The organism is Salinivibrio kushneri (assembly GCF_027286325.1).
GTDB classification, from domain to species: domain Bacteria; phylum Pseudomonadota; class Gammaproteobacteria; order Enterobacterales; family Vibrionaceae; genus Salinivibrio; species Salinivibrio kushneri_A.
This window is the reverse complement of sequence record NZ_CP114589.1, coordinates 461,190-576,532: the sequence shown is the minus strand read 5'-3', so window position 1 is coordinate 576,532 and position 115,343 is coordinate 461,190. Positions and strand designations below refer to the sequence as shown.

At 49.8% G+C, this 115,343-nt stretch carries 101 protein-coding genes and 1 pseudogene (2 of these 102 cut by a window edge); 59 read left to right on the top strand and 43 right to left on the bottom strand.

Translation table 11 applies throughout. From position 1 onward, the window contains the following. The 4 genes from N8M53_RS15395 to N8M53_RS15380 all read left to right on the top strand — a co-directional run. A protein-coding gene (locus N8M53_RS15395; RefSeq protein WP_269580223.1) for an endonuclease/exonuclease/phosphatase family protein crosses the window boundary here: on the top strand, window positions 1-41 show its end. Its footprint begins 811 nt before the window's first position; 41 of the gene's 852 nt are visible here — the last part of the coding sequence; its start codon lies beyond the left edge, outside the window; it ends in the stop codon at window positions 39-41. Window positions 42-157: 116 nt separating this feature from the next. Continuing rightward, a complete protein-coding gene (locus N8M53_RS15390) occupies window positions 158-301 on the top strand; it encodes a hypothetical protein (protein ID WP_269580222.1) in 144 nt (47 codons plus the stop codon). A gap of 92 nt (window positions 302-393) precedes the next feature. Continuing rightward, window positions 394-711, top strand: a complete 318-nt coding sequence (locus tag N8M53_RS15385; protein WP_269580221.1) for a hypothetical protein — start codon at window positions 394-396, stop codon at window positions 709-711. Window positions 712-808: 97 nt separating this feature from the next. Next, window positions 809-1,636, top strand: a complete 828-nt coding sequence (locus N8M53_RS15380) for a DUF2797 domain-containing protein (RefSeq protein ID WP_269580220.1) — start codon at window positions 809-811, stop codon at window positions 1,634-1,636. An 80-nt stretch (window positions 1,637-1,716) separates the two neighbouring features. Here N8M53_RS15380 and N8M53_RS15375 read toward each other — a convergent pair whose 3' ends face one another. Together N8M53_RS15375 and N8M53_RS15370 are read right to left on the bottom strand one after the other, a co-directional pair. Then, window positions 1,717-1,941: a DUF3389 family protein gene (locus N8M53_RS15375; RefSeq protein WP_077772503.1), complete on the bottom strand. Its 225-nt coding sequence runs from the start codon at window positions 1,939-1,941 to the stop codon at window positions 1,717-1,719. Further along, window positions 1,931-2,407 carry a hotdog fold thioesterase gene (locus N8M53_RS15370; protein ID WP_269580219.1) on the bottom strand — a complete coding sequence of 159 codons (477 nt, stop codon included), beginning with the start codon at window positions 2,405-2,407 and terminating at the stop codon, window positions 1,931-1,933. The genes N8M53_RS15375 and N8M53_RS15370 overlap by 11 nt, the downstream gene beginning before the upstream one ends. Before the next feature lie 169 nt (window positions 2,408-2,576). Here N8M53_RS15370 and N8M53_RS15365 point away from each other — a divergent pair, with 169 nt between their 5' ends. Both N8M53_RS15365 and N8M53_RS15360 read left to right on the top strand, forming a co-directional pair. Next, a complete protein-coding gene (locus tag N8M53_RS15365) occupies window positions 2,577-3,401 on the top strand; it encodes a M48 family metallopeptidase (protein ID WP_420066621.1) in 825 nt (274 codons plus the stop codon). Window positions 3,402-3,545: 144 nt separating this feature from the next. Continuing rightward, complete coding sequence (locus N8M53_RS15360; RefSeq protein ID WP_269580217.1) at window positions 3,546-5,096, top strand: diguanylate cyclase domain-containing protein; 1,551 nt, start codon at window positions 3,546-3,548, stop codon at window positions 5,094-5,096. A 28-nt stretch (window positions 5,097-5,124) separates the two neighbouring features. On the opposite strand, the gene N8M53_RS15355 is transcribed toward N8M53_RS15360, so the two are convergent. From N8M53_RS15355 to N8M53_RS15345, 3 genes are all read right to left on the bottom strand, one after another. Then, a complete protein-coding gene (locus tag N8M53_RS15355) occupies window positions 5,125-5,589 on the bottom strand; it encodes a PAS domain-containing protein (RefSeq protein WP_269580216.1) in 465 nt (154 codons plus the stop codon). Window positions 5,590-5,593: 4 nt separating this feature from the next. Then, window positions 5,594-6,595 (bottom strand): response regulator, encoded by a 1,002-nt coding sequence (locus N8M53_RS15350; RefSeq protein ID WP_269580215.1) that lies wholly within the window; start codon window positions 6,593-6,595, stop codon window positions 5,594-5,596. A 123-nt stretch (window positions 6,596-6,718) separates the two neighbouring features. Further along, window positions 6,719-8,284 (bottom strand): hypothetical protein, encoded by a 1,566-nt coding sequence (locus N8M53_RS15345; RefSeq protein WP_269580214.1) that lies wholly within the window; start codon window positions 8,282-8,284, stop codon window positions 6,719-6,721. Window positions 8,285-8,570: 286 nt separating this feature from the next. Here N8M53_RS15345 and N8M53_RS15340 point away from each other — a divergent pair, with 286 nt between their 5' ends. Next, window positions 8,571-9,719 (top strand): acyl-CoA desaturase, encoded by a 1,149-nt coding sequence (locus N8M53_RS15340; protein ID WP_269580213.1) that lies wholly within the window; start codon window positions 8,571-8,573, stop codon window positions 9,717-9,719. 93 nt (window positions 9,720-9,812) lie between these two features. On the opposite strand, the gene N8M53_RS15335 is transcribed toward N8M53_RS15340, so the two are convergent. After that, a complete protein-coding gene (locus tag N8M53_RS15335) occupies window positions 9,813-10,787 on the bottom strand; it encodes a CobW family GTP-binding protein (protein ID WP_269580212.1) in 975 nt (324 codons plus the stop codon). A 212-nt stretch (window positions 10,788-10,999) separates the two neighbouring features. Here N8M53_RS15335 and N8M53_RS15330 point away from each other — a divergent pair, with 212 nt between their 5' ends. After that, window positions 11,000-12,388 carry a TldD/PmbA family protein gene (locus N8M53_RS15330; RefSeq protein WP_269580211.1) on the top strand — a complete coding sequence of 463 codons (1,389 nt, stop codon included), beginning with the start codon at window positions 11,000-11,002 and terminating at the stop codon, window positions 12,386-12,388. Then, window positions 12,385-13,737, top strand: coding sequence for a TldD/PmbA family protein (locus N8M53_RS15325; protein ID WP_269580210.1), 1,353 nt, complete (start codon window positions 12,385-12,387; stop codon window positions 13,735-13,737). Before N8M53_RS15330 ends, N8M53_RS15325 begins: the two co-directional genes overlap by 4 nt. 25 nt (window positions 13,738-13,762) lie before the next feature. Here N8M53_RS15325 and N8M53_RS15320 read toward each other — a convergent pair whose 3' ends face one another. Together N8M53_RS15320 and N8M53_RS15315 are read right to left on the bottom strand one after the other, a co-directional pair. Next, window positions 13,763-14,668, bottom strand: a complete 906-nt coding sequence (locus N8M53_RS15320) for an alpha/beta hydrolase (protein ID WP_269580209.1) — start codon at window positions 14,666-14,668, stop codon at window positions 13,763-13,765. 91 nt (window positions 14,669-14,759) lie between these two features. Continuing rightward, on the bottom strand, window positions 14,760-15,380 hold the full coding sequence (locus N8M53_RS15315) for a TetR/AcrR family transcriptional regulator (protein WP_269580208.1): 621 nt from the start codon (window positions 15,378-15,380) through the stop codon (window positions 14,760-14,762). A 406-nt stretch (window positions 15,381-15,786) separates the two neighbouring features. On the opposite strand from N8M53_RS15315, the gene N8M53_RS15310 reads away from it, so the two are divergent. The 3 genes from N8M53_RS15310 (at window position 15,787) to N8M53_RS15300 (ending at window position 20,793) form a co-directional block, all read left to right on the top strand. Then, entirely contained in the window at window positions 15,787-17,178 is a 1,392-nt protein-coding gene (locus N8M53_RS15310) for an L-cystine transporter (protein ID WP_269580207.1), read from the top strand. A 185-nt stretch (window positions 17,179-17,363) separates the two neighbouring features. Then, window positions 17,364-17,927 carry a PhnA domain-containing protein gene (locus N8M53_RS15305; protein WP_269580206.1) on the top strand — a complete coding sequence of 188 codons (564 nt, stop codon included), beginning with the start codon at window positions 17,364-17,366 and terminating at the stop codon, window positions 17,925-17,927. Between the two features lie 190 nt (window positions 17,928-18,117). After that, the gene (locus N8M53_RS15300; RefSeq protein ID WP_269580205.1) at window positions 18,118-20,793 is read left to right on the top strand and encodes an EAL domain-containing protein; all 2,676 of its coding nucleotides are present in this window, start codon (window positions 18,118-18,120) and stop codon (window positions 20,791-20,793) included. Between the two features lie 119 nt (window positions 20,794-20,912). Here N8M53_RS15300 and N8M53_RS15295 read toward each other — a convergent pair whose 3' ends face one another. Then, window positions 20,913-21,245, bottom strand: coding sequence for a TM2 domain-containing protein (locus N8M53_RS15295; RefSeq protein WP_269580204.1), 333 nt, complete (start codon window positions 21,243-21,245; stop codon window positions 20,913-20,915). A gap of 689 nt (window positions 21,246-21,934) precedes the next feature. Between N8M53_RS15295 and N8M53_RS15290 the strand changes: the two genes are divergently transcribed. Then, window positions 21,935-23,848, top strand: a complete 1,914-nt coding sequence (locus tag N8M53_RS15290) for a methyl-accepting chemotaxis protein (protein WP_269580203.1) — start codon at window positions 21,935-21,937, stop codon at window positions 23,846-23,848. Window positions 23,849-23,952: 104 nt separating this feature from the next. Here N8M53_RS15290 and N8M53_RS15285 read toward each other — a convergent pair whose 3' ends face one another. Together N8M53_RS15285 and lamB are read right to left on the bottom strand one after the other, a co-directional pair. Next, window positions 23,953-24,780, bottom strand: a complete 828-nt coding sequence (locus N8M53_RS15285; protein ID WP_269580202.1) for a MalM family protein — start codon at window positions 24,778-24,780, stop codon at window positions 23,953-23,955. Between the two features lie 64 nt (window positions 24,781-24,844). After that, window positions 24,845-26,020 carry a maltoporin LamB gene (lamB, locus tag N8M53_RS15280; RefSeq protein WP_269580201.1) on the bottom strand — a complete coding sequence of 392 codons (1,176 nt, stop codon included), beginning with the start codon at window positions 26,018-26,020 and terminating at the stop codon, window positions 24,845-24,847. A gap of 412 nt (window positions 26,021-26,432) precedes the next feature. On the opposite strand from lamB, the gene N8M53_RS15275 reads away from it, so the two are divergent. Then, window positions 26,433-28,397 (top strand): glycogen debranching protein, encoded by a 1,965-nt coding sequence (locus N8M53_RS15275; protein ID WP_269580200.1) that lies wholly within the window; start codon window positions 26,433-26,435, stop codon window positions 28,395-28,397. An 82-nt stretch (window positions 28,398-28,479) separates the two neighbouring features. Here the strand turns inward: N8M53_RS15275 and malG are convergent, their stop codons facing one another. From malG to malE, 3 genes are all read right to left on the bottom strand, one after another. After that, the gene (gene malG / locus N8M53_RS15270) at window positions 28,480-29,370 is read right to left on the bottom strand and encodes a maltose ABC transporter permease MalG (RefSeq protein ID WP_269580199.1); all 891 of its coding nucleotides are present in this window, start codon (window positions 29,368-29,370) and stop codon (window positions 28,480-28,482) included. Window positions 29,371-29,381: 11 nt separating this feature from the next. Then, entirely contained in the window at window positions 29,382-30,929 is a 1,548-nt protein-coding gene (gene malF / locus N8M53_RS15265; RefSeq protein WP_420066620.1) for a maltose ABC transporter permease MalF, read from the bottom strand. Window positions 30,930-31,019: 90 nt separating this feature from the next. Next, complete coding sequence (malE, locus tag N8M53_RS15260; RefSeq protein WP_269580197.1) at window positions 31,020-32,201, bottom strand: maltose/maltodextrin ABC transporter substrate-binding protein MalE; 1,182 nt, start codon at window positions 32,199-32,201, stop codon at window positions 31,020-31,022. Window positions 32,202-32,700: 499 nt separating this feature from the next. Here malE and malK point away from each other — a divergent pair, with 499 nt between their 5' ends. Beyond that, on the top strand, window positions 32,701-33,840 hold the full coding sequence (malK, locus tag N8M53_RS15255) for a maltose/maltodextrin ABC transporter ATP-binding protein MalK (RefSeq protein WP_269580196.1): 1,140 nt from the start codon (window positions 32,701-32,703) through the stop codon (window positions 33,838-33,840). Window positions 33,841-33,998: 158 nt separating this feature from the next. On the opposite strand, the pseudogene glgB reads toward malK, so the two are convergent. The 3 genes and pseudogenes from glgB to N8M53_RS15240 all read right to left on the bottom strand — a co-directional run. After that, window positions 33,999-35,852: pseudogene (gene glgB / locus N8M53_RS15250) on the bottom strand (1,4-alpha-glucan branching protein GlgB); the annotation flags it as partial. A gap of 156 nt (window positions 35,853-36,008) precedes the next feature. Then, a complete protein-coding gene (malQ, locus tag N8M53_RS15245) occupies window positions 36,009-38,195 on the bottom strand; it encodes a 4-alpha-glucanotransferase (RefSeq protein ID WP_269580195.1) in 2,187 nt (728 codons plus the stop codon). A gap of 116 nt (window positions 38,196-38,311) precedes the next feature. After that, complete coding sequence (locus tag N8M53_RS15240) at window positions 38,312-40,762, bottom strand: glycogen/starch/alpha-glucan phosphorylase (protein ID WP_269580194.1); 2,451 nt, start codon at window positions 40,760-40,762, stop codon at window positions 38,312-38,314. Between the two features lie 505 nt (window positions 40,763-41,267). Between N8M53_RS15240 and malT the strand changes: the two genes are divergently transcribed. From malT to N8M53_RS15205, 7 genes are all read left to right on the top strand, one after another. Continuing rightward, entirely contained in the window at window positions 41,268-43,976 is a 2,709-nt protein-coding gene (gene malT / locus N8M53_RS15235) for an HTH-type transcriptional regulator MalT (RefSeq protein WP_269580193.1), read from the top strand. Between the two features lie 192 nt (window positions 43,977-44,168). Then, window positions 44,169-47,045, top strand: coding sequence for a pullulanase-type alpha-1,6-glucosidase (gene pulA, locus N8M53_RS15230; RefSeq protein ID WP_269580192.1), 2,877 nt, complete (start codon window positions 44,169-44,171; stop codon window positions 47,043-47,045). 101 nt (window positions 47,046-47,146) lie between these two features. Beyond that, complete coding sequence (locus N8M53_RS15225) at window positions 47,147-48,076, top strand: DUF368 domain-containing protein (protein WP_269580191.1); 930 nt, start codon at window positions 47,147-47,149, stop codon at window positions 48,074-48,076. A gap of 3 nt (window positions 48,077-48,079) precedes the next feature. Further along, window positions 48,080-48,559 carry a hypothetical protein gene (locus N8M53_RS15220; protein ID WP_269580190.1) on the top strand — a complete coding sequence of 160 codons (480 nt, stop codon included), beginning with the start codon at window positions 48,080-48,082 and terminating at the stop codon, window positions 48,557-48,559. Further along, window positions 48,556-49,143, top strand: coding sequence for an SCO family protein (locus N8M53_RS15215; protein ID WP_269580189.1), 588 nt, complete (start codon window positions 48,556-48,558; stop codon window positions 49,141-49,143). Before N8M53_RS15220 ends, N8M53_RS15215 begins: the two co-directional genes overlap by 4 nt. Before the next feature lie 2 nt (window positions 49,144-49,145). Continuing rightward, window positions 49,146-49,622, top strand: coding sequence for a copper chaperone PCu(A)C (locus N8M53_RS15210; RefSeq protein WP_269580188.1), 477 nt, complete (start codon window positions 49,146-49,148; stop codon window positions 49,620-49,622). 175 nt (window positions 49,623-49,797) lie between these two features. Further along, window positions 49,798-50,043 carry an Lpp/OprI family alanine-zipper lipoprotein gene (locus tag N8M53_RS15205; RefSeq protein ID WP_077772835.1) on the top strand — a complete coding sequence of 82 codons (246 nt, stop codon included), beginning with the start codon at window positions 49,798-49,800 and terminating at the stop codon, window positions 50,041-50,043. A gap of 123 nt (window positions 50,044-50,166) precedes the next feature. Here the strand turns inward: N8M53_RS15205 and N8M53_RS15200 are convergent, their stop codons facing one another. Continuing rightward, a complete protein-coding gene (locus N8M53_RS15200; protein WP_269580542.1) occupies window positions 50,167-51,135 on the bottom strand; it encodes a L,D-transpeptidase family protein in 969 nt (322 codons plus the stop codon). A 73-nt stretch (window positions 51,136-51,208) separates the two neighbouring features. Continuing rightward, the gene (locus N8M53_RS15195; RefSeq protein WP_269580187.1) at window positions 51,209-51,637 is read right to left on the bottom strand and encodes a hypothetical protein; all 429 of its coding nucleotides are present in this window, start codon (window positions 51,635-51,637) and stop codon (window positions 51,209-51,211) included. Between the two features lie 406 nt (window positions 51,638-52,043). Here N8M53_RS15195 and N8M53_RS15190 point away from each other — a divergent pair, with 406 nt between their 5' ends. Next, window positions 52,044-52,697 carry a hypothetical protein gene (locus N8M53_RS15190; RefSeq protein WP_269580186.1) on the top strand — a complete coding sequence of 218 codons (654 nt, stop codon included), beginning with the start codon at window positions 52,044-52,046 and terminating at the stop codon, window positions 52,695-52,697. On the opposite strand, the gene N8M53_RS15185 is transcribed toward N8M53_RS15190, so the two are convergent. Further along, window positions 52,694-54,391, bottom strand: coding sequence for an SgrR family transcriptional regulator (locus N8M53_RS15185; RefSeq protein WP_269580185.1), 1,698 nt, complete (start codon window positions 54,389-54,391; stop codon window positions 52,694-52,696). The two genes, N8M53_RS15190 and N8M53_RS15185, sit on opposite strands and share 4 nt — an antisense overlap. Window positions 54,392-54,600: 209 nt before the next feature. On the opposite strand from N8M53_RS15185, the gene N8M53_RS15180 reads away from it, so the two are divergent. Then, window positions 54,601-55,119, top strand: a complete 519-nt coding sequence (locus tag N8M53_RS15180) for a hypothetical protein (protein WP_269580184.1) — start codon at window positions 54,601-54,603, stop codon at window positions 55,117-55,119. Here the strand turns inward: N8M53_RS15180 and N8M53_RS15175 are convergent. Both N8M53_RS15175 and N8M53_RS15170 read right to left on the bottom strand, forming a co-directional pair. Beyond that, window positions 55,116-55,343 carry a DUF3820 family protein gene (locus N8M53_RS15175; protein ID WP_420066619.1) on the bottom strand — a complete coding sequence of 76 codons (228 nt, stop codon included), beginning with the start codon at window positions 55,341-55,343 and terminating at the stop codon, window positions 55,116-55,118. The two genes, N8M53_RS15180 and N8M53_RS15175, sit on opposite strands and share 4 nt — an antisense overlap. A gap of 14 nt (window positions 55,344-55,357) precedes the next feature. Then, window positions 55,358-55,897 (bottom strand): NUDIX hydrolase, encoded by a 540-nt coding sequence (locus N8M53_RS15170; protein WP_269580182.1) that lies wholly within the window; start codon window positions 55,895-55,897, stop codon window positions 55,358-55,360. A 182-nt stretch (window positions 55,898-56,079) separates the two neighbouring features. Between N8M53_RS15170 and N8M53_RS15165 the strand changes: the two genes are divergently transcribed. From N8M53_RS15165 to N8M53_RS15155, 3 genes are all read left to right on the top strand, one after another. Beyond that, window positions 56,080-57,231 (top strand): HD-GYP domain-containing protein, encoded by a 1,152-nt coding sequence (locus N8M53_RS15165; RefSeq protein WP_269580181.1) that lies wholly within the window; start codon window positions 56,080-56,082, stop codon window positions 57,229-57,231. Between the two features lie 76 nt (window positions 57,232-57,307). Then, complete coding sequence (locus tag N8M53_RS15160) at window positions 57,308-57,739, top strand: DUF3010 family protein (RefSeq protein ID WP_269580180.1); 432 nt, start codon at window positions 57,308-57,310, stop codon at window positions 57,737-57,739. 40 nt (window positions 57,740-57,779) lie between these two features. Then, the gene (locus N8M53_RS15155) at window positions 57,780-58,304 is read left to right on the top strand and encodes a methylated-DNA--[protein]-cysteine S-methyltransferase (RefSeq protein ID WP_269580179.1); all 525 of its coding nucleotides are present in this window, start codon (window positions 57,780-57,782) and stop codon (window positions 58,302-58,304) included. Between the two features lie 7 nt (window positions 58,305-58,311). Here the strand turns inward: N8M53_RS15155 and N8M53_RS15150 are convergent, their stop codons facing one another. Continuing rightward, the gene (locus N8M53_RS15150; RefSeq protein ID WP_269580178.1) at window positions 58,312-58,740 is read right to left on the bottom strand and encodes a GNAT family N-acetyltransferase; all 429 of its coding nucleotides are present in this window, start codon (window positions 58,738-58,740) and stop codon (window positions 58,312-58,314) included. Between the two features lie 94 nt (window positions 58,741-58,834). After that, window positions 58,835-59,554: a sortase-associated OmpA-like protein PdsO gene (pdsO, locus tag N8M53_RS15145; protein WP_269580177.1), complete on the bottom strand. Its 720-nt coding sequence runs from the start codon at window positions 59,552-59,554 to the stop codon at window positions 58,835-58,837. 201 nt (window positions 59,555-59,755) lie between these two features. Between pdsO and pdsR the strand changes: the two genes are divergently transcribed. The 4 genes from pdsR to N8M53_RS15125 all read left to right on the top strand — a co-directional run bounded on the left by pdsR (window position 59,756) and on the right by N8M53_RS15125 (window position 63,768). Further along, entirely contained in the window at window positions 59,756-60,454 is a 699-nt protein-coding gene (gene pdsR, locus N8M53_RS15140; RefSeq protein WP_269580176.1) for a proteobacterial dedicated sortase system response regulator, read from the top strand. Continuing rightward, window positions 60,451-62,661: a proteobacterial dedicated sortase system histidine kinase gene (gene pdsS / locus N8M53_RS15135; protein ID WP_269580175.1), complete on the top strand. Its 2,211-nt coding sequence runs from the start codon at window positions 60,451-60,453 to the stop codon at window positions 62,659-62,661. The genes pdsR and pdsS overlap by 4 nt, the downstream gene beginning before the upstream one ends. A gap of 141 nt (window positions 62,662-62,802) precedes the next feature. Further along, the gene (locus N8M53_RS15130) at window positions 62,803-63,471 is read left to right on the top strand and encodes a glutathione S-transferase family protein (protein WP_269580174.1); all 669 of its coding nucleotides are present in this window, start codon (window positions 62,803-62,805) and stop codon (window positions 63,469-63,471) included. A 90-nt stretch (window positions 63,472-63,561) separates the two neighbouring features. After that, a complete protein-coding gene (locus tag N8M53_RS15125) occupies window positions 63,562-63,768 on the top strand; it encodes a DUF1289 domain-containing protein (protein ID WP_269580173.1) in 207 nt (68 codons plus the stop codon). On the opposite strand, the gene N8M53_RS15120 is transcribed toward N8M53_RS15125, so the two are convergent. Beyond that, window positions 63,736-64,125, bottom strand: a complete 390-nt coding sequence (locus N8M53_RS15120) for an XRE family transcriptional regulator (protein ID WP_269580172.1) — start codon at window positions 64,123-64,125, stop codon at window positions 63,736-63,738. The genes N8M53_RS15125 and N8M53_RS15120 overlap by 33 nt on opposite strands. Before the next feature lie 137 nt (window positions 64,126-64,262). Here N8M53_RS15120 and N8M53_RS15115 point away from each other — a divergent pair, with 137 nt between their 5' ends. The 3 genes from N8M53_RS15115 to N8M53_RS15105 all read left to right on the top strand — a co-directional run bounded on the left by N8M53_RS15115 (window position 64,263) and on the right by N8M53_RS15105 (window position 68,745). Further along, window positions 64,263-64,496 (top strand): DUF3283 family protein, encoded by a 234-nt coding sequence (locus N8M53_RS15115; protein WP_269580171.1) that lies wholly within the window; start codon window positions 64,263-64,265, stop codon window positions 64,494-64,496. A gap of 504 nt (window positions 64,497-65,000) precedes the next feature. After that, window positions 65,001-66,911, top strand: coding sequence for a methyl-accepting chemotaxis protein (locus tag N8M53_RS15110; protein ID WP_269580170.1), 1,911 nt, complete (start codon window positions 65,001-65,003; stop codon window positions 66,909-66,911). Window positions 66,912-67,077: 166 nt separating this feature from the next. Next, entirely contained in the window at window positions 67,078-68,745 is a 1,668-nt protein-coding gene (locus N8M53_RS15105; RefSeq protein ID WP_269580169.1) for a pyridoxal phosphate-dependent decarboxylase family protein, read from the top strand. Here N8M53_RS15105 and N8M53_RS15100 read toward each other — a convergent pair whose 3' ends face one another. Next, the gene (locus tag N8M53_RS15100) at window positions 68,746-70,206 is read right to left on the bottom strand and encodes a TrkH family potassium uptake protein (protein ID WP_269580168.1); all 1,461 of its coding nucleotides are present in this window, start codon (window positions 70,204-70,206) and stop codon (window positions 68,746-68,748) included. Window positions 70,207-70,440: 234 nt separating this feature from the next. Beyond that, window positions 70,441-72,243, bottom strand: a complete 1,803-nt coding sequence (locus N8M53_RS15095; protein WP_269580167.1) for a DEAD/DEAH box helicase — start codon at window positions 72,241-72,243, stop codon at window positions 70,441-70,443. A gap of 351 nt (window positions 72,244-72,594) precedes the next feature. On the opposite strand from N8M53_RS15095, the gene N8M53_RS15090 reads away from it, so the two are divergent. Then, entirely contained in the window at window positions 72,595-74,577 is a 1,983-nt protein-coding gene (locus N8M53_RS15090) for an exoribonuclease II (protein WP_269580166.1), read from the top strand. A 216-nt stretch (window positions 74,578-74,793) separates the two neighbouring features. After that, window positions 74,794-76,023, top strand: a complete 1,230-nt coding sequence (locus N8M53_RS15085) for a sensor domain-containing diguanylate cyclase (protein WP_269580165.1) — start codon at window positions 74,794-74,796, stop codon at window positions 76,021-76,023. A gap of 61 nt (window positions 76,024-76,084) precedes the next feature. On the opposite strand, the gene N8M53_RS15080 is transcribed toward N8M53_RS15085, so the two are convergent. The 4 genes from N8M53_RS15080 to N8M53_RS15065 form a co-directional block, all read right to left on the bottom strand. Next, window positions 76,085-76,837 carry an amino acid ABC transporter ATP-binding protein gene (locus tag N8M53_RS15080; RefSeq protein ID WP_269580164.1) on the bottom strand — a complete coding sequence of 251 codons (753 nt, stop codon included), beginning with the start codon at window positions 76,835-76,837 and terminating at the stop codon, window positions 76,085-76,087. A 27-nt stretch (window positions 76,838-76,864) separates the two neighbouring features. Continuing rightward, a complete protein-coding gene (locus N8M53_RS15075) occupies window positions 76,865-77,956 on the bottom strand; it encodes an amino acid ABC transporter permease (RefSeq protein WP_269580163.1) in 1,092 nt (363 codons plus the stop codon). Between the two features lie 10 nt (window positions 77,957-77,966). Beyond that, complete coding sequence (locus N8M53_RS15070) at window positions 77,967-79,157, bottom strand: amino acid ABC transporter permease (RefSeq protein WP_269580162.1); 1,191 nt, start codon at window positions 79,155-79,157, stop codon at window positions 77,967-77,969. Window positions 79,158-79,242: 85 nt separating this feature from the next. Beyond that, entirely contained in the window at window positions 79,243-80,241 is a 999-nt protein-coding gene (locus tag N8M53_RS15065; RefSeq protein ID WP_420066627.1) for an amino acid ABC transporter substrate-binding protein, read from the bottom strand. Window positions 80,242-80,765: 524 nt separating this feature from the next. Here N8M53_RS15065 and N8M53_RS15060 point away from each other — a divergent pair. Then, entirely contained in the window at window positions 80,766-81,236 is a 471-nt protein-coding gene (locus N8M53_RS15060) for a C40 family peptidase (RefSeq protein ID WP_269580160.1), read from the top strand. On the opposite strand, the gene N8M53_RS15055 is transcribed toward N8M53_RS15060, so the two are convergent. Beyond that, complete coding sequence (locus N8M53_RS15055) at window positions 81,227-81,823, bottom strand: DNA-3-methyladenine glycosylase I (protein WP_269580159.1); 597 nt, start codon at window positions 81,821-81,823, stop codon at window positions 81,227-81,229. The two genes, N8M53_RS15060 and N8M53_RS15055, sit on opposite strands and share 10 nt — an antisense overlap. 193 nt (window positions 81,824-82,016) lie before the next feature. Here N8M53_RS15055 and folM point away from each other — a divergent pair, with 193 nt between their 5' ends. The 13 genes from folM (at window position 82,017) to N8M53_RS14990 (ending at window position 96,543) form a co-directional block, all read left to right on the top strand. Continuing rightward, entirely contained in the window at window positions 82,017-82,715 is a 699-nt protein-coding gene (folM, locus tag N8M53_RS15050; protein ID WP_269580158.1) for a dihydromonapterin reductase, read from the top strand. 21 nt (window positions 82,716-82,736) lie between these two features. Then, window positions 82,737-83,102: a dihydroneopterin triphosphate 2'-epimerase gene (gene folX, locus N8M53_RS15045; protein WP_046075930.1), complete on the top strand. Its 366-nt coding sequence runs from the start codon at window positions 82,737-82,739 to the stop codon at window positions 83,100-83,102. Window positions 83,103-83,213: 111 nt separating this feature from the next. After that, complete coding sequence (locus N8M53_RS15040; RefSeq protein WP_269580157.1) at window positions 83,214-83,753, top strand: cytochrome b; 540 nt, start codon at window positions 83,214-83,216, stop codon at window positions 83,751-83,753. Then, entirely contained in the window at window positions 83,750-84,319 is a 570-nt protein-coding gene (locus N8M53_RS15035) for a YceI family protein (RefSeq protein WP_269580156.1), read from the top strand. Before N8M53_RS15040 ends, N8M53_RS15035 begins: the two co-directional genes overlap by 4 nt. Window positions 84,320-84,422: 103 nt before the next feature. Then, window positions 84,423-85,130 (top strand): HAD family hydrolase, encoded by a 708-nt coding sequence (locus N8M53_RS15030; RefSeq protein ID WP_269580155.1) that lies wholly within the window; start codon window positions 84,423-84,425, stop codon window positions 85,128-85,130. Between the two features lie 207 nt (window positions 85,131-85,337). Then, the gene (locus N8M53_RS15025) at window positions 85,338-86,240 is read left to right on the top strand and encodes a metal ABC transporter substrate-binding protein (protein WP_269580154.1); all 903 of its coding nucleotides are present in this window, start codon (window positions 85,338-85,340) and stop codon (window positions 86,238-86,240) included. Beyond that, window positions 86,227-87,108 (top strand): ATP-binding cassette domain-containing protein, encoded by an 882-nt coding sequence (locus N8M53_RS15020; protein WP_102504549.1) that lies wholly within the window; start codon window positions 86,227-86,229, stop codon window positions 87,106-87,108. Before N8M53_RS15025 ends, N8M53_RS15020 begins: the two co-directional genes overlap by 14 nt. Further along, on the top strand, window positions 87,105-87,950 hold the full coding sequence (locus N8M53_RS15015; protein WP_269580153.1) for a metal ABC transporter permease: 846 nt from the start codon (window positions 87,105-87,107) through the stop codon (window positions 87,948-87,950). The genes N8M53_RS15020 and N8M53_RS15015 overlap by 4 nt, the downstream gene beginning before the upstream one ends. Then, a complete protein-coding gene (locus tag N8M53_RS15010) occupies window positions 87,947-88,828 on the top strand; it encodes a metal ABC transporter permease (RefSeq protein WP_152798562.1) in 882 nt (293 codons plus the stop codon). Before N8M53_RS15015 ends, N8M53_RS15010 begins: the two co-directional genes overlap by 4 nt. Before the next feature lie 247 nt (window positions 88,829-89,075). After that, window positions 89,076-89,477 (top strand): hypothetical protein, encoded by a 402-nt coding sequence (locus N8M53_RS15005; RefSeq protein WP_269580152.1) that lies wholly within the window; start codon window positions 89,076-89,078, stop codon window positions 89,475-89,477. Window positions 89,478-89,586: 109 nt separating this feature from the next. Beyond that, window positions 89,587-90,147: a hypothetical protein gene (locus N8M53_RS15000; protein ID WP_269580151.1), complete on the top strand. Its 561-nt coding sequence runs from the start codon at window positions 89,587-89,589 to the stop codon at window positions 90,145-90,147. 219 nt (window positions 90,148-90,366) lie between these two features. Continuing rightward, window positions 90,367-96,273 carry a DUF4011 domain-containing protein gene (locus N8M53_RS14995; protein WP_269580150.1) on the top strand — a complete coding sequence of 1,969 codons (5,907 nt, stop codon included), beginning with the start codon at window positions 90,367-90,369 and terminating at the stop codon, window positions 96,271-96,273. A gap of 42 nt (window positions 96,274-96,315) precedes the next feature. After that, complete coding sequence (locus N8M53_RS14990; protein WP_269580149.1) at window positions 96,316-96,543, top strand: JAB domain-containing protein; 228 nt, start codon at window positions 96,316-96,318, stop codon at window positions 96,541-96,543. Here N8M53_RS14990 and N8M53_RS14985 read toward each other — a convergent pair. The 3 genes from N8M53_RS14985 to N8M53_RS14975 all read right to left on the bottom strand — a co-directional run bounded on the left by N8M53_RS14985 (window position 96,487) and on the right by N8M53_RS14975 (window position 99,008). After that, window positions 96,487-97,386 (bottom strand): LysR family transcriptional regulator, encoded by a 900-nt coding sequence (locus tag N8M53_RS14985; RefSeq protein WP_025674566.1) that lies wholly within the window; start codon window positions 97,384-97,386, stop codon window positions 96,487-96,489. The genes N8M53_RS14990 and N8M53_RS14985 overlap by 57 nt on opposite strands. A 98-nt stretch (window positions 97,387-97,484) precedes the next feature. Continuing rightward, window positions 97,485-98,732, bottom strand: coding sequence for a type II toxin-antitoxin system HipA family toxin (locus N8M53_RS14980; RefSeq protein WP_269580148.1), 1,248 nt, complete (start codon window positions 98,730-98,732; stop codon window positions 97,485-97,487). A gap of 12 nt (window positions 98,733-98,744) precedes the next feature. Further along, complete coding sequence (locus tag N8M53_RS14975) at window positions 98,745-99,008, bottom strand: helix-turn-helix domain-containing protein (protein WP_051503382.1); 264 nt, start codon at window positions 99,006-99,008, stop codon at window positions 98,745-98,747. Window positions 99,009-99,421: 413 nt separating this feature from the next. Here N8M53_RS14975 and N8M53_RS14970 point away from each other — a divergent pair, with 413 nt between their 5' ends. The 4 genes from N8M53_RS14970 to pcp all read left to right on the top strand — a co-directional run bounded on the left by N8M53_RS14970 (window position 99,422) and on the right by pcp (window position 102,549). Further along, window positions 99,422-99,853 carry a CidA/LrgA family protein gene (locus N8M53_RS14970; RefSeq protein WP_046075946.1) on the top strand — a complete coding sequence of 144 codons (432 nt, stop codon included), beginning with the start codon at window positions 99,422-99,424 and terminating at the stop codon, window positions 99,851-99,853. A gap of 6 nt (window positions 99,854-99,859) precedes the next feature. Next, a complete protein-coding gene (locus N8M53_RS14965; protein WP_069589951.1) occupies window positions 99,860-100,570 on the top strand; it encodes an LrgB family protein in 711 nt (236 codons plus the stop codon). A gap of 120 nt (window positions 100,571-100,690) precedes the next feature. Continuing rightward, window positions 100,691-101,830: a peptide-methionine (R)-S-oxide reductase MsrB gene (msrB, locus tag N8M53_RS14960; RefSeq protein ID WP_269580147.1), complete on the top strand. Its 1,140-nt coding sequence runs from the start codon at window positions 100,691-100,693 to the stop codon at window positions 101,828-101,830. A 74-nt stretch (window positions 101,831-101,904) separates the two neighbouring features. Then, window positions 101,905-102,549, top strand: a complete 645-nt coding sequence (gene pcp, locus N8M53_RS14955) for a pyroglutamyl-peptidase I (protein ID WP_269580146.1) — start codon at window positions 101,905-101,907, stop codon at window positions 102,547-102,549. A gap of 93 nt (window positions 102,550-102,642) precedes the next feature. Here the strand turns inward: pcp and N8M53_RS14950 are convergent, their stop codons facing one another. The 3 genes from N8M53_RS14950 to N8M53_RS14940 all read right to left on the bottom strand — a co-directional run bounded on the left by N8M53_RS14950 (window position 102,643) and on the right by N8M53_RS14940 (window position 104,599). Further along, on the bottom strand, window positions 102,643-103,374 hold the full coding sequence (locus N8M53_RS14950; protein WP_269580145.1) for a glutamine amidotransferase-related protein: 732 nt from the start codon (window positions 103,372-103,374) through the stop codon (window positions 102,643-102,645). A gap of 65 nt (window positions 103,375-103,439) precedes the next feature. After that, a complete protein-coding gene (locus N8M53_RS14945; RefSeq protein ID WP_269580144.1) occupies window positions 103,440-104,177 on the bottom strand; it encodes a lipoate--protein ligase family protein in 738 nt (245 codons plus the stop codon). A gap of 38 nt (window positions 104,178-104,215) precedes the next feature. Next, entirely contained in the window at window positions 104,216-104,599 is a 384-nt protein-coding gene (locus N8M53_RS14940) for a cytochrome b562 (protein ID WP_269580143.1), read from the bottom strand. Between the two features lie 165 nt (window positions 104,600-104,764). On the opposite strand from N8M53_RS14940, the gene N8M53_RS14935 reads away from it, so the two are divergent. Further along, on the top strand, window positions 104,765-105,532 hold the full coding sequence (locus N8M53_RS14935) for a siderophore-interacting protein (protein WP_269580142.1): 768 nt from the start codon (window positions 104,765-104,767) through the stop codon (window positions 105,530-105,532). Window positions 105,533-105,641: 109 nt separating this feature from the next. On the opposite strand, the gene N8M53_RS14930 is transcribed toward N8M53_RS14935, so the two are convergent. From N8M53_RS14930 to ppiC, 4 genes are all read right to left on the bottom strand, one after another. After that, a complete protein-coding gene (locus N8M53_RS14930) occupies window positions 105,642-107,801 on the bottom strand; it encodes a S9 family peptidase (protein WP_269580141.1) in 2,160 nt (719 codons plus the stop codon). Between the two features lie 177 nt (window positions 107,802-107,978). Continuing rightward, the gene (locus N8M53_RS14925) at window positions 107,979-109,355 is read right to left on the bottom strand and encodes an alpha-amylase family protein (RefSeq protein ID WP_269580140.1); all 1,377 of its coding nucleotides are present in this window, start codon (window positions 109,353-109,355) and stop codon (window positions 107,979-107,981) included. Between the two features lie 250 nt (window positions 109,356-109,605). Beyond that, on the bottom strand, window positions 109,606-110,742 hold the full coding sequence (locus N8M53_RS14920) for a GGDEF domain-containing protein (RefSeq protein WP_269580139.1): 1,137 nt from the start codon (window positions 110,740-110,742) through the stop codon (window positions 109,606-109,608). Between the two features lie 157 nt (window positions 110,743-110,899). Further along, a complete protein-coding gene (gene ppiC, locus N8M53_RS14915) occupies window positions 110,900-111,181 on the bottom strand; it encodes a peptidylprolyl isomerase PpiC (RefSeq protein WP_269580138.1) in 282 nt (93 codons plus the stop codon). 593 nt (window positions 111,182-111,774) lie between these two features. Between ppiC and dctP the strand changes: the two genes are divergently transcribed. The 4 genes from dctP to N8M53_RS14895 are packed head-to-tail and all read left to right on the top strand — an operon-like array spanning window position 111,775 to window position 115,191. Then, window positions 111,775-112,797: a TRAP transporter substrate-binding protein DctP gene (dctP, locus tag N8M53_RS14910; RefSeq protein WP_269580541.1), complete on the top strand. Its 1,023-nt coding sequence runs from the start codon at window positions 111,775-111,777 to the stop codon at window positions 112,795-112,797. A gap of 56 nt (window positions 112,798-112,853) precedes the next feature. Continuing rightward, window positions 112,854-113,429 (top strand): TRAP transporter small permease, encoded by a 576-nt coding sequence (locus N8M53_RS14905; protein WP_046075960.1) that lies wholly within the window; start codon window positions 112,854-112,856, stop codon window positions 113,427-113,429. Window positions 113,430-113,445: 16 nt separating this feature from the next. Next, window positions 113,446-114,729, top strand: a complete 1,284-nt coding sequence (locus N8M53_RS14900; protein ID WP_046075961.1) for a TRAP transporter large permease — start codon at window positions 113,446-113,448, stop codon at window positions 114,727-114,729. 21 nt (window positions 114,730-114,750) lie between these two features. Beyond that, window positions 114,751-115,191: a universal stress protein gene (locus N8M53_RS14895; protein ID WP_077521750.1), complete on the top strand. Its 441-nt coding sequence runs from the start codon at window positions 114,751-114,753 to the stop codon at window positions 115,189-115,191. Window positions 115,192-115,301: 110 nt separating this feature from the next. On the opposite strand, the gene nhaD is transcribed toward N8M53_RS14895, so the two are convergent. Next, window positions 115,302-115,343, bottom strand: partial view of a sodium:proton antiporter NhaD gene (gene nhaD / locus N8M53_RS14890; RefSeq protein ID WP_269580137.1) — the end only. The gene runs 1,389 nt beyond the window's last position; 42 of the gene's 1,431 nt are visible here — the last part of the coding sequence; the start codon falls outside the window, past its right edge — the gene reads right to left on this strand; its stop codon occupies window positions 115,302-115,304.

The following is a 115,343-nucleotide window of genomic DNA, read 5'->3' as shown; positions in this document are numbered from 1 at the left end:
ACTGCCCGGTAGTGGCGACGTTTAAAGCCAGTGAGCGCTAAAAGCAATTGACCTACCCAAAAGATTGCGAGAGTCTAGCAAGCTGTCATGGTGATGACATAAAGGGTCGTTAGCCTCCTATCTCATAAGGGCATTTCAGATTACCCAAGGAGAGAAAATGGATATTTTACAACATCAAGTGATCCCGACGGATGACGATTTATTAGCGGACTATCTCGGCGATATTGGCGTGCTTCACGGCCAAGATGCACGCAGTGACAACGACGTATTTAGCGAAGATATCGAAGACGCGACACGGTAGGCATTAATGTTGCGTTTCTAACATCACGCTGACAACCACACTCTCGCATCGTAGTAGGTTGTTAGTACATTCACCCACATACCTGATGCACTATGAAAAAACGTCTTTCTACTGCGCTCTTTTTTCTTTCTTTTTTATCATTCCACGCCTCTGCCGCGCCTGAACTTATCGCCAAATCCACGCTCGATTTTGGCGACTTTGAAGAAACGGCCAACGTGGAGATACAAGGTGATATTCAAGAAGATGTGTTGCGCCTGGCCGAGCGCGGGGTGCAAAAAGAACAAGCGGATTATTTCGTGATTGATCAGGTCAGCGAAGACACCAAGAAAGATCTTCTCGTCGTGTCGGTAACCCTATACCGTGAACGCACCACGGATACGCAAAAAAGAATAGAAGCGCGTCTAGGCTAACTCCGCTCGGCAACAGGCAGGTTGCGACTTGCCTGTTTGCGTCCGCCTTACCCCATCACCTCCCATTTGTTACAATTACCGCTCTTAAAAAACCATAATGAGCAAAGTCGTGATTGGAACCCTAGATAAAATGCGCACAGAAGCAGGCGCAGAGGTACAGTATTTCTTGCGAGTGGGCGATGAAGAGCTGCACCTCAATCCACTCCTGGGACATCAGATAACCCTGACCCATACAGGTAACATTTTCTGCGATGCATGCGGGCGAAAAACCAAGAAAAGCTATTCGCAAGGTCACTGCTACCCATGCATGAAAAAACTCGCGCGCTGCGATATGTGTATTATGAAGCCGGAAACCTGTCACTATGCACAGGGAACCTGTCGCGAGCCTGAGTGGGGCGAGCAATTTTGCATGACCGATCATATTGTTTATCTCGCCAACACATCGGGATTGAAAGTGGGCATTACCCGTGCCAACCAAATGCCAACACGTTGGCATGATCAAGGCGCCACGCAAGCTCTTCCTTTGTTTAAGGCTAAGACTCGCCACATATCAGGGTTAGTTGAAGTCGCCATTGCACAACATGTGGCGGATAAAACCAATTGGCGTGCTCTTTTAAAAGGCGATAATGCTCAGCTTGACCTCCATGCCGAAGCAACGCGTCTGACCCAAGCGATTGAGTCAGAGCTCGCTGATATTCGCCTACAGTATGGTAGCGATGCTATTTTGCCTGCCGAGCTGGATGCCCTGAGCTTTAGTTACCCTGTCACTGAACACCCAACCAAGATAAGCTCACATAACTTTGATAAAAATCCTGAGGTGAATGGGGTTTTGAAAGGCATTAAAGGTCAGTATCTGATATTTGATACGGGCGTGATCAACGTGCGAAAGTTCACCAGCTACGAAGTCAGCGCGTCGCACAGCTAACGGCGCATCAGTCAGCATCAATAAGCATCCAACACACCGTGCCAGTGGTCGTTACCACTTGCACGGTGTTGGTGAGACGGCTACTGAGGTTGGATACCCGTTATATCTGAAATTAACGCGATATGCTGTGCACTTAACGGTAGTGACCAACGCACGTCACCGGCATCGGCCACTAGCACATTAGCGTCGGCGATAATCTGTAGCGAGTCTGATTGAACCTGCATGCTCAATTTCATTGCGGGCAATTTGATCACCACCTCATGGGCGGTCACGATCAACTTACCTTGCTCGATATCAACCACCATTAGTGCGTACCTCCAAAGACTTATCGGCGCGTTTATCGCTGAGCACCGCCATAGTAAGCCGGCTCACACATACGTCTCGACCTCGCTCATCGTGAATAGTGATATTCCACACCTGTGTTGTCGCTCCGAGATGTATAGGGCTTGCCACGCCGGTCACCGTGCCTTCTCGCATTGCACGTAGGTGATTCGCATTGATATCTAATCCAACGCAGTATTTTCCCTCTGGCACGCACATGTTGGCCGCTAAGGAGCCTAGTGTTTCAGCAAGCACGACAGACGCTCCACCATGGAGCATGCCAAGCGGCTGATGGGTATGCGGGGCTACCGGCATGGTGCCCGTTAAACTGCTATCGTCAAATGCGGTGTATTCAATACCCAAATGCGCGACCAATGTATTGGCTGAAGAGGCATTTAACCCCACTAATGACATATCTTTTTTCCAAATACTCACAATACTCTCACCCATTGCTACTTGTCCCGATGGAAAGAAAGTCGCTACACGAAACCGTGACGATCACACCGCGCCTCACGCTGCCTGCTCGCACCAGTAGACGTAAAGCCAAGAAGCCAGTACATTAGCACTCTGATATCTTTGCTTATATTCACTGCGACTGTGGCGCAAAACGATACAGGAAATGACTATGCTACGCACTGCTAAAACCGTCATGCTATCTCTATGCTTGGTGGTTGTGCTTGCATCTTGCTCTCACTCACCGACGGGACGAAACCAGTTATTGCTTTTTTCCGGTGATGACATGGCGAACCTGGGACAGCGTTCGTTTGAGGAGATGAAAAAGTCGCAACCTATCAGTGACGACAAAGCCATCAACGCCTACGTGCAATGCGTCACCGCCGCCATCTTAAAAGTGGTGCCACCGCAAACCAACTTCTCGGAATGGGAAGTGGTGGTATTCGACAGTGATCAAGTCAACGCCTTTGCGCTTCCCGGCGGCAAAATCGGCGTTTATACCGGACTGCTCGATGTGGCACAAACGCCCGATCAATTGGCTGCGGTGATCGGTCACGAAATTGGACATGTCCTTGCTGATCATAGTAATGAGCGTTTATCCCGCTCACAGCTCACTGCTTTAGGGTTGACCATCACCGGCATCACTCTTTCTGATAACCCCTACGGCGATATCGCCCTCGCAGGCCTTGGGCTTGGCGTCCAAGTGGGGATACTGCTTCCTTACAACCGCGCTCAAGAATCAGAGTCCGACAAGATTGGTCTGCAATTGATGCATCAAGCAGGGTTTGACCCGAGCGCGAGCGTTACCTTGTGGCAAAATATGGCAAAAGCGTCCAAAGGCGCGCCGCCGGAGTTGCTCTCAACCCATCCATCGCCCGATACGCGTATTAATGCATTACAAACAGGTGTCAACCAACTGCCTAACGTGCCCCATCGCTTGACATCCTCATGCTCTCGGCCGCCATCAATGAAACAGAGAAAAAACATTTAACCAACATGGTGAGCGCCATCACAAAGCCTGCATACAAGCAAGGGCAGTGCGCTTCAGCGTGAGAACAGCCCGTCGTCGTCACACAAAAACTTAACCTATATGTTACGCTTAAGCTTTAATTGGGGACGAGTGACGACACACGTGATGAAGCCGTTTTTCATCTTGTTTTTTTTAATACTGCAGGTGCCGTCTGCATTCGCAACGACACAAGAGACAAACGATCTTTTCGAGCAGCTGTTTGAGAAGCATGCTTTGGTTATGCTTCTCCTCGACCCAGACACGGGGGAAATCAAAGCTGCCAACCCAGCAGCCAGCGAGTTTTATGGGTATTCACAGCAGGCGCTGAGCCAAATGAATATCGCAAACATTAACGCCTTGCCCCCCGATGCGATCGCTGAAGAACGTAAGCTAGCAGAACTAGAAAGTCGGAACTATTTCGTTTTTAGTCACATATTGTCAGACGGCACGACCAAAACCGTGAGGGTATCCTCGATACCCATTGTCTACCGCGGTAAACCAACCCTTTTTTCAATAATCACCGATATCAGCGATTATCGTGCCACACAAGAGTCATTGTGGCATTACCAACACCGGCTCGAGCAAATGGTGGCGCAACAGACCGAGCAAATAGCCACCCAAAAAGACCACCAACTGATTATTACATCGTTAATTATCGTTGTGCTTGGCGCGGGGCTTGCGACAATGTGGTTTATTCTCACTAAATCACGACGTACCGAATATGAGCTGCAATTGGAGCGTAAGCGCTTAGATGAAATAATCCGCGGTACCCATGTTGGCACTTGGGAATGGCACGTACCCAACGGCGAGGTGAATATTAATGAGCGGTGGGCAGAAATTTTGGGGTATCAAAAGCAAGAGCTGATGCCCGTCTCCTTTGAAACCTGGAAAAAGCTTTGCCATAGCGAGGATTTTGCGCGCGCGTCGAAAGAACTTGATGCCGCCTTTAGCGACACCAACCCTTTTTATGAATGTGAGTTTCGCATGCTGCATAAAGATGGGTTCTGGGTATGGATTTTGGCAAAAGGCAAAATTATGGAGTGGGATCGCAACCACAACCCGATTCGCATGGCGGGCACACACCAAGATATTAATGAAACTAAGCGTCTTTACCTGCAGTTCGAGCATATGGCGCATACCGACACCTTGACAGGGGCGCTTAATCGCGTCGCCTTTAAACAACGGGCCGATATCGTGCTGGCGCAAGCACGCCAACAAGGCGCGCATTTTTCGCTCCTGTTTATCGACCTCGATGGCTTCAAGAAAATAAACGACACCTATGGCCATGATGCGGGTGACAGTGTGCTCATTGATACCACCAAACGGATGGGTCAAAGTATCCGTAATTCAGACACCCTCGCTCGCCTAGGCGGCGATGAATTCGCGGTGATCTTAGAGTATACCAGCCACTCTGAAGACGCGGCTCGCGTCGCCGAGAAAATCATCACGAGCCTTAATCAGCCATTTGAGATAGATGACCAGCAACACGCATATCTTTCCGCCAGCATCGGCATCGCTTGCTATCCAGATCATGGAGAATCGGTCGAACAGCTGCTCAATTGCTCAGATGCCGCCATGTATTATGCGAAGAAATCGCTAAAAGGCGGCACTTATGCCGTCTGTGACCCTGACAATCATGCAACCACGAGTAACAACCGCGGGAAACAATCACTTTAGACACTCGCAGTTGGCTATTTTAAGAGGCTTATTTTTGCGCGGCTTGTTGTGATGGTGCGGTGGCACGCGGCGTTTGGCTCGCCAGCGCCTCATTAGTCACATCCTGGATGGAGATAAACATGTGATTGACCTCGCCCCGCGTATTCGCCATGGGGTGCATGGTGACGTTTTGATACATAAAAGGAAGCTGACCGGTGATCGGGCGAACATGGCGACAACGGAACAAATACGGACGTTGCTGCCAGACAATAAAACTGCGACAACGGAGATCGAACACAGGTTGCGACTTGGCGCGAAACCAAGGCTCATTGATCTCCGGAAATACCTCGAATAACGAGCGGTTTTGCACATCTTTAGCGTGTTTACCGCTATGGTGAACCATAAAGCCATTCCACATTTGAATGTGGAAATCTCTATCTAGCACAATTAGCCCCATGTCGATGTGTTGCACCATATCGAGCATCCAATGGAATTGGTCAAAATCTTCTGTCATCGCATTACTCCTCGTCCATTAGATAGGCCAACTTCGCATCAAGCAGCGGCAAAGACTCATCAAGCAGCAACAGTAATAAGTCACATTTGATATCCGTTCCGTCTATCTGATAACTGACTTCAATGGTCACTGTGCGTTTCCATGACCCTTTCATCGCCGCTATCAGCTGATCCACTTCAGCGTGCTGACCCAAGAGCGCCGGATAACTCTGAGAAAACTCTAACGCCCCCTGATCGCCCAAGCCTTTCAAAAACGCACTGATCAGGATATTACTGATATCCACCAGCAGTTCCAGCTCATTATCCACCGACCCATCCTCGGGATAGTCCAGTAACTTCACCATCTCAGTAATACTGGAATCACTAATTAGCATCAGTGCTTCGCCTGCGATCCCCTCCCCACTGAAACCCTGACACACACCGTTCATAGTATTTGATTGTGCCAAGTGCCGGATGGTCATGGTCAGCTCAGTCACTTCAAACACGTTTACCTGTGGTAACGGCATATGGACAAACACCCCACAATGACGCGCGAGTTTATCCGCCGCTTGCCCCATAGCAATGTTCACCACCTCCATATAAATATCACGGCGACTGAGCTTCTCTTTGGGGCCGTGAGTTCGCACAGCCTCCGACGTCGACGCCTTGGGGAGATAGGCTTTAATTAACGCTTCGACACGATCTCGACTGATAGGCTTTTTAACAAAATCTTTGGCGCCACGCTCTAAGACCTGTTGCTGGGCAAGCGGTTGGATGTCACCAGATACCACCACCACGGGTACCGTCATTCCGGCTTCTTGCATCGCTTCAAGTGTCTGATACCCATCAAGTTCCGGCATAGTCAAATCAAGGAACATGATGTCGATCGGCTGACTACTCAACACATCCAGGGCAACATTGCCATTTTCGGCAAAGTGCACGTCGGCGTCCAAATCGTTGGGTAAGGTTCGCGCTAACTGCTTGCGCGCAAGCGCGGAGTCGTCAGTGATCAGTATTTGTGTGGTCAAAAGCCTCTCCTTTCCTACTTCTTTACTGAGAGTATGGCTGGGTAAACACTGTAAGCATAAACCAAGATGGCTGAAAATGAGGGCAAACCAGTCAAAATCTAATGATTCTTTCACGTCAGCGGACTAGTTTTGTTCCTGACACAAATAGGAAAGACGGTCGGCGCGACTAATCAGTTCGGGGGCAGTCAAATAAAAATGATGCAAACACGTTAAGCAAAGTTGAACACAGGCGTACACTTTTTCACTGACAATCTCAGGAGGAGCGTCAAACTCGCCAGACAGCAAGGCGCGCCAATCTTGCGCTAGTTCATCAATCATGCTCACATCGACGTCTTGTTTAACCAGGCGGCTGAGCGCCCCTTTTATGGGAATAATATCCTCGCTGGCCGCAAAAATATTTCTCAGCGCAATGATGACATCCACCAGCGCATCTTGGGTGTCTGGCTGTTTTGCGGCAGCGTATAGGCGAGACATCGCCAAGCGAATACCGCTCGAATCCGTATCATCGACCAGCATACTCCAGCGCTCAATATCAACTAAGTCTGCCTCACTGATCGCCACAGGATCATCCGTTTCTGCCACTGAACCAAAGTCTTGGCGCCGGTTATCAAGCGAGAATGGATCGATACGCCAAACCCACTCTGGCGCCACAAAGGCTTTGTGTTCTCCGAGGTAACAGAGCGCCATGCACAACACAATGTTGAGCTCAGTGGTTTGTTGCTCATTTTTAGCTTCCAAGACGTCCTCTGGCCAATCATCGTCTTCCAAAAAATCACCAAAATTGATTGCAAAGGCGTAGCCAGATTCCAACATAAAACCGTTATCGCGACGTTTGGCCATTAAGCCCGCGGCTTGCAACACATACTCAGCAATACCCGGGGTGTAGCGACGGACACTCCCCCACTTGGTATCCAATTCAGCCAAATTGGTGAGTGCCGCATTACGAAAGCCCACAAACATCGGAATATGAGCAACTTCACCGTCGGCCAAACTACGGGCCATCTCTAGCATCTCTTGTACCGTTTCCACGAACGTGTCAGGGCTAACAACCCCGCGAATGCGCATCAAATCATAGCTATTAACCAAAATCGACACAGGCAAACTGGCTAAACTGACCACACCACGATGACCGCTGGCGTCCTTATAATCACCACAGGTTTGCTGCGGCTCTTTTCCCGTGGTGGTAAATAACCGAGATAGCGCCGGATCGGCTGCCATGCGTTTTTGTACTTGTTTACTGACCGGGAATTGCTCAATGGCTGCGGTGAGATAACCGGCCCCCCGATAGAAAAGGTGCGGCCGTTGTCCGGCTTTAATAAGAAATAACGGATAGAGTTCGCCCGCCAGTTGGCAAAAAGCACTGGTTAAAGGGTCTGAACTATTAACGCGCGTCGCCAGCTCACCGCCCTGCTGCGCTCGCCAGACATTAAAGACGTGGCGGCCATTTTGCATCACGTGCGGCAACCGATAGAAGAAGGATTGCTCACTCTCTCCCTGGTCCACCGCAGACACACGTAGCTGGCGACACAGCTCAATATATTGATTGAGTGTGTCGCGCTGAATCCGGCTCAAACCGAGTTTTTGCATCAAAATTAAGCGGCCTTCCGCTTCTGTGACATTCAGGATGTAGCTCACCACGCGGTGGCCCATCGCTTTCACAAAATGCGGAATGGCCGGATAGGACATCATAGTTTCCTAACCTTGTGTTAACAACTCGCTGATATCAGTGAATGTCGAGGCATCTATCAATGCTATCGGCAACGTGGCGTAAAACTATACCGCTCAGAAGCATTCGCCCATTAAAGACATGACCTCTGTGGGTGATGTTAAAAAGTATAGTGCTTCCATCAACTTAGCAAGCCGAGACAAACCCTGAAACATTTTTGCGCACAAAGGCCGCAGTGAGGACTTGACCAAGCGGTAGCACGCACCTATTCTAGCGTACAAGTGTACGCTTAAATAAAGATAACGAGTTATGGATACCAAGGCTTCAACCTCTCCCCCTCAGAAACCACGCTTAATCTGGTTAAACATTAGCGTGTTTACCCTGACTTTTTTGATTGCGGTGATAGGAACACCACTATGGGCATGGCACCACGGTTTTGATTGGATGCAGATCACTGCGCTGATTGTCGCATTCAGCTTTTGTGGCCTGTCGATCACCGCCGGCTATCACCGGTTGTGGGCCCACAAAACCTATCAAGCCCATCCAGCTTTGCGCTTTATCTTCGCTATTGGTGGGGCATTTGCGCTGCAAAACAGCGCGCTTCATTGGTCATCAGATCACCGCATTCACCACCGCCATGTCGATGACAACGATGTTGACCCCTACTCGGCCAAACGCGGCTTTTGGTTCTCACACCTTGGTTGGATGCTGCGCGAATACCACCCCAACCGTTACGGCGATTACAGCAACTGCCGCGATCTGCAAAAAGATAAGATCGTGATGTGGCAACACAAGCACTACCTTGCACTGACACTGGCCACCAACTTTGGCTTCCCTATCGCGTTTGGTTTGCTCCATGGCGATCTTTGGGGCGCGATTTTACTGGTCGGCTTTACTCGATTGGTGCTCAGCCACCACACCACCTTTTTCATTAACTCACTGGCGCATGTGTGGGGCAGCCAGCCTTATACCGATAAAAATACCGCGCGGGATAATGGCGTGCTTGCCTTGATGACCTTTGGCGAGGGCTACCACAATTTTCACCATATTTTTGAGAACGACTACCGCAATGGCATTCGCTGGTGGCAGTTTGATCCCACTAAATGGCTGATCAAAACCGCATCTTGGCTGGGCCTGGCGGAAAAGCTGCGCGTGACCCCCGAAGAGAAGATTGAAAAAGCGCGTGCGACCATGCAATTGCAGCGCGTCACACAGCAGCTTAGTGACAAGCCACACGCATCCCATCGTCTGCAAATCCTGCAACAAGAGTATGATGCCTTGGTCACCAAAATGGCGGACTACTATACGCTGAAAAAACAGCTGTTAGCGCTTGAGCGTGACAAGCTGCGCGAAAAAGTCGAAAACGCCGAGCTAACCCAGCAATACAAAGATTTAAAAGTGCGTTTTCAGCAACAAAAACGGAGCTGGCAGGTGCTCACCGCCAAATACGCAAGCTAGCCACAACGAGCAAGCGACACACGACAAACCGGCCACTTGGGCCGGTTTTTTATCGGATAAGAAGGCGCCGCTGACAAAATCTGTTGATGCCAGTTATTGGGACGGGGTAAGAAAAGAAAGCAGGATAGACTCTAGCTCCTCCCAAGGTAAGGCGTCGGTATCGATCACTTCGATGCGCGACTCGGCCTGTTCAATCGACATAGGCGTCACGGTAACCACCTGATTGGCGACGTTAAACGCGTAAAAACCCTCGTCTGTATTGACCACCGCTTTAATCCGTTGGGCGTTGATGTTGCTTAATAGCCCATATAAAGCATCAAAGGGAAAGCAACAGTGCGCGGCGAACAACCAGCCGCAGCTGACATAACCCTGCCCTTGGTTTTCTTTGCGGGTATAGGTATCGTCCGGGCCCAGAGCGAGTGTGGTCATCGGCTCGGCATCATTGTGATGGTGATGATAGTGCGCTTGACGGGCATGACGCGGTAACGCAAGCCACGCGGTCTCGAGCGCCCCCTGCTCAACGCCGGTTACCAAGCTCTTCTCGCCATCAAACGCGGCGACATAATCATAAAAGGTGGCGATTTGCGCCTCACTACACTGGTCAAGCTTGTTGGCCACCACCACATCCGCGAGCGCGATTTGATCATGAAAGTTTTGATTTTCACGATAGCGCACATCATCAATACAACGCGGATCCACCAAAGTAATGGTCGCGCCCAGCGACAAGGTGGTATCGAAAGGCGGCTGAGTCAGCTTACCGATAATGTCTTTGGGATGACCCAGCCCCGTCGGCTCAATCAAAATCCGATCTGGCTGCTCGGCGAGCAAGGTATTTAGCCCCACTGTCATGGGTAGGCCGGCCACACAACACATGCATCCACCCGGCACTTCCTTTACCAGCGCACCTTGTTCAGAGAGGATAGCGCCATCGACACCCACCTCACCAAACTCGTTCACCAAGATAGCCCAGCGCTCATGCTCGGGTTTATTTGCTAATAAATGACGAATCGCCGTGGTTTTGCCCACGCCAAGAAACCCAGTGATAATGTTGGCTGCGATCTGACTCATGACTTTACCCTGCTTCTTACTTGTATCGGCGTAGTGTAACGGATCGCGCCACACTCGTCGCCTTTTGCTCATGCACACGGAAAGGCCCATATATTGCCAAGTGAATGGCACAAAAAATGATGAAATATCATGCACTCACTGCAAGTGGTGATCATCGCCAATAAAAGCTTGGTAGAATAGTGATATTGCTAACACACTTCTTAGGAGGAAGTATGCTGAATCCATCAACGGCAAAGTCGGTGATTGATCATGCCCTGTTTTTAGGCGCGGATTTCGCCGAACTCTTTGTCGAGCGCCATCACTCAGGCAACGTGGAGCTGTTGTCTGGTGAGGTGGATAAAGTGAGCTCAGGGATTGATTTTGGTATTGGTATCCGGTTGTTTTTCGGCCATAAAGTGCTTTATGGCTACACCAACAGCCGCGATGAAGAACAATTGAAAAAAGTCACCAGCTTGCTGTGCGCGCGTGACAAGCGCGATCAAATTGCCACCGCGGGACCGCTCAATTTATCCCATTTAAATGACAAGCACCCGGTGTCTGAGCCGTTATCGTCGGATCAACATGTCGCCGATAAGGTGGCGTTCTTACGTCAAGTGGATGCACGCATTCGTGCCGAGAGCGATAAAATCGCCCAGATAATTGGTCGTGTCGGCCAACGTGAGCAACAGATCGAGATTTTTAACTCTCATGGTCTGCATGTCACAGATACCCGCCACTACACCCGTATTGCCGCCACAGCGGTCGCCACTAACGGTGAGGAGCAGTCAACGGGCTTTGATGCCCCCGGCGCGCTCACAGGCTGGGAATTCCATCAGGATATCGATCCGGTTGCGCTGGGCGAGCGTGTCGCACGACAAGCGCTGGTTAAACTCGGTGCCCAAGCTTGCCCATCGGGCGAAATGCCGGTGGTGATTGGTAACGGTTTTGGTGGAGTGATTTTCCATGAAGCCTGTGGCCACTTGTTAGAAACCACCTCGGTTGCTAAGCAAGCTTCCGTCTTCCATGACCAAATGGGCGAAATGATTGCAAGCCCTGTGGTGAGCGCGGTGGACGATGGCACCTTGGCAAATGCGTGGGGCTCCATCAATATCGATGATGAAGGCATGGAAACCCAACATACCCAGTTGATCAAGGACGGTAAGCTCACCTCCTTTATGGTCGATCACATGGGTAGCCTGAAAACCGGTTATGCGCGCACCGGCTCTGGCCGACGTGAGTCTTATAAATTCGCACCGACCTCGCGGATGCGAAACACCTTTATTGAGTCCGGTAACGACAGCTTAGACGCCATGATTGGCTCCATGGAGCGTGGCATCTACGCCAAGAAGATGGGGGGCGGCTCAGTACAACCCGGCACCGGCGAGTTTAACTTTGCGGTTCAAGAAGCTTACTTGGTCGAAGACGGTAAGGTCACCGTACCACTCAAATCTGCCACCTTAATCAGTACGGGGCCTAAGGTGCTTAAAGAAATCAGCATGGTCGGCAAAGATCTTGCCCTTGCCGCCGGTATGTGTGGCTCGGTGAGCGGCTCAGTCCCCACCACCGTGGGCCAACCTGCATTGAAAGTCGATAACATCCTAGTAGGAGGCGGTAACGCATGAGTGAGCAAACCATTAAAGCAACCCTAAGCGATGCCGTCGATCAGGTCCTCAGCTTGGTGAAACAGCAAGGTGCGCAAGCAGACGTGATTGCCAACGCCAGCGAAAGCTTGTCACTCAAGGCCGACCAAGGCGATCTCTCCGAGCACAAAGTCACCGCCGGTCAAGTGATCGGCGTGCGGGTGGTCAAAGGGGATCAAGTCGCCACCAGCTATTCAGAATCACTCGATAGCGACAGCCTTGCCAGCATGGTGAACGCCGCACTCACCAACGCAAGCTTTACCAAAGCCGATCCGGATCAGCAAATTCGCGCTGAAGGGCAGCAAATTGATCAGCAAGATCCTAGCTTACTGCAAGCAGATAACACCCCGATTGAAGACAAGATCGCGTTGGCGCTGGCCCTTGAGCAAGAGGTGGTTAGCCAACCCCGCGCAACGGGTGCGCCCTATAATGGTTACAGTGAGCAAACCCAATATCAGTTGCTTGCCAATACCTTAGGCACACGCTGCTATCACAGCGAACGTAGCTTTAGTTGCTACACCGCAGCACTGCTCAATCACGACGGTAAGCAAGCGATGCATCTCGGCGCCTCAGTGTCACGCCGCTTTGCTGACCTCAATCACATCCATGCGACCCAACTGGCCTACCAAACCGCTGACGCCTTGCTCGAAGGTGGCCCAGTGAAAACCGGTTCGTATCCGGTGATTTTTGAGCATGACTGTCTCAGCGAATTGCTGGGCGCCTTTGGTAGCTGCTTCTCCGGTGATGCCGCCAAGCGCGGAACCAACCCGTGGCGTGAAAAAGTCGGCAAGCCGATTGCAGATAGCGCGCTCACTATCACCGATGTGGCAAGACTTGATGGCGGGATGCGTATTAAAGCGTTTGACAGCGAGGGCTTTACCACCGCCAACACGCCTTTGATTGAGAACGGCGTCTTAGTCGGCTTTTTACATAACAGCGCCACGGCGCATCATTTTGGTGTTCCCCACACGGCTAACGCGGGCCGCAGCCCCAAAGGCGGTTTAGATGTCACCTCTCGTCATGATGTGATTGCCGCAGGTAAGCACAGTGATGCAGACGTGCATGCCGGTGAATACCTTGAGTTGGTGTCACTGCAAGGGGTGCATTCAGGCGCGAATGCCATCAGTGGCGACTTCTCTTTCGGTGCAAGTGGGTTTGTTTGCCGAGATGGCAAACGCGTTCGTCCTGTTCGCGGGATCACAGTGGCTGGTAACTTCTATACCATGCTCAATGAGATAGATGCGATCGGCAATACCGTGTTACCCAACTATGATGGCGCCTTCTTTGCGCCACGCATCCGCTTTGCCCGCCTATCCATCGCGGGTGAATAACGGCGCATCCTCTAAAGGCATCTGTTTAGGCTGATGCCTTTTTATTCTCAGTTTGGGCTTCAACGCTTTGTACCGCAGGATTCATCTTTGCCGCCAAGTCGGTAAATGCCTGCATGGCGACGTCACTGGTAAGAATACGCCCATGCCCCAACCCTTCGGTGGCGAGCACGGTCACATGCGGATAACCGGTTGCCTTTTCGGTGACGGCAAAGGAGGCAAAACGGTCGCTTTTATCGTGGGCAATCACTACCGGATGGCGGCGGCGCGACAACTTTTCGAGCGGCTCGATGGCCTCGATTGGGTAGCCGTGCTGCTCGCCCACATCTTGAACAATTGCATCAAACAGCTTCAGTGAATACCCAGATTTGCGCACTGTGGCATATAAATTCTCGCGATAATTCAGCACAGGTGCGACCAAAAAGAGCGGTAAATCATCCATCTGCGGATGTTCACTCTCCAGGATCGCTGCAGCGCCCATACTATGCGCAATGATCCCTGACACATTATCGACTTGATCTAATACATCATTGATCGCCTGCACAAAGCCGGGAATATGGCTTTCTGACCCGCCGCTTTTACCGTGGGCAGGATGATCAAACGCGACCGCACGAAAGCCCAATGACGCGATATGCGCCATGAGTGGAAAAAACTGACTCGCAGATCCCGACCAGCCATGCGTGAGCAACCAGGTTGGTCCAGCGCCAAGGCTATACATTTGTAGCTCACCTTCTTGGCTTTGCACTTGAGAGTGCACCAAACCCTCTGGCTCTGGGTTCACCATTGGGCTACGAGTGGGAGTGAGGAAGAGCTTACGCGCCACTTTCTTGGCATGACGAGGTGCCAAACGATGATGACAACGGCTTACCGCTCCTACCAGAGAGCGTTTAACGCTAAAACGGCCTGGCGTTGAAAAATACACTTTTTTACTCATAGTCATTGGATCCTTAAATCGAACGAGTGTTCGTTTTTACGCTAAAAAACAACCTCGTTGTTTTCGCTACCCTCTTCATCTTATTGGGTAATTAGCGGCGGCTTTGCGCGAGCAATTGCTCCACACCATGCCAAAAACGTGTCCCTTCCGGCGATTCGAGTGACAAGCGCAGAAATAACTGGCTACTTAAATAGTGCCCATACAACTGATACACAGCCTGCCAGGTATCAAGGTCGGCGCGAAATTCGCCGACATGTTTGCCCTTTTCAAATTGTGCGGCCAGGTAGTCAAGCCACTGACGAGTAACGTGCTGCAACGCTTGGTGGATGGGATCATTGCTCGCACGCTGCTCATGCCACGCATCCAAAAATAAGCACTGACCCTGAAAGTGCTGATGCCAGCCCATCCAATTGCGCAGCAAGTGTTGTAATTTGGCTTCAATACTCGCGTGGTCGGCTTCTCGACTCGGGGTGATCACCCGCTCGATAAAACGCTCACCGGCAAAATGCACCACCGCAATCTGCAAGTTTTCTCGCGAGTTGAAATGGGCAAATAGGCCACTTTTAGACATTTTCACGTCACGCGCCAAGCTACCAATCGTCAAGCTTTCCAATCCATACACGCTGGCCGAGTCAAACGCAGCTTCGAGAATACGCAACCTGGTTTGCTCACGTTTCGAGAGCGAGTATGTCGGCTCGTTAGATACGCCCATCTCATTAAACCTTCAAAAAGCGGATTGCTAAACAACCAGTGGCGGCGCCACGACCCATTGGCAGTAAACATCTATCACCTTACCGCAACCGTTCACCTATTTATAGTACGAACGTTCGTTTTTATCGAGTCGATAAATGTACGTGTTTGGTAACCTCCCACCGTCAGGCTCCATAAGAAGTCGCATTTTCATGCCTTTGCGCAGTTTATCAACAAAACTTGCTGGAATCGTGTGCCATATTCTTTTTAGTTTTAACAAGTGCTTTTTTTATCTAGCAAGAATGTGACATAGGTCTTCATTGCATGCACCTTCCGGCATATGATGCCAACCAATCACTAACTCTTTAATACGTTTAACGGGGTTAGGAGCTCAAATCATTATAATTCTCTAGATTGGAACGCCGATTATGACAGTTATCCTTTTAAACCTGATCGCTTTTGCGCTGTTGCTGGCGGTGCTTGTCAAATTGCACAAGCAACAAAAATCTTTATCCACACGAGTGTTTACTGGCCTCGGCCTGGGGGTGGCATTCGGTGCCGCGCTACAAGCGTTATACGGTGCTGACGGCGCGATCACGCGCGAGACCATCAACTATATCAATATCGTCGGCTCAGGCTACGTCAGCCTACTCAAAATGATCATCATGCCGTTGATCACCGTGTCGATTATTGGCGCAATTTTGAAAGTGAAAGACTCAGGTTCCCTGGGCAAAATCTCTAGCTTAAACATCGGCATTTTGCTGGCCACGACCGCAGCTTCCGCACTCATTGGTGTGCTTGTTAGCAACTTGTTTGGGCTATCTGCGCAAGATATCGTACAAGGTGCGCGAGAGATGGCGCGCGGCGCCGCCCTAGAGCAGCGCTTGGGCTCGGTCGAAGACTTATCATTGGCCGATATGGTTATCTCTTTCTTCCCGCAAAACCCATTTGCGGATTTGGCCGGTAGCCGTCCAACCTCGACCATCGCTGTGGTGATTTTCTCTGCCCTCGTGGGTATCGCTGGTGTCACATTGTCGCGCACTCAGCCTGAGCTTGGTGAGCGTTTTGAGCGCTTTATGGATGTGGCTCAGGAATTAGTGCGCACGCTCGTACGAATGATCATCGGCCTCACTCCCTACGGTATTTTGGCTTTGATGAGCAAAGTGGTTGCCGGCTCAAACGTAAGTGAGATTCTTGAGCTTGCCAACTTTGTTGCCGCCTCTTATGTCGGCTTAGGTGCCATCTTGGTCATGCACCTGGTATTGATTGGCCTTGTCGGTATGAGCCCGATTCAATACCTGAAAAAAGTGCTCCCTGTACTGACGTTTGCCTTTACATCTCGCTCAAGCGCGGCCACGATTCCGCTCAATATCGATTCGCAAATGAAGAACTTGGGTAACGATCCGGCCAGCGCCAACTTCTCAGCCTCATTCGGTGCCACCATGGGTCAAAATGGCTGTGCCGGCTTGTATCCAGCTATGCTGGCAGTGATGATTGCGCCAACCATTGGCATTAATCCACTCGATCCGGGCTTTATCGCCACCTTGGTTGCGATTGTCACCGTCAGTTCATTCGGCATTGCCGGTGTGGGCGGCGGCGCGACCTTTGCGGCACTGATTGTACTCTCGGCACTAGATATGCCAGTAGCGCTAGCGGGTCTGTTGATTTCTATCGAACCATTAATCGATATGGGTCGTACCGCTGTGAACGTGAGCGGCTCTATGACGGCCGGTACCCTTACCTCTCGATTGACCGGTGGCCAAGATAAGACCATCTTCGATCACCATGAAGTGGTGAAACAAGACACGGCAAATGCCTAATTATTGAAAACAAGAAACATTATTGATGCCACGCCCATGCGTGGCATTTTTGTGTTCGCACAGAGCCTACATAAAGCAACGCCATGCGATGACCTAATCCCTTACAACTTGTAAGAAATTATTTCAGCGATTACACTCTGCGGCACTGTAACTGCAGGGATCCCCTGCCAACCGTGAGATAATCAATGAGTATTGAACAAACGCTTCAGGCGCGCAGTGGCGGCCAATGTGAACTCTGCACCAGCCAAGACAACTTATCTGTGTATGAAGTCCCATATTCGCCCGACACCACAGCGAACAGTTGCGTATTGGTTTGTGGCACGTGTCACGACCAACTGCAACACCCAGACAATATGGATGTGAACCACTGGCGCTGCCTGAACGATAGTATGTGGAGCCAAGAGCCAGCGGTACAAGTCGTTGCCTACCGTCAGCTTTCTCGTCTTTCTAGCGAAAGCTGGGCGCAAGATAATCTCGATATGATGTATATGGAAGACGATGTCCGCAAGTGGGCAGAAACCGGTCAAGATATCGAAGAAGTCAAAGTATTGGACGCTAACGGCGTGGCACTGCAAAAAGGCGACGACGTGACCGTGATTAAAGATTTGCCTGTTAAAGGTTCAAGCCAGGTGATCAAACAGGGCACGGTAATCCGCGGCATTAATTTGACCGATGACCCTACCCACGTGCAGGGAAAAGTAAACGGCCAAACCCTGTTTGTGATTGCAGAGTTCTGCCGTCGTAAATAAACGGGTGGGCTGTGTTGATACACCGACGCGGCGTCCAAGTGGCGCCGTGTTAATCACGCTTCCGAACAGTTTACACTGTAAAACGTTACGCCTTCCTCACCGTGAAACCAAATAGATTGATCATTGGCAATCCTTCGCCTATTTTCAAACCATGGCACTCGCCACCTGCCTCTTTTAATTGGATTTTTGCATGACTCGTAAGCCGTTTGTCACACTGCATAGCAAAGCCGCACTCATTTTTATTTTGGGCTTGTTAGCGATTTTTATTAGTAGCCTCCTGGTGACACGGTCCTTTTTTCTTTTCGGTATCAGCCATTTAGAAGATATTGAGATTGCTCGATCCAATGATCAAGCTCAGGCCGTTATCGAACGGCTCATTAATAATCAAGCAGAATACGCTATCGATTGGGCGCATTGGGACGATACCTACGAATTGGTTAACGGACGCAATCCCGACTTTGCAGCAAGAAACTTAGCGGACGCCAGCTTAGAGTCCTTGGGACTCAATCTGATGGGGTTTGCTGATTTAAACGGGAAAGTGATCGAAGCTAAAGTATTGGATGAAGCGGACGAGCATGCTTTTATCTCCGACATATATCAATCGGCGCCGATGCACAACCACATCACCCAAAGATGGAGCAATCAACGACAAGCCTTAGCTGGCTTACTTGAACTGCGCGGAAGAATATGGGTGATCAGTGTCAGTCCAATCAGAGACAGCGCAGGGCAGGCTGAAGCTGCTGGTTGGATGATATGGGGCCAAGCACTGACGGGACGTTTCCCATCTGCCTATGAGAATATTTTGGCGGGTAAAAACACCCTCGTTACGACAAAGTCAATTTACGCAAACACCGAGCTTCCTTCTATTACAAGGGATAATGACTATATTGCACGCCTAAGCCCCCTACACGACCTTAATGGCGACCTGGTCGCCATTTTAAAAACCAAAGAGCCACGCCGCTATTACCAGCAAGGTAAGCAAGTGTTCTATTACTTGATTCTCGCGTTGGTTATCATCAGCGCACTCATTGGCGGCTCGGTATATCTCCTTTATCGACGAAAAGTGACTAAGCCGTTTATCTCGTTCGAGCGTGACGTGAGTGCCTTACTGGGTGATGCTGCGTCTCCAACCAAATCAAAAGACACATTCACACGCATTACCCAACAAATTGAGGCCTTAGCTCAGTCTTCGTCGCAAACAGAGCAGCAGTTAAAAGAGGCATTATCAAAATTCGATGCGTTATATCACAGCCAACATTTGGGGATGATTGTCTTAGAAGGAGAAGAGATTGTTGATGTCAACCAGGCGCTTTTACAGTTGCTTGGTCATCAGCGTAATACCTTACTGCATCGTTCTTTTGCGACGCTGGTAATCAATGATGAGTCTGCACTTAAGCAACTGATGCAATTTGAGCAACACCCCGAGCGTGAGACAACCCACTTTGAAACCACCTTACAAAGTGCCGCAGGGCAACCTTTAAATTGCGCCATAGAGGTGATCCGCCTCGAGCGACAAGAAAACGGGGCCATCATGCTTGCCGTTAAAGACATGAGTCAACAAAAGCGACAAGCTGCCTTGATTGAAACCTTGTCGCAGCATGACACCTTATCAGGACTGCTCAATCGGCCGGCAACCATTAAAGCATTAAACGAGGCCTTGTCTGGACCTAGCTCTGTTTCCACTATCTACTTTATTGCCACTCGGCTACGTGAAATCTATGAAATATACGGCCATGCCGCTTATGACGGAGCAGTGAAACACATTGCTGACAGCCTCAGCCACCGTTTTCACGGTGCAACTGTGGGGCGTTTGAGTGAAAATGAGTTTGTGATCTTTAGCCATAGCAACGACGATAACAAACTCATTAATGAAGCCAACGATGTGCTAAGAGACAGTACCAACCATTCGACCATCACCGATACCGAGTTTGATATTGGCTTAAAAGCCGCGTTCGTTCATTCCCACCTTCAATTTGAGCACTTCGAGGCACTGGTGCACTGTGGCTTTTATGCGATAGAACAACAGCATGGGCCCAAGCAACATGTCATTATCGTAGACGATGCTCTCGCTCAAGCAGCTCAAGAGACCTTGGTGATCAACCGGAACCTCGTTGCGGCGCTCAAAAATCATGAGTTTACCGCTTTCTTTCAACCCATTGTCAATGCGACATCCAATCAAGTGATCGGCTTTGAAGCATTAGCTCGCTGGCATCATCCGGCCCTGGGCATGATTTCGCCTGGCATCTTTATACCATTAGCGGAAAAACACAAACTCATTATTGAACTCGACGAGCTGGTGCTAGAGAAAGCGTGTGCCTTTTTACAACAAATTCAACAGCACTGGAGCAAGCAGTCACAACATCGCCTTACCATTCACATCAATTTGTCGAGCCCACACTTCGGCGCGAAGTCTCTCGTCACCAATCTCAAACGGCTTATTCAGCAGTATCAATTAGCACCTGGACAGCTGGTATTAGAGGTCACTGAAAGTATTTTGCTTGGTGCCGATCAGGAAACAATAAAACGGATGCACGATCTTAAAGCGCTTGGCGTCCAGCTTGCACTCGATGACTTTGGCACCGGCTACTCGTCCTTCAGCTCTTTGTGCAATTTCCCGCTCGATATTGTCAAACTCGACAAGTCTTATATGAGTGAAATTGAGACTAATGAAAAAGCAAAAACACTGGTACGCAGCATCATCAACATGGCACAAGAGTTAGGAATGACTACCGTAGCTGAAGGTGTCGAAACCGCCTCACAACTGCGCATTGTTAATGTGTGGCGCGTCGATGAAATTCAAGGGTTTTACTTCTTTAAACCCATGAGTGCGGAGCAAGCGATAAGCACGTTTGCTCACAACAAATAACGCGGGAATTGAAGGTAGAAGAGAGCGATTACAAGTTGGTCACGATATTCATTTTTGATTGAAAAGGCTGCCGCGCACCGTATCAGCCTTTTATTTTTGGAAACCTTTATTCGAGATGCCTACTTCCAGTCACGTTCTAACTTTCCGTCTTTGAAACGGTACATTGAGAACCCGAACTGTAGTTCATTACCATTACCATCTTTGACGATCCCAGTATCTTTTCCTAGGCTATGACCCATTAAGTCAACCATTAGTAATGCATTATCAATAAACCACCATATACCAAAGCCACCCAACGTGCAGGCTTTCAGTAATCCGGAGCCAGGTTTGCCTAGATAGAATCTATCTGCGCCGACAAACCCTAAAAACATACCTAGAATTAGTGCAATTATTCTATTTTTGGGTTTAAAACTCTTCACTTCTTTCTCTGGCGCAGGTGTTGTATTTGTCATGTCCCTTCCTCATTTACAAAGTAAAAATTCGACTGGGTGTGAATACCAGAAAAGTTACGCAAACCTCAACTTTTTGTTCGCATTTTTAGACATCGACTCCATAATTCTAGCTTCGCAAGTTCATGAGCTTCATTTAGCGATATTGACCGGAGAGATATAAACTACGCCCCCTCTCTACGCCCCAAACACAGCTTAGAAAAATGTGAACTAGTGCTTTATAACACCTGTTTAGCTTACAAGAATTGAGAGGTTTCCCCTATTTACTCGTGATTTCTCATAAAAAAATATGCGATAGATCATGGGGAATAGAAGAGTCGCAAGGATTTTATTTCCTCCCTGATATCACTCAGTTTAGGAGGATGTGCCCTTTTCTTAATTAAGTAACACTAGTATCACTTATCGTCTCTGTCGGCGCGCTACCGGTTGTGCCATCACTCTTCGCACGACGCCATTGTCTCGCCACTCGACGACTCAGAATATTTCTTTGTGCGGTTTTCTTTGTGCGGATAGTGATTATGAAAAAGTTACGTAACCTTTCTATAAGTCAACGGATAAGCTTAGCTGCCTCGTCCATCGTCCTCATCGGTCTTGGGGCTGTGAGTGCCGTTTCTTTGTCAACGCTGAATAGCAGCCAGTCGGCAATGTCATCCCAGGTCACTGAAAACGTAAAACGTGACCAGGTGATCAAGATGCAAAATCGTGCAACAGCGATTAGCGAGGAGATCCATGCGTATATTGCCTCTCCCCTCGACACGGTACGGACTATCGCTCAAATTTATACCTCAGAAGCGGAAAAGAATAAGTCAGCACGGATCCTCGACCGAGATGATATACCTCGGATCATGTATTCGATTTTGAAACGCCAACCTGAATGGCACAACATCTACACCGAGTGGCAAAAAAACGTGTTGGGCGCCGATGCTTTTTACTACGGCGACCCAACAAGCGCTGCAGATGGGCGCTATGTGCCGTCTGTGTCGGTGGATAAGAGCGGGGAAATGCGCCTGACCGCTGCGCAAAATTTTTCTGAAACCAATCCTTGGTATCAATGCCCGGTGAGCACACAAAAAGATTGTATCACCGACCCAAGAACGGCTGAGATTAAGGGAAACACCCAAACGGTGTTTGATGTGACAACCCCCGTTTTCCGTTTCGATAAAACCGTCGCCATGGTGGGTAGTACACTGACTACGGCACAAATCCAGTCCATTCTCGCCAAACGTGCGGACAGTAACGGTGAACTGTTTGTTGTCAGCCAAGATGGACGAGTCGTTGCCAGCACCGATCAACAGGTCCAGCATGGTGCCGCGGTCTCCAAGCTATCCTCTCCCGCGTATCACTTTCTTGCCAAGCTCCAGAACCAAAGCCATAAAAGCCAATTCAAACAAACCGATTCACACTTTTACGTATCGCAACCTATCGAATTTGGCAATATGCCTCAGACGTGGTCAGTGATGATTGTGACCCCCAAACAGGCCGCAATGGCCCCAGTCACACAACTGAATCAGATGATGACAGACGCCGAAAGCGATATTCAAAACACCATTTATTGGGTAAGTGGCCTCGTCCTTATTCTCGCTTTTGGGATCATTCAAGTCGTCATCAGACGCCAATTGGCGCCGTTAACCAGCGTGGAACACTCTATTCAAGCGATAGCCCAAGGTGGTGGCGACTTAACTCAGCGCTTGTCGGTTAATGGTAAGACCGAGATTGATCGTATCAAACAGTCAGTCAATCAGATGCTGGATGCGCTGCAATCAATGGTGGGACAAATTCAACAAGCGGGTGGACGCTTATCCGACACATCAACGACAGCCAATAACGCCATTACCGATGCCCACCAAGCCCTGTCTGATAATACCGAGACATTACACCAAGCCGCGACGGCGATGGAGCAACTGACTGCGACCTCAAAAGATGTGGCAACCAACTCTGAAGCCTCCCAAGAGAAAAACGCCGCAGTCGTCTCATCGCTGAATCAATGCATGGAGAATGTTTCTAACAATGTGGCACGTAACCAAACTGCCAACACGGATCTGCAAAAAGCCAACAGTTTTGTCAGCGAAGTCAAAGCCAGTGGTAGCGATATTGCCGCTTTACTCGACGACATTCGCGGCATCTCAGATCAAACCAACTTGCTAGCGCTCAATGCCGCGATTGAGTCGGCTCGCGCCGGTGAAGCTGGCCGAGGGTTTGCGGTGGTCGCTGACGAGGTGCGCGCCTTGGCCCAGCACTCACAAAAATCTGTCGACCAAATCGTCTCGACGCTTGAGACCTTCAACCAACTCCTTACCGATATTGAAGCCGTCATCCAACAAGGTGAGCGTGGTGCGGCGGAGGGTTATCAAGCGAGTGTTTCCGTGCAGGAGACCTTAAACGAAATTGTTGATTTGGTGCAGCAGCTAGGCGATATCAATTATCAAACCGCAGGCGCGGCGGAAGAACAAAGTGCTGTCTCTCAGCAGGTGGCCGAAAATATCCAAGCCCTTTCGCAACGTATTGAACAAACTTTATCACTCAGCGAGCAAGCGCAAGGCGCAAACCAAACCCTCAACCACGAGGCCAAAACGATTCGCCAGCTGGTCGATACGTTTACCGTTTAGTCCCCAGCCTTTTCTCTCTTACTAAAAAAGGGCAACCAACGTTGCCCTTTTTGAGGTGATATCTTGTTAAAGACGCGCTGTAAAACGTAGCTTTAATGGTGAGATTACTGCTTGTCTAATTGTGCTTTCATCGCGTCACGAAAGACTTGGTCAGCGTCAGTAATACCCAATTGCTCCGCATCACGCAGCAATCCCATTGCTTTGTCGACATCGCTATCTGCAATGGCGGCCCGAATAGCCTGGTGATAAAAGCTAACGCTTTCTTGTTGCGGACGTTCAGTGGCCGAGAGCGCGGGCAGGACGATAGTCTGATCACTGGTACGTGATCCCAATGCGGTTGCTTCGATGGAAAATGTGCCGGTCAACGCGCGCGGTACTTGAATATCGTCCACTTCAGGTAAGTAATTCCCTCTTCCCTCTGCGTCCAGTTTCGCTGGATGGCTGACCGCTACAGTTTCATTAAGTTTGTCTTTGTCGGTAAAAATAACCAAATAAAGTGCACTATCACCCATTTGTGGATGCACTTTAATATTCCCTTGCAAGCGGTTGCCATCGGCTAAGCGGGGTTTTAGATACACTAAATCACTATCTCCGAGCGCGGCGCGAATCTCGCCAGACTGATTAATCACCTTGGCACTTGGGACAAAAACACTATCGTTGATTTCTGCCTCAATATTGATAGCTAATCCATTTTTTACCATCGGTAATTCAAAAATGACGCTAGGGCTATCAATGCTATCGATATCGAGGACTTGTGTTTGCTCTGTGACCGCTATTTTTATCTCTTTATCCATTGTTATAGGCAATTGTTTCGCTTTTTCAATCTGCGTCACTGCCTTTCCCGTCGGTGCAACCTGATATTGGTCATCAACAAACGTCGAGCACCCGTTAAGCAGTAATAATCCAGAAATAAATAACACTTTCTTATTCATATAAAACACCTAAAAAAATAGCCGACAATTGTCGGCTATGAAAAAAGACAGTTTAAAAAAGAGCTTACCACCAAGCTTCCAATTGCACACCCGTTACGAACTCTGAGTCACCTTTGTCACCAAACGTATCTCCTTCTTCATCGGTAATATACGTACCGTAGAAGCGAATCTCAGGACGCGACCAGAAGCTGTCACCCATTGCCCAAGCTTGAGCTAAAGTAAACTTGTGGCCTCCTTGGTCTGTTCCTTGATTTTCTCCATCAAAGAAGCCGACCTCACCGATGGTACGCATCGTGTCGTTCCACTTATAAACAGGGCGCACAACCGCGGTGAACATATCAGAGTCACCCTCACCATCTGTCAAATCCGAGCCATTATGATAAGAGAGCTGATGGCCGAGTTCCATCGACGACCCAACATTCATCACACCCCAGTTGATAATACGGTAGCCTTTCGCATCGTTTTTATCGTCGGAGCCGCGGCTGTACCATGCACCAGATCCAAAGCCAGCAATCTGATCCCCGTATCCTGCAGAGCCATATTGCAAGATTGTTTGGTTGAAGCCGTTGTCCATATTTTGATGCACAATACCGGTAAGCATAATACCATCATCAGCGGCTTCGGTTTGGTCATCTTTTTCGGTCGCAAAGTTATAGGCCGTGGCGAGCTCTAAACTAGCGTCTTCCCACAAGCCGATATTGGCTAAGCGCGCATCAAAAATATAGCCTGAAGACTGATCATTTTCTCCATCTTGAACAAACGCTAAAGAAAGTTTTTGATCGCCAAGTGAAATATTTTCAATACCACCACCGGTACCTGAGGTATTCAAGAAATAGAAGTCAGTAATGTGGATATCTTTACGTTGATAATAGCGCTTACCCGCCCAAATAACGGCTTCAGGGTCGGATGCAATCACACCTTTGGCTTGGACATTAAACTGCGCGACATTAATTTCGCTATCTTCCCAACCATTTTGGCCTTTATCACTAGAGGCAATCATCGATTCCAGCTTCCATGATTGCTCACCCGTTTGAAGCTCTTCTGAAAAGCCGAACTCGTAATAGTTGTCGTCTTCATTACCCAAACGACCAACTTTATTCTTTTCAAAAGCACTATCACCTGCACCATCACCACCGATCGCAGCACCCGCACGAGCATAACCATTAAAATCTACAGCGAACGCTGAGGTGGCAGTGACAGCAGCTGCGACAGCCGCCGCAATTAAACTTACTTTTCTCATACCTTACTCCATAATGCGCCTTTTTTACGTGTCTCTTCACACCGGCAGTGGGTAGTGGAAAAAGACAGTGTGTCCAAGGCTTAGCTTTCTTCGTTATCCTGGAAATATCCTATCCCCGAGTACTGAAATGCGCGTCATCCGGTGATGAGGTTTAAGGGGGAGGAGGAGCAAGGAGGAGATAAGGAGGATTATCCTCACTTATCGACATCGATCACTGAACCAAGGCGTAATTGGTAACTAGGTTTCTTATTTATCCCCTACAAAACGTCGAACAGATCACTATTAATAATTTTATTCATAGCAATATGAAACTTTATTACATGAGGGGTAATGATCATAAATGTGACGTCAGATTGAATTATTTATAGGTAACCGCTCTAATAGCGATTCGTCTCATTTAACGGTGTTAGTTATGTCGGTTTGTTTCCCATCCCCTTATGTATTAGGGGCGCAATTACACCCATCAGGCTGTCGGTTTGCGCTGCATGCACCAGACCAGGACTGCGTACATTTACTATTGTGGCATCAAGAGCACCAACCACAGCGGATCGCTATGTACGAATATAAGCGTGGTTATTGGACGAGAGATGTCGCTGATGTCGTCGCAGGGCAAGAATACAGTTTTGAGGTCTCACATGATGGCCAAACATGGTGCGTCGCAGATCCTTATGCGCAGGCCATTTCCGGCCCTTTAACCTATCAGCCTCCCTATACCCCATCGCAAAGCACACAGGTGGCGCGTTGCCAAGTCGTCGATCATGAGTCTTTTGATTGGCAAGGCGTATCATCGCCCCAACGCTCAATGTGCGACACGGTGATTTTCGAAACCCATGTTAAAGGACTAACTCAACAACACCCAGATGTCCCGCCAGCGCAGCAAGGACGCTATTTAGGCTTAGTGTCATCAGCGGTGTTGGCGTTCTATCAACAACATCAGATTAATTGCCTGCAACTGCTACCGATTACCTGTTGCTTACCGGAGCCGCATTTACTCAGCCAGCAAAAAACCAACTACTGGGGCTACAACCCATACGTTTGGATGGCACCGGATCCACGTTACGCGAAGAAAAATGCGGTTGACGAGCTGAAAACGGCAATACGCGAACTACACCGCCACGACATCGAAGTCATTTTAGACGTGGTATTTAATCATACGGCGGAAGGCGGAGAAGGTGGGCCGATTCTTCATTACAAAGCGCTTGATCATGCCATGTACCTCCAGGATGGCCAACAACTGTGCAACCATACCGGCTGTGGCAATACCATTGATATACGCCACCCTGCTGCACTGAAGCAGGTGCTCGACACCTTACGGGTGTGGGTCACCGACTATCACGTGGATGGGTTTCGGTTCGATCTCGCCGCTACCTTGGGGCGAGACGGCGATGCCTTTAACCCCCACAGTGCATTTTTCCTCGCCATTGCCCAGGATCCGATCCTTTCTAAGGTCAAGTTGATTGCGGAACCCTGGGATATAGGCCCCGATGGGTATCAGCTAGGACAATTTCCGATTAACTGGGCTGAATGTAACGATAAAATACGCGATACCACGCGCAGCTTGTGGCGAGGAGAACCAGGCATACTGCAAGATTTCGCTACGCGATTGATGGGATCGCGCGACGTTTTCAGCGCGGCGCATTGGCCCGATCATTTGCCGATTAACTATGTAACCTATCATGATGGTTTTACCCTGCAGGATGCGGTCAGTTATGCCAAGCGGCATAACCATGCCAATGGCGAGAACAACCGAGATGGCCATGGCGATAATCGCTCCGCCAACTATGGTGTCGAGGGGCCGACAAACAATCCTGACATTATTGAGATAAGGACTCGGCAAAAACGGAATATGATGGCGAGCATCCTCTTCTCGCTGGGGACGCCGCACATTCTAATGGCCGATGTTTTAGGGCACTCACAACAGGGAAACAACAATGCCTATTGCCAAGACAACCCCATCAGTTGGTTAAACTGGCAAACGCAGGATCACGCTTGGTCAAACTGGCTAGCCACCATGATTGCACGCCGCAATGCCATTTTACCGCGCTTTATCGATGCGTTGAGTGGCACACAGCGTCATTGCAATCAGATTGTGTGGCGACACCCGAATGGCGATCCGATTCAAGATCATCAATGGCCAAGCCTGCAAACACTCAACTGTCAGATCACGATAGGCGCGCATCACCCTGACGCGGGTCAATCGATGCTCATTGCCATTAACAGCAGCGACACCGCGCACAACCTACGGCTTCCACCAAATCATCAGTGGCGTATTGTCTGTGACACCGCAACTAATGAAACGACCATCACCACACCCGAGCCATCCCTGATATTGGCAGACAAGAGCTTTTTAGTCTGCATTGACGGTGACTGGCTGTAGCCCAGTATCACCCGCATCAAAAAAGGCAGCTAATATTAGCTGCCTTTGCTTTGGGGGGTAATTGATCTGACGACGTAAAGCTTTACCCTTTCACGCCACCTGCGGTCAAACCACCGACTAACCAACGTTGGGCGAGTAAGAAAACACCGGTAATCGGTACCGCTGAAAGCACGGCTGCCGCCGCGAAGTCGCCCCACAGATAGTTCTGCGGATACAAATACTGCTGCATGCCGACCGCCAAGGTATACGAATCAACATCCGACAACAGAATAGACGCCACCGGCACCTCACCTACCGCCATGATAAACGACAGGATAAAGACCACAGCCAAAATAGGCACGGAGAGCGGAAGCAACACCAGCCTAAACGCCTGCCATGGGGTGGCGCCATCCAGTGCTGCGGCTTCTTCCAATGAACCATCAATGCTTTCGAAGTAGCCTTTAATGGTCCAAACATGTAATGCAATCCCGCCCAAGTAGGCAAAGATCAAACCACCGTGCGTGTTGAGCCCCAAGAACGGAATGTACTGCCCCAACTTATCAAACAAGGCATAGATAGCCACCAATGCCAACACCGCGGGGAACATTTGAAAGATCATCATCGCGTTCAAGATGGTTTGCTTGCCTTTAAATCGCATACGGGCAAAGGCATACGCCGACGTCGTCGAGAGCACCACGATAAACAGCGAGGTAATACCTGCCACTTTTACCGAGTTCCACAGCCACAACAGAACGGGGAATGGCGGCGGCGTGACCGTGCCATCAGGATTTGTCACCGAGAAACCCAGTGCTAATTTCCAATGTTCAAGTGATGGATTTTTCGGGATCAAACTCCCAGTGGCGAAATTCCCTTCACGGAATGAAATCGCAATAATCATTAATAGCGGGAATAGGATCAGCGCCAAAAATAAGCACAAGCCAATATGGGTTGCCCAGACGCGATATTTTAAGGATTTACCTTGTACCATTGCCATATTTAGGTCCCTCAGTGCTCGTTTTTCTGCGTCATACGAAGGTTGATTAACGCCAGTGCGCCGACAATCAAGAAAATCAGAGTGGCGATGGCACTTGCCAGACCAAAGTCTTGGCCACCACTGCCTTCAAAGGCAATGCGATAGGTGTAGCTGACCAGCAAGTCGGTATAGCCGGCCGGCTCAGTGGTGCCAATGCGGTTTGGCCCACCTTCTGTTAACAGCATAATCATCACAAAGTTATTGAAGTTAAAAGCAAAAGCGGCAATCAGCAGCGGTGTTAACGGTTTAATCATCATCGGCAGCGTAATACGGGTGAAGTTCTGAACGAAATTCGCGCCGTCAATCGCGGATGCCTCGTAGAGATCATCGGGGATCGCTTTAAGCAAGCCCATACAGAGGATCATCATATAAGGGAAACCCAGCCAGGTGTTAACGGTGAGCACCATGCTCCGCGCCAAGAACGGGTCAGAGAACCAATTCGGACTGATGCCAAACAGGGCTTCCAAGACCATGTTGATTTCACCAAAGCTTTGGTTAAACAAACCACGGAAAATCAAAATTGAAATAAAGGCGGGTACCGCATACGGAAGGATCAATAACAAGCGGTAGATCGACTTACCTTTCAGCTCTTCCCACTGCACCAAGCTCGCCAATATCAAACCGATAAAGAGGGTAAACACAACGGTGAGCACGGAAAAGACAATCGTCCAGATAAAGATGCCAATAAACGGCTCTTTAATGCCCTCGTCCGTCCATACACGCTCAAAGTTATCCGTGCCAATTTGCACCACATAACCGGGTGACACCGTGTCGCCAACAAATTCACCGGAGGCATTAACCGGTTGGTAATAGCCTATCTCATCGTTAGGTTTAAGCGTCTCACCGGTTTTATTGTTGATTAGCGTGCGACCATCGTCCTGCAGGCTATAGAGCGATTGAATGGCAGCGAACTTACGTAACCCACTCATACGAATGGTTTGATCATCTGACAGTTGCAAATCTAGATTACCGAGCGCCTCTCGATTTTGAATCACATCGCGGAGTGACGCTTTTTGTCCCTCAACACTGTCAATCGGGCTAAGTGACAAGTTTTCATCGGCCAGCGTTGCAAATTCAAATGGCTTGGTAGCATAGCGTGTGTTCTCGCCCTCCACCACAATACGGACGCCTTGATCCGTTTGATACAAAGAGAAAGGATAGCTGTCGCCACTTTGAAAGGTTCGCTCTAGTAATACGGACTGGGCGCGCTCAAAAGAGAGTTGGTTTTTGGCGCTATAGTTGGTGAATGACAGCCCGACAGTATAAACCAACGGAAAAATAATGAAGAGGATCATCCCCGCGATACCTGGATAGATATAGCGATGGGCGTATGTTTTTTTACTGCCAAAAATGTACAGCGCTAGTGCGGTTAATACCACAGTTAACAGGGCAAAGGCGGTTTCACCACGCGAATACATCAAGACGGTGGCATAGCCATTGATAATGGCCACAGTAGCCAGTAACGCCCATTTTATGAACGCTTTTGTGCTGCTGGGCAAAGAAGAGCCTGACGTTGTCATAGCTTGGGAACCTTGGACTGACTGCATAAGGAACGCTACTCACATAGTTTTTAAAAAATGCAGGGAGGCAAGCCCCCCTGCAGATAGAGCTTATTTGACCATTTGCGTTTCCGCATCGTCGAGCGCTTCCTCGACGCTTTGGCGACCATCGACCACATTGATGATGGCGTTTTTGGCAGCCGCCCAGAATCCATTCATTTGTGGAATGTTTGGCATTACTTCGCCATGTTTGGCATTTTCCATGGTCGCCGCAATACGGCTATCTTGAGCCAGCTCTGCTTGATAAGCATTCAGCGCCACTGCACCTAGGGGCTTATCCGCATTGACCGTCGAAAGGCCTTCTTTCGTCAGCAGGTAGTTTTCCAAAAACTCAACTGCCAGTGCTTTGTTTGGCGACGCGGTGCTAATACCGGCACTAAGTACACCCACAAAAGGCTTAGACGCTTCACCTTGGAAGGTAGGTAAAGTGGTTACCCCGTAATTGATGCCTGACTTTTCGATGTTGCCCCACGACCATGGGCCGTTGATGGTCATCGCTGTGTCACCTTGGTTGAAAGAAGACTCAGAGACCGAGTAGTCCATGTCAGATGAAATCACACCGTCTTTCACCATCTGCTTCATGAAATGCAGTGCGTCATGCACACCTTGGTTATTGATGCCGGCGTCTTTCACATCATAGCCATTGGCCGTTTGCTTAAACGCATAACCGCCATCAGCCGCCATCAATGGCCATGTAAAGTACGGTTCTTTTAGGTTCCACATGATGGCTGACTTACCCTGCTCTTTGAGCTTGGCATCCATCTCAACCACGTCTTGCCACGTTTCTGGTGGATTAGGCACCAAATCTTTGTTGTAGATAAGCGAAAGCGATTCCACTGCCACTGGATAACCGACGTATTTGCCTTTGTATTTCACCGCATCCCAAGCAAAGTCGACCATGCCTTCTTTAAGACGATCTGAAGGGCGGATTTCTGCCAACAGGCCTGATTCTGCGTAGCCGCCGAAACGGTCATGCGCCCAAAATACGATGTCTGGACCATCGCCGGTAGACGCTGTTTGCGGGAACTTATCCTGCAGGCCATCAGGGTGAACAACAGTGACAGGAATACCCGTGTCTTGCTCAAAGCGGTCACCCACTTCGGCAAGGCCGTTGTAGCCTTTGTCTCCGTTAATCCAAATCGTCAGTTGGCCTTCTTCGATATTGGCATTGGCGCCAAATGAACCCAGTGCAATCAGGGTACCGAGAGCAACAGCGCTAAGTGATTTTTTCATCTTTCTATCCTTCTTCTACTGAGGTGTAGCACGATTCCATGGAGGATGAGCTGTATTTCACGGTCTATCATGGGTAATTCCCGTGTATTCCTCATCATCCTGGCTTCTACGCCCTGCCTCTATGCGAGCGAATTCGTGATCCATATCGCTCGTCGCTAATGATGCGGTTCACAAAAATAAACGGTACGTGATCAACTTCAACTAATTTGCTAATCATTTTGTGATGTACGCCCTCAAATCAATTTAGGGAGGAGATTATCCTCCTCCCCGCCTACTCCCCCTGTAATAATTGTCCACGGGAGGATGTGCCGCTTGCGCAGATACGCGACACTGCCTGACATCAAAAAGCATCGGGTGGAATGCATCCAATGTGCTTAGTCAGTAACCAAACAGCGTTCAACAAAAAAGATAACGCTCGAAAATGGCCGATATTGAATAGCACAGCCACCTATAATGCGTATTGAGCCGAATTAATGAAAAGCGATTGAGGGCGAGCGACATGGCAAGTGTCACGTTTAAAAACGTTTGTAAAGCGTATGACGACGATGTAATGATTTCAAAAAACGTTGACCTAGAGATTAAAGATGGCGAGTTTGTTGTCTTTGTCGGTCCATCTGGCTGCGGTAAATCCACCCTATTACGCTGCGTAGCGGGGCTGGAAGATATTACGTCGGGCGATCTTTATATTGATGATCAGCGCGTCAATGAGGTTGAGCCCTCGAAGCGCGGCGTCGGTATGGTATTCCAATCTTACGCGTTGTATCCCCACCTAAACCTCTACGACAATATGTCGTTTGGCTTGAAACTAGCAAAAACCAATAAAGCGGAAGTCGATAAGCGCGTTCATCAAGCGGCAGAGATCTTACAACTCGGTCACCTACTCGACAGACAACCCAAGTCGTTGTCTGGCGGACAACGTCAACGTGTCGCGATTGGCCGCACACTCGTCTCCCAACCTCGTGTATTCTTACTCGATGAGCCACTTTCCAACCTTGATGCTGGCCTACGCGTACAAATGCGCGCACAAATCACCAAACTGCAACGCCAACTTGGCTGTACCATGATTTATGTCACCCACGATCAAATTGAAGCCATGACCATGGCAGACAAAATTGTGGTGTTGGATGAGGGCCGAGTCGCACAGGTGGGCAAACCGCTCGAGCTATACCATTACCCACAAAACCGCTTTGTCGCGTCGTTTATCGGCTCACCGAAGATGAACTTCATGAGTGTCTTTATTGAAGATGTCGAGCCAAACCGTGTCAAAGTACAGCTCAGTGAAGGGGCCAGCTTCTGGGTGCCTGTCGATGGCAAAACCGTCACGCGCGGCGATCGCATGTCTCTCGGCATTCGTCCTGAGCATTTGGTGGCCGCCAAAGACGGCGACGCGCAAATTGAAGGGGAAGCAACCATTGTCGAGAAGTTGGGCAACGAAACGCAAATCTATCTCAACCTTGAAAGCGCAGACGCGGATGTGATCTATCGCCAGCTCGATACGGTTGAGATTGAGCCCGGCGAAAAGTACGCGATTGGCATTCCAGCCCATCGCTGTCATTTGTTCCACAGTGACGGTCGAGCGTGCAAGCGCCTGCATCGTGAAAATGGCGTCACCTTCGTTGATGAAGAAGACGCGGCGTAACATCACCTCGTAAAAGACAACGACTAGGCCGCATTCGCGGCCTTTTTTACGGTATCCACTCAGAGAAGAAAAGCGCTATGTACAGGGCGAGCAAAGAAAAACGCCAAGGGTTAACTTGGCGTAATCTTCACGTTGTAGCCTAAAGAGAGTAAGTGCCTTCACCCTTGCCAGCGATAAAACACAGTGGCTAATGGGGGGAGGTTCAATGTTAGCGATTGGGGCTGGTCGTGCGCCGCGCTCTTATCGGTGCTAAGCGCTGCGTAAACGGGGTACCCACTGCCCCAAAACGCCTCATCATCCGAGTTTAATACCAATTGGTAGTCACCACTCATCGGCACACCCAGCTGAAAACCATCCCGGGGGACGGGAGTGAAATTACTCACCACCAGCATCCGCGAGCCGTCATCTCCAAGCCGCTCGTGTGCAATCACACTGAGATCGGCTGCGTCTTTTAAGCGCCACTCAAATCCTGCTGGGTCGCAGTCGAGACGATGCAGCGCCGGCGTCGAGACATACAGGTGGTTCAGCGCTTTCACCCATGCTTGAATACCTTGATGGCGGTCGTATTGCAACCAATGCCATTCAAGCTGACTGTCATGGCTCCACTCCGCGGTCTGACCGATTTCCGCCCCCATAAAGTTAAGCTTTTTACCTGGCTGACCATACATATACCCAAGAAAAGCACGTAAGTTGGCAGTTTGCTGCCACTCGTCACCGGGCATTTTACCGATTAGCGAGCCTTTTCCATACACCACTTCATCATGAGACAGTGGCAATACATAGTTCTCGCTAAACGCATAGACTAATGGAAACGTCAGCGTGTCGTGGTGATAGCGTCGATACACCGACTCTTGGCGAATATAACTGAGGCTGTCATGCATCCAGCCCATATTCCACTTAAACCCAAACCCAAGCCCGCCTGCATACGTAGGGGCCGATACTCCCGGAAACGTGGTCGATTCCTCGGCAATGGTCATCGCGTTAGGAAAATAGTGATACACAGACTCGTTCATCCATTTTAATGTGGCGATGGCATCGTAATTCTCGTTTCCGCCATCCACATTAGGGATCCATTGATCCTGTTCTCGCGAGTAATCGAGATAAAGCATCGACGCGACGGCATCGACACGCAGACCATCGATATGAAATTGATCAAGCCAATACAAGGCATTGTTCACCAAAAAGCGGCGTACATGCTCTTTACTCATATCGTAGAGGTGACAGTGCCAGTCGTTGTGCCAACCGCGTCGTGGATCGGGGTCGTGATATAGCGGAGTGCCATCGAAAAAGGCTAAACCGTGGTCGTCGGTAGGGAAATGCCCGGGCACCCAATCCAGGATCACACCGATACCTGCTTGATGGCATTGGTCGACAAAATACTTAAAATCATCCGGCGAGCCATAGCGGCTGGTCGGCGCAAACAGCCCCACGGGCTGATAACCCCAGGAACCATAAAAGGGGTGCTCACTGACGGGCATTAGCTCCACATGGGTATAGCCCATTTCGACCAAATAAGGGACTAAACGGTCAGCAAGCTCACGATAGCCCACGCACTGACCCGACGCATCTCGCTGCCAAGAGCCGAGATGAAGCTCATAAAACGATAACGCTTGCGTGTGTTTTTCAGTCACGGGACGCGCCTGCCACTGGTGATCGTGCCACTGATAAGCACGCTGATCGTAGGTCAAAGACGCAAACGATGGATATTGTTCAGCATACACTCCGTAAGGGTCGGCTTTGTGAGGTAATGCCTGGCCATCCGGTCCCGTTAGGGCGTATTTATAGCGCTGCTGCATGCCAAGGTGGGCGATGAATCCCACCCAAAAACCATTTTCGATAGACGTCATGTTGGCGGCATCGGCTTGCCAATGGTTCCAATCGCCAATCACACTGACCGATTGTGCGTGCGGGGCAAACACCACAAACCGGACACCCTCGACCGGTTTGCCCGCGACAGGTAAAGTGATCGGATGTGCGCCCATATAATGGTGTGCAACGCTTGGGTTATATAAAGCAGCCATATCCATTGCAAAATGATCAGGCTGAATAGACTGGGGCAGTCTCGAAAGGGAAGAATCTGGCATCGGCGACTCCTTATATAAAAAAACGCTCCATCCTATGCGTGTTGGCTGGCACTGAGGATAGAGCGTTAGAGCATGGCATGGTGGTTACACCGTTTGGCGGCTCGCTTGCATGCGCACCCGCGATAAGTCTCTGGCAAGTTGATTGAGTTCGTCTCGCCCAAACAGTGTCTCTAAACTGACCGAGAGTTTGCGTCGCCAGTTAGGGTATTCATCTACGGTTCCTGGAATGTTTACTGGTTTATCCATTTCCAACCAGTCTTCCAATTGGACACTCAATAGCGCCGATTGGCCGGCAGCAACATGCAATTGCAGCGCGCGGCACAAGTGACCATCCATCGGCACATAGCGTGCGTCGCCACCAACACCATCTGGCAGCATGCCATGCCAGCGCACGCTGTCTAATATGCCTTGTTTGGCTTTCAGGCGATCATCAAACAACTGCTGAAGCTGGGCCTCGTCCGGATAAAGCCCTAGCTCTTGCCCGAGTTTCAAATCGTCACAGTGCCAAAAACCACGAATGGTTGGCATATCATGGGTGGAAAGTGTCGCCATCGCTTGCTCGGTGTAATGTGCCGGAGAGATAAACCCGCCATCATCCGCCGAAGTTTCAAAGAAGAATACCTTGTAAGAATGCACACCCGCGTCAGCAAGCAGATCAACGATTTCATCTGGTACCGTCCCCAAGTCCTCACCAATCACACTGCACTGATGACGGTGCGACTCAAGCGCTAAAATCGCGAGCATGTCTTTAACGGGATAGTACAAGTAGGCGCCCTCGGTGGCATTCTTTCCTTTAGGGATCCACCATAAGCGCAGCAAGCCCAGTACATGATCGATACGCAAAGCCCCGCAATGGCGCATGTTGGCCCGCAACAACTCGATGTAGGCATGGTAACCGGTATGTTGTAGCGCTTGCGGATCAAATGGCGGTAAGCCCCAGTTTTGCCCCCGAGGTCCCAACACATCCGGCGGCGCACCAATGCTAGCATCCAGTACTAACGGTGAATTATCCGACCAGGTTTCGCTACCCGCATCAGACACCCCAACAGCAAGATCACGGTACAAGCCCAACGACATCCCCTGCTCTTCAGCAATGGCCTGTACTTCTTCCATTTGACCTTCGGCAATCCACTGTAAGTACATGTACAGCTGGATATCATCGCTATGCTGCTCGATAAATGCTTGCGTCGCGGCATTTTCATAGCGACGATATTTTTCAGGGAATACGGGCCAGCCCCAAGCATGAGGGTCTTCCGCGCGTAAATATTGATGCAAGGCATCAAAGGTGGCTTGCTGTTTTAAGCTCTCTCCACCTTTTTCTATGAAGTCTAAAAACGCAAGGCCACGTCGTGTCTGCTGCTGCAGCTCACGTTGCTTAAATTCTTGAAACAACAGAGGCAGTACGGCCATCTTTAGCGCAGCGACTTCACTATAATCGACCCAATGGGTGTCGCGCACTGCTTGCAGGCGACGCTGAAACTCGGCACTGCCCACTAATTGCTGCGCACGGGCGCTCAAACAAAACTCTCGAACGTTGCTCACATCAATATACAAAAGATTAAGCCAACGACGTGATGACGGACTATAAGGGCTCGCGGCTTCTGGGTTGGCAGGGAACAACGCATGAATGGGGTTAAGGCCGACAAAATCAGCCCCCCGCGAGGCCAGCTCACTAACCAATTGTTTCAGATCACCAAAATCACCAATTCCCCAGTTATGAGGAGTGCGTAATGTGTAGAGCTGAATACTCGGGCCCCACATTTTCTTGTGTCGATCCAATTCTGGCTGCTTATAACATTGGGTCGGCGCCATGATGAGTGTCATTTGGTACGGGGCTTTGCGCCGTTTACGTATCACGGACAATCGGTGATAGCCCCATGGAAGCGTGCAAGGCAGGCTAAACACCAGCGGGCCACCGTCACTGCGCTCATCGCGAACAATTTGCGACTGTAAATACCCTTCAAAGCACTCACCCTGTTCGGTTTCCAAACGCCAACTAAAGTCGCTTTCCCGCGCGCTGGTGCCTAAATGAAGCGCAATTTCAACCGGCTCATTCTCCTGCACCACTTGCACAGGGGCGAGCACATCCGCTTTGTGTTTTTTCTCCGCCGACGCCAATAACGCCTCGTCGCTTCGTGTGTCATAGCCAAGTGACGTTAATAAGTCATGTAAGGTACTGTCCGGCACGGCCGCTTCTGAGCCCCATGCACTGATATAGCGATCAGCGAGGTTGGCCATTTGTGCGACTGTCTTCAATGCAGATTCTTTCATCGCTTTCTCCGAGGGGTCTGCCCCCTTCTTTTATTGGGCACTATTGTTGTCATTATTGTTAGGTGGCAAGGCGCATTCCTTGCCACCGATAAGGTTGTTAACCCGTTATATTGCAATTAGCGTTTTACCGCCTCTAGCTGCCAAATGTTATTAACGTAATCGCGAATTGAGCGGTCTGAGCTAAATTTGCCCACTAAAGCGGTGTTCAAAATCGCTTTGCGTGCCCACTGCGACGCGTCACGGTAGTCACGGTCAATGTCATTGTGTGCCCGCACGTAATCGGCAAAGTCAGCCAAACACAGATACGGGTCACCGCTACCCATTACGCTGTCAAACACAGGACGTAGCGCTCCTGGCTGACCAGGTGTGAACGTTTCATCCAACAGACTATCCAAGGCGGCCTTCAATAGAGGCTGGCTGTGATAGACCGCTTCAGGCTGATAGCCTTTTTTGCGCAATGCCGTGACCCCATCGACATCAAGACCAAAGATATAGATGTTGTCGTCACCCACTTCTTCACGGATTTCCACGTTTGCGCCATCCATGGTGCCGATGGTGAGTGCGCCGTTGAGTGCCATTTTCATGTTACCCGTGCCAGACGCTTCTTTACCGGCCATAGAAATCTGTTCAGACACATCGGCAGCCGGAATAATGATTTCGGCCATGCTGACACGATAATCAGGAATGAAGACGACCTTAAGCTTGTCACCGACTCGTGGATCATTATTAATGGTTTCAGCGACTTTATTGATTGCATAGATGATCGATTTTGCTAATTCATAGCCAGGGGCTGCTTTCGCGGCAAAAAAGACCACTCGCGGTGCCATATCGAAATTCGGCTCATTGATAAGGCGCTGGTACAGCGAAATCACGTGCAACAGGTTAAGGTGCTGACGCTTATACTCATGCAGACGCTTAATTTGTACATCAAAAATCGCATCGGTATTTAGAGTGATATCGAGGTGCTCTTTGACCCATCCCGCCAAACGCTGCTTGTTGCGCTTTTTGACATCCATAAATGTCTTTTGAAAAGCAGTATCATTGGCGTATTGAGCAATCTGTTCGAGTTGCTCTAATTGCGCTGGCCACTGCTCACCAATTTTTTCACTGATCAAGTTGGACAAGTCAGGGTTACAGAACTTCAACCAGCGACGCGGTGTGATGCCATTGGTCACATTTTGAATGCGGCCTGGATATAGCGCGTCAAATTCAGGGAATAAATCACGCTTAACCAACTGAGAGTGCAAGGCCGCAACGCCATTCACCGCATAAGAGCCCACCACACATAGATTCGCCATACGCACCATGCGCTCACCTTTGTCGTCAATCACAGACAACACCTGCTTTTTCACCACATCGCCGGGCCATTTCGCTTCGACCTCTTGCATGAAGCGATGGTTAATCTCAAAAATGATCTCCATATGACGCGGTAGCAAGTTCGCAATTAACGCCTCACTCCAGGTTTCTAAGGCTTCGGGCAATAAGGTGTGATTGGTGTAAGCAAAGGTACGACTGGCGATGGACCACGCATCATCCCAAGCTAGCCGATAGTCATCCAGCAACACACGCATCAGTTCAGGAATAGCGATGGTGGGGTGAGTATCGTTCAACTGAATGGTTTCGTGCTCAGGCAGCGCAGCTAAAGGGTGGCCAGCGTCTAAATGGCGACGAAGAATATCCCCCACAGATGCTGCACTGTGGAAATACTGCTGCATCAAACGTAACGTTTTACCCGCATCGTGGTTATCGTTGGGGTACAAGACTTTGGTCAGGTTGCCCGCATCAATCATAGATTGCTGGGCGTGGGTATAGTCACCCGCGTTAAAGGCATCGAGAGCAAATGGTGTCAGTGCTCGACCTTCCCATAAGCGCAGTGGATAGACAGTATTGCTTTGATAGCCCACAATCGGCAGATCCCAAGGCATAGCTTGGATCTGCATGCTTGGCACCCACTGACGATACGTGTGCCCTGAGTCCTCAATCACCTCTACATGGCCATAAAAGCCAATGGTTTGGGCCAAGTCAGGGCGCACCACTTCCCACGGGTAACCTTCTGGCTCACGCCACGCATCCGGTGCTTCTTGTTGTGCGCCATCTTTAAATGATTGACGGAAAAGACCGTATTCATAGTGCAAGCCATAGCCGACGGCTGGATACTGTTGCGCGGCAAGCGAGTCCATAAAGCAAGCCGCTAAACGCCCCAAACCACCGTTACCTAAAGATGGATCGCGCTCTTGCTCGAGCAAGTCTGTCAGGCCAAATCCAAATTCACTGACTGCATCAGCAATGGCATCGTACAAACCCATGCTAATGAGGTTATTCCCGGTTAAACGGCCAATCAAAAATTCGAGGGATAAATAGTTAACACTTTTAGCTTGTTTGATTGCTTGATCGTTTTCAGTAGCCACCAAGTCAGCCGTCGTATGCTCGGCTAATGCACGACCTAACGCGAGATACCAATCGCGTAACTGCGCGGTATCTGGTGAATGACCTAGCTGGGTTAGGTGTTGAACCATACTGATTTTAAACGCACTTTTATCAAACGCATGTTGCTGTTTTGGTGTCATGTCGTAACTCTCGATAATGGAATGAAACCTTGATGGTTATTCATCCTGCCCAACCCGAGTACGGCAAACATCCTCCTACCTCGTTCCTATCAAAGGAGGAGGCCGCAGGGCGTAGAGAGCTAGGTCACATCTCAATAGTGAGCCGCTTCTCATCAAATCCATGAACTGCCCTTGTCTGAGTGATCTAAATCACGCAATGAAACAAAAAAAGCGCCACACCCGCTGTGAAAAACACAGCTTTCCTTTTGTAATTTTTGTGCGCTAACGCAAATTAAGCACTGATAAACAGAGATGGATGTGTACACCAACCATAAAACAAGCCACAAAAAAGACATTTAAGTGATCTGTGTCACACTAAAAAGGCGTAGACGCACCATTTCAGGGCATAAAGTCAGAGATCAGGGATAGATCATAGTTTGTGGATGGTGAGTTACATACACTGCTAGCAGGACAGAGGTGCGCACCAAAGAGGACGCACCGCATTTGTAGTGAAGGACAGTGTCTTATGTGGATCCCATCAAAGCTGACTCGGCCTGGGCGACTTTATAACGCAATATTACGCCCACGTGTGCTCGATATTTTACAACAAGCCCCCCACTATAAGCTGGTGCTGTTTCGCTCTCCGGCCGGTTATGGCAAAACCACCATGGCCGCGCAATGGCTCGCGGATCAACCCAATGTCGGCTGGTTTAGCATTGATGACAGTGATAACGACAGCTTTCGCTTCATTAACTACTTACTGCAAGCCTTGCACCAAGCGACCCAAGAAGGCTGCGCCAATACGATAAAACTGGCGGAGAAACGCCAATTCTCATCACTCCGTGCGCTGTTATCTGATGTCTTTGCTGAGTTGGCTGGATTTCATGCCACCAGCTATTTAGTACTGGATGACTATCAACTGATTGATAACGAAGAAATCCATGAAGCGATGCGCTTTTTCATCAAGCACATGCCAGAAAATCTCACTTTGGTGGTGACCTCGCGCGCTAACCCACCACTGGGCACCGCGAACTTGCGCGTGCGAGACTTGATGATTGAGATAGGCAACGAGCTACTCGCGTTCGATAACGAAGAGACAACCCGCTTTTTCAACCAACGTGTTGACGATGGCGTCGATGAATCCACAGCAAATGCCTTGTGCACCTATGTGGAGGGTTGGCCATCAGCCTTGCAGCTGATCGCCATTCAAGCGCAGCACCAAAAGCGCACACTGATGCAAAGCGCCGCGTCTTACGCAGGGTTTAACCATGCCCACCTTTGGGACTATTTGGCCGAAGAAGTGTTTGATTTGCTTGACGCTGAGACCCGTCAGTTTCTCATGAAAGTCTCCGTGTTAGAAATGTTCAATGATGAATTGGTTTTCGCCTTGACCGAGCGAGAAGATGCGCTGGGTATGCTTGAGTCACTCAATCGCTATGGGTTGTTTATCTATCCGCTTGAGGGGGACAACAACTGGTTCCGATTCCACCATTTATTTGCGGAGTTTCTGGCTCACGAACGTCAAGCCAGGATCCCCCACCAGCAACAAACCTTGCACCGGCACGCAGCACTGGCTTGGTTAAAGCTGCAGTCCCCTCATCAAGCCTTGCGCCACGCACGCTACGCCAAAGACGATGCATTGTTGGCTGATATACTCAATCAACACGGCTGGCGTATGTTTAATCGAGGCGAATTGTCCACGCTAGAAGCGGCGATTGCCAAGCTCAGTGATGAGCTTTTATATCAATACCCCAATTTAAGCTTACTGCGTGCTTGGTTAGCACAAAGCCAACATAGATATCACGAAGTTGGCGAGTTATTGGCAAGTGCCGAAAAGGCGTATCAAGTCCGGCAAATTCCACTGGATATTGACTACCAAGGCAATGCCAATGCCCTACTTGCCCAAGTAGCCATTAATGCCAATGAGCCTGAGCAGGCGATGCGGCTGGCAGAAAAAGCACTCGAGCAACTCGATAGCGCCAATTACCGTGGGCGTATTGTCGCGACCTCCGTGGTTGGCGAAGTCAACCATGTGCTCGGTGAACTGGATCGCGCTTTATCCATGATGCAACAAACCGAGAAGCTCGCGCGCCAGCATCAGGTATATCACCAAGCGCTTTGGGCAATTCTACAACAAAGTGAGATATTGCTTGCGCAAGGCTATGTGCAAGCAGCCTTTGAGTTGCTCGACAGCGCCGATCAACTCATTGAAGACCAGCAGTTACATCAAGTCCCTCTCCATGAATTTGCCTTGCGCCTTCGCGCACAAATACTGTGGTGCTGGAACCGTCTGGATGAAGCCGAAGCCTGTGCCTATAAAGGGCTGCAGGTTTTGGAAAATCAACCACCGAGCAAGCATTTGCACAGCTACTCCATGCTCGCACGTGTTGCCGTTAGCCGCGGCGAGTTAGATAAAGCGGCAAAAAGCATTGAGCACATTGAGCACCTTTTGCGCGAGTCTGTTTATCACGTTGATTGGACCGCCAATGCATCATTGTCGCTGTTGCTCTATTGGCAAGCCAAAAATGAACTCACCAACATGGACGAGTGGTTACATCAAGCTGTTCGCCCCACAACCGCCTGCAACCACTTTAGTCAACTTCAGTGGCGAAATATTGCCCGCGCACACCTGCATTTGGGTCAGTATGACCAAGCACGTCAAGCAGTTGATTTTCTGCGCCGCGAGGCCAACAGAGCCAATTTGGTGACGGATAAAAACCGCAATTTGATTGTAGAAGCCGTGCTCGCCAGCAAAGAACAAGAGGCAGAGTACGCCAAAAGCCTGTTGCAAGATGCGCTGATCTTAACCAATCAAACCGGGATGATGGGTAATTTTTTGATTGAGGGCGAAGCGCTCTCCCCGCTCCTGCATGCGTTAATTGAACAACACGCCCTCGGCGCCCTCGAGCGCCACCGTGCACAGCAACTCCTCAAGGAAATTGCCAGCCATCAGCGCTCGCGCTCCACCCACTTCGATGAAGCCTTCGTCGAAAAACTGGTCAAGCACCCGAACGTGCCAGAGCTCGTGCGAACCAGCTCCTTGACCCAACGTGAATGGCAAGTGCTCGGCTTGATTTATTCTGGGTTCAGTAACGAGCAAATTGCTCATGAACTTGATGTCGCCGGCACCACCATCAAAACCCATATTCGTAATCTTTACCAAAAGCTGAATATTGCAAACCGTAAAGAAGCGGTCGTCACCGCCGAAAACCTCCTTCAACTTATGGGTAACTAGTCAGCCATGCCTACGCCCCCAGACTTTTTGTGGGGGCGTAGTGACCCGTCACTCTCAGCCTACCTTTCGTGATATTTTGCTGAATTTCATCATCTTTTTTGTAATGACACGTTGAATTTTAACCCGATCACGCATGGTAGGTGTCGCCCTTCAGTATGCTGCGCCTCAGTATTGACACTTGAGGAACGATCAATGAAGCCCACTCACTCTTTATTCCCCGTTAGCGCGCCTGTCGCCGTCGCGGCCATCATGGCTTTAAATGGTTGTAATATCGATAGAGAAACCGATTTACCGCCACGAGAGGCGGGCACCAGCGATGCCAGTGTGCTATTTGCTGACGCCGATACCCTGCTCACTCATCAAACCAACGCCACCTCGCTCACTTTGTATTACTCCGCTGATGGCAGGATGCGCTATAACCCGGACACACAACAGGTGGAAAACGCCACCGCCAGTGTCGAGTCCACCCTCGCCACGCGCGATCATTGGCAGACATCGTTCCCCCATTTGCAAGGTAACGTCAAAGGGTTCGATTTTGACTTTGTTAACGCCGATATTGCGCTGAAGCAATGGCTTAAAGGGCAGCTTCTCGCTATCGCCAAAGACGGTGATACCGTATTAACCGCAACCGATGTGCAACCGGCCCGCGCGCTCGATGCCTTGTACGCCGAACACGCCGAAAAACTTAACTATGGGGCCATCCCTGACGCTGGACACACTGAATTTCGCCTTTGGGCCCCTACCGCACAGCAAGTCTCGCTGGTGCCCTATCAATCGGCGAGCGAACAAAACGCGACAAAACAGCGCCAAACGCCCATTAAAATGGACTTCGACGCCGAGTCAGGAAGCTGGCATGTTGCCACCACGGCGCTGAATCATGGCGACTATTACCGTTATCAACTGTCGGTCTATCACCCTGTCACACACCGTGTCGAGCGTCTCGAAGTCACGGATCCTTACTCACATAGCTTGTCGACCAACTCCAGCTATTCACAGGTGGTCGATCTGAATGCGCCCGCGCTTAAACCCAGTGGTTGGGATACGCTGAGTGCGCCTCACTCGCAGCAAAATCCTGCCAACAGCGTGATTTATGAGGCGCACGTGCGTGATTTTTCCGCGCTTGATCAATCCACTCCCCAAAATCTGCGCGGCAAGTACCTTGCTTTTACCCAAAACACCACTGAGCCAGTTAAACACTTAACCGCGCTCGCGCAATCTGGGGTTACTCACTTGCACCTGCTCCCCGTGTTTGACATTGCCTCCATCAACGAAGACGTCGCGCAGCGTATCGATGTCACCGACCGCTTCTCCACGCTATGTGACAAAGTCCCCTCACTGAAAGAGACCCCAAGGCTGGCCAGTGAGTGCGACAACAATCAAACCATCCAAGCGGCCTTAACGGATTTAGCCACCCAAGACAGTGCTGACACCCCCTATGTGCAAACGGTAATGGCGGCGATGCGTCAATACGACAGCTTTAACTGGGGTTACGATCCTTTCCATTACACTGTGCCTGAAGGCAGTTATGCGACCGACCCTGAAGGCACCGCGCGAATCCTCGAGTTTCGTAAAATGATCATGGCCATCAAACAGAATATCGGCATGAATGTAGTGATGGACGTGGTCTACAACCACACCCACCAAGCAGGGTTAGGGCCCTATTCTGTGCTGGATAAAGTCGTGCCTTGGTATTATCAGCGCCTTAACCCCGTCACTGGGGATGTTGAGCAATCCACTTGCTGCTCAAACACCGCGCCTGAGCATCGCATGTTTGCCAAACTGATCGATGACTCGATTGCCACTTGGGTGAAAGACTACAAAATCGATGCCTTCCGTTGGGATTTGATGGGGCATCATCCGCTAGCACAGATCGAGCACACACTTGCCGTTGCCCGCGCCATCAACCCAGATGTGTATTTCTATGGTGAAGGTTGGAACTTCGGTGAAGTCGCCAACGATCGCCAGTTTGTCCAAGCCACCCAAGCAAATCTTGCAGGTACCGGTATTGGCTCATTCTCTGACCGACTTCGAGATGCGGTTCGCGGCGGCGGTCCATTCGATGGCGGCGAGTATCTACGCAAAAACCAAGGCTTTGGTAATGGTCAATGGGTCGCCCCCAATGATTTGCAACAGCAAAACAGCGAGGAAAGAGCCAGTGCCCTGCATAATGCCGACCTAGTTCGTTTGGGTATGGCGGGTAACTTAAAAGATTTTCAGTTACAAACTGCCAATGGTGATGTCGTGCGCGGGGACGAGGTCGATTACAACGGTCAACCGGCTGGCTACGCGCAAGATGCTTGGGAGATTCAAAACTATGTCTCCAAGCACGACAACCAAACCTTGTGGGATAACCATCAATACAAATTCCCTTACGCCATGCCGCTCGCGACACGCGTCCGCGCCCAAGCCGTGTCACTCTCCACTGCCCTGCTGGGACAAGGGGTGCCTTTTATTCACATGGGCAGCGAACTGCTTCGTTCAAAATCCATGCAGCGTGACTCGTATGACTCGGGCGATTGGTATAACCGCGTCGATTTTACCCAACAAACTACGCAGTGGGACCAAGGGCTGCCGCGTGAAGATAAAGACGGCTACAACTGGCCAACGATTGAAACCGTGATTGCCAATCACAACAGCGAGGCCAAACCAACTCCACAGGCAATCGCCAACATGGACAGCTACTTTAATGAGCTGGTGGCGCTGCGTGCGTCGTCAGGGCTGTTCCACTTAGGCCAAGGCAGCGTGATTAACCAACGTGTCAGCTTTCACAACACCGGCGCCTTACAAATCCCGGGGCTAATTGTGATGCAGATTGATAACAGTGGCAGTCTGCACGACAGCACGATTGATGCAACGCGTGACGGGATTATCGTCGCGATCAATGCCTCTGGCACGGCGGTCAATGACTTTGCCAACATCGACGCCACCGGCTATCAGCTTCATAGCTTGCAAGCTAACGCAGGCAACCACTCGATAGCATATAACCAGCAGGCCGCTCAAGTGACCGACGGCAAACTCACCATCCCCGCTTGGTCTGTCGCCGTATTCGAGAAACCTCATCAACCTTAATCGTATTGGGGGGAGTACGGCTCCCCCTCATAATTCCCCCTACCCCACAGGATGAATGTCGGTATAATGCGCGTTTCAGCTTTTTATCGATGAATAGCATTATGATCAAGAACCTGGTTGCAACCTACCTCAAAGGCATGGCGATGGGCGCTGCGGATGTAGTCCCTGGTGTCTCTGGCGGTACGATCGCATTTATTACCGGTATCTACACGCAGTTACTTGAGAGTATTCGGCGTATCACGCCGCGTCTTTTTACACTGTGGCGCAAAGAGGGTTTCAAGGCTGTCTGGCAACATGTTAACGGCACCTTTCTTTGTGTACTCTTAGCCGGCATTCTGACCAGCATTGCCAGTCTGGCAAAAGGGATCAGTTGGATGCTAACCCATCATCCCATTCCGCTTTGGTCGTTTTTCTTTGGCTTGATCATCGCTTCAGCGTTGCATATTGCTAAACAATTGCCCGCGCCTAGAATAAGGCCTAAAACAGTTCTCGCCGCACTGCTAGGGATCGGGTTTGCCTATTGGATTACCATTGCCAACCCGTTGCAGCTTACTGCAAGCCCGTTTACCGTATTCCTTGCTGGCGCGATCGCCGTGTGTGCCATGATCTTACCGGGGATTTCTGGCAGTTTTATTTTACTGTTGCTGGGCATGTATAGCCCCATTCTTGATGCGGTACATCAAGGTCAATTCGGTTTACTCGGGCTGTTTGCGGTGGGTGCGATTTGCGGTCTGTTAACTTTCTCTCATGTTTTATCTTGGCTGCTGCGTCACTATTATGCGATCTCGCTGGCTTTTCTCACCGGCCTGATGCTGGGCACGCTAGGCAAAATATGGCCTTGGAAACACACGCTCACATGGCGTACAAATTCATCTGGTGAGCAAGTGCCTCTTATGCAAGATAACCTTCTCCCCAGCGCCTATGAAGCAATCGTGGGACACTCGGCACAAGTTGGCTTGGCTATCGTTGCCATGATAGGTGGCTTTGTGCTGGTATTACTGCTAGAGCGTTTCTCGCCTGCTCAGGACTAAATCATGAATACATCACCCTCACAGTCGCCCGTGAGTCGCCCACTATTTATCACTGTCGGTCTACTCGTGCTGGCAGTGATTGCTTTTTTCCTTCCCTCTTGGCTGTCTGGCTTTTTCTCTACCGCCTCGAGTTCAACCATCGCGCCAGCCGCATACTGTTCACTCAATCAACAGACATGCCAATACAAGGGCTATCAAGCCAGTTTAGGCAATCCAATGGTTCATCCACTACACGCCAATACCCTCACGGTGACCGCCCCCCAACCGCTTGCCACGGATACCATGCTCGTCAAGCTTAAAGGGGTCGAAATGAATATGGGTGAATATCGGCTTGCGCTCAAAAAAACCGATACACTCACCTATCAAGGCGAGTTGATGCTGCCCGTTTGCACCGAAGACAACATGACATGGGCAGGCGCTATTACCCTGAATGATGACGTAAACAACTCATTCCCGATCAAAGTACGCATGGAGCGACTATGAGTAAGAAAGCTTGGCTTGTCGCCATTATTGCTGTTTGTTTTGGCTTAGGTGCCCGCGCGCTATTTGACAACTATCAAACGTCACAAAAGCAGGTACAAGCAGGGGCATTAGAGTCACAAGGGCAACCATTTAATCTTTATAATACCGATGACCCACGTCCTCGCATTGTTTATTTTGGTTATACCCACTGCCCTGATGTTTGTCCGACGTCGCTCGCCGTATTGTCTGCAGCGTTAAAATCGTTGCCCGAGCCGACACGAAACGCAGTGTCGCCAATCTTTATCACCCTCGACCCAAAGCGTGATACAAGCGAAAAAGCAGCAGAGTATGCCCATTTTTTCCATCCCAGCATCACCGGCGCCAGTGGTTCAGAGGCGCAAATTGCACAGCTGGCAAAGCGCTATGGGGTTTTATATCGCATCACCGAGCTGGAAGACTCCGCCATGGATTATGCCGTTGACCATAGCTCCTTTTTTTATTTTCTCTCGCCTAATGGTGAGCTGCTAGAGAAAGTCCCCCACACTTTAAACCCTGAGATGCTGGTTGCAGCGATTGAACGGGTCACTGATCAAAATAAGGAATAACAATGACATCATTCAAATCTTTTGTTGCCGCTATCGCCTTTATGGTTGCACCATTCGTGCATGCCCATGGTGAGTTTTTTATTCATGACGCCTATGCGCGTGCCACTGCACCTGGTGCACCAAATAGTGCCGCCTTTATGATTATTGATAATCAAAGTGAGGTGCTAAAACGTGTGGTGAGCGCGAGCACCCCTGCCGCAAAGCGGGTTGAGCTGCATGAACACGCGATGGTGGATGGCATGATGGAAATGCGACAAATCGCGCAAATTCTGGTGCCTAAAGGCGAACAAGTCACGTTGAAACCAGGCGGCCTACATGTGATGCTTTTTGATCTTACCCAGCCACTCAAAGTAGGCGAGCACATTTCATTGACATTAAACACCGCAGACGGTCATTCACTGACCAAACAGATCCCTGTTAAGTCTGTCATGGCGGGGATGAAACATCACAACAAAGAGATGCACGCAAACCACGAATAAGCACTATATTGGATACCTTTTACCTCGCTAAATGTTAACTGGGTCAAGCTCTGCTATTTAAGTAAAGGATTATCCAGCATAAATGCGGTAAAGCGTCTAAGGTTGACAATAGTCGCGCTCATGCGTGACCCTGATGACGCGATTGCTATGACAAACAACAATAGCGAGGTAATTTATGAAAATCCGTCCAATGGCGCTAGCCGCTATCGCATCGAGCATGTTACTCGTCGGCTGTACCAGCAACACGGCGTTACAACAAAGCGTTGATGATTTATCAGCGAAAGTCGATGCATTGTCCAACGACGTTTCCATGATGAAAAGTGACGTGAGTGATACCAAAGATACCTCTCAAATGGCCTACGACGAAGCCAAACGTGCTAACAAGCGCATCGATAATATGGCGCAGTCTTACACGAAATAACGTAGTGCTATAACCAATGACGCATTGAATAAACAAAAACGGCGCAATCCCTGCGCCGTTTTTTTATTTCGTGACCCTCTGTCTACATCAGCGCATTGCACGCATTTTGCCACCCCAATCACGTCAACGCTTCGTATCTACATTCACACGCTCTAAACGCTGCCAAGCTTTTAGCTGCGCTGGTGTCAACGCCGCCACTTCGATCGGTGTTCCTTCCTGCACGGATAAAGCCGCGCGGTAGCGCCGAGTTGACAGCTCCAATCGCTCTAAAATCGCCAACACCTGAGGATCAGGCTTAATAGACAAACGTTCTTTGGTCTCACTTGCGTTTTTTGACAAAGGACGATGCGCCTCTACCATCACTCGCCCATCAGGCTCAACGCTCAACTTCGCGGGCTGATTAATCACCCTCACGGGCGTATGAACGTCCACTTGTTCAAACAGCCATGCCACATCATCAGGACGAAGTCGGATACAGCCAGCGCTGACTCGCAGCCCAATACCAAACGACTTATTCGTACCATGAATTAAATACTCACCGTGGCCATAACCCAGTCTTAAAGCATGATCGCCCAACGGGTTATTAGGCCCGGCTGGCACCACGTCCGGTAGGGTGATGCCACGCTCTTTTTCATACTCCTTACGAATGCTCTGCGGTGGCGTCCACGTCGGGTGTTCACGCTTTTGGCTAATATAGGTATTCATGGTGGGAGTTTCGCGCCCCACTCTACCAATCCCGATGGGAAAGACATGAACATCACGTTGAACGTCCCCTTTTTCTCCCGTTACGTTAGCCTTAGCGTCTGGTTCAGGAAAATAATACAGGCGTAATTCAGCAAGGTTGATCACTATCCCTGAGTGAGGTGGTGAGGGCAACAAGAGCTGGTTGGGCAAGCGCACTAGAGAGCCAGGCTCAGGCAAGTAGGGATCAACTCCTGGGTTGAGCGCTAAGAGCGCCAGAAACCCCATATCATAGTCTTTAGCAATGGCTTCTAAGTGCTCGCCCTTTTTGACGATGTGCGCCTCTGGATAGCCAACAAGTCGACTGCCGTCTGTGGGTAAAGGGTACTGGGTAGCAAACGCTGCTGGCATATTTAACGCCCAAAGCACCGCACAGGCTAACCCCAGCTGTGCGATCTTTTTGTTCAACAACGACGGGAACAGGCTAGAAATAAATGCGCGCCCCAGCGGCTCCTTCAAACTCAATATCGCCTTTCTCCTCCCAATACCACGTCGTGCCCGCCTCGGCGAACAACTCCATATCGCCAGTGCCAACCGGAAGCGTCACGCCGAGCCCTGCTCGCGGCCCCCATTGGTGCGTTGAGTCATCCACCCACTGTCCACCAGCGTACACGTACATCGGTGCATATTCCATCCGCCCGAGCCATTCTCCCAAGTTCCACGTGCCATCCACTGCCACCCCGAACTTATCGATACCCGCTTGGATTTTGAACTGATTTTGTTTCACGGTCACACCTGACATTGGCGAGCCAAGGAAAACCCCCGCCGCAAGGCCATCAGCCGCGTAAGAAGAAACAGGGACAGAAGCGGCTATCAGCCAAATTATCCTACGAAGCAAAACGTTAAAATTCATTGTATTCCGTTGTATCACTGAAACATGCAATGACACAGTAGCAATTTTGGTGCCAAGAGAAATATGATGAAGAAACAAACCATCCTGCGTATTTTGTGTTCTACTTTATCGAAATCGACGGCACGCTGAGGTCCATTCACCGGTATCTAGCCGAACAGGGTGGCAATAATCTGCCAATACTCGTATGCGTGCTTGTTGCCGATCGTGCCGTTTGCGCATCCCAAAAGGACACCGATCATCAGTTTCAAAGCTAAAGCGATGAGAAAGTGCGCACAAAGTAGCGTTTCTCCCTGATTTATTGGGCGATTTAAGTGATATACTGCATACTTTAGACTGTGCACCTTTAAGAGTCTGCACAACAAGGGAGCATCCGCTTCAAGACGTTTTTGGTAGGAGTAACGGGTTTTTGTTAGATGATCTGATCTCGCTGGCACTGCGCCAGTTTCAGCAAGATTGCGTCAAATTGTGCGAGCATCACTACCCGACGGTTCATAACCGAGGGATGCGTGATCCCCACATGGGCAAAGCACTCGCACGTCGACTCATGCGAGTGCTAGAGGCACACGACAAGCCCGCACAGTTTAACTTACTTGATGATACTCGCCCGCATAGCCAAACCGTTTATCAACTACAACTTGACGGCAGTGCGATATACATTCTTGCCCACCGCCTACTCAGCGGCAATAACGCCTGTCGTGATGCTTTGGTGCGTGACGTTGCTTGGCTACTGAATCATGGCATCACAAACCCTGCCGAGCCTGGGCGCGTGATTGTGGTTAGTGATCACTGGATTGACCGCACCAACGCCAGCAAAGCCATCCCTTCTTGGTGGTTAGGCCATCAACCTATCCATGCTGACGCCTACAGAGCACAAGGTATCCGACTAACCAATGCGACGTCGAGCCTTGCTGAAACCATCGCACCCTTGGGGTTAACCGAGGGAAGATACCGTATATTTCACCCTTTGTTTCGCAAAAAGGATGGCTTACCGTTGCACAAATACCTTCTACTCACCGCCACGTTCCCGCTCGGTGCGGAAGAGGACACAAATAGTCTTTAATGCGGCTTATGCCACACTGATTTAAAATCAAACCAACCCACAGCATTCGATGCCACATCCTGTAGATCTGGCGTCGCCATGACGCCCATCCAGATATGAAACAGCGGTACCATTTGGTGGGCCACTAAGTGTCGGGCCAAGTTTTCCGCACAGCCATCATCTTGTGTCTCTCGCCAGCGCTGTGTATAGGCGTCAATGGTTTCGAGCATATGATCAGTACAAGCACTCAAGATAAGATCATGCGTGCCAAGCCAGTTGAATAAACCCGCCTGACCGCGCTCGCCAAAACTCAATGCCCCCAGCCAAATATCGATTTTACGACCATGTTGACCGCTAAAGTAATCAGCAGAAGATAGTGCGAGAGTGTTAACTTGAATGCCATCCTCACTTAAATGTGCCTGCATCGCTTTCGCAATAATCGGATACAAAGGGTGCTCAGATAGATACGCGACCGTCAGTGAAGTCGGCGCTGGCGCACTTGGCGCTGCGTCTCCTTGCTCATGATGCATCCAGCCAGGCATCAGCCCATAAGCGTTAAAAAGCCGGTACTCGCCCATGCCACAATGCGCCAAACGCGGAAGCAGCTGCAAAGATGACAGCTTGGCATGCAAGTATTCACGCCAAGCTGCCTGTTTCGCCAATCCATCGCGACAATTCAGCAACAGGTAACCCGCTCCCTGATCCATCTCTAGTTTTTGACTAAGCTTGGTTTGGTGGCTTGCTAATCGTTCCGGCGTCAACGATGTACTCGGGGTTAAGTAACACATCGCCGCCTCGTCAAAGACCATAATCTGAATTTCATCGGTCAGCGCGCGATACCCAAAATACTCATCAAATGCCTCAAGCACTAAGCGATGTGGTTGCTTCTCTACCACGCGATAGGGGCCCGTACCTATCGGTTGATCGTCACATTGCTTGCTTTTTTGTCGCTCAGCCGGGCGAACAACTGCTTCAGGCAAGGTAAGCGTATGATCAAACCTCGGGTCAGGTGAGGAAAGGTACACATCAATCATCCGCGGTCCCGGTGACTCGACACGTAAAAGATGAGCAAAGAATCGCCGTGTTGAAAGGTTAGATAAGCTTGCGATCACATCCTGCTCACCCATCAGCCGGCCATCATGAAAACGAACACCCGGGCGAAGATAAAACCGCCAATGTGTCGCTGATACCGCTTCCCAATGATGGGCTAAATCCGGTGCCACAACCCGCTCACTGTCACCATATCGCACCAAGCCATTGAAGATTTGCCCCACGATATGCTGCTCGGAACGGCGCAAAGGCTTACAAGGGTCGAGGGTTTCAAGCTGGCGGTAATAAGGTAAGCGTACAATTTGCCGACCGTTTTGCGTACTCGGTCCCATTTGCTTTTGAATTAACGCCGCGAGTTTGGTCGAATCATGGTCAAGGCACGCCAAGGCTTGATCCATTTTGCCCTGCCCCAACCAATGTGCGGCCTGCTCTTCTCTTAGTGCTATTTCGCTGCGCAAGAACGCAAGGCGTGAGAGCTTCCCTCTCCCCACGGAAGGCTGCCAGGTCAGCCAGCCTTGCTCTTCTAGTTTACTCAGCACCATCCGCGCATTACGCCGCGTACATGCCAAAATGTCAGCGACGGCCTGTAGTGTGGTATCGGTATCGTCGCCGTTAAAGTGATGATAAAGGCGGGTGAACTGTGCGCGAAGTCGCTGACCTGACATAAAAGAGGAACCCAATAATCACAAAAACCAGTGGAAGTATTTCCTATTTTACGCAGAACAAGGCATGACGTCTGCTCATATCTTGATCACTCGCACTCAGGCTGTGATCTCTGGCAGGCATTACAAACCGCCATTCCCCGACAGTGGTTTGTTATTCCAACCGACTCAGTTATGATGCTTCCTCTTTGTCGATAATGAATAGGGTGTTTATGATCGCGCCGGCTGTTATTTCCCATTTTGATATCAAACAACGCTGGATGGCTTGCCACGTAAAAAAAGCGCAATTCCCAACCAAGGAAAGCCTTGCGGGTTTTGATATCTATCATGCCGCTGCTCATCCCCCACAACCTTTTGACAAACCAAACGCACCCACTCATCAGCCACTCACTCTCTATTGGGTCGACAATCACCCACTGATGATTCAGTATGCCAAGCTTCAGGCGCAACAGTGGCCAGAGTCAGATCGCGCCAATATGCTGGCCTATTTCGCGCAACTAGCCCTTGAAGATGGCGTTGAAATTGCTGACGCCACGGTGTCTCTATGTATCGGTACTCTAAATGGGGAAACCTGCGCCGCCGCTATGCGGGTCGACACAGTGTTAGATGGTCAAGCAGTTAGTGGTATTTATGATGTCGTCGCCCCTGATGAGAATGCACAAGCACAACTTCTCTATGCGCTCACTCAGGACGAGAGCGGCGATGACAGGCTATGGGTCATCGCCCGCTAGCGGGAGAGACGCTGATTTTTGAGGGGAGCCACCACTTCCTCAAGCCCTTCCACTTTTAATGCCAAGCACAATTGCATCAGCTCTCCTAACTCGCCTTTCGGAAACTCGGCTTTGTTTTGAAACCACAGTAAGTATTCTTCAGGCAGATCAATCAACACCCGCCCAGCATATTTTCCGAAAGGCATGGGCAGGGTGGCTAACTTAATAAGCTGTTGTTTATCCATCAATGCATTCCGTATTAGGCGGTGGCGTGTCGCTGTTCAAGACGTTGACTTGCGATCATCTCAAGCAACATAGTTTCACGTACTAGCGATTGTCCTGCTTTCTCACTGTTTGCCATCACCGCTTTGTTATGCGCAATTGCATAGCCAATGCTCACCCACACGGGCCGCATACCGTTATGGATCTCGTAGTGCTCGAACGTGGGAGTGCCGAGCTCTCGATCGACTTGGCAATAGAAGCAGTAAGACAACATGTGCATCACATCGGCGCCGTCACGATACCAAGGGCGGTATTCCTCAAAGCAGCCAAACGGGCGAATATCTCGAATATGTTGCGCGCCTGTCTCTTCTTCTAACTCACGGATCATGGCTTGCTCTGGGGTTTCCCCCTCATCCATACCGCCACCGGGGAGCGAATAATCATCATAACGTGCGGTATACATCAGCAAAATCTCATCGCCATCTAACGCGATGGCTCGCGCAGCATTTCGCTTGATAATGGCTTTACCTGCCAGCGGTAGTACCCGCTCATCCGTATGTTTGGCTATGATTTGCATAGTCACTCGCGTCATTAAAAAAGGCGCACAAGCATATCACACATAACGCATCACAAAGCGGATGATTTCTGCGCGCACAAAAACTTAATTTTATCCGCGTTTAAATACCGTTAGTACGCTATTTGAGTAATACTGATGCTGTGATGCAAGTCAGGATAATGTTGCAGGAAGGACAATCTAGGATGTTGCAAAAAATTGACATACAGCAGCTAACCCTTGGTATGTATGTTGAACAAATCGAAACTGAACATGCCCGAACACGCATGGCAAAGCCAGGCTATGTTCGCCGTCCTGAGACTATCCAAAAACTAAAACAAAGTGGCGTTAACTATGTCTGGATAGATGCTGATCAGATCCTAGATATCAATGAAATCCAGTACAAAGGCACACTCTATCAAGGTAAGTATGCGTCAACCGGCGCGGATATCGACAAAGCACGTGCGCTCATCGATTCATCGAAGCAACAACTGAGTCGCTTGTTAAATGACATTTATGCCAATAAAGCCATTGATGTTGCGCCCCTTGAGGCATTGGGCAGTAACATTGTCGACAACATTTTTGAGCGTCAACACGCCATTGCCTGGATCAGCGGCATTCGGGATAAAAGTGCCTACCTGATGGAGCACTCGCTCAACGTGGCCTTTTTGTTGGTGAGCTTTGGCAGGCATCTAGGGTTTGATCATGCGACTTTGCAAGAGCTTGCCGTCGGTGGGCTAGTGCATGATATCGGTAAAGTGCTGGTTGCCGATGAAGTGCTCAACAAACCGGGCAAACTCACCGCTGAAGAATTCGACCACATGAAACTCCATCAAGTGTTTTCTCAACCGGTCTTAGACAGTATCCCAGATCTCTCACAAATCGCCCGCGATGTGAGTTTGATGCATCACGAGAAACTGGACGGTAATGGTTATCCAAACGGGCTAAAAGGAGAACAGTTACACACCATTGGCCGTATGAGTGGCATTGTCGATATTTATGATGCATTGACAGCTGACCGCTGTTACAAGCGGGCGATGTCGCCGTCTGAAGCCTTTAAAATCATGATGGGACTCACGCCGTTTCATTTGGATCCCACTTTATTGCGCGCCTTTATTCAATGTATTGGCTTTTACCCTGTTGGCTCTCTCGTTGAGCTGGCGGATGGACGTGTCGGCTTGGTATGGCAAGAAAACCTAGACGAGTTGACCCGCCCTGTGGTCAAGTTGTTCTATTCGGTTCGGAGTCAGCGGTTTCGTGAAGTGGAATATGTTGATCTCGATAAGCGCCATGATTTGCGTATCGCCCGTGCCACCAGCGAAATGGCACTCGATATTCGTGTTGATGCCTTTCGTTAATCCTGTGACGAGGCGAAGGCTTTTGCGTATACTGCCCTCCCTCAGTGAAAATGCCTTTTAAGAAAGAGAGAGAAAAATGAGAGTTTGCGCGGTTGATTTAAAAGCTAACGAAGCGAATATTGTGTTACTCGATAGTGACAACGATTTGTTTTCGGTGCCTGAATGTCGAGCCAAGAAAATCACACTGCCCTCGCCAGAAGCCCAAGAAAGCATTCAACATTTCCATCGCACCATGAGCAAACTCATCGAAGATTATCAGGTGGACAAAATCGTTATCCGTGAGCGCCAGACCAAAGGCAAATTTGCAGGGAGCAGTGCCGGCTTCAAAATGGAGGCCGCTCTGCAGCTCATCGAAGGCGTTGACGCGGAAGTTTTCTCCTCCAGCGTGATGAAACAAACGCTAAAACGTCATCCCATCGACGTAAATTTAAAGGAACTAGGCTTAAAGCAGTTTCAGGAAAACGCCTTTCTTACCGCTTGCGCCTATTGTAATAAAGATAAAAAATAGTAATAAAGACAAAGAATAACGCGCCGAACACGGAGGTACCATGAGCACGAAAATCTACTCTTCCCCGCTAGGGCCATTAACACTGCTGGCCAATAAACAGGGATTAACGGCTCTGTACCTCCCTAATCGCGCACCGAATCACATTGATCAAATCCGTTCGCAAGAAAGCGCCGCTATTCTCGAGCAGGCCTGCCAGCAACTTGATGAGTACTTTGCTGGCACGCGACAGACATTCTCGGTGCCACTTGCACCGCAGGGCACGGCCTTTCAACAGCGTGTATGGCAGGCACTGCAATCCATTCCCTTTGGTGAAACGGCTAGCTATCAAGCGATTTCTCATCGTATTGGTAACCCCAAAGCCAACCAAGCCGTGGGCAGCGCCAATGGCAAAAATCCGATTTCTATTATTATCCCTTGTCACCGGATTATTGGCCGCCGAGGACAGTTGGTCGGCTATGGGGGTGGTTTAACCGCCAAGCGTACCTTGCTGATGTGGGAGGCCACAGGTAAGTGGCCTGATTATGTCTCAACCGAACTGATCGGCGCAGACCCAGCCCTGCCGTAGCATCCGCTCACGCGGCAAGCGGTTTGACCAGGCGTTCTGGGGTCAGATGAAAACCACAGTGTATATAAAAACTTTGTGCGTCATCTTTTTGGTAGCTTGGAACCACTTCAATGTGATCACATCCTTTTGCCATCAGTGCGTGCTCGGCAGCCATAAGCAGTTGACGGCCCAAGGTCATATCGCGGAACGGTTCATCAACAATAATGGTACTAATGCGCCCCATGTGGCCTGACAAACCCAATTGTGGGATCACTTGACAGACCACCACACCCGCCACCAAACCGCACAGCTCGGCCACGCTCACTGACACCAAGTCCTGATTGAGTAAGTGCTTGATGTGGCGCCGCATCTGACGTTTATCTATCTCATCTGACTGGCAACGGGCGCAGAGTTGGCTAATTGTATCGATATCTTTATCAGTAGCTTGCCTTATCATTGTCGCCTTCCTTATTTGGATGATCCCCACCTGCAAACGACTGGTTCAATATACCGGCGGGAATTCATATACCTTTGATTGTAATAATTATTTTCTACTTAATTTGAGCGGTTTGCGTCCCCGCCATACGGCTTACCGTCACGCGACGGTCAAAGAAAAAACCCTCATTACCCGCTTGGCTATCCAATGGCTGACTGTCTCCATACGCCACCGTATTGAGCTGACGCGGATCAACACCCACCGATACCAGATAATCTTTTACTGCTTGCACACGACGTTCCGATAGCGCTTGGTTATAGCCTTGACGCCCTCTTGGATCGGCATAGCCTGCGAGTTGCCATTGAGCATTTGGCATTTGTTGAATAAACCCGGCAAGCTCATCAAGCTGGATCATAAAGTGCGGCTCAATATCAGCCGAGCTCGTGCGAAACTGAATGTTCATCGCTAAGGCAAGATCGTCTACCTGATTCTGCGCACTGCGCAAACGCGCCAGCTCAAGCTGCGCCTCATTATATTTTTGGCTAATACGACTCAGCGATTGATTCTCGCCTCGGATAGTTTGAATCGTATCACCCTGCTCGTTGGCCAAGTCTTCATAGCTGGCATTTTGCCCCATCACAGTGCCAATAATGGCCCCTGCAACCGCACCGACGGGGCCTGCCACTACCGCCCCAGCAATGGCACCACTTCCCATCCCGATCAACTCAGGTTGTTTATTGCGTTCAACCTCACTGGCGGCCATCCCTTGTGGCGTGGCAACCGCAAACATTGAAACGGCAAATACAGAGTGAGTCAGTTGTTTTTTAATATCCATCTTATCCTCGCTTACGATTAATCGTGCTGGTTGGTATGGCGCTATTAAAGCAAGCACTTAAGGCATTTTGCGGGAGTAAAAATGGCAATCTGGCGATCAATAGTGGCAAAAAAATGGCAATTTACATTTCATGCGAGAAGAGGGTTTTCTCTGCACACAGTTTGGGTATAGTCATCACAACGCAAGTAAGAAGACAACGTTATGAAACACATCGCGATAGTGGAAGATGATGCGGCGATCCGAGAAAACTACGCCGATGTTATCCGCCGCCAGGGTTACCAAGTCCACACCTACCAAGACCGGCCCAGCGCGCAGGCGGCCTTTGAGCAGCAATTGCCCGATCTGGCGATCATCGATATTGGTTTAGGGAGTGAAATCGATGGAGGGTTTGCCCTTTGCCAATCCCTCCGCGCCTTGTCGGCGACGGTGCCGATTATATTCCTCACCGCTCGCGACAGTGATATTGATACCGTGGTCGGTCTGAGAATGGGCGCGGATGACTATCTCACCAAGGATGTGTCTTTGCCGCACTTAATGGCACGTATTGCAGCATTATTCCGACGCTCTGATCTATTGGCACAAACACCCTCAAAGGAAGATAAGCGTCTCCATTGCGGCCCGCTGTACCTCGATCTCGATCGGATGCGCGTCTATTGGCATGAAACGCTTATTGACCTCACCGTGACCGAATTTTGGATGGTGCACGCCCTCGTAAAACGACCCGGGCATGTTAAAAGCCGTCAAGCACTCATGGATGAAGCACACGCGGTGGTGGATGACAGCACTATCACCTCACACATTAAGCGTATTCGCAAAAAGTTTATGGTCGTTGATAGCCAATTTGACTGTATTAGTACGGTTTATGGCATGGGGTATCGCTGGGACGAGGCATCAGCATGATCGCTAGGTTACGCCCATTTGCGCGTCGCGTATGGCAACATCTAGCTGGGATCCGCACCAAAATAGTGGTGCTATCGAGCTTTTTGCTGCTGCTGCCCTATCTGGGGTATCAATATGTGTGGGAGATGGAAACCGTATTACGGCAAGGGCAAGAGCAAACCCTGATGGGCACCGCACGCGCCTTTGCCATGGGAATGAATGACCGGCCCAGCTTGTTTTCCTATCGAGACACTCCCTCTCAGCTCGACCCAGGAAAAGATCTGCACGCGTTTCGCCTCAATCACCCGATAACCTTGGACGGTGACTTGGACGATTGGCAGCGCGATCGCCATCATCAGCGCCTCTATCAGCGTGATGGCCTGATTTTTAATCAACGCCCCTACCACAGCGACCAATTAGCGTTGTCAGTGCTCACCGGCAGCAATACCTATTCTGTTTATTTCGGTCTCAATGTCACCGATGCTACCCCCACACCGGCCCAGAAAAAGGGGGATATCACCAGCCAAGACCACGTGATTATCGCGCTCACGTCACCCCAGGGGGCGTTTTATCGCGTCGCGATAAGCCAGGCCCGCAATAGCGATAATGCCCACATTACTCATCTCGCCAATGGGCTGCCCAAGCTGGCCGATGAGACCTCGACCGAAGGCCCCGCTCAGCCTTTACCCATCGCGGCAAAATGGCAAACTACAGACCAAGGCTACAGCATTGAAGTGAAACTTCCGGCAACATGGGTGGGTCAGCAATTAGCCCTCGCCTATTACGATCGCGGCAATGGTTTCGAGCGGCCACTCAACGCCATCATTGGCAGTGCTTCAACGCGCTCGCCCACGACACTTGGCAGCTTTATGATGCCCTCTGCCGCAATCCAATCTCTGGTTGAACGAATGAATAACGATGCGTCACGGGTTTGGGTCGTCGACAAGCACAGTCGCGTGCTCGCCAAGGATGGCGATATTCAAACCTCTAATGGCGTTTGGCAACCTCAGTCACCTTCACACCAATCAGAGGGTTTGATCCCCTGGATAACTGATACACTGCTACGCCCCTGGTATGACCGCTTACTCGTGACACCACCCGATCACTTCATCGACGCCATGCAGCAAGCCTCTATTTACCAGGGTGTCCAGGCACAGCAAGCGTTGCAAGGACGGCCTTATGCGGGTTGGCGCAGTTCGGACGATAACCAAGCGATGATCTTATCGGCTGCCTACCCAATCTGGCTCGACGACCATGTCGCCGGTGCGGTGATCGTCGAAGAGACCACCAACGGCATTCGCAGTTTACGTAATGACGCATTGGAAACCCTCTTTTCAGTCATGCTTGCAGTGATTTGCACTGGCGTGCTGTTACTGCTCTTATTTGGATCCCATATCGCCAAGCGTTTACGCCGCCTCCAGCACGAGGCCGATCATGCAATCGATAGCCAAGGCCGGGTCACAGGGCACATCACCACCACGCATAGCCATGATGAGATTGGTCGGCTGTCACGCACTATGGCTGATATGGTCAGCCGAATTGCCGGCTATAACCACTATTTGGAAGCCATGAGCTCGCGGTTATCCCACGAGCTACGTACGCCGATTGCGGTGGTTCGCTCCTCGCTCGAGAATATGGCCTACACGCAGGAAAACCCAGAGCAATTGACCTACATTAATCGCGCGCAAGATGGGGTTCATCGTCTCGCGGGGATTTTGTCGACGTTAACCGAAGCCACACGCCTAGAGCAGAGCTTTGATAATGCTGACAAGGAAACGGTCAATCTCAATGCCTTGCTGGAAGGGTGTACCCAAGGCTACCAATTCGCTTATCCAGATAAGGCTTTTACCTTAAGCCTTCCCCATCACACTGTAGAAGTGTTGGGGGTTCCCGACTACCTTGCGCAGTTGCTAGACAAGCTTGTGTCCAACGCCGTGGAGTTTGATGATGGGACCGCGCCTATCTCACTGACGCTGTCACAAGATGCCCATCAGGCAGCCATGACAGTAAGCAATCACGGTCCATTGCTCCCCGAACATATGCGCGAGCAACTGTTTAACTCTATGGTCAGTGTCCGCCCTGAAGGCCACAGCGCAGACAAACCTCACCTTGGCTTAGGGCTGTATATCGCACGGCTGATTGCTGACTTTCATCAAGCCGATCTTGTCGCTGATAATCGGCCACAGCAAGATGGAGTGACACTGTCACTTATATGGCCTCATACGTAGTTAATCACACTGATTGATCTCAACCACATTGACCCCAATACTGATTAATGGTGCCCGACACTGATAAGGGCCCGTACTTTTCATGGGGTCACACTTTTCATTGGGTCACATATAGCGTGACGCCCCGAGCAAGGAGCCAATATGATTGAATTTTATTCTGCCGCCACACCTAACGGCCAGAAAGTCGCCATTGCACTAGAAGAAATGGGGCTGGATTATCAACTACACAGCGTTGATTTAATGGCCAATGAGCAAAAACAGCCCGACTTTTTAGCCATCAACCCCAATGGCCGCATTCCTGCGATTGTCGATAAAGCCAATGGCGATTTTCCGGTTTTTGAGTCAGGGGCGATTTTGTTGTATCTCGCAGAAAAAACGGGGCAATTCTTACCCAGCGATCCCAAGGCGCGCTCACAAGCGATTCAGTGGCTAATGTTCCAAATGGGGGGCGTGGGGCCAATGATGGGGCAAGCCAATGTCTTCTACCGCTATTTCCCAGAGAAGATCCCCGCTGCCATTGAACGCTATCAAAAAGAAGGCCGCCGCCTCCTTGAAGTGGTCGATAAGCAACTGCAACAGCACCCTTACTTGGCAGGAGATAGCTATACCATTGCCGATATGGCAACCTGGCCCTGGGCTAGGATCCATGAATGGAGCGGTGTCGATGTTAGCGGATTAGACGCGCTACAAGCGTGGCTAGATAAACTCGCGGCACGTCCTGCTTGTCAAAAAGCCTTAATCACTCCCGCACCTAAAGAAGCCACGGATGATGAACGTGCAAAGCAGGTACGTGGTATGGTGACGCGATAGCAGAATCGCTATACTAGCGCGTCACGTTCGAGTCAGACAGGCAGTTTGTTAGCTGCCTGTCTGCGGTTTTGGTCGTTTTGAGGAGGTCGCGTGTTAACACCTTGCATTGGTCACTGTCGGCGCGAAGAAGACATTTGCGTCGGTTGCAAACGCACGCTTGACGAAATTGTTCACTGGGGAAAGATGACAGACAACGAGCGCGAAACGATTATGTTAGAGCTAGCAAATCGACCTGATCCTTGCTCTACTGAGCCGCCTCGCCGCTCACGAAACCCGTTCAAGCGCCGCACTGGCTGAAGGCGCAAGCGGCTTACGATACTCAATAATCACCGTGCTTCCTTCATAGTGCACCGCTTCAATAGCTCCATCGACAATCACCTTGCTGGTGACCAAGACATCTTGATCAATCTGCTCGCGGTCGCGCAAGCTGGGGAGAACCTTGTTCGGCTCAACGCCCATCGCCTGACAAAACGCAAACACAAATCGGCTATCAAGGACGGCGTCACCGTGAATACACCGAGAAAAGCTAAGGTGGCTGATCTCTAACTTTTTTGCCATTTCTATCTGGGTAATCCGAGCTTTGGCTTTATAAGACATCCATGTTTCGTACAAAGCCTGTCTGTCTTGGTCATTAAACGTCATCACGGTTTCCATTGGCTATCGTTTAAAAGCCACTAGCCTAGCAACCCATTACTCCACAATGTCAGCGCCGGGTAAACGGCGAGTAAATCTTGCTGGAATCGCGCGGCTCGGTTAGGATCCGTGTGCCCTGTTCAGATAAGAGATGTGCTATGGACGTCAACTTGGCAAATCTACCTGCCGACGAGAAACAAAAAATTGAACTCGATAAGCAAGCTGCCTACGCCGTATGGAAGGTAGTAAACAACCAAGCGCCACAAAGCCTTTACCAAGACGAAGCCAGCGCCTTAGTCGACTGGCAACGCGAGGTGTACCTCGCCAGTGTAGAAAAATACCGAGCACAACCTGAGGCCTTTATCATCCCAGAGGCCACCGCCCCCGAATAAGGTTTCACCAGCACCTTGGTACCGGTGCTGGAACCTGTCAGTCAGCGTACGCCACACGGTTTTTATCGCGGACATCATCACGCCATCCTTTCATGCATCTCGACACCTTGCCACTGTTTGTTTTTATTTCACTCGCTGGTGATAAGTACTAAAAATAAAGCGCTTAGATAAGTGAGCATCTTACACGCGCGTTTAAAACCCAACGCTCTGTCTTAATTTCCTAACAATTCCTTCATTCGAAACGCGCCAAATTGTTATACATTTTTCATCTTCTCACCTAGCGAAAAACGTACTCCCCCTCTATTGTTACTCTTATCAAAAAGTCTTTCTTATTTGGTATAAAAGTTACATCTGCACTAATTTCAAATAAACGTTGGCTGGGTGACTCCTTGATGGGCAACACAAAAAGCCGCATAAAAAAGCGGACAACATACGCTCACCAAGCACAGGAAGCACCCTTACTTTTTAGACAAGCAAACACGCACTCTGTAAGGGGTAATCACTATGACCTTAGGGTTTAAATCTCGCATTATTTGGGGGGTAGGACTGCTCGTCACCCTCTCTTTGGTGGTTCTCGGTTCGATTAACGCATTGTCACTGCGTGATCGGATGGTCGAGGCACTCGTCACCCAAACACAAAACAAGCTTGACCACCATGTGACGGAGCTAGAGCAGCTGGTTCAGTCTCAACTTACGGCGGTAGAGCAAGGTGCCAGCCACTTTTCAACAGATCTCAACGGCCAAGAGAATGTGGCGCAGGTACGCATGCTTGCGGATACCGCTGGTATTGCCAATGTGATCATGACCTACGAAAACGGTGCGTCGTACATGTCTAACCACAGTGGAGATGGCGTCACGACCGACGAGTACAACTTCCGAAATCGAGACTGGTACCGCACAGTTAAATCCGATCAATCCATTCATTTAACTGAAATTTATACGGACAAGGTGACGGGAGGAAAAGTGATCAGCGCCGTGGCGCCTGTATTTGAAAACGGCCAGTTTATCGGGGCACTCCTCGGTGATATTCCCTTGGAAAATGTCATCACTCAAGTCAGTGACATGCGCTTTGCCGGTGGGGCCGCTACATTGACGGATCAAAACGCGGTGTTTTTTGCCAGTGACGACCCCAATGATATCGGTAAAACTCCGTCTCAAATTAGTCCCAATTTTTCACAAATGGAAAGCATGTTCCGTAGTAACGAGCAAGGACACCTTACTTTCCCCTACATGGGCATTCAATTTGATGGCTATTTCCAACGCGTGAACTTAACCGAAGACAGATATTGGACCCTGATGGTCTTTGTCGACCAACAAACCGCATTGGCCGGGGTTCGTGATGCACAAATCGATTCTGTCGCGACAGGCGTGATACTGCTCATCGTCAGTCTGGGTGCCATTTATGCGATTATTCAATTTTCGTATCGCCCCTTACTCAAACTCAAAGAAGCGGTCCTGGATCTGTCGCGTGGCGAAGGGGATTTGACCGCTCGTCTCGATGTGAACGGCAATGATGACTTGGCGCAAATCAGTGATGGCTTCAACCGCTTTGTTGAAAATTTACAAAGCATGATGCTGAACGTCGCCGAGTCCAGCCAAGCCATTTCAGCCAATATTAGCCAGCTGTCACAAACCACCAGCGAAAATGAGTCCGTACTGGATGCTCACTCAGCTGAAACCGAGCAAGTTGTCACGGCAATCACTCAAATGAGTGAGAGCGCAAGAAACATTGCAGAGAACGTTTCCCAATCGAACAGTATTACCGCCTCAGCAAGTAAGGAGGCAAATCAATCACTTAAAGTAGTCGACAATGCGGTGATCACGGTCAGTGCCTTAGTGGACGAGGTGGAAGAAATGTCTGGCCGAATCACTAGCATGAACAAAGATGCTAACCGGATTAGTGACGTGCTGACGGTGATTGGCGAAATTTCAGAACAAACGAATTTGCTGGCGCTCAACGCGGCCATTGAAGCGGCGCGCGCAGGCGAGCAAGGCCGAGGTTTTGCGGTGGTTGCCGATGAAGTACGCGCCCTCGCTGCTCGCACGCAAAGCAGCACCACCGAAATTTCGGAGATGCTCACCGCGTTACTCGATGGTACGTCGAGTGTGGTCGAGGCCATGGAGAAGACCAAAGAACAGTGTCAGACCACGGCAGACAAGACCTCAGAAGTGTCTAACAGCTTGACCATTATGAGCTCGTCTGTCACCGAAATCGACGATGTGAGCACCCAAATCGCCACAGCCACCGAGCAACAAAGCTCTGTCGCCGAAGAGCTCAGCAAAAACATGCTCTCGATTCGGGATATGGTCAACAAGCTGGTAGAAAGCGGAAATCAAACCACCGCGGCCACCAAGTCGCTGACTCACTCGAACGAAGAGCTGGACCGCATGGTTCATAACTTTAAGTTGCAATAAGTCACCAAAGCCATATTGCTCAGCGGGGTTGGCGTTGCAAATCAGCGGCGTCATACCCCGTGCGAAGCCACACGAAGCTCAGCACTCAGCTGACCCACTATGGCTGACGTTCCACCCGATCAGGCAGTGCGCGACTGCCTGCTCTCTATTGGCGAGGGTTGTACCTATGTCTCGTTCTTTTCCAGCACACGCTTTAACCGCAACGTTTGCACAACAATACCAAACCATTCGTCAGCATTTTTTCAATCGAGACCCTGATCGTTGGCCTGTCTACCGGACGCCAGAGCTGGCTCATTGGCTGGAGAACGGCATGCATCCTGCCGTGGCCGACGCGGCGAGTCAATTTAATCAACAAACGCATATTCCCGAACAAAGTGATATTAGCGCCAAGACACTGCCTCATCTGGCACTGCAAGCCGCCACCTACTCCAAAGATTGGACATCACCTCGCGCGGTAGAAAACGTGATCACCGCCCCGTGCGATCCCGCGATACATGGGGCTCTCCTTGCTACTATGGCGAACCCTAATCTCGTGTATAGCGAATACGCGGGGATGTCAGTTGAGCTAGAAAAAACACTCGTACGTCAAGTCGCTAATTTAATTGGCTATGATCCTGACCAAGCAACCGGGATCTTCACCCAAGGTGGGACGTTCGGCAATTTGTACGGCTATTTGATGGGCTTAAGGAAGCAGTTCCCGCTATCAGGCCAGCGGGGGTTGCAAGGACAAGACTTTCGCATGATTAACTCCCTCGCCGGTCACTATTCTAATATGACCAACCTCGGTTTATTGGGCACAGATATCCCCAACCAGGTATTGCGTATAAAAGTGGATGCCAACAACCGGCTTGACTTGGATGACTTTGCCTATTCGCTCAATCATTGTTTAGCAGAAAAGATGCCGGTGCCTACCATTTTGCTGACCTTTGGCACCACAGATACCTTTGCCATTGACGATATTGAACGCGTGTATCAGATCACGACACGAGCCTGTCAGCGCTTTAACACGTCAGTAAAACCACATATTCATGTTGATGCGGCAGTCGGGTGGCCACTAGTGATGTTCAACGATTATGATTTCGCCGCCAACCCCATAGGCATCAACACCGCGACGCTGAACAAACTGCAAGCATTAATACCGCGCATTCGCGGGCTACGCTTTGCCGATTCCATCACTATCGATTTTCAAAAGTGGGGGTTTGTGCCCTATACCGCCAGCCTAGTGATGTTCAAACAGCAAACGGACATGGAGCACCTTAAGCAAGATCCGCATTACTTTTCTTATTTTGAAACCAGCAAAACACAACAAACGCATTTACAGTCGACAATAGAATGCTCACGTGGCGCAGCAGGCGCCTATGGGAGTTATTGCGCCCTCAATATGTTGGGCAAACGTGGTTATCAGACCATGATTGCGCACAGCCTGCAAAATGCCGAGTATTTAAAAGCACACCTAGACGCCCTCCCTCATTGCAAGGTCGTCGCTGGTGATAACCTGGGGCCCACGGTAGCGTTTCGCCTCTACCAGCCGTCACCGACACTCGATGTGGCTGCGATGTTCCAACAAGAACAAACACTGCATCAAGTTGGCGCGCGTATTGACAGCATTACTCAACATAGCCTGTTTCACCGCCAACACTTTCTCGAGCGCCAAGGCAAGAAGTTAAAAACCAATTGGGTTGAGTCCATTGCACACACGGAGTTTGACCCTAATGGCCAATGCCTATTTATTCCTGGGGAAAAAGCGGTGTTTTTAAATCCGTACACGCGTTACCCACACATTGATGAGTTTGTCGTTTCACTAAGCCCTGAACACGCAGAGCAATTGGTCTAGTTACCAACGCCAAAAATGCGGCATAAACAGCGCCAGTACGGTGAAGTACTCCAAACGCCCCAGTATCATGGCAACATTTAGGATCCAAATCCCAGTGTCTGTCACCGGCTGGAAGTTACTACCTACTTCACCAAAACCTGGCCCAAGCACATTGATACATGCGACCACAGCGGTAAATGCCGACCAAAAATCCAACCCAGTCATCATCATCAACAAGGTGAATGCACCGGTGGTCAACGCGGCTAGCGACATAAATGCCATTACCGCTTGGGTGACATCGTTCGAAACCACCTTATCTTGATAGCGGATGGGGATGATCGCTGAAGGGTGCACGAGTTGGTGTAATTGGCGACGAATAATTTTAAAGGTAACAATATCGCGAATAATTTTATTGCCGCCCGCCGTTGACCCTGAGCAGCCACCCAGATAGGCACAAAAAACTAAAAATAAAGCGGTGGCCGCTGGCCACGAGCTTAAATCCGCCGCGCCAAAACCAGTACTGGTAATAAAAGAAACCACATGGAACGCTGCAAAACTTAATGATACCCAAAGCGACTCATAACGGGCTTCGCCGAATAAGTAAAAGCCCAACATCAGAGACAGGCACGCCACCACAATCAAAAACACCCGTGATTCTTCGTCATCAAAATAGAGCTTTAGGCCGCGCCACCCGAGACGGAAAATACGAAAGTGCAAGCCAAAGTTGATCGCCCCTAACAACATAAAGACATTAGAAATCATTAAGATAAGATGGCTTTGAAAGTGCCACATACTGGCATCGTGGGTGGAGAACCCACCGGTTGAGACGGTAGAAAAACTATGTGCTATCGCATCGTACGCGCTCATTCCCGCCACATAATAGGCCAGAGCACATACGATGGTGATCACCATGTATACCCCCCACAAATAGTGCGCCGTTTTTGATATTCGAGGAGAGAGTTTTTCGTCTTTGATTGGTCCAGGCGTTTCCGCTTTTAATAGCCGCATGCCACCCACGTTGAGCATCGGCAAGACCGCGACCACAAAGATCACCACGCCAAGTCCCCCCATCCATTGTAAAAACTGGCGATAGAGCAGGAATGAAGCAGGCATATTATCCAGGCCACTCAAAATAGTGGCCCCCGCCGTACTCAACGCACTGATCGACTCAAACGTGGCATCGGTAAAGTTGACCCCGGTGACCAGCTCTATCGGGATACCGCCCAGCAGGCCCACTAACACCCAAGTCAGGGTCGAAAACAACAAGGCATCACGAAAGGTGACCTGATTGAGTTTGCTTTGCCGAAAAAGCCACGAGATAGCCAATGATGAAATCATCATTAGCAAGGAAGGATAAAAGAAGTGCTTTGAAACCCCATCGCGAAACAAAAACAGCGACAAGAGTCCAAAAACAAATTGGACAACACCCATCCATAAAATAGGCATGCCAAGCAGACGCAGGGTATTTTTAAAGTTAATCATGACAGAGGCAACTCATCATTAACACGCTCGTGGTTTATCGATCCATCGCCACCACGCGTAGCGACAAACAGTGCCGTGACGTTTATCACCTCACTGCTTAACTATATCGGTCTAACCCCAAGATGTCATGGTGGTTTTAGACCTCATATCTACGTCGTTAATACCCTGCATACAAGGCATTACATCGCAGACACGTTATAAAAAAGCCGGGCATCACTGCCCGGCTTCCTCTTTTTACTGTGCTTGACGACGTTCGCCGCGCGCAGCGCTACCACGACGCTCATTGCCGCGGTCACGATTGAAACGACGTTCACCACGTCCGCGCTCATTGCGACCACGTCCGCCACCATTACGGTCACCACCACGGCGCTCGCGCATGATTTGACCTTCAACACGCTGTGCGTTGGTCTCTTTTTGGCGAATACGCAGTTTTTGCAATTGTGCAAACACGTCTTTCGGCATGGTTTTTGGCAACTGTACAAACGTATGTGCCGGGGCCAGCTTGATTGCGCCAATGTTTTGCTTGTTTAAGCCAAGCTCATTGGCAATTGCGCCCACGATATCTTTAACCTGAACACCTTGCTCACGACCCACGTCCAACTGGTACGTATCCCAATCAGCTGGGTTGGTGTCACGACGGTCAGTGCCATTTTGACGATCGTCACGACGACGTTCACGGCGTTGTTTCTCACGCTCCATCGCCGCAATCATCGGGTCTGGGCCTTTGTAGAACAATGGACGCTTGCCTTGCTGGCGTTGCAGCAACATCGCCGCCAAGGTGGTTGCATCCACGTCGATATCGTTTTGCAGTTGCTCAATCAACTCAACGAAAGGTGCCATGGCGTCGCCATCTTTCTTTTCAGCCAACTCACCGGCTAGCTGAGCGACACGCGCTTCCGCCACTTTATCGCGGTTTGGCAGCTGAATTTCTTCCATTTTGGTCTGCGTGACACGCTCAACCGTGCGCAGCATGCGCATTTGGTTAGGACGCACCAACAAAATCGCTTTACCGGCGCGGCCTGCACGGCCAGTACGACCAATACGGTGAATGTAAGACTCCGCATCAAACGGAATATCATAGTTAAATACGTGAGTGATGCGCGGTACATCAAGGCCACGTGCCACGACGTCGGTCGCGACCAAAATATCAATCACGCCACGCTTTAAGTGATCAACCGTGCGCTCACGCAATGACTGTGGGATATCCCCGTGCAGTGCCGCAGCTTTAAAGCCACGCGCTGACAACCAATCAGCTAAGCGCTCGGTGTCTTGGCGGGTGCGCACAAACACGATAGATGCATCGGTGTCTTGCGTTTCTAGCAGACGGCTCATCGCTTCGTCTTTTTCAACGCCTTTAACCACCCAGAACTGCTGCTCAACCTTCTCAACCGTACGGTTGCTCCCCGCGACGTCGACACGTGCCGGTTCACGCAAGAAGCGGTCAACAATTTGTTTAACGATAGGAGGCATGGTTGCCGAGAATAGGATGCGCTGTGCACTCTCAGGCGCTTGCTCCATGATCCAGGTAACATCGTCCACAAAGCCCATTTTGAGCATTTCATCCGCTTCGTCGAGGATAAAGGTATGCACTTCGTCAAGCTTCAAGCGATCGCGGTTGATCAAATCTTTCACACGCCCTGGTGTGCCCACCACGATGTGCGCGCCGCTTTTCAGCGCTTTCATTTGGTCAACAATCGACGCACCGCCGTAGATCTCAAGGACTTTTAAGCCTTTGATGTTCTGTGCCAGCGTCTTCATTTCCGCTGCGACTTGGATGGCAAGCTCGCGAGTCGGAGCCATAATGATAGCTTGTGGTTTACGTTGGCTCAGATCGACTTTGTTCAGCAGTGGCAGCGAGAATGCAGCGGTTTTACCCGTACCCGTCTGTGCTTTACCGAGTGCGTCACGGCCTTCAAGAAGTACAGGGATAGAAGCGGCTTGGATAGGTGTGGGGGTTTCAAAGCCCATTGAGTCAAGCGCAGACAAAAGGGTGTCGGCCAGATCTAACTGGCGAAATTTGGTTACAGATTCTTGCATTGGGATCCCAATCTATAGAGTGTAGCGAAACGGGGCCCCTCAAGCGTTCTGCTCAACCATGCAACACTGTCTTTCATGCAGTGTCAGTCACCAGCGCCATGGGCCTCGGTCATTAAGGATGTGCATTCTGCGCTATTTACACCAAAAAAGCCAGAAAAAGTTGAACAAGTTCACAAAATTTGCGGCGTGTGGGCAGGTTTATAGCAATTTGTTCACAGAGCCATCGAAATCCGCAGGTATTCCCCGCACTTTTCATGCATTCAAGTCAGGTCACAGGATTTTAGTGTCACGGGTTGGTTTTGAAACAGTGAATCCGTATAGTGTGGCGATCCGTTTATCGAGACCCGAGTTATGTTTCAAGACAATCCCCTGCTAGCACAGCTAAAGCAACAGATCCAAGAAACCTTGCCGAAAAAAGAAGGCCAGGTAAAAGCCACCGAAAAAGGCTTCGGCTTCCTAGAAGTTGATGACAAGACCAGCCTTTTCATTCCGCCTCCTTATATGAAGAAAGTGCTCCACGGTGACCGTGTTGAAGCCTTCGTGCGCACGGAGAAAGATCGCGAAGTGGCCGAGCCGGATACGCTGGTAGAAGCCAGCTTAGATCGCTTTATTGGCCGTGTGCAGTGGATCCGTAATCGTTTAAACGTGGTCCCCGATCACCCGCAAATGAAAGACGCTTTGCGCGCAAAAACGCAGCGTGGCTTGTCGCAAGACAACTTGAAAGAAGGTGACTGGGTCGTCGCATCCCTCATCCGCCATCCACTGAAAGGCGATGACAACTTTATGTGCCAGGTCAGTGAAAAAATCACTGATGCGGACGATAAAATTGCCCCGTGGTGGGTCACGCTGGCCAAACACAACTTGCCCAACCAAGAGCCTGCACCAAAAGATGAGTGGCCACTGCTGGAGCAAGGGCTAGAGCGTCGCGACCTGACAGATTTACCGTTTGTGACCATCGACAGCGAATCCACCAAAGACATGGATGATGCCCTGTACGTTAAAGCCAACGCACAAGGTGGCTTTACCATGACAGTGGCCATTGCTGATCCAACGGCATACATTGATGCCGATGAGGCACTTGATAAAGTCGCTCGTGAACGCGGGTTCACTATTTATTTGCCTGGGCGAAACATCCCAATGCTGCCGCGTGATCTGAGTGATGACTTATGTTCACTGCGGGCCAACGAAAAACGCCCAGCACTATGCTGCACCTTTAATATCGATGCTGATGGCACCATTGCCGACGATGCTGAATTCTTCTCGGCTTGGATCCAATCACACGGTCAGCTTGCGTATGACAAAGTCTCTGATTACATCGAGCTCGGTGAACAAGCGCCGTGGCAGCCAGAGAGCAGCGACATTGCGGATCAAATCCATCAATTACATCAATTTGCGCTATCCCGTATTCAGTGGCGTGAGACGCATGCTGTCACCTTCCCCGACCGTCCTGACTATCGCTTTGAACTCAGCGAAGATAACGATGTGATTGCTATCCACACCGATCAGCGTCGTATTGCCAATCGGATCGTGGAAGAGTCAATGATCAGCGCCAACATCTGCGCGGGTCGCAAGCTTCGTGACGCATTCGGGTTTGGTATCTTCAACACACACGCCGGCTTTAACAGCGAAAAGCTCGACGATGTGGTTGAACTAGTAAAAGCGCATGAAGGCGAGGCAGACAGCGAAAGCCTCGCTACCGTCGAAGGCTTCAGTGCACTTCGTCGCTGGTTAAACAGCCTAGATACCACCTATCTTGATAACCGCTTGCGCCGCTTCCAAGCCTACAGCGAGATTGGCCATGAGCCAGCGCCACACTATGCGATGGGCTTGGATGTCTATGCCACATGGACATCCCCTATCCGTAAATACGGTGATATGATCAACCACCGCTTGCTTAAAGCGATTATTCGCGGCGAAACCGAGGCCAATGCCCCGGCCGATACCGTGGGTGAAGAGCTTGCCGGCCACCGTAAACATCACCGTATGGCAGAGCGTGATGTCGCCGACTGGTTATACACCCGCTTACTTAAGCCTGAAGTTGAAGCGCAAACCCGCTATACCGCGGAGATTTTTGACATCAACCGGGCCGGAATGCGTGTACGCTTGTTGGAAAACGGGGCACCTGCCTTTATTCCATCGTCGCTGATCATCGATAACAAAACCCGCATTGCCTGTGATAAAGAAACAGGCACAGTGACTATCGACGGTAACGTTGAATTCAAGCTCGGTGATAGCCTAGAAGTGGTAATTGCCGATATTAAAGAGACAACACGCTCGATTGTGGCCAAACCGACCCAGGTATTTACCCTGCCTGAGACGTCACAGAGCGAATAGAGCTGTTCTCGCTCTAACCACGCCCGTCGTGCAAAATGTCCGCAGAAAGCCAAGCCATCGCTTGGCTTTCTTTTTGCCCCCAAAATGATAATCTAATCATTAAAATAAACTGACTAGCTAGACCATTGCAGTTATCACATTCTCAGCGTCAGGCCATCCCCTAAGAAGCTATCCGTGGTAAGTTAATGGTGTTACCTCAACCAGATAAGAGGTTTCATGGGGTTTTTGCGTTCATCTGTGGTCCGTATGGGGACCCCCATTGTTTTATTACTGCTGCTTGCCGCGAGCTATCAACCCTTGATTGCCTCGTTAGCCCCCTATTACAACTTAATTTACGCCGCGCCATATTTTCTGTTATTCACCGCGCTACTTTTAAGCCACTTATTCAAAAGCGCCCGCGTCGGTATGATGGTGGTGATATTGTTAGCGGGATACACAGTGATCCTCACGCGACTGCAATCGCCACTCAATCATGGCACGACCTACATGGAGTACTTGCTGCTCACGGTCGCCCTTCCGATTAACTTGCTGTATATGATCATCGTGCGCGATCAAAAACTCACCTCTCGGTTTGGTCTGTTCTTTTTCCTCGCCATTGGTATGGAAATCGGTTGGTGTGCGCTTCTCGTGCAGCAATTCGGTGAGCTGTCCACCTATCTCCATCAACACCCAGTATTAGTAAGAGTGACGTCAGTGAGCCCCATGCCACTGCTGCTGATCGTGCTGCTTTCTATTTTGGTCTGTGTCAGTACCATTCGACTGTTGCGCAAAAATAGCATCGAAGATCATGCCGCTTTTGTCAGCGTATTATGCGGTGTCACAACCCTCGTATTTTTTAACGTGCCTTTCATTTCTTCGCTGATATTTTCGTTGGCGGGCGTGTTATTGATTGCCAACCAAGTATCACTCAGCCACCAGCTGGCCTTTATTGATGGGCTTACCGAAATTGCCGGTCGTCGCGCACTTGAAGACGAGCTCAAACATCTAGGCCGCCAATATACCCTTGCGATGCTCGACGTTGACCACTTTAAAAAATTTAACGATAAATACGGCCACGAAACAGGCGATGATGTTCTTAAGCTTGTCGCCAAACATATGGCGCATTGTGAAGGAGGCGCCAGTGCCTTTCGTTACGGCGGCGAAGAATTTACGTTGTTGTTTAAAGGAAAAACCACCGAACACTGCCTGCCGTTTCTCGACGCCTTGCGTGAGGATATCGCCAATTACCCCTTAGTGCTGCGTGATGAGTCTCGTCCTCATGATGACAAGCAAGGCCGGCAAAAGCGCGGACATGCTAGCGGAAAAAAACCGGTCAACATTACGGTTAGTATTGGCTATGCCGATGCCTCGCAAGCCGACACCCCCGACGAGGTACTGCAGCTGGCCGATAAGGCGTTGTACAAAGCCAAAGAGGCCGGGCGTAACTGCATTAAAGGCAGTGTATAAAACGTCCATCAACCAAGATAGTCAGTGCAAGAGGCCCGACGAATACGGGCCTCGCACAGCGCTAGTGGCTAAGTATTTGATCCAAGAACTGCTTAGTACGATCGAACTGCGGCGCGTTAAAAAATTCAGCGGGCGTGTTTTGTTCTATGATTTCCCCTGCGTCCATAAAAATCACCCTGTCGGCCACTTCTTTGGCAAACCCCATTTCATGTGTCACACACAGCATGGTCATTCCGCCTTCCGCTAATTCCACCATCACATCTAACACTTCGCGTACCATCTCTGGATCAAGGGCTGATGTGGGCTCATCAAACAACATGACATTTGGGTTCATACACAGTGAGCGAGCAATGGCGACACGCTGTTGCTGGCCGCCGGAGAGCTGTCCCGGAAATTTTAAGGCCTGATGAGGAATTTTAACCCGCTCTAGGTACTGCATGGCGATCTCTTCGGCCTCGGATTTTGGCATTTTTTTCACCCAAATAGGGGCAAGCGTACAGTTATCCAACACGGTCAGATGGGGAAATAAATTAAAATGCTGGAAACACATGCCCACTTCATCCCGTACCGCTTGGATGTTCTTGATATTGTCATTCAGGGGCACACCCGCAACGGTTATCTGACCTTTTTGATGTTCCTCCAGGTGATTAATACATCGGATCATGGTCGATTTTCCCGAGCCAGATGGCCCACAGATAACGATCTTCTCGCCTTTTTCAACTTTAAGGTTAATGTCTTTCAACGCATGGAATTCACCATACCACTTGTTCATTTTCTTTATTTCAATGACATAATCTTTATTCATAACGTCCATATTTTTATATCCTTACTGCCGCTACGCTTAATGGCCCGTATGTAGGCGCTTTTCAAGCCAAATTGAATATCGAGACATACCCGAGCAGAAGATCCAGAAAACAAACGCCACAAACACATAACTTTCAGTGGCAAACCCTAGCCACTCCGGATCAGTGTTTGCGGTTTGCCCAATCCCTAGCACATCAAACATCCCAATAATTAAGACCAGGCTGGTATCTTTAAAGAGACTAATAAAGGTATTAACAATCGATGGAATAGAAATTTTTAACGCTTGAGGAAGAATAACCAGGATAGTTTTTTTCCAATACGTTAACCCCAGCGCATCTGCCGCTTCATATTGGCCTTTGGGAATCGCTTGCAGCCCACCTCGCACCACTTCAGCCATGTAGGCAGAGGCAAACATCACTACGCCAATCAGCGCTCTCACCAACTTATCGATGTCTGTGCCCTCGGCAAGAAATAAAGGCAACATAACCGATGCCATAAATAGCACAGTGATAAGCGGGACGCCGCGCCAGATTTCAATATAAATCGTGCTGAACGATCGTATGACTGGCATGGTAGACCGGCGGCCAAGCGCCAATAGGATGCCAATAGGCAAAGAAGCAATAATGCCAACCAGAGCAATGACCAGGGTAATTAGTAGCCCGCCCCACATATGGGTTTCGACTTTTTCTAAGCCAAAGGCACCGCCATACAGTAGCGTTGCAATCAAAATTGGGTAAGCACTGATGGCAAACGCGCCTATCCAACGTTTATAAGGGGTTTTATCGTACATAAGCAGCGCGACCAATATCGCCAGCGTGCCGTAAAAAAGCTGCGGTCGCCATAACTCCTCAGTGGGATAAAACCCATACATAAACTGGTCCCAACGCACACCAATAAAAGCCCAACAAGCGCCGCTGCTGCTGCATGCCTCTGGGCTTTGACCGACCCAATCGGCATGGATAATCACCCAGCTGACAACAGGGGGGATTACTGCAAACAGTGCCGTCAAAACGACAATGGTCAGCACCACATTTAAAGGACTGTTAAACAGGTTTTCCTTCGCCCAATAAAAGACACCATGGTTGTCGATAGGTGGCGCTTCATCTTCCTTAAAATGATATTTTTTCATCCTGATACCACTACCTTTCCGTCAACATAACTTTCTTGTTGTACACATTCATGACCAACGATGTGGCAAGGCTGAGTGTGAGATAAACCGCCATTGTCATTGCAATGATCTCTATCGCTTGCCCAGTTTGGTTTAAGGTTGTTCCGGCAAATACAGACACCAAATCTGGATACCCGATTGCCATCGCCAGTGAAGAGTTTTTCGTCAGGTTTAAATATTGACTGGTTAATGGAGGGACAATGACCCGCATGGCCTGAGGGATCACGATAAGCTTCAAGGTCTTCACAGGGCCAATACCTAAAGACAGCGCCGCTTCCTTTTGCCCATGGCTCACTGAGTTAATGCCAGAGCGTACGATCTCTGCGATAAACGCCGCGGTATAAATACTCAAAGCGAGTAACAAGGCCACTAATTCGGGGATGACTGTAATACCACCAGAGAAATTAAACCCCTTTAACACCGGCATGCTCACAGTGATAGGACTACGACTAAAAAGGAATACAACAACGGGAGCAACGATACACAACACCAACGCGACGCGCCCTATTGGCACTTGCTTCCCTGTATGTGCTTGATAGGTTTTCCCCCACAAACGCGTAACAAAGGTAAAGCACACACCGAGAATAAGGGTCCCAAGCAAAAAATATCCTTCAGGGTTAAAACCAATAGAGGGAACATACAAACCTCGCACATTGAGAAAAATGGCTTCTCCCAAGCTCAAGCTATTTCGAGGAGATGGCAAGGTTTGTAGCACCGCAAAATACCAGAAGAATATTTGCAGTAGTAAAGGAATATTCCTAAATATCTCGATATAGGCAGACGCAACCTTTTTTATTAGCCAGTTGGAAGACAAGCGGGCCACACCAATAATGAACCCGAGTATTGAAGCCAATACAATACCGAGAAAAGAAACGAGGACGGTATTGAGCAAACCGACAAAAAACGTTCTGCCATAAGTGTCACTGCCACTGTATTCAATCAATGACATAGAGATATTAAAGCCCGCTTTTTCTGATAAAAAGTCGAACCCTGTGGTGATCCCTCTCGCCTCTAGGTTGGCTTGTGTGTTATTAACAATCGAATAGAGAAATGCCGCAATAGCGATCAGGGATAGGACTTGAAAAAGTATTGATCGGAAAGCGGGGCTATAGAGTATGCTCGTCTTCTGAGCGTTCTGTTCTGAAATAAATGGCGTGCTCATGTTTCGATAACCTACCAACTTACTTAAACATCGCTAAAAAGAGCGATGATGCATCGCTCTTTTGCATCCAGTATTAGGTTTTTACTTAACGAATTGGCGGTGCATACATAAAGCCACCATCACTCCACAGTGCGTTCACGCCACGTGAAATGTTTAATGGTGAACCGGAACCCACTTGCGACTCAAACAACTCGCCATAGTTGCCCACTTGTTTGACAACGTTGTACCCCCACATGTCCGGTAAGCCGAGCGACTTTCCTTTAGGGCCATCAACGCCGAGGATTCGCTGAATGTTCGGATCATTCGATTTCAACATGTCATCGGCGTTCTCAGAGGTGATCCCATATTCTTCTGCATTGATCAGCGAGAACAATACCCACTTCGCCACATTAAACCAGGCATCATCGCCCTGCCTAACCACCGGTCCAAGTGGCTCTTTTGAAATAATGTCAGGCAGTACAACCGCAGACGAGGGATCTTTCAAATTCAAGCGCAGCGCATAAAGCTGCGACGTGTCTGAGGTGAGGACATCACAACGCCCGGAGTCAAAACCAGCCGCCGTTTGCGAGGCGGTATCGAAAACGACAGGGTTAAAAGACATGCCATTTTTGCGGAAATAGTCAGCCACGTTTAATTCCGTGGTGGTGCCAGATTGAATACAAATCGACGCACCGTCCAACTGGCTGGCATTATCCACCCCCAGTTCTTTCGAAACCATAAAGCCCTGACCATCATAGAAAGTAGTGCCGACAAAGTTTAAGCCAAGCGCCGTATCACGGTGCAATGTCCACGTGGTATTGCGCGATAAGACATCCACTTCGCCCGATTGCAATGCCGTGAAGCGCTCTTTGGCCGTTAAAGGCACAAACTTCACTTTTTCCTTGTCTTCCAGGACAGCAGCCGCCACGGCTTGACAATACGCCACATCAATCCCTTTCCACTCACCGTCAGAGTCAGGGTTGGAAAAGCCTGGCAACCCCGTGCTCACACCACAGGTCAAATAGCCTTGTGATTTAACCTTATCCAAGGTTGAACCGGATTCAGCAGCAAAGACATTTGTCGATATCGCTGCCGCTGTCAGCATTACTGCACTAATCGTCTGAAGTTTTCCTTTCATGTATCCTCCATGAGGTTTTTAAAACCAGTGACATTCATCCTATGAACGCTGTGTCATCACATGTCGCCCTACACCTGGCAAGACAATCGTCTTTACAGCAAACAAAAATCAATTTATTTATCTGCATGGATGACTGAATCAACGTGAAAACAGCATGATTAATAATGACAAAAGAGTAAATAGTGCAAGAGCGCACCAAAAAAGGGACGCTTCCCTTTATTTTGCTCAACGGAGGAATTCAGAGAAAAAAACCCTTTGAATACGTAAAAGGCGAAGAAACCAAGGGCATCGTGATGAAAAAAAGAATAAAAAACATACCGCAAAATGGTACGTGCACTTCTCTAGTGCACACTCAAAGATGAGGTATAACGTGTGATAAGTCTTTACATCCTCGTATGATAGTGGCGATATATCAGGCTAGACGTTGCGGTATGATTAGTTGAGACGTGCAGATGAAAACGCTGAGATTTGTTCCCTTCACTAGGCAAGTAATGATATTTGGGCTCATCGCCCTATTGCAGGCAGGCTGTGCGACGCAGCGTGACGCCGCAACGACAGCTGACATGCCGAAACCGGACAAAACGATTAGCGATCAAGCGCTAGACCAAGCACTCACCCAACTTTATCGTCAGTGGCAAGGCACACCTTATCGGTGGGGAGGTACCTCACGCCAAGGCATCGATTGCTCAGCCTATACGCAACGCGTCTATCAAGAAGCGCTCGCCACACCACTACCGCGCACCACCCACGGCCAAGCAAAAACCGGCTATGCCATTGATTATCAATCCGCACGCCAAGGGGATCTGGTGTTTTTTCATATTCGCCCCGGCCTTCGCCATGTGGGCATCTTTCTGGGTGGACAGCGTTTTATGCATGCTTCCTCCTCAAAGGGCGTGACAGTGTCACGATTAGATAACCCGTATTGGCAAGCGCGCTTCTGGCAATTCCGTCGTTATTTCTGAGGCGAGGCTTTTACCGAGTCAGCCAGCTCGCAACAGGGTTGATACCGCGGACACGTGACGACATGATCATTGACCATACCGAGCGCTTGCATCAGCGAATAACAAATCGTCTCGCCCACAAACTTAAACCCACGCTTTTTCAAAAAGCGACTCATGGCGCGGGACTCGTCGGTCGCGGTCGCCACATCGGCATCTGATTGGTGCTGATTCACAATCGGTACGCCGCCAGTGAACTGCCACAGTGCCTTCGCCAAGGATCCATACTCTTCCACCAGCCTCACCGCTGCCTTGGCATTGGTAAACACAGAAGCCACTTTCAAGCGATTGCGGACAATCTCGTGGTTGGCCATGATCTCAGCGGTATTCGGCTCAACCACGTCTGCAAGTTGATAGAAGTCGAAATCACAGAAAGCCGCGCGATAAGCCGCACGCTTTTGCAAAATCAGTCGCCAACTTAACCCTGCTTGTGCGCCCTCTAAACAAATAAACTCAAACACCGCTTGATCATCAAACGTGGGTACGCCCCACTCGCTATCGTGGTATGCCCGCTCAGCCTCGCTTTGTTGTGCCCATTGGCAAATGTCCATCTTTAACCTCACCCTTGTCATACATATTTACGCAGCCGTTTTGTTGCTTGTGACACGAAATCAGCGACTTAACCATGCAAAGGCTATCGTTTCACTGAATATCACGCTATCTTTGATCGCGATAAGTTTATGAAACGTAATAGAACCGTTGCTCCGTGTTGTTGATGACACCCATAAACAGAAAGGAAAACCTGTGACAAAAAAGCATCTCTTGATCACTGGCGCCGGGCAGCGTATCGGCTATGCACTGGCCTGCCACTTTCTTTATCAAGGTCATCAAGTGACCCTATCTTATCGCACCGAGCGGCCTCAAGTGGCTGACTTACGTGCACGCGGCGCACACTGTCTCCAAGCCGACTTTTCCTCTGATGAGGGCGTCTACGCATTTATCGAGTCACTCGATGCGATGCATCCGACCTTCGATACCGTCATACACAACGCATCGTCGTGGGATAGCGAAACGCAAAGCCAAGATATTGCCACGTTATTCGATAATATGATGCAAATTCACGCCAAAACGCCTTATCTGATTAACATGGCCGCGGCCCGCTGGATGCAACAAGGTGATATTATTCACCTCACCGACTATGTCGCGCAAAAGGGCAGCGCAAAACACACTGCCTACGCAACCAGCAAAGCCGCATTAGAAAACCTCACACTCTCGTTCGCACAAAAATTAGCACCACACATAAAAGTAAACAGCATTTCACCTGCGCTGATCATGTTTAACGAGGGCGATGATGAGGCCTATCGTGATAAAGCTCGCCGTAAATCGATTTTGGGCACCGTACCGGGCGAACAGGAAGTAGTGAACGCCTGCGAGTTTATTCTCGCCAGTCAGCATATGACTGGCCAGTCCATCAAGTTGGATGGCGGACGCCATCTCATGTAATTTCGTGACCAGGGAAAGATTATGAACGACGCTGTCATTAAAGTTACCAACCTGCGCCTGCGTACTTACATTGGCTTTAATCCCGACGAGCAAGAGAAAAAGCAAGATGTGGTGATCAATGTTGAGATCCACTATCCCGGCCACAAAGCCTGTGAAGAAGACAACGTGGATGATGCGCTTAACTACAAAGTGATCACTAAAGCGATCATCGACTATGTCGAAAACGGTCGCTTTTTATTGCTGGAGAAGCTTGTCGCCGGCGTACTAGACATTGCGCGTGACCACCATTGGGTGCGTTATGCGCAAGTCACCATTGATAAGCCCCACGCACTCCGCTTCGCCGATTCAGTTTCACTCAGTTTAAGCTGGACCGCCGACGAGTCGTAACCCAGTAAAGAGTTCGTTAGAATTATTCGAACATCTTGTTCAAGGTGAGCCGGTTATGTATTACCGTTCACCTTATATACTGTGTATGAATAGTGAATGGGGGCGACAACAATGACAACGAAAACGGGCTACGATCTGGTGATGCGTACGCTACACTGGCTATCAACGATTGTGATTATCGGCCTTTTCGCTGTTGGTCTCTGGATGGTCGACCTCAGTTATTACAGCACTTGGTACCAGACCGCGCCGCATTGGCATAAATCAATCGGATTGTTACTTGCGCTCACCACGCTGGTCAGATTGGTGTGGAAAGTCACTCACACCATGCCGGCGGTAGAGGGCAAAACGTGGGAACGGAAAGCGGCAACAGCGGGACATCATACAATCTACCTGTTGCTCATCATTTTATTCGTTTCTGGTTATCTGATTTCAACCTCAGATGGCCGAGGCATAGATGTCTTCACCTGGTTTACCGTGCCAAGCGCCGGTGAGCTTTTTCCTAACCAGTCAGACATTGCTGGGGACGTACACTACTACGTTGCCATTACCTTGATTGTGTTGGCCGCCGGCCACGCACTCATGGCACTTAAACACCACTTTATTGATAAAGACAATACGTTACGGAAGATGATCGGAGGAAACTCGAAATGAAAAAACTCATGTTAGCCATGGGAATGAGCGCCGCGACACTCTTATCTGGGCCTGCACTTGCAGACACTTATATGATTGACACCAAGGGCGCACACGCCTCGGTCAACTTCAAAGTGCCACACCTGGGTTACAGCTTTATCAAAGGTCGCTTTAATCAGTTTGACGGCCAGTTTGAATTCGACCCAAATAACATTGGCGCATCAAGTGTGTCGGTGACGATTGATACAACCAGTGTCGATTCTAACCACGCTGAGCGTGATAAGCACATTCGTAGCGGTGACTTCTTGGATGTAGGCGAATATGGCCAAGCATCCTTTGAAAGCACCAACGTCACCGACAACGGCGACGGCTCAATGACCATTGCAGGCGATCTCACCTTGCATGGCCAAACCAAGCCGATTGAAATCGACGCGGAACTGGTCGGCCACGGTGAAGATCCATGGGGCAACTACCGCGCAGGCTTTATGGGTAACACCCGTCTTGAACTCGAAGACTTCGGTATTCCTACCATGGGCCCTGCCACCTATGTTGATATGGAGCTGCACGTAGAAGGTATTCGCCAGTAAACCAACGTCAGTCGATATCATGAGTAAGCCTCGGGTCTTCCGAGGCTTTTTTTTGTCGCATACTGAAACCCAATCGTCATAGTTGTTGTCTAGGATGGGCAGCATGAAAAACAATCAGCAATTAGCTATGACGGCACCTATCAACATCGCATTTTTCGATCTCGACGAAACCCTTATCGCCACTGACACCAAGCAAGCGTGGCTTGAGTATCTTTGCCAGCGCGATCTCGCCCCACAAAATGTGGTTGAACAAGAAAGGCAAGCCTATCTCGATTTCAAAAAAGCGCGGATTAATCTTGAGCAATACATGCACGTTCAGCTCACGCCAGTGAGGGGGCAATCGACTCAAACTGTCGAGCGCTGGGTCACTGATTTTATCGATAGACAGGTCGCGCCAGTCGTGGTGCCCCAAGCATTAGAGCGGATTGAATGGCACCGTAACCGTGGTGATCACTGTGTGCTGGTGTCTAATACTGCCGCACACCTGGCAAGACCGATTGGCGAACTACTCAAACTCGATACCGTGATTGCGATTGAGCTCGAAACCATAAACGGGGTGTATACCGGCTCCATTTCTCATTGTGTGCGCGATTTTCGTGGTAAGCATGACTACATGCAGGCATGGCTATCTGACCGCCATGACACCGTCGGCCATACCTACGGCTACAGTGATTCGCACTGGGATGTGCCCTTGCTTGAGCAAGTTGATAATGCATTTGCAGTCAACCCCGACCCACACTTAAGCCTGCACGCGCAGGAGAAAGATTGGACTATAATGGAATGGGCCAGGCACGATACCATTCGTGATTGAATGTGCGTTCTCTCTGTATGCAACCCCACATGGGTTGTAGCAATGATCGATTACAGCAATGATCGATTACAGCAATGAATGGGCGCTATCCGCGCCCTTTTTATCAATACTTACTTGAGAATGATTATCATAACCGTTATCTTTAACGTATGATCGGCTGGCGACCTCACGCCGTAGTCACACGCATAATGAACGAGATTAACGCTTATGAGAAAACACCTGCTAATTATTGCGGCGCTCTTGCTCTCTCCGATAGCGCACGCCGACCAATTAAAACACGCGGACAAGCTAAAAGTGGTGACCAGCTTTACCATTCTGGCTGATATGGCCGCCAACGTAGCGGGCGAGCATGCCGAGGTAGTGTCGCTTACTAAACCCGGCGCGGAGATCCACAATTACCAACCCACTCCGGGAGATATTCTGCGTGCGCAAAGTGCGGATGTGGTGATGTGGAACGGATTAGGCTTAGAGCGCTGGTTCAAACGTTTTTTCCAGCACATTGATAAGGTGCCGAATGTGATCTTATCTGACGGGGTGGAGCCGATTGTGATTGCCTCGGGCCCGTATCGTGGCAAGCCCAACCCCCACGCGTGGATGTCGCCCTCTGATGCAATGCGATACGTTGATAACATCGAGCAAGCCCTGATTAAGTACGACCCTGCCAACCAAACGCACTACCAAGCCAATGCCAAAGCTTACAAGGCACAAATTCAAGCCGTGTTCGCGCGTGCGCAAGATGCTTTATCCGCTGTCCCCGACGCCCAGCGTTGGTTGGTGAGCAGTGAAGGCGCGTTTTCTTATCTGGCACGTGATTTGAACCTCAACGAAGCCTATTTATGGCCGATTAACGCTGAGCGCCAGGGCACACCGCAACAAGTGCGCGCGCTGATTGATACCGTGCGAGAACACCAAGTGCGTGCTGTCTTCTCCGAAAGCACCGTGTCTGATGCCCCCGCCAAACAAGTCGCCGCGGAGACCGACGCACACTATGGCGGCATTTTATATGTCGATTCGCTCAGTCAAGCTGACGGACCCGTGCCTGACTATCTATCCTTACTGACAGTTACCACAGAAACCGTGTTAGCGGGGTTGCGCCATGACGCACTATGATTTAACCGACGGCACGCCCAGTGTGTTAGATGTCAACGAGGTACGTGTCGTCTATCGAAACGGCCTGTGTGCTCTTGAACACGCCAGCTTCTCGCTACCCGCGCAAACCATTACTGCCTTGGTGGGTGCCAATGGCAGCGGCAAATCCACCTTGTTTAAAGCGATCATGGGGTTTGTGAATCCCGGCAGTGGCAGCATTGCAGTCAACGGCACTCCGATCAAGCAAGCACAAAAAGCAGGCTTGGTCGCTTATGTGCCTCAATCGGAGGAGATTGATTGGTCGTTCCCGGTGTTAGTGGAAGACGTGGTGATGATGGGTCGCTACGGCAAGATGTCATTTATGCGTCGCCCCAAAGCGGCGGATCATCAAGCGGTGGATGAGGCCTTGGCTCGGGTAGATATGAGTGCATTTCGCCAGCGCCAAATTGGTGAACTGTCCGGCGGACAGAAAAAGCGCGTTTTCCTCGCCCGCGCGCTGGCTCAGCACAGCCCGCTGATTTTACTGGATGAGCCTTTTACTGGCGTAGATGTCACCAGTGAAGAGTCGATTATGCGTTTGCTGCTCGAGCTCAAAGACGAGGGCAAAACCATTTTAATCGCCACCCATAACCTTGGCACCGTACCCGACTTTTGCGATCGCACCGTCCTAGTCAATCGCGCGGTAGTAGCAGGCGGACACACTGAGCATGTGTTTACCACCGAGAACCTGAGTGCCATTTTTGGCGGCAAACTGCGCCAGTATGTCATGCCTAGCGATCAGCTCCACCAAGACGCCGATCCGCGCGAGCTGTCGGTGATTTCCGACGACGAGCGGCCCTTGGTGGTGTATGGCAAGCGCGAACAAAGCGCGCAGGAGCGCCGCGAATGAGCTTACTCGATCCCCTCGCCTATCAATACATGCAAAAAGCATTGCTGGTCACCACCTTGATTGGCTGCGTGTGCGGCTTGCTCTCTGCCTTTTTGATGCTCAAAGGCTGGTCGCTGATGGGCGATGCCCTCTCTCATGCGATTGTACCGGGCGTTGCCGGCGCTTATATTCTGGGCTTGCCCTTTTCACTCGGTGCCTTTGTTGCCGGCGGCATGGCCGCGAGCGTGATGCTGTTTTTGCACCAACGTAGCCACATCAAACAAGATGCGATCATCGGTTTAATTTTCTCGAGCTTTTTCGCCTTCGGGCTCTTTCTGGTCTCGATTTCGCCCGTCGCGGTCGATATTCAACAAATTATGCTGGGCAACTTACTTGCCATTGCCCCACTCGATGCGGTGCAAATGCTAGTCATTGCCTTGGTGAGCCTCACCGTACTGGCGGTGAAATGGCGTGATTTTATGCTGACCTTTTTTGATGAAAGCCATGCCCGCTGCATTGGCTTGCCAGTCGTAGGGCTCAAAGTGCTGTTTTTTGCGCTGCTCAGCGCTTGCACCATGGCGGCACTTAAAAGTGTCGGTGCCTTTTTGGTGATTTGCTTGGTGATCGCCCCCGGCGCCACCGCCTATTTATTGAGTGATCGCTTCGGGCCCGTGTTGGTGCTGAGTGGTGTCATCGGTACACTCACCTCACTGTTTGGGGTGTATATCAGCTATTTCGCTAACCTTAACGCCGGCGCACTGATTGTGCTGGCCCAAGTGGGACTCTTCTTAGCCGCCTTTGTGTTTGGCCCCAAACACGGGATCCTCGCGCGGCGCGCCAAACGTCAGGAGGCACTGCAATGAATCCGTATCAACTGACTTTTATGCAAGATGCCTTGCTGATGGCCGTCTTGGTAGCGCTGCCCTGTGCGCTGCTTTCTTGCTATTTGGTGTTAAAAGGCTGGTCATTAATTGGCGACGCCGTGGCACACGCGGTGCTGCCGGGATTGGTGCTAGCAAACTTATTTGGCCTGCCGCTGATTGTCGGCGCGTTTGCCGCAGGATCTGCATGCGCCACCAGTGTGCATTGGCTCAAACAAAATAGCCGTGTGAAAGAAGACACCTTGCTGGGAATTGTATTTTCTGGCTTTTTCGCGCTGGGGCTGATTTTGCAAGGCCAGTTCCCGTCTGATTTGCACCTTGATCATATTCTATTTGGCAACCTGTTGGGGATTAACCACCAACAGCTGCTCACCGCCGCCATCACCGGCTTAGTCGTGCTGGCGCTTGTGCTGCTTAAAGGGCGAGATTTAATGCTGCTATCGTTCGACCCCGCACAAGCCAGCGTGCTCGGACTCCCCGTGCAGAAACTTCACTGGCTTCTGCTCTCGGTAATGATTGCCACCATTGTGGCGGGGTTACATGCCGTGGGGATTATCTTAGTGGTGGCGATGTTGATTGCACCGGGCGTCACCGCCTTTATGCTCAGCAAACAATTTAGCCGCATGCTATGGATTGCCTGTGCCATTGCTTTAGTCACCGCCGTGGGCGGCGTCACCCTGTCGTTTTACCTCGACAGCGCACCCGGCCCGACCATTGTATTGCTGCTCACCGGCTGTTTTGTGGTGACCTTCGCGTGGCAGCAATATCAAATCCACCGCAACCAACAGCGCCCACAGCCGACGCACCAAACCACAAAAGCAACGCGCTCTGCGACAACGCATTCAGCGCAATCGCACTAATCGGCATCGCGACGGACACAACCGCATCCCAACCAGAGCAGTGCGCGAAACGGAGCCCTCGTTCTAATCGCGCACCACCCCACCAACCCGACTCGTCCCTTGGCGCTCTAACCAACTTCTTGCACCCACCTCACAAAATATGGCTTACCTAACACTTTGGACAATAGCGCACGAAAAACAAAACAGCCCTTGATAGACTAATTCCAAGTCTACCAACTCAATGGCGTGTTAGGTGCCGACACCAGCAATGAGCGAAGTGGAAAAGTTTCATGAGTTAGCTAAAGACGCGGGAAATCGTCTGCGAGCATATATACTTTCGGTCTCATCCGGTGCCACCGGTGTGTTTTTCTTTGCTCTCACTAGTACTCAGGCAGGTTCGCTCTCTCACGTAGAAAAGTGGATGCTTGCAACCGCGTTGGTAGGTTTCGTCCTAACTGTAGCTATTTGCCTTTATGAGTTGAGAGTTGATGCGCAGCGTTTCTTTGCCTTAGCTACAGAGCTTGAAAAACCCCAAGCTGAGAGATCGTGGAATAATAACGAGAACTATAAACGAAAGCGCTACTGGCTTGTTCATCCCTCATATATAACTTTGACAATATCAATTATTGTGACGTGTGCTTACCTAATACCAAGTATTGTTAGCAATTAACAAACCAAGGCAATGGGATATGATTTCTTTGTTGCGCTCAGAAACGGAAAATGTGTTCCTGTTTGTGGGTGTTAAATTTGGCCAGCTAGCCCTAAGGAGATTTTGAGTTATGGAGTTTGAGGACATACTCCTACTAGCTATCCTGGTCGTTGCAGCCTATATCTGGATAATTACCCAAATTAAGAAGAAGAAAAAGGGACGGTTTTACGCTGAAAAGAATGCGGAATTACAGGAAAAGCGCTTGCGGGAGATGCAGAAGCCGCTCCCGAAACACATGCAAAGAGCATTGTCTCAGTTTAAAGCTGAATACCAGGAGAACCCTGGGACGTTTGAATCGATGCATGAATTTTCACCACTTGCTTGTTTTGGGTACAAAGTCGGCAAAACGAATGGGCTGCCTGAGCGTCTGCGGCGCGAGATCATCTACTTTACTTGGTACGCAGAGATCCCGTCAATTGTGCCTCTCCAATATGCCCTAGAGTGGGGGGAGCCTGGTACCAGTAAAAGGTTTTCTAAGATTCAAAGCCATTTGTCTATGCTTGCGAATCAGAGACGCTCGCGAAGAGGTTATGAGGTTGCCGTCTCTCACTGGGACTCGGATGTAAATTGGTTTCGTGAAAATCACTCAGACTTGGCTTATGAGTATAGTCAGTTCGGATTCAAAAGTTAGCAAGGTGGTCAGCTGGACAGCCAATTAGCTATGCTCTATTGTCGCTCTCCACTACTGGCATTGACAGCAGGCAAATACGTATAGAACGATGATTTAGCCATTACGATAAATGATTCGAAGTAATATAATGAATGCCTAATGGACAACACAAGCATAGCACATGCATACCATGCATAAACAAACCCAGCGTGTATATTCAAATTCGCAGCCGGAGGACACGTGACTTTATCCATCCATACCGAGGTAGCTCCAACGTTTTCTTTGGCAGCACAACAGAATGCATATCCATTGCTAAAACGGGTATTAGTTACCTGCCCAGAAGATGCTGGAAATACTGTTGCGAAACACGTCAGGGACATTCGCGTTAAGCTGATATGTGAGCCGCAATTCGTTGAACCTGAGGAATGGTTAATTGATCGCCTTGAATCGGGTCAATCGATTAAGCTCCAAGATCGGCCGTTAAAACCCCATTACGAAAAGCTTGCGGGACTCACTGAAGAAGTGGTTGTCCGATTGATGTTCTCAGTTTCATATGTCGACGCTGCGGGCACTACTCAGGAGCTCTGTACTAATCATCAAGTTAATGTCCTACCTGCTGATTACTGGGGCGGAGAGTCTAGACAGGCCGAACTATTGGCCGCTTTTGTGCAACCAAATATACATACCGTCGAGTCAATCACCAGCTGTGTTGCACAAAGTTTAAGAAGTACTGGGCGGAATAGTGCGATAGATGGCTATCAGTCAAATACGCGAGAGCGCCCGTTCCTTTTTGGTTCAGCTCTCTGGTCGACTCTATTCAATGAAAGGCTAATGTACCTGTCACCTCCAAATGGGTGGGCAAAGTTGGGCCAACGAATCCGCCCTGCTGCAGATATTCTCGAACACAAAACGGCCGCATGTCTCGATACCTCAGTGCTTTTTGCCAGTTGCCTGGAAAATATGGGGCTAAACCCTGTGATAGCACTCACCAAAAGCCATGCTTTCGCTGGCTTTTGGTTAATAGACGAATGCTTCCCAATTCTTACGAACGATGACCCTATCGATCTACGAAAACGCATGGATACCTCAGATATTGTGATGTTTGAGACCACGCTAATCACAAACGATACTCCGGTTACCTTTAAGCAGGCTATTGAACGTGCGAAGACGTTACTCGAAGAAGATCACGAGTCTGAGTTCGTGATGCTGATCGACATAAAGCAGGCACGGGCGAGACGGGTTAAGCCAATCGGAGTGGTTGAGGAAAAAACAAATGCGGATACCCGATTGGGTGAAAACGGCCATTCCTCTACAACACTAGGTATAGATGCAGCGCCTGCTCTACCACCTGTACGGACTGATGAGCGCGTGATTGAGGATGCACCGCACACCCGTGTCGATACGTGGCAACGTAAGCTGTTGGATCTTACCAAGCGAAACCCACTTCTTAACGTCAAAAGCTCTGCATTAAAGCTCTTTTGCCCTGACCTGGCGAGCCTTGAAGACATGCTGGCCGCTGACCAGATCTTTAGCTTTATTTCAGCCGAGGAGACTCCTTTGGTTGATAAAGCACGAAGTGCTGAGGTATTTCGCCTGAATACAGGAGCCGACCTTCACCGCGAATTTGCACTTCAACAGCTGAACAACAAAAAGCTAATCATCAATGACACAGTTAAACGCAAAGACGCAAAACTAGTTGATTTACTCCGTAAAGCTAAAAACGATCTCGAAGAAGGCGGCAGCAATACCCTTTTTCTTGCAATCGGCATGCTGCGCTGGAAAGAGATTCCTGAAAGCGATAAATCGTTCCGTGCTCCATTGATCTTGTTGCCAGTTAAGCTGGAGCGTCGTAGCGCCCAAGCTCCCGTAAAAATGCGTCAATTACCGGACGAGGAGCCTATATTTAACCTCACGCTCATCGAGATGCTGCAGATAGATTACGACATTAATCTTGATCGTCTGCGCCATGAACTCCCTGAAGATGAATCTGGGGTAGACGTTGAAGAGGTTTGGAACATTGTTCGCGCTGCAATCAAAGAGCAGCCTGGATTCATTGTAGTCGAGGAAATTGTTCTCGGCTCTTTCTCGTTTGCAAAATATTTGATGTGGAAGGATCTCAAAGAGCGAACTGAGCTCCTGAAGCAAAGCCCCTTTGTAAAACATTTAGTTGACAACCCGGCTGATGCTTACCAGCAACAAGGAGCCTTCATCAAGCTTGATCAAGTAGATGAAAAGATTAGACCTGAATCCTTCTACGCTCCTTTTAATTGTGACGCATCTCAAATGGTCGCTGTAGATGCTTCCACACATCCACAGGACTTCGTATTGGAGGGACCACCCGGAACTGGTAAATCGGAGACGATTGCCAATCTCATTTGTCACAATATTGCTGTGGGGCGGAAGGTACTTTTCGTCGCCGAGAAAATGGCAGCACTGCAAGTTGTATATCGTAGGATGGAGAAAGCTGGACTCGCACACCTGTGCCTGGAGCTACACTCCAATAAAGCAAACAAAAAATCTGTTTTGGATCAGTTGGGGGCCGCTTGGTCTCATCGTGAATCTGCAGTTCAGACCGACTGGATAAGCAAAGCACAGAAGCTCGAAGAGGTTCGTGAGGGTCTAAACAAATACGTAGCTGAACTCCATCGTCAGCATGCACTTGGCCTTTCTGCACGTGATGCCATGGCGCGCGCTATTCGTTTTGAACACGAGCATCCGTTGAGACTCGCTTGGAGCGACGAGTTATCACAAGCGCCTGTTAAAACTGAAGCGGATCTTGAGCCCTATTTAAAAACCGCGAGCGAGTTGGGGATTGCTTTTGGGGACATTGAAGATCTTGATCCGAATATCTTCGCCTCAATATCTCACGTAGAGTTTTCTAATCAGTGGCAAGCCGAAGTAATTTCTCTTGCGAAACGGATAGAGATTGCAGCCGAGCGATCACGTTCAAGTGCCGATACGTTGCTCTCGGCAATCGGTTTACAAACCGATTCTCTCTCGACGCGTACTGTCTCTCAGTTATCGAGCCTCAGTGCACTTTGCGACTTGGTGATGACGGGAGAAGTCGATTTCGCACTTCAGAATGGCGGCCCAGCACGTATAAAAGCATTGAGTGACAGTGTTGCATTGCACCGTCAATTACATGAGAAGGTTGCGTCATTCGGATATAACCTCAAATGGCAAATGCTCGAAGAGTGTGATTGGGAACAATGGATTAGTCGTCGAAATGAGGCTACTGGTTTTTTTGGGTTCATTAAACGTTTTAGCCTGCGCAAAACCATCAGATCCGCCGGGCTGGACAAAGTTGATGACCTATCGGTACTAGAGTCTGGGATCGAGGCCAGGGAAATACTCAAGAAATTAAAGTCCGTTTCGTCGAATATTGGCAGCACATCTGCTTGGCCGGGAATCGATGCCGATGCGAATAAACTGACCAACACACTCGACAAGGGCGAAACAGCGCTCACTCTCTTTAGAAGGCTTGTTGGCGCCTTTTCTGACCCTATCGATGCGTCTAGTGTACTCAGGAAACAGCTGGTGGACGGGCGAGATTTCTTATCAGAGAGTTCTAAGATCGTAACCGCGTCACGTAGTTTGGATGAAGACAGCCAGGCGCTAGCGTCGTTGATCAGCGACGCAGAAAAGTTAAATATCACCGTCAATACTGATCATGAGCTCATCAAGGTTGGTACCGACTTCCGATCAATTAGAGAGCAAGGTCAGCGCTTGAATCGCTGGTGTCGATGGTTAGCCATGAAGAGAAAGGCATCGCTTTATGAACTCGAACCGCTGTCGACTGCGCTCGAAAGTCGAGTAATTTTACCGAAAGACTGCGAAAACAATGCCATGACTGCCTTGTGTGTCTGGTTGGCACCCAAGCTTATTGATCAAAGCCCATACCTCGTTCAGTTCGCGGGAGCGTCTCATGAATCGACGATTGAGCGATTCAGGGAGCTTGATGCCGATGTATCTAAAACAACCGCTGAATTCATTTTCGCAAAAACAGCCGGCAATGTGCCTGATCGCAATGCATCAAATACACCTCCCGAGTACGGTGTGTTGGCGCGGGAGCTTACGAAAAAATCGCGGCACAAGCCTGTCAGAGCTCTAGTCAACGAAATGGGTAGTACCCTAACTGACTTGGTGCCTTGCTTTATGATGTCGCCACTATCAGTGGCTCAATTCTTACCCGCTGATTTTGCACTGTTTGATCTAGTCGTATTCGATGAAGCATCTCAAATCACGACATGGGACGCTGTAGGTGCAATTGCCCGAGGAAAGAATGTGGTGGTTGTAGGAGACCCCAAGCAGATGCCTCCTAGCAATACATTCGGGCGCAAGGAAGAAGAGGACTCCGACGAAGGCGACCTGGAATCCATATTGGACCAAGCTCTTGCGGCACGTTTACCCCATATCCGTTTAACAGGCCACTACCGCAGCCGTCATGAGACGTTAATTGCGTTTTCGAACTCTCACTATTATGAGAATCAACTAACCACTTTTCCCTCAGCAGAAACGAAACAAAGTGCTGTGTGTCTGCATCGTGTAAACGGTGTCTACGCTAAAGGACGTGGACAAACCAACTCAATTGAGGCACAGGCGATCGTGAGGGAGGTTGTGCGTCGTTTAGAACGTATGCTTAACGACGAACAGCCTACAAAATCGATGGGTATCGTCACAATTAACTCTCAGCAGCAGCGACTAATCGAGGATCTCCTAGATGAAGCGCGACGCGGAAACCCGAACTTGGAGTGCTTCTTTACGACGACTGGTTCGTTTGATCCAGTTTTTGTGAAGAACCTCGAATCCGTGCAAGGTGACGAGCGAGATATCATTGTTCTTTCATTGACTTATGGACCAACGGAGCCGGGTGGTCGCACCATGAGTATGAACTTCGGGCCACTCAATAAACAAGGTGGTGAACGTCGCTTGAACGTCGCAATAACGCGAGCTACAACCGAAGTATTGGTCTTCTCAAGTTTCGACTCGTCCATGGTGGATTTATCGAGAACACAGGCGACGGCGGTTGAACACCTCAAAAACTATCTGGAGTTCGCAGAACGTGGTCCCGTCGCGCTAGCCGAATTTAGCTTCGCAAACTATGGGGTTGATCAGTTCGACTCCGATTTTGAGCAGGCAGTGGCCATACATCTCCGTGCGAATGGTTGGAAAGTTCAGACACAAGTCGGCGTATCAAAATTTCGTGTCGACCTTGGAATCATCCATCCAGATAAACCAGGCGAGTATCTTGCTGGTATTGAGTGTGATGGTGCGACCTATCATAGCTCACCATCTGCCAGAGACCGCGATCGTGTTCGTCAGATAATTCTTGAGAACTTGGGTTGGCGGATCCTCCGATTATGGTCAACGAATTACTTCCAGGACCCGGAATATGTAATGAAAAAGCTTCATGAAAATCTTGAAGCTCTCCTAACAGCAGATCGAGAGCAAGATCAAACATCGGCCGAAGGAGATACTAGCGACTCAGAGGTGTTAGAGGCAGACACTTTGGTCAATGAATCCAAAACCGAGACAGAATCAGAGCAGGTTGAAGCTCATACAGTGGCGGGAATCACACCTTATTTTCCAGTCGAACGAGATCAAGAAGCGGCAGGAGATCGTGGTAATGAATACGCGGAGGCCCTGCCACAGCTCGAGGATGCCTTGGCTGACCTACCCTGTTATGACAAAGATCGTTATTTTCAGGTAGAGCATCGAATGAATCTAAGTCATCTAGCTAAATCGATATTGGAACGAAAAAACGGCATTACATTACATGAGCTGACGCTCGACATCGCGCATAAACATGGGCTGAATCGAAGTTCCCGCAAACAAAGGCAGCACCTACGTGATGTCATCAAAGATTGGGCAGGTTTCTGGCGCGAAGGAGAAGAACGCACAACAGTATGGCTTTCTCCAAATGACGTTAGCGATGAGATTCCATGGCGAGGATTGTTCGCGTTCGGCGTGGAACGTGATTGGAAGGAACTCTGTTATCAAGAGCAATTAGGTGTTGCTCGCGCAGCACTAACCGCCCAGCCTAACGATCCTATCGATTGGTTGTTCTGCGAGTTTCAGATAGCTCGCCGTCACAGTTCAACAGCGACAATATTCCAGAAATGGGTAGATAGAATTGAATCTGGCTGATGGCCTTGTAAGCGTATAGACTGGCTTATTCAGTTCGATATCTTGTCCTTTGGCACCATTGGCGCTACGCCTAACTATCCACGTGAAGTAGCGAAGGCGGCACTGAGTGCCAATGCAGCAGCCGTTATCTTTGTGAACAACCACCGTTCGAGGATTGCCAAGCCATCACAGGCAAATCGCCATATCACTGACAAGTTTACCAAAGAACTGAGTCTATCGATGCACCTCTGTCGACTGGCACAACTGCATCCAGGCCTCGGCGGTGCGTGAGACATAACGCTCGCCGTGCCAGACTAAGCCGAGTTGCCATTCAATCGCTGGGCTTATCGGCTTTACTAGTAATAACTCACTGTCTTCCAAGCTGGCACTAAGGCGCTGGCATAAGGGCGCAGGTAAAAACGCCACCCCAGCACCACTTTTCACCAAGGCGGCTAAAAAATCCCACTGACTGCTACGCGCGGCAATGGTCGGCTGATAACCATGCTCTTCACAGCGGGCAATAATCCGATCGCTTAAGGTAAATTCGGCGCTATATAGATAAAACGGCTCGTCTTTTACTGCCTGCCATGTCAGGCTTTTTTGCGCACGCCACGCGGCTTGGTTAGGCAGCACTGCATAAATGGGGTGAGTTTGTAAGGGTAAGCTTTGTAAGCACTCAGGCTGGGTGTCAGTGAGCATGGTGATTGCCACATCAATCTCACCATTGATCAGCGCTTGTTCGGTGCGCCGCCCCCCGTATTCAACAATACTGAGCGCGACATTTGGGTAGCGCTGACGGTACTCACGCAACACATTGGCATACAGCGGCCCTATCATCGGTGGCATCCCCAATCTAAGCTGACCGCGCGCCAGTTGGTTGAGATCGTCCAGCTCGGTATTTAGCTGCTCGAACTCAGCAATAATGCTCTGCGCGCGCTGATACACCACCTCTCCAGCATCGGTTAACCAAAACCGCCTTCCCTCTCGGTGCAACAACGGCTGACCCACATCTTGCTCAAGGTTACGCACCATTTTACTGATTGTCGGTTGCGTCACATGCAACGACGCCGATGCGGCAGTAAAGCTCTGCTTTTCCACCAAGGCAATAAAATAGCGCAACGCACGAATATCCATAAACGGCCCTTAAAATCTAATCGTTAACCATGCCATTTTGGCATAGTTGATGGCGAAAAAAGCAGAGGAACTGGCACTTCTTACCATACGTCACTAGGTTACGCTTTCGGTAACATGAAGCAGTCTCTCATCAAGTCTCGCTCACCGCGTTTGATACCTGCTTCTTTTGCCAAGCACTCCCATTTAGACACGGCCTGGGCGACTTGACGATAAATTTTATCAGCTGTTTTCACATCAAGTTGAAAGTACTCCGCCACCTCAAACGCTAGGTCAATATCTAAAGCATTATCTTTGTCGTCAATATTTAAGTGCAGACCGTGGGCATGTTGTGTTGAATTGATGTCGTAGGCGGGTGACAGTCGCCAACCTGTCGTGTCAAAAATAAAGCCATGATTACGTAGGTGATCGTCACTATTGGCAACCATGATATTAAACAGTATACGCCTCCAAAGCTGTGCCAAATCCGCCCGCGTATTAGAACCGTTCTGGATAAGAAATTCCGCTAACTCTAAGTAGCTCGCTCCATCATCATTGCCATCGAAATATTCAAGCTGTGTCATTGCTGACGTAAATTGCAGTCTCCTACCGTCATCGGTACGATCAAATCGTTTAGTCAAGAAAATATGGTGGTCTGAGCCAATGGCCTGCACCTTACATTCAGCCATATTGATCCCTGAGTCCAAGGCCATTTGGTACACCAAGTATTCCCACAGGCCAATATCATAATCGTCATATCGACTTGGAAATTTTGCCAACCATAAAGTACCATCGACATCTCTTACAGAAGCTTTCGGCCTAGCTCCGCCCAACGATGACCCTGGCGAGATAAGCATATTCAACCATTTAAGGTAGTCAGGATTATCAAAGTCGGGTTTGTCCTCGATGCCTTGCGCTGCACATTCTAGCTCCGCGAGTGAAGTCATAGCTGGAGCCGCCAGATCGTCATTGTCGTCAAGAAAATTGCCACCATGCTCGGTGCAAAACCTTAAAGCGCCCATTCTAAAAGAGTCATGAACACCGAGGAGATAGTCGGTTTCGTATAATGTGTTCGCTCTACGTCCCTCAATGCGGGCTATAACAGCCTCTCGACGTTGCATCAGCAAGCGCCCCCATCGATCAGGGCAAGAATCCAAGAATATCTTGAAGTTTTTGTCATCTTCAGCGTGCTGCTCGCCACTATATAAATGAAGGCAAGGGTCGATTTGAGAAACATACTTAGATTTAAGCCAGGTCTTGTCATAGCAAAAGCTGAAATGCTCTTTACCACGGATTCGCGATGCTCTCAGTGTCCCAATAAACAAGGGCGGCTCAGTTTCAATCCAATCGGCGTAGACAAAGATTTCCATTCGTTTGATGCCCTATCGTCTCGTTTTCAACAACTCGATATCTTGCAGTTTCCTACCAAGTTCATCATCGAGCGCGACTTTACCTAGATCGTCTAACAAACCTAGTACGGCGAGCACATTAACATAATGGCCCAACGACACTGTCGGATCGCCTTTTGTGATTTTTCGTAGCGTTGGTTTCGAGATCCCTGTGCGCTGATGCATTCTATCTTGACTGATCCCTCGACGTTTCATCGCCAATAAGATGTTTTCACCCAATTGATGCAATATTTTCATCTGCCGCGGGAACACAGTGGCACCGCGTTTGGGCGGCGCTTCCTTATCATACTTCATCATAATGAAACTAAAACTCGATATAAGTCCAATTCATGAAATTATAGTTTCATATCATCATGGGATCAAAGGCAACCCGCTAAGACTCTATTTTGTCAAAGACAACATGACGGACTGTTAACAAATGAAACTATAAATTATTTTTAAGAAAATATATGAAATTATAGTTTCACTTTAACGCCAGGCATGTATGACGAAAAACTGATTCCTCACGGGACTAGGTCGTCGCTAACGCAGCTTTATCGCTCAACAAATCATGCCATTTTGGCATAGCTTAAATAAAAAAAAGTCACTTTATTCACTCTCCGCCAAGACGTAAACTATGAGCCATCTCACAGATTCTTGGCACGCCTTCGATGCAATTGATTAAAAACGCCTTACTTACCTTACTGCAAGTCTTTGTCTTAGCAGGCATTTGGTTTTTGTCTGATTGGTTGGTCACAACCTTTGCTATTCCACTACCGGCCAACCTCACCGGTATGTTGCTGTTATTAGGCGCATTGATGTTGAAAATTGTCCGTGCCGATTGGTTGCGCCGCGGGGCGGCGTGGCTGTTAGCCGAGATGTTGCTGTTTTTTGTGCCGGCGGTGGTGGCGGTGGTCAACTACCAAGATTTATTGCTGCAAGAAGGCGGTAAGATCATGGTTGTTCTGATTTTAAGTACCGCGATGGTGATTGCGTCAACCGCTTGGGTGGTCGATAAGGTGTATCGTTTTGAGGTTAAAATGGCGCGCCGCCGCAGTAATCATCACCACACGCATCATCCTGATTTAAAACCGGAGTGCTAAGCCATGATGTCTGCTTTACCTGCTTGGCTTCACGCCTCGTTATTAAGCGTTACCTGCTTTTTAATGACCCTTGGCTTTTATTACATGAGTAAATGGCTGTATCGCCGTCATCCCTCGATTCTGGTGATGCCATTGTTGCTCGCGCCCTTGCTGATTGTCGCGGTGGTAGTCGGGTTTAATATTCCGTATCAAGACTACATGGCGCAATCCTACTGGCTGCTGTGGCTGCTGGGTCCGGCGACTGTGGCGTTTGCGATCCCTGTGTATGATAACCGCGCGCTCATCCGCCGCCATTGGTTATCCCTGTCAATCGGTGTCACTGTGTCGGTGCTGGTCGCGATTACCAGTACTGTGGTGCTAGCGCGGGTGTTTGAGCTGTCTGAACTGCTGCAACGCAGTTTGGCGATGCGCTCAATCACCACCCCTTTTGCCGTCGAAGCCACCAAAGCGATTGGCGGGCAAAGCGATCTCACTGCGCTCTTTGTGGTTCTCACTGGGGTGATTGGCATGGCGATTGGTGAAAGTATTCTGACCGTGATTGCGATTCGCTCGCGCTTAGGACGCGGCGCAAGTTTGGGCGCATCAGCACACGGAGCAGGCACCGCTAAAGCTTATCAAATAGGCCATGCCGAAGGGGTGGTGTCGAGTGTAGTGATGATGATTGCTGGCATGGTCACTGTGTTGCTTGCCCCTGTGTTGGGTCAGCTGCTTTGGTAGGTGATCGCTAAGGGCTTTTCTGCGCTACGTTATCTGTAACAACAGAAAAGTGGGAGAGGATGAAAGTTTCTGCTTGGCACGCAGGTCTTTATCCTCACCAACCCTAATAACGAGGCGATCATGAAACAGCACAAATCAATGTGGCGCGTTATCGCGTTTACAGCGTTCAGTTTGCTATCGATAGCAAGTTATGCGGCGGTGAAAGATACCGCCACCACAGACCAAGGTTACCAAAAAGCGACCCTTGCGGGCGGCTGCTTTTGGTGTACAGAATCTGATCTTGAAAAGCTCAACGGTGTGATTGATGTGGTGTCTGGCTACTCAGGCGGTGAGCTTAAAAACCCCACCTATAAAGAGGTCTCGTCCGGCACCAGTGGACACATTGAGGTGATTGATGTCACCTATGATCCTAACGTCGTGAATTATGAACAGGTGCTGGATCAGTTTTTCCGTCATATCGACCCCACCGATGACCAAGGCTCGTTCGTTGACCGTGGCCCGCAATATCGTCCCGCGATCTTTTATCGCTCTGAAACACAAAAACAAATTGCCGCGGATTTTATGGCGGAAATTGAAGCGTTAGGCGTGTTCAAAAAGCCGCTGAAAACCGAGTTAATCCCGTTCGAGAAATTTTGGCCAGCAGAAAGCTATCATCAGGATTACTACAAAAACCACAGCATTCGCTATAGCTACTATCGCTATGCATCAGGGCGTGACCAGTATCTGGACGAGATTTTTGGTGACGATCGCAAAGACAATCCGGTCACCTTGCGTGAGATGATTGATGCGCAAAAAGCGGAAGAGATGACATCAACGAATACTCGCTACTCGCGCCCCTCGGATGAAAAAATCCGCGCGATGTTGTCAGACATTGAGTACGAAGTCACTCAAGAAGACGGCACTGAACCCGCGTTCCGCAATCGATATTGGGACAACAAGCAAGCGGGGATTTATGTGGATATCGTATCGGGCGAGCCGCTGTTCTCCTCTACTCATAAATACAAATCCGGTACTGGCTGGCCAAGCTTCACACAGCCCATCAATGAGCAGTATGTGGTTACCAAGCCGGATAACTCCCTGTTCTACACACGCACCGAGGTCCGCAGCAAAGTCGCCGATTCGCACCTTGGCCATGTGTTTGAGGATGGTCCCGCCCCCACCGGCTTGCGCTATTGCATGAACTCAGCCGCGATGCGCTTTGTGCCCGTCGATAAAATGGCCGATGCCGGTTATGAGGATTATCTCTATCTGTTTGAATAAACCAACCTTTGCGTGATTGGCTTGTAAACCTGCGGTAGAGTACAGCTCTACCGCTTTTTTATGCGAGGCATTGGATGCACACGATATTGATAACCGGATTTGAACCCTTCGGCGGCGAGAGTGATAACCCGTCTTGGCAAGTAGCAAAAGCATTAGAAGGCTGGCAGCCTAATGAGGAGTGCATTGTTAAAGCCGTGCGCCTGCCCTGCACCTTTGCAGACAGCTTACCGACGTTATACAGCGCGCTAGAATCGCTCAGTCCGGTAATGGTGATCGCCCTTGGCCAAGCCGGTGGTCGCGCAGAGATAAGCTTAGAGAAGGTCGCGATCAATTATCAGGACGCGCCCATTCCCGACAACGCCGGTAAGCAGCCGCATGATACGCCGGTGGTGCCATCTGGGCCCACTGCGTATTTCTCTACCTTGCCCCTCAACCGTTTAGTGAACGCATTGAACGAAGCGCATCATCCAGCCAGTGTTTCTTACACCGCGGGCACCTTTGTGTGTAACCACGTGTTTTATGGCTTGATGCATGCGCTGGCTCATCACACCGAGGTACGCGCCGGCTTTATTCATATTCCGTACAGCCCAGCACAAGCGTGCAAACACCGCGCCCCGAGCATGCCGGTGGGTGATGTGGTGGCAGCGATGAAAATAGCCATCGAGTTGAGTTTATTGGATGATGATGTCACCGCCGTATGTGAAGGAATGTTGCACTAACACGCGTTAGATGGCGCTCAGACGATGGAGCTCAAACAATGACGCCTAGCAGGCGGAGCACAGTGGCGGTTACCGTGCTCCTAACCTAATTGCTTAAAACAGCCACTCAGTGACGAGATCGTTGTCAGTCAGCACGCTATCGAGAAAGGCAAACAAGTGCGCATTCATCGGTGCCGTATCAAAGGCGCGAATGGAGGCAGGGTCTTGAATAAAGCGCTTGTTAGCGGCCTCACCCTCTGGATAGGCGGCTTGCAGTAAGCCTTCAACCGCCAGAGGCGTCAACTCAAGGTGGCATTGAAAGCCATACACCCGGGGTCCGTACTTCACGATCTGGCGCGGACAGCCTTCGCTGCTAGCCAATACACGACTATTTGGTGTCAGCCCCGGCATATCATTGTGCCAATGGCCCACAATTTCTTGCGGCGCGAAGTGCGGAATGTGCTCGTCGATGTGGCCATCTTCGCTTAATTGGATGGGGAAGTAGCCAATCTCGGGCTCAGGACTTTTCTGATACGGCGCGCCCAAGGCTTCACCAATCAGTTGCGCGCCGAGGCAAATCCCTAACACCGCGCTGCCTTGTTCGATACACTGCTTAATCAGCGCTTGCTCGCGTTGGCTATCGAAATGCGGACACTCAGACTGTGGCATATCTGGACTTTGCGGCCCGCCGAGTACCACCAGCAGATCAATGCCCTCACCGCTTTCTGGCAACGGCTCGCCCCGATACAAATGACTGGCGGTCACATGATAGGCACGCTCGTCACACCAATCTAGTATGGCTCCTGGGCCTTCAAACGCCTCGTGAATAACAAGATGGACGCGCATTCCTCACTCCTTGGGATTTGTTTTAGGCACGATTGCGGCTAAGCATACTATATTGAGCGTCGGCCTCAAGCCTTGCCCTCCACGAGTGGCGGGCGCGCCACAAACGCTTGAGTCAGCAGCTGAAACAGTTGTTCGGTTGTCGGCAGTTCATCTAGGTGCGCCGATAATGGGGTATGCACCTCGGCCTCTATGCGTTCGGGGTGACCACAAAGCTGATTACACAGCGATACAGGGGCAACAATATGTTGGCAATCGGCATCAATCAGCAAACACGCTTGCGCCAACATCACCGTTTGTTTGGCATCGCCTGCGCCCGTGCCTAAACGCAGGATACGCTGGGCGGTGCCCACCACTTTTTTGCCCGCAATATTGAGGTTGTAGTCACCATCACAATACGAACCAGGCGTGTCACCCACCGTGGTCGTAATGCCTAACTGATGGAAAAACGACTGTAAAATGGTGCAAAAATACTGGTACGCCGTTTGGATATGATAAGGGGTGTTATTCGGCCACACCGTCAGGTAAGACACGTTGATCACGCCGGGTAGTTGCGGCACCGGCGCCCCGCCTGTTCGGCGGCTTTGTATTTGCCAACCTAACGCTGATAGGGCGCGACGCAATTCAGGCGTTTGGGGCCATTTTTGGCCTGCTGGCAGCACCAAGGTTTGCGCATCTGGCTGCCAAAGCAGTAATGCCTCGTTGAGTTCGCCCTGCTCTACTCGGTGGATCAGCGCCTGCTCTTTCTCAAATGCAGACGCCACCGACAGCGAGGGATAACGCAAAATCGTTTTTTGAGTCGCCATCGTGCACTCGCTATCGTTATATTCCTATTATTCGGCTATTAACCGAACAAACGCTGCCAAATGCTTGGGTTGCGTTTGTCGTGGTACTCTTCACGCAAGGCATCGATTTGGCGCATTCCTTGTTTTGCTCGGTCAAGATCGCCTTCGCTCAGTGCGGTATCAATCTTATCCAAGGTCACCGCCAATTTATCGAACCCTTCCATAAAGGTATCCGCTTTTTCCGGTGGGTAGCTGCCCGCTTTGGCTTTCGCGACCAGGGTTTCTAATTTCGCAACCGGGGCTTGCATGGCGTCGATACTTTGTGCGCTCGCCGCCTCTTTAAAGGTCATTTTCATTTCTTTCATGATCGGCTTGAGCTCAGAGGCTGAAACGTTCAACGACAGCAGCACCGCCATCGCGCCCGTGAGTATGACTTTCTTCATTTTTGCTCCATCTAGTTGTTTTTTAGTAATAATATAGTTGCGTCATCTTACCCATTTATCACGGTCTTGCCCAGTGAAGAAGCGTAAACCAATGTAAAGCGCTTACACATTCCACATCCAGATGGTATGATAGTTGTAAATGATAATGATTTTAAGTTAGATAATATGAAACAGCCAAACTATCACCTCACACACGTTATCGATACCCAAACCGTCACACCCAATATGCAACGCCTTACCCTACAAGGTGAGATATTTGCAGACTTTCCGTCTGAGTGTGAAGGCGGCTATATCAAGCTGCTGTTTGATAAAGCGGGAAGTACCGATCTGAGCGGATTAGCAGAAGGCGAGCGCCCTGTGATGCGTACCTACACCATTCGCCGCTTTATGCCTAGCCAGCAGCAAATTGAAGTGGATATGGTTCGCCACCAAATCGAGCAAGCCGACTGTGGTTTTGCCGCACGCTGGGCACTGAATGCCCAAGTGGGCGATACCATTAATATTGCCGGCCCTGGGACGATTGCGCCAATCAATCAAGATGCAGATTGGTTCTTTATGGTTGCCGATATGACCGCGTTGCCAGCACTATCAGCCAAGATCAAAACCTTGCCTCGCGATGCCAAAGGCTATGCGGTGATCCAGCTCGATGCCGCAGAGGATGCCCAACCACTCGACGCCCCCGCGGGGATGGAGATTATTTGGCTGACCACACCGACGTTGGCCAAGACGGTAAAAGCACAGCCTTGGTTAAACGGGCAAGTGTCCGTGTGGTGTGCCTGTGAGTTTGAGAGCATGCGCGCACTGCGCCAATATTTCCGCAACGACCATGACGTCGAGCGTGAATTTATTTACATCAGCAGCTATTGGAAAAATGGCGTGACCGAAGAAGGCCACAAGGTGATCAAGCGCGAAGATGCGGAGAACAATCAGTAAGCCTAAACACCTTTTTTCAACTGCAGTGAGCGTGCTTATTGCGTCTCATCCCGCATAAAAAAAGCGCCGATAGCGGCGCTTTTTCGATCTTCAACTTCTAGTCGTCAACTTAGTTACCCTGCTTGTCGAGCAAATCGAAGAAGAAGGCATATTCTAATGCATCTTCTTTAATCCGCTTAAAGCGCCCCGATGCGCCGCCGTGGCCGGCTTCCATATCGGTTTTAAACACCAACGTATGGTTATCGGTTTTGAGTTCACGCAGTTTTGCGACCCATTTCATTGGCTCAAAGTACTGCACTTGCGAGTCATGCAAGCCTGTGGTGACCAACAAGTTAGGGTAGTCTTGCGCGGTGACATTGTCGTATGGTGAATAGCTGAGCATGTACTCATAGTAGGTTTTGTCATTCGGGTTGCCCCACTCGTCATACTCGTTGGTGGTCAGTGGAATCGACTCATCCAACATGGTGGTGACGATATCGACAAACGGCACATGCGCGGCCACGCCTAAATAGAGCTCTGGCGCTTGGTTGATGATTGCCCCCATTAACAGACCACCGGCTGAGCCGCCAACGGCAAACACCTTGTCTTTATCGCCATAGCCTTGCGCAGTCAGCGCTTTAGTCACATCAATAAAGTCGTTAAAGGTATTCTTTTTGGTAAGCTTTTTGCCGTCGTCATACCAAGGGCGACCTAGCATTTCAGAGCCGCGAATATGGGCAATAGCAAAGACAAAGCCGCGATCTAACAGGCTTAAACGCGTGGTGGAGAACATGGGCTCCATAGTGGCGCCGTAGGAGCCGTAACCGTATTGATAAAGCGGATTAGTGCCATCTTTTTTGAAGCGGTCTTTACGGTACACCAAAGACACGGGCACTTGCGCGCCATCACGTGCGGTGATCATCACCCGCTCGGATTGGTAGTTATCCGGATTAAAATCACCCAGCACTTGGTTTTGTTTGAGCATTTCACGCTCGCCAGACGCTAAGTCAAACTCGTAATAGGTGCCCGGTGTGGTCAAGCTGGTGTAATACACGCGCACCGCAGAATTGTCCATTTCCGCATTGCCGGTCAGGTAAGACGCATAGGCCGAGTCGTTAAACGAGAGCTGATATTCCTCCCCAGTGGTGAAGTTACGCACCGTGGTTCGCGGCAAACCATTTTCGCGTTGCTCGTACACCAAGTGGTTATCAAATAGCGTAAAATCTACCAACTGCACCTTATCGTTTGGCGCGATCACATCTTGCCATTGGCTGCGATCGTCACGCTCACTTTGATGAACCTTCATCAAGCGGAAGTTGACTGCTTGGTAGTTGGTATAGATGTAATACCACTCGCCACGCTTCGCCACGTCATATTCAATGCCGGTTTCTCGCGGATAAAACGCTTCGGCGGTGGCATTCGGATCATTGGCATCCACGAGCGATACGCCGCTGGTTTCAGTGCTGGAGTGCCAAATAAAGATCTGCTCACCGTCTTTGCTTTTACTCAAGCCGGTGTAGTAGCTGGTATCCGTTTCTTCGTAAATTAACGTATCAGCGGATTGTGGGGTGCCCAAACGGTGGCGATACACCTGATAACCCAGCAAGGTTTGCGGATCTTTTTTGATGTAGTAGAAGGCTTGGTTGTCGTTCTGCCACACAATACTGCTCGAGGCACCTTCAATTTTATCGTCGAGGTACTCACCGGTGGTGAGGTCTTTAACTTGAATGGTATAAACGCGGCGGCTAAGGGTATCTTCCCCATAGGCCAATAGGTTTTCGTTTGGACTGACACTGAGTTGGCCAATGCTGTAAAACTCATGCCCTTTCGCGAGCGCATTGACATCCAAAATTACCGTTTTGTCGGTGCCGGCAAAGTCTTTCGCTCGCACGTAAGTACGGTATTCATTATCGCCTTCCACTTCGCTGGAATAGAAATAACTGCCTTTTTTGACGGGAACCGAGGCATCGTCTTTGACAATACGCCCTTTGATTTCATCGAATAGTTTGGCCTGCATTGGCTCAGTGTGCGCGAGCACCTGGTCGGCATAAGCGTTTTCTTGATTAAGATGGGCGATCACATCAGGATCTTGGCGTGCATCGTCACGCATCCAATAGTAGTTATCCACGCGCGTGTCGCCGTGAATGGTCATTTCATGAGGGATTTTTTTCGCGACAGGCGCACTCAGTTCGCCTGGGCTGGAAGCTTTCACGTGTGACTCTCCTTGAAAACTGCACCCTGAGAGCAAAGACACCGCCAGTGCTCCGGTGAGTAAAATGTGTCGGGACATACTTTTCCTTCAGGTTTATTAGGCCGTAACAGTAAATTAACAAAAAAGCGCCTCTTTACTGACCTGAGGGCATCAAGCAAGTTCCAATAAACAATGTTCTTTTTATCGTTCGCAAATGACTCACATTCTAATGCGTCCTGAGTGCAAATATCATTGTATTTAGCGTTAAACGGCAAATTATCGCGTTTTAGCCACTTGGGGGTTAATCGACGGCACGAGCATCATCACCGACTGGGCGGCGACATCAATATGTTGCCCGCTCGAGACCGTGACGCCCGTTAGCATATCGCGCCAATCATTTTCCAGCGTCACTGAGAGTGATTGCGGCTCTAGCGATTTATTTAACACCACTATACCTGCCTCCCCCCGTTGCATCACCAGCCAGTCGTCGGTCGCCTCCAAGACACGCATGGGCTCACAATGGGTCAAATTATGAAAGGCGATCATTTTCACCATCTTTGGATCTTGCCACGCGTTTAGCCACCTTGGTTGGCCGTCTTCCCTTTTGATACCACTGGTATCAAGATCGGTATAAATCAATGGCACACCGCCATCGCGTCCCAATATATACGCGTAAGCAAGCCACTCGCTCGCTTCATCCATTACCAAACCTAAGAAAACCTCATTGTTGGGAATGTCATGGGTAATCGCAAACGTGATCGCGCGCCCTTTCGATAGCGCTTGGCCGAAGCAATAAGGGTCAATCAAAGATTTAAGGCTACCCTGGCTAGAAAAAGCGTGGTAAAGCGTTGAGAAAAGGGGGAAATCGTAAGCACCTAAACAAGTCTGTTGTAAATAGGGAGCAAGAAACAGTTCATACTCTTCTTTGCTCGCACCTCCGTCGGTGATGATTTCGCCGAAAATATGCACATCATGGGTAATATCATCCGTCCATACGCGCTTGAGGTGCTCTAGGGTCATGTGCTTAGCTGCATCAATCCGGAACCCTTTTACGCCAATGGCTTTTAACGCCTTAAGATAGGCGCGTTGCTGTGCTATCACATGATCACACACACGCAGTGTCGGCAATCCCGGATCGCTCCCCCCTCCGCTAATACGGCCGTTTTGTACTTGCCATCTATCTTTCCAATCCTGTATCCCAAATGCGTCGACGAAGTCATGCTCAGTAAAGAGTGGCTCGGATAAATCACCAAACAAGGTCAGTGTGCGATAGTGGTCTTCGTGCGCGTGATAGGCCGCCCTCACCGCTTGGCTGGGATAAGTCAAGTCGCTGCGAACATGCGCTTCATTGGCCATATGGTTGAAGACCACATCCACGTATGTAAGCACGCCAACACGGTTTAACGCCTCAACCATCGCTTTAAAATCCATCGTGTTTCCAAGCGCATTGTCAATCACACGATAGTCTTGGGGTTGATACCTAAGCCACCAGCGTTCGTCTTGTTCGCTTTTCATCGGGGGAGAGACCAGCACCGAGCCATACCCTAGCGCGCTGATCTCCTCGGCGCGTTGGACAACATCCGCATACTTCCAATCAAATGCATGCAAGATAACGTTGGCCCCTGATGATTGTGGGTCTTGTAAGCCGTTCATGTCTCTCTCCTCATCGCGTTCGCGCATCGACCGTGCTCCCGTTGTGGGTGAGCGTATTCAATGGTCAAAATTATAAGTGCTGTACGCAGCCCGCCCTCCTCCTTTGGTTGTTTGAATGAGGATGATGAGCAAGGCGTAGTCAGTGTTTCGCTGAGGATTAAGAAACCCTCGTTGGCCTGTATAACGGATGCCAAAACAGTGAGGGACGAAATAGGTTTGGCTCTTCAAGCGGGTTCGTAACCAGCTTTGCTTAAGGAATGGCGTGTAGGGTGTACTCTTTAAATGTGTTTTTCCCTTCATGCTTGGCACAATAAAGGGCATCATCCGCTTGCGCCACCAAGCAATCAATATCCAACGCCTCGGTGGTGGTTGTCACTCCAATGCTGGCAGACAAGCGCATTTCAAGCGTTGAACCACTGATCTGAATAGCATTCAGCAACTCTGCAGATAACTGTTGCGCATTAGCACTGTCACAGTAAGGCAGCACGACCGCGAACTCTTCTCCCCCCAAACGCCCGACAACACCTTTTTCATCAATGATTTGCTCGAAAACGTCAGCACAATGTTTCAGTATTTTATCGCCAACCGAGTGGCCGAATGAGTCGTTAATGGCTTTAAAGTCATCCAAGTCGATCATCAATACACTGAGAGGGAAAGCGGCCGTCTCAACGCGCCGTTTAGCTTTTGCCAAAAATGCACGGCGATTTAATAGCCCAGTCAGACTGTCTCGGGTCGCTTCACGATGAAGCTTCTCGTGGACGCGCTCCAATTTATACAAAAAGATAATCAAAGTGTTGATCACGCTGTAAGCGATGCCCGATAAAATCAGCCCTGCTTGTAATAGCGACGTGCCCAGCAGCGGCGTAAACGAATCAGGATAAAAATGTGCAAATGTCGCCCTGCCGGCAAAGGCGATACTGAACCCACCCATCACCATGATGAGCCAACGCTTTAAACGCTGACCCCCTGTGTCCGTGCTACTCACGATGGTTTGTGTCATCAGCCCTAACTGCATACTGATGATCAAACTCGCGTACACCACACGACTCCCGATGTCATCAAGGTGCGATGCCATAAATATCACGGACAGAATAACAGGTAGCACCAACTGCCAACGCGGTACGTCACGCACAAAAATTTGCCCCAGCGCCCAATGGCTGAACGAAAATGCCACCATGACACAGACATTGTAAAAAACGATCCCAAAATAAGGATGAAGGTGTGGACGGGCAAACAAGAATAGGTTGCTAAAGCCATGAATAAAAAGCGAGAGCGCCCAGCCGTTAATCCCCGGCTCTTTGCGGTTTTGTACCAATAAAAAAGCCGCTAGCAGCCATTGGATTGCAGTCAGCGTAATGAGCAGTGTCGGTGCATCGAGTTTGAACATCAGAGATACATTAATGAGGGCGTACTTTAACTTTACCACTTTATCCGTGGTGGTTTTCCGGCAATCAATGTGCGCGGCTTCAATTTATCGCGGTTAATCTTTATGACAGTTTCAGCGTCCATGCGCCGATGCTACCCGCAGATCGTGAGCGATAGAATTAGTTGCGATACAAGACTTTGATAATATGCCATCCGAATTTGGTTTTTATCGGCCCAAGCGGGCGCAATAACTCACCACTGAATACCGCTTTATCGAACGGCGGTGCCATGTCACCGTGACGAAATTCGCCTAAATCACCGCCTCGCTTACCCGACGGGCATTGCGAGTACTTCTTCGCGAGCGTTTGGAAGTTTGCACCTTTTTTAAGCTGGTCAAGCAAAGAGGTTGCTTGCGACTTATCCTTCACCAGTATGTGAAGGGCTGCTGCTTTCTTGGCCATCGGGCTGCCTCGTAAAATTAAGGCCGCCCAGTATACCGGATTTCTTCAACTGGATAACAAGAATTGTGAGGCGACCAGAACCGACGCGCGAAGTAGGCTTTGAGCTGTTGATCTCGGCGAGTATGAAGTTCAGCGCGAAAAACCAGCAGCAATTCATTAGAGGTGGAAAGATAAAATAGAAAAAACTGGGTTCCTCCAGCCTTTTTTATGCCAGCTCTATTCAGTTTCTTCATGACCGACTGCTATTGATTTCTATCCGTTTCTATTGCAGTAACACTCCTTAAAACGCTGATTTGATCGCATTTTGATGCATAACAACACGTTGAAGGGAGCAGCGTTTATCGTCATAAAAAGCATCAAAAAGAGATCTAAATCACACTGCTGGCACGTTGATATTCATCTGACTTTAATATTTACACCTCTGATGGTTAAGCTGTCTGTATTATCTGCTATTTGTTTAAAAACATCGGCAGATGCTTTTACGGGTATAGGAGAGACAGGCACCTGTTGCCACCTCACTCGATGAGAAACCGATCTCAATCACACTCTCGTTAACCACGAGTGAAAGCTAATCCACATATCGGAGGGACATGATGTCCATTTACAGCCACCTTAAGCAATTGACTGCAATTTCATGCGTTGCCGCCGCGTTAGGCTTCTCAGCCATGGCCAATGCCGACACTTGGCGTTATGCCCACGAGGAGTACGAAGGTGACGTGCAAGACGTCTATGCACACAAATTCAAGGAGTATATTGAGGAGAACTCTGAGCACACACTGCAGATTTATCGTTTCGGTGAACTCGGTGAATCCGACGACATCATGGAACAAACGCAGGCAGGTATCCTTCAGTTTGTAAACCAATCACCTGGCTTTACCGGTTCGTTGATCCCAGAAGCACAAATCTTTTTTATCCCTTACCTGATGCCGACGGATATGGAAACTGTGATTGAATTTTTCCGTCAGAGTAAAGCGGTGAATGAAGACTTCCCCGAGCTGTATGAAGAGCAAGGTCTTGAGCTGCTCAAAATGTATCCAGAAGGCGAAATGGTGATGACGGCGGACGAGCCTGTGACTGAGCCAGCCGATCTTCAGGGTAAGAAAATTCGCGTCATGACTAACCCACTGCTTTCATCAACGTATGAAGCCTTTGGTGCGACGCCAACGCCATTGCCATGGGGTGAAGTATACGGTGCACTCCAAACCAATATGATCCAAGGCCAAGAAAACCCGATTTTCTGGATTGAGTCAGGCGGTTTGTACGAAGTATCACCTAACCTGATCTTTACGCACCACGGCTGGTTTACCACCGCCTCAATGGCAAATAAAGACTTCTTTGACGGCTTGTCGTCTGACGAGCAAGCGATGATCCGCGATGCCGCTGACTATGCGTTTAACCAAACCGTTGAACACATCCGTGGCTTGGCTGAAGAATCGCTTGAGAAAATCAAATCGTCGAGTGATGAAGTCACTGTGACACGCTTGACTGATAAGCAAATCGAGAAGTTTAAAGCGCGTGCGCCACAGGTAGAGGAAACCTTCTACGAAATGACTGGCGAAAGCGGTAAAGCACTTCTTAACCAGTTTAAGAAAGACTTGGACGCTGTTACTAACTAGTCGCTAATCACTCAGGCACCGTGTTATGCGGTGCCTGTTTACCCGAGGAATACGTAATGACCGATTCCGACTCTCTCACGTACCACTCCGAGCTTCCCGGCCTCCTTGGCAAACTGGATACCCTGATTTGTAAAATCGAGTCCTTCATGTTGGCCGCTGGTGTGCTCTTAATGGCCCTAAATACCTGTGTCAACGTTATTGCACGTTTTGGTTTTGGGCAGGGCTTATTTTTTTCTGGCGAAATCAATCGCATTTTAATTGTTTTAATCACCTTTGCAGGGATTGGCTACGCGGCGCGTCATGGTCGCCACATCCGTATGTCTGCTCTGTATGACACCCTGCCTTTCAAAGGTAGAAAGATCTTAATGACAAGCATTGCGCTGATCACAGGCCTTATCATGCTGGTGTTGGCGTATTTTTCTTATCAATACATTGTCTCCGTTTATGACCGCGGTCGTATCTTGCCAGCACTTGGCTTCGAGATTTGGTGGATTTATATCTGGGTGCCACTCGGATTTATCGTCACCGGCATTCAGTACTGGTTGACTGTCTATAAAAATCTCACCTCACCCGATGTTTACCTCTCCGCTGGCGTCCTCGATGGTTACGCTGAGACAGAAAGTGAAGTTTAAATAGGCACCTACCACTATGGCCATGACGTTAATGCTCATCATGATTGTCTTGCTCGTGCTTGGCTTTCCAATGATGGTCCCTTTGATTGCTGCCGCGCTAACCGGTTTTTACATGATGTTTGGCGGCGTTGGTCAAATGGACACTTTTATTCAGCAAGTGCTGGGAGGCATCCGCCCTGCCTCATTGATTGCTGTTCCTATGTTTATTCTCGCCGCCGACATTATGACGCGGGGACAATCCGCTAACCGACTGATTGATATGGTAATGACCTTTATTGGTCATATCCGTGGCGGGTTGGCGATCAGTACCGCCACCTCTTGTACCCTATTTGGTGCCGTGTCTGGCTCAACACAAGCGACCGTGGTGGCCGTTGGCTCGGCATTGCGTCCAAAGCTGCTCAGAGCCGGCTACAGCGACTCTTTTTCGCTCGCGTTAATCATCAACTCTAGTGATATCGCCTTTTTGATCCCACCCAGCATCGGGATGATCATTTACGGGGTGATCTCAGAAACCTCCATTGCCGAGCTATTCATTGCTGGGATTGGTCCTGGGTTAATGATTCTGACCTTTTTCTCGCTCTACTGCTTGTATTACGCCACTGTCCACAAAGTGCCGACTGAGCCTAAAGCGAGCTGGAGCGAGCGGATTACCGCCACCCGCAAAGCCTTGTGGCCACTGATGTTCCCACTGATCATCGTCGGCGGGATTTATGGCGGTGTCTTTAGTCCCACGGAAGCGGCCGCGGTGTGTGTGCTTTATGCGATGATCTTAGAATTTGGCGTCTTTCGCTCACTTAGCAGCAAAGATGTGTTCACGATCGCACGCTCAACAGGTCTAATTACCGCTGTGGTCTTTATTCTTGTCGGCGTGGGCAACGGTTTTTCTTGGATCATTTCTTTCGCGCAAATCCCGCAAACCATTCTCGAAGCGGTGGGGATAAGTGAAATGGGCCCAATGGGTGTGTTGGCCTCCATTTCAATTGCCTTTTTTGTCGCCTGTATGTTCGTTGATCCGATTGTGGTTATCTTGGTACTCACGCCCATATTTGCACCTGCGATAGAAGCCACTAGTCTTGATCCTGTACATGTGGGGATTGTGATCACCTTGCAAGTGGCGATCGGCTCAGCAACACCTCCGTTTGGCTGTGACATTTTTACTGCTATTGCGATTTTCAAAAAACCCTATTGGGAAGTTATCCGAGGAACGGGGCCATTTATCGCGATGCTGCTGCTGTCAGCCGCGCTGCTGGTGATGTTCCCTCAGATTGCGTTATTCCTACGTGATATCGCGTTTGGGTAACTAAACAACAGGAGTACTTGGATGTTTAAACGAATACTGGTTGCCGTCGATGGCTCATATTCTGCGTTAAATGCGTTAGATAAAGCGATTGAGTTGCAACAACTTACTCATGCTGAGCTCTACTTATTGTGTGTGTTTAAACATCACAGTTTGTTTGAGGCTTCACTATCGATGGTGCGCCCCGATCGGTTGCAGATCCCAGATCAGACCCTGAGCGAATACGCGCGCAACATTGTTGAGCAAGCCAAACAACATGCGCTCGAAAACGGTGGCGAGAGTGTGCGTGGGTTTGTCAAAGGTGGACGCCCTTCCAAAACCATCATCAAGTTTGCGAAAAGCAAAGAGGTGGATTTGATTGTTATGGGCGCGCATGGCACCCACTCAGACAAAGACGGTATGTTTCTTGGCAGTGTCTCCCACCGTGTGGCAGGCCGTGCACATTGTCCCACTATGGTGGTTTAACCGTCTGTGATGGCATTTTGTCGCACGTTGTAACTGCACCCGGTCATCACGACAAGAAAAAGGCCAGTATCGAAAGATGCTGGCCTTTTTTATCAATGTTTTAAGCGCGTTTATTGCATGTGGAAATAATGGCTATTTAGTACGAGGTGGAC

Excerpts from the sequence above, each read along its gene's own strand:
- N8M53_RS15005 (WP_269580152.1), top strand. The coding sequence starts at position 89,076 with ATGAGCGAAGTGGAAAAGTTTCATGAGTTAGCTAAAGACGCGGGAAAT.
- N8M53_RS15325 (WP_269580210.1), top strand. The coding sequence starts at position 12,385 with ATGAGTGAGCAAACCATTAAAGCAACCCTAAGCGATGCCGTCGATCAG.
- N8M53_RS15370 (WP_269580219.1), bottom strand. The coding sequence starts at position 2,407 with ATGGGTGAGAGTATTGTGAGTATTTGGAAAAAAGATATGTCATTAGTG.
- N8M53_RS15040 (WP_269580157.1), top strand. The coding sequence starts at position 83,214 with ATGACAACGAAAACGGGCTACGATCTGGTGATGCGTACGCTACACTGG.
- N8M53_RS14895 (WP_077521750.1), top strand. The coding sequence starts at position 114,751 with ATGTTTAAACGAATACTGGTTGCCGTCGATGGCTCATATTCTGCGTTA.
- N8M53_RS15360 (WP_269580217.1), top strand. The coding sequence starts at position 3,546 with ATGAAGCCGTTTTTCATCTTGTTTTTTTTAATACTGCAGGTGCCGTCT.
- N8M53_RS15095 (WP_269580167.1), bottom strand. The coding sequence starts at position 72,243 with ATGCAAGAATCTGTAACCAAATTTCGCCAGTTAGATCTGGCCGACACC.
- N8M53_RS15175 (WP_420066619.1), bottom strand. The coding sequence starts at position 55,343 with ATGGATAAACAACAGCTTATTAAGTTAGCCACCCTGCCCATGCCTTTC.
- N8M53_RS15090 (WP_269580166.1), top strand. The coding sequence starts at position 72,595 with ATGTTTCAAGACAATCCCCTGCTAGCACAGCTAAAGCAACAGATCCAA.
- N8M53_RS15170 (WP_269580182.1), bottom strand. The coding sequence starts at position 55,897 with ATGCAAATCATAGCCAAACATACGGATGAGCGGGTACTACCGCTGGCA.
- N8M53_RS14945 (WP_269580144.1), bottom strand. The coding sequence starts at position 104,177 with ATGGCGACTCAAAAAACGATTTTGCGTTATCCCTCGCTGTCGGTGGCG.
- N8M53_RS15085 (WP_269580165.1), top strand. The coding sequence starts at position 74,794 with ATGGGGTTTTTGCGTTCATCTGTGGTCCGTATGGGGACCCCCATTGTT.
- N8M53_RS14970 (WP_046075946.1), top strand. The coding sequence starts at position 99,422 with ATGCAATTGATTAAAAACGCCTTACTTACCTTACTGCAAGTCTTTGTC.
- N8M53_RS15240 (WP_269580194.1), bottom strand. The coding sequence starts at position 40,762 with ATGACACCAAAACAGCAACATGCGTTTGATAAAAGTGCGTTTAAAATC.
- N8M53_RS15080 (WP_269580164.1), bottom strand. The coding sequence starts at position 76,837 with ATGGACGTTATGAATAAAGATTATGTCATTGAAATAAAGAAAATGAAC.
- N8M53_RS14935 (WP_269580142.1), top strand. The coding sequence starts at position 104,765 with ATGAAACAGCCAAACTATCACCTCACACACGTTATCGATACCCAAACC.
- N8M53_RS14900 (WP_046075961.1), top strand. The coding sequence starts at position 113,446 with ATGGCCATGACGTTAATGCTCATCATGATTGTCTTGCTCGTGCTTGGC.
- N8M53_RS15345 (WP_269580214.1), bottom strand. The coding sequence starts at position 8,284 with ATGATGTCCTATCCGGCCATTCCGCATTTTGTGAAAGCGATGGGCCAC.
- malT (WP_269580193.1), top strand. The coding sequence starts at position 41,268 with ATGTGGATCCCATCAAAGCTGACTCGGCCTGGGCGACTTTATAACGCA.
- N8M53_RS15285 (WP_269580202.1), bottom strand. The coding sequence starts at position 24,780 with ATGAATAAGAAAGTGTTATTTATTTCTGGATTATTACTGCTTAACGGG.
- pulA (WP_269580192.1), top strand. The coding sequence starts at position 44,169 with ATGAAGCCCACTCACTCTTTATTCCCCGTTAGCGCGCCTGTCGCCGTC.
- N8M53_RS14920 (WP_269580139.1), bottom strand. The coding sequence starts at position 110,742 with ATGTTCAAACTCGATGCACCGACACTGCTCATTACGCTGACTGCAATC.
- N8M53_RS15220 (WP_269580190.1), top strand. The coding sequence starts at position 48,080 with ATGAATACATCACCCTCACAGTCGCCCGTGAGTCGCCCACTATTTATC.
- N8M53_RS15150 (WP_269580178.1), bottom strand. The coding sequence starts at position 58,740 with ATGATAAGGCAAGCTACTGATAAAGATATCGATACAATTAGCCAACTC.
- N8M53_RS15160 (WP_269580180.1), top strand. The coding sequence starts at position 57,308 with ATGAGAGTTTGCGCGGTTGATTTAAAAGCTAACGAAGCGAATATTGTG.
- N8M53_RS14965 (WP_069589951.1), top strand. The coding sequence starts at position 99,860 with ATGTCTGCTTTACCTGCTTGGCTTCACGCCTCGTTATTAAGCGTTACC.
- N8M53_RS14940 (WP_269580143.1), bottom strand. The coding sequence starts at position 104,599 with ATGAAGAAAGTCATACTCACGGGCGCGATGGCGGTGCTGCTGTCGTTG.
- N8M53_RS15340 (WP_269580213.1), top strand. The coding sequence starts at position 8,571 with ATGGATACCAAGGCTTCAACCTCTCCCCCTCAGAAACCACGCTTAATC.
- N8M53_RS14980 (WP_269580148.1), bottom strand. The coding sequence starts at position 98,732 with ATGGAAATCTTTGTCTACGCCGATTGGATTGAAACTGAGCCGCCCTTG.
- malK (WP_269580196.1), top strand. The coding sequence starts at position 32,701 with ATGGCAAGTGTCACGTTTAAAAACGTTTGTAAAGCGTATGACGACGAT.
- N8M53_RS15060 (WP_269580160.1), top strand. The coding sequence starts at position 80,766 with ATGATATTTGGGCTCATCGCCCTATTGCAGGCAGGCTGTGCGACGCAG.
- N8M53_RS15380 (WP_269580220.1), top strand. The coding sequence starts at position 809 with ATGAGCAAAGTCGTGATTGGAACCCTAGATAAAATGCGCACAGAAGCA.
- N8M53_RS15030 (WP_269580155.1), top strand. The coding sequence starts at position 84,423 with ATGAAAAACAATCAGCAATTAGCTATGACGGCACCTATCAACATCGCA.
- N8M53_RS15070 (WP_269580162.1), bottom strand. The coding sequence starts at position 79,157 with ATGAGCACGCCATTTATTTCAGAACAGAACGCTCAGAAGACGAGCATA.
- N8M53_RS15310 (WP_269580207.1), top strand. The coding sequence starts at position 15,787 with ATGACAGTTATCCTTTTAAACCTGATCGCTTTTGCGCTGTTGCTGGCG.
- N8M53_RS14925 (WP_269580140.1), bottom strand. The coding sequence starts at position 109,355 with ATGAACGGCTTACAAGACCCACAATCATCAGGGGCCAACGTTATCTTG.
- N8M53_RS15200 (WP_269580542.1), bottom strand. The coding sequence starts at position 51,135 with ATGCCAGCAGCGTTTGCTACCCAGTACCCTTTACCCACAGACGGCAGT.
- N8M53_RS15110 (WP_269580170.1), top strand. The coding sequence starts at position 65,001 with ATGACCTTAGGGTTTAAATCTCGCATTATTTGGGGGGTAGGACTGCTC.
- N8M53_RS15375 (WP_077772503.1), bottom strand. The coding sequence starts at position 1,941 with ATGGTGGTTGATATCGAGCAAGGTAAGTTGATCGTGACCGCCCATGAG.
- N8M53_RS14905 (WP_046075960.1), top strand. The coding sequence starts at position 112,854 with ATGACCGATTCCGACTCTCTCACGTACCACTCCGAGCTTCCCGGCCTC.
- N8M53_RS15300 (WP_269580205.1), top strand. The coding sequence starts at position 18,118 with ATGACTCGTAAGCCGTTTGTCACACTGCATAGCAAAGCCGCACTCATT.
- N8M53_RS15195 (WP_269580187.1), bottom strand. The coding sequence starts at position 51,637 with ATGAATTTTAACGTTTTGCTTCGTAGGATAATTTGGCTGATAGCCGCT.
- N8M53_RS15120 (WP_269580172.1), bottom strand. The coding sequence starts at position 64,125 with ATGGAAACCGTGATGACGTTTAATGACCAAGACAGACAGGCTTTGTAC.
- N8M53_RS15385 (WP_269580221.1), top strand. The coding sequence starts at position 394 with ATGAAAAAACGTCTTTCTACTGCGCTCTTTTTTCTTTCTTTTTTATCA.
- N8M53_RS15365 (WP_420066621.1), top strand. The coding sequence starts at position 2,577 with ATGACTATGCTACGCACTGCTAAAACCGTCATGCTATCTCTATGCTTG.
- malE (WP_269580197.1), bottom strand. The coding sequence starts at position 32,201 with ATGAAAAAATCACTTAGCGCTGTTGCTCTCGGTACCCTGATTGCACTG.
- N8M53_RS15390 (WP_269580222.1), top strand. The coding sequence starts at position 158 with ATGGATATTTTACAACATCAAGTGATCCCGACGGATGACGATTTATTA.
- malQ (WP_269580195.1), bottom strand. The coding sequence starts at position 38,195 with ATGAAAGAATCTGCATTGAAGACAGTCGCACAAATGGCCAACCTCGCT.
- N8M53_RS15275 (WP_269580200.1), top strand. The coding sequence starts at position 26,433 with ATGTCGGTTTGTTTCCCATCCCCTTATGTATTAGGGGCGCAATTACAC.
- pdsO (WP_269580177.1), bottom strand. The coding sequence starts at position 59,554 with ATGGATATTAAAAAACAACTGACTCACTCTGTATTTGCCGTTTCAATG.
- N8M53_RS15295 (WP_269580204.1), bottom strand. The coding sequence starts at position 21,245 with ATGACAAATACAACACCTGCGCCAGAGAAAGAAGTGAAGAGTTTTAAA.
- folX (WP_046075930.1), top strand. The coding sequence starts at position 82,737 with ATGAACGACGCTGTCATTAAAGTTACCAACCTGCGCCTGCGTACTTAC.
- N8M53_RS14950 (WP_269580145.1), bottom strand. The coding sequence starts at position 103,374 with ATGCGCGTCCATCTTGTTATTCACGAGGCGTTTGAAGGCCCAGGAGCC.
- ppiC (WP_269580138.1), bottom strand. The coding sequence starts at position 111,181 with ATGGCCAAGAAAGCAGCAGCCCTTCACATACTGGTGAAGGATAAGTCG.
- malF (WP_420066620.1), bottom strand. The coding sequence starts at position 30,929 with ATGACAACGTCAGGCTCTTCTTTGCCCAGCAGCACAAAAGCGTTCATA.
- N8M53_RS15130 (WP_269580174.1), top strand. The coding sequence starts at position 62,803 with ATGATTGAATTTTATTCTGCCGCCACACCTAACGGCCAGAAAGTCGCC.
- N8M53_RS14985 (WP_025674566.1), bottom strand. The coding sequence starts at position 97,386 with ATGGATATTCGTGCGTTGCGCTATTTTATTGCCTTGGTGGAAAAGCAG.
- N8M53_RS15035 (WP_269580156.1), top strand. The coding sequence starts at position 83,750 with ATGAAAAAACTCATGTTAGCCATGGGAATGAGCGCCGCGACACTCTTA.
- malG (WP_269580199.1), bottom strand. The coding sequence starts at position 29,370 with ATGGCAATGGTACAAGGTAAATCCTTAAAATATCGCGTCTGGGCAACC.
- N8M53_RS15000 (WP_269580151.1), top strand. The coding sequence starts at position 89,587 with ATGGAGTTTGAGGACATACTCCTACTAGCTATCCTGGTCGTTGCAGCC.
- pdsS (WP_269580175.1), top strand. The coding sequence starts at position 60,451 with ATGATCGCTAGGTTACGCCCATTTGCGCGTCGCGTATGGCAACATCTA.
- N8M53_RS15105 (WP_269580169.1), top strand. The coding sequence starts at position 67,078 with ATGTCTCGTTCTTTTCCAGCACACGCTTTAACCGCAACGTTTGCACAA.
- N8M53_RS15115 (WP_269580171.1), top strand. The coding sequence starts at position 64,263 with ATGGACGTCAACTTGGCAAATCTACCTGCCGACGAGAAACAAAAAATT.
- N8M53_RS15025 (WP_269580154.1), top strand. The coding sequence starts at position 85,338 with ATGAGAAAACACCTGCTAATTATTGCGGCGCTCTTGCTCTCTCCGATA.
- N8M53_RS15305 (WP_269580206.1), top strand. The coding sequence starts at position 17,364 with ATGAGTATTGAACAAACGCTTCAGGCGCGCAGTGGCGGCCAATGTGAA.
- N8M53_RS15225 (WP_269580191.1), top strand. The coding sequence starts at position 47,147 with ATGATCAAGAACCTGGTTGCAACCTACCTCAAAGGCATGGCGATGGGC.
- N8M53_RS15015 (WP_269580153.1), top strand. The coding sequence starts at position 87,105 with ATGAGCTTACTCGATCCCCTCGCCTATCAATACATGCAAAAAGCATTG.
- N8M53_RS15075 (WP_269580163.1), bottom strand. The coding sequence starts at position 77,956 with ATGAAAAAATATCATTTTAAGGAAGATGAAGCGCCACCTATCGACAAC.
- N8M53_RS15065 (WP_420066627.1), bottom strand. The coding sequence starts at position 80,241 with ATGCTGACAGCGGCAGCGATATCGACAAATGTCTTTGCTGCTGAATCC.
- N8M53_RS15210 (WP_269580188.1), top strand. The coding sequence starts at position 49,146 with ATGACATCATTCAAATCTTTTGTTGCCGCTATCGCCTTTATGGTTGCA.
- lamB (WP_269580201.1), bottom strand. The coding sequence starts at position 26,020 with ATGAGAAAAGTAAGTTTAATTGCGGCGGCTGTCGCAGCTGCTGTCACT.
- N8M53_RS14975 (WP_051503382.1), bottom strand. The coding sequence starts at position 99,008 with ATGAAAATATTGCATCAATTGGGTGAAAACATCTTATTGGCGATGAAA.
- N8M53_RS15185 (WP_269580185.1), bottom strand. The coding sequence starts at position 54,391 with ATGTCAGGTCAGCGACTTCGCGCACAGTTCACCCGCCTTTATCATCAC.
- N8M53_RS15020 (WP_102504549.1), top strand. The coding sequence starts at position 86,227 with ATGACGCACTATGATTTAACCGACGGCACGCCCAGTGTGTTAGATGTC.
- msrB (WP_269580147.1), top strand. The coding sequence starts at position 100,691 with ATGAAACAGCACAAATCAATGTGGCGCGTTATCGCGTTTACAGCGTTC.
- N8M53_RS15155 (WP_269580179.1), top strand. The coding sequence starts at position 57,780 with ATGAGCACGAAAATCTACTCTTCCCCGCTAGGGCCATTAACACTGCTG.
- N8M53_RS15320 (WP_269580209.1), bottom strand. The coding sequence starts at position 14,668 with ATGAGTAAAAAAGTGTATTTTTCAACGCCAGGCCGTTTTAGCGTTAAA.
- pdsR (WP_269580176.1), top strand. The coding sequence starts at position 59,756 with ATGAAACACATCGCGATAGTGGAAGATGATGCGGCGATCCGAGAAAAC.
- dctP (WP_269580541.1), top strand. The coding sequence starts at position 111,775 with ATGTCCATTTACAGCCACCTTAAGCAATTGACTGCAATTTCATGCGTT.
- N8M53_RS15290 (WP_269580203.1), top strand. The coding sequence starts at position 21,935 with ATGCAAAATCGTGCAACAGCGATTAGCGAGGAGATCCATGCGTATATT.
- N8M53_RS14930 (WP_269580141.1), bottom strand. The coding sequence starts at position 107,801 with ATGTCCCGACACATTTTACTCACCGGAGCACTGGCGGTGTCTTTGCTC.
- N8M53_RS15355 (WP_269580216.1), bottom strand. The coding sequence starts at position 5,589 with ATGACAGAAGATTTTGACCAATTCCATTGGATGCTCGATATGGTGCAA.
- N8M53_RS15165 (WP_269580181.1), top strand. The coding sequence starts at position 56,080 with ATGTTGCAAAAAATTGACATACAGCAGCTAACCCTTGGTATGTATGTT.
- N8M53_RS15055 (WP_269580159.1), bottom strand. The coding sequence starts at position 81,823 with ATGGACATTTGCCAATGGGCACAACAAAGCGAGGCTGAGCGGGCATAC.
- N8M53_RS15010 (WP_152798562.1), top strand. The coding sequence starts at position 87,947 with ATGAATCCGTATCAACTGACTTTTATGCAAGATGCCTTGCTGATGGCC.
- N8M53_RS15180 (WP_269580184.1), top strand. The coding sequence starts at position 54,601 with ATGATCGCGCCGGCTGTTATTTCCCATTTTGATATCAAACAACGCTGG.
- N8M53_RS15335 (WP_269580212.1), bottom strand. The coding sequence starts at position 10,787 with ATGAGTCAGATCGCAGCCAACATTATCACTGGGTTTCTTGGCGTGGGC.
- N8M53_RS15205 (WP_077772835.1), top strand. The coding sequence starts at position 49,798 with ATGAAAATCCGTCCAATGGCGCTAGCCGCTATCGCATCGAGCATGTTA.
- N8M53_RS15315 (WP_269580208.1), bottom strand. The coding sequence starts at position 15,380 with ATGGGCGTATCTAACGAGCCGACATACTCGCTCTCGAAACGTGAGCAA.
- N8M53_RS15100 (WP_269580168.1), bottom strand. The coding sequence starts at position 70,206 with ATGATTAACTTTAAAAATACCCTGCGTCTGCTTGGCATGCCTATTTTA.
- pcp (WP_269580146.1), top strand. The coding sequence starts at position 101,905 with ATGCACACGATATTGATAACCGGATTTGAACCCTTCGGCGGCGAGAGT.
- N8M53_RS15215 (WP_269580189.1), top strand. The coding sequence starts at position 48,556 with ATGAGTAAGAAAGCTTGGCTTGTCGCCATTATTGCTGTTTGTTTTGGC.
- N8M53_RS15330 (WP_269580211.1), top strand. The coding sequence starts at position 11,000 with ATGCTGAATCCATCAACGGCAAAGTCGGTGATTGATCATGCCCTGTTT.